The 115,343-nt window shown below is 62.9% G+C and carries 109 protein-coding genes and 2 tRNA genes (2 of these 111 cut by a window edge); 56 read left to right on the forward strand and 55 right to left on the reverse strand.

The genetic code is table 11. The features are described 5' to 3' along the window. On the reverse strand, window positions 1-1,793 hold the 5' portion of the coding sequence (gltB, locus tag X771_RS162600) for a glutamate synthase large subunit (protein WP_023686415.1). Its footprint begins 2,959 nt before the window's first position; only the first 1,793 of its 4,752 coding nucleotides appear in the window; its start codon is at window positions 1,791-1,793; its stop codon lies beyond the left edge, outside the window. Window positions 1,794-2,302: 509 nt separating this feature from the next. On the opposite strand from gltB, the gene X771_RS162595 reads away from it, so the two are divergent. Further along, a complete protein-coding gene (locus tag X771_RS162595) occupies window positions 2,303-3,352 on the forward strand; it encodes a low specificity L-threonine aldolase (RefSeq protein WP_023686416.1) in 1,050 nt (349 codons plus the stop codon). 18 nt (window positions 3,353-3,370) lie between these two features. After that, window positions 3,371-4,267: an MBL fold metallo-hydrolase gene (locus tag X771_RS162590; protein ID WP_023686417.1), complete on the forward strand. Its 897-nt coding sequence runs from the start codon at window positions 3,371-3,373 to the stop codon at window positions 4,265-4,267. On the opposite strand, the gene X771_RS162585 is transcribed toward X771_RS162590, so the two are convergent. Together X771_RS162585 and X771_RS162580 are read right to left on the reverse strand one after the other, a co-directional pair. Then, on the reverse strand, window positions 4,264-5,028 hold the full coding sequence (locus tag X771_RS162585; protein ID WP_023686418.1) for a sulfite exporter TauE/SafE family protein: 765 nt from the start codon (window positions 5,026-5,028) through the stop codon (window positions 4,264-4,266). The genes X771_RS162590 and X771_RS162585 overlap by 4 nt on opposite strands. A gap of 157 nt (window positions 5,029-5,185) precedes the next feature. Further along, a complete protein-coding gene (locus tag X771_RS162580) occupies window positions 5,186-5,653 on the reverse strand; it encodes an Hsp20 family protein (RefSeq protein ID WP_023671202.1) in 468 nt (155 codons plus the stop codon). Window positions 5,654-6,110: 457 nt separating this feature from the next. On the opposite strand from X771_RS162580, the gene X771_RS162570 reads away from it, so the two are divergent. The 4 genes from X771_RS162570 to X771_RS162560 all read left to right on the forward strand — a co-directional run bounded on the left by X771_RS162570 (window position 6,111) and on the right by X771_RS162560 (window position 8,601). After that, on the forward strand, window positions 6,111-7,070 hold the full coding sequence (locus X771_RS162570; RefSeq protein WP_023686420.1) for an alpha/beta hydrolase: 960 nt from the start codon (window positions 6,111-6,113) through the stop codon (window positions 7,068-7,070). 161 nt (window positions 7,071-7,231) lie between these two features. Beyond that, on the forward strand, window positions 7,232-7,402 hold the full coding sequence (locus X771_RS1000000168655; protein WP_023683236.1) for a hypothetical protein: 171 nt from the start codon (window positions 7,232-7,234) through the stop codon (window positions 7,400-7,402). 3 nt (window positions 7,403-7,405) lie between these two features. Further along, window positions 7,406-7,645, forward strand: a complete 240-nt coding sequence (locus X771_RS162565) for a DUF1127 domain-containing protein (RefSeq protein ID WP_023686421.1) — start codon at window positions 7,406-7,408, stop codon at window positions 7,643-7,645. 125 nt (window positions 7,646-7,770) lie between these two features. Then, window positions 7,771-8,601: an AraC family transcriptional regulator gene (locus X771_RS162560; RefSeq protein ID WP_023683234.1), complete on the forward strand. Its 831-nt coding sequence runs from the start codon at window positions 7,771-7,773 to the stop codon at window positions 8,599-8,601. A gap of 12 nt (window positions 8,602-8,613) precedes the next feature. On the opposite strand, the gene hisN is transcribed toward X771_RS162560, so the two are convergent. Continuing rightward, entirely contained in the window at window positions 8,614-9,387 is a 774-nt protein-coding gene (hisN, locus tag X771_RS162555; protein WP_023683233.1) for a histidinol-phosphatase, read from the reverse strand. 337 nt (window positions 9,388-9,724) lie between these two features. Further along, window positions 9,725-10,666, reverse strand: coding sequence for an N-formylglutamate amidohydrolase (locus tag X771_RS162550; RefSeq protein WP_023683232.1), 942 nt, complete (start codon window positions 10,664-10,666; stop codon window positions 9,725-9,727). A gap of 164 nt (window positions 10,667-10,830) precedes the next feature. Between X771_RS162550 and X771_RS162545 the strand changes: the two genes are divergently transcribed. Both X771_RS162545 and X771_RS162540 read left to right on the forward strand, forming a co-directional pair. Further along, entirely contained in the window at window positions 10,831-11,193 is a 363-nt protein-coding gene (locus X771_RS162545) for a response regulator (protein ID WP_023671195.1), read from the forward strand. A 114-nt stretch (window positions 11,194-11,307) separates the two neighbouring features. After that, window positions 11,308-11,382, forward strand: a tRNA-Val gene (locus X771_RS162540). Window positions 11,383-11,589: 207 nt separating this feature from the next. Here the strand turns inward: X771_RS162540 and X771_RS162535 are convergent. From X771_RS162535 to X771_RS162505, 7 genes are all read right to left on the reverse strand, one after another. Further along, window positions 11,590-11,877 carry a DUF982 domain-containing protein gene (locus tag X771_RS162535; protein WP_245260022.1) on the reverse strand — a complete coding sequence of 96 codons (288 nt, stop codon included), beginning with the start codon at window positions 11,875-11,877 and terminating at the stop codon, window positions 11,590-11,592. Window positions 11,878-11,989: 112 nt separating this feature from the next. Continuing rightward, a complete protein-coding gene (locus X771_RS162530) occupies window positions 11,990-12,412 on the reverse strand; it encodes a DUF982 domain-containing protein (protein ID WP_348625464.1) in 423 nt (140 codons plus the stop codon). Window positions 12,413-12,476: 64 nt separating this feature from the next. Then, window positions 12,477-12,962, reverse strand: coding sequence for an Hsp20 family protein (locus tag X771_RS162525; protein ID WP_031202389.1), 486 nt, complete (start codon window positions 12,960-12,962; stop codon window positions 12,477-12,479). 464 nt (window positions 12,963-13,426) lie between these two features. Next, on the reverse strand, window positions 13,427-13,633 hold the full coding sequence (locus X771_RS162520; RefSeq protein ID WP_023686425.1) for a hypothetical protein: 207 nt from the start codon (window positions 13,631-13,633) through the stop codon (window positions 13,427-13,429). 81 nt (window positions 13,634-13,714) lie between these two features. Continuing rightward, entirely contained in the window at window positions 13,715-14,683 is a 969-nt protein-coding gene (locus X771_RS162515; RefSeq protein WP_023686426.1) for a GDP-L-fucose synthase, read from the reverse strand. Between the two features lie 9 nt (window positions 14,684-14,692). Then, a complete protein-coding gene (gene gmd, locus X771_RS162510; RefSeq protein WP_023686427.1) occupies window positions 14,693-15,763 on the reverse strand; it encodes a GDP-mannose 4,6-dehydratase in 1,071 nt (356 codons plus the stop codon). 104 nt (window positions 15,764-15,867) lie between these two features. Next, window positions 15,868-17,022: a dihydrodipicolinate synthase family protein gene (locus tag X771_RS162505; protein ID WP_023686428.1), complete on the reverse strand. Its 1,155-nt coding sequence runs from the start codon at window positions 17,020-17,022 to the stop codon at window positions 15,868-15,870. 229 nt (window positions 17,023-17,251) lie between these two features. On the opposite strand from X771_RS162505, the gene X771_RS162500 reads away from it, so the two are divergent. The 14 genes from X771_RS162500 (at window position 17,252) to X771_RS1000000169050 (ending at window position 32,528) form a co-directional block, all read left to right on the forward strand. Further along, entirely contained in the window at window positions 17,252-18,310 is a 1,059-nt protein-coding gene (locus X771_RS162500) for a LacI family DNA-binding transcriptional regulator (RefSeq protein ID WP_023686429.1), read from the forward strand. After that, on the forward strand, window positions 18,307-19,317 hold the full coding sequence (locus X771_RS162495; RefSeq protein WP_023686430.1) for a Gfo/Idh/MocA family oxidoreductase: 1,011 nt from the start codon (window positions 18,307-18,309) through the stop codon (window positions 19,315-19,317). Before X771_RS162500 ends, X771_RS162495 begins: the two co-directional genes overlap by 4 nt. Beyond that, a complete protein-coding gene (locus X771_RS162490; protein WP_023686431.1) occupies window positions 19,314-20,915 on the forward strand; it encodes an acyl CoA:acetate/3-ketoacid CoA transferase in 1,602 nt (533 codons plus the stop codon). Before X771_RS162495 ends, X771_RS162490 begins: the two co-directional genes overlap by 4 nt. Further along, complete coding sequence (locus tag X771_RS162485) at window positions 20,908-21,684, forward strand: enoyl-CoA hydratase/isomerase family protein (RefSeq protein ID WP_023671185.1); 777 nt, start codon at window positions 20,908-20,910, stop codon at window positions 21,682-21,684. The genes X771_RS162490 and X771_RS162485 overlap by 8 nt, the downstream gene beginning before the upstream one ends. A 10-nt stretch (window positions 21,685-21,694) precedes the next feature. Then, window positions 21,695-23,206 (forward strand): aldehyde dehydrogenase family protein, encoded by a 1,512-nt coding sequence (locus X771_RS162480; protein WP_023686432.1) that lies wholly within the window; start codon window positions 21,695-21,697, stop codon window positions 23,204-23,206. 59 nt (window positions 23,207-23,265) lie between these two features. Then, a complete protein-coding gene (locus X771_RS162475) occupies window positions 23,266-24,519 on the forward strand; it encodes an ABC transporter substrate-binding protein (protein WP_027049809.1) in 1,254 nt (417 codons plus the stop codon). 251 nt (window positions 24,520-24,770) lie between these two features. Beyond that, window positions 24,771-25,721 (forward strand): sugar ABC transporter permease, encoded by a 951-nt coding sequence (locus tag X771_RS162470; RefSeq protein WP_023671182.1) that lies wholly within the window; start codon window positions 24,771-24,773, stop codon window positions 25,719-25,721. Further along, the gene (locus X771_RS162465) at window positions 25,718-26,677 is read left to right on the forward strand and encodes a carbohydrate ABC transporter permease (protein ID WP_023671181.1); all 960 of its coding nucleotides are present in this window, start codon (window positions 25,718-25,720) and stop codon (window positions 26,675-26,677) included. Before X771_RS162470 ends, X771_RS162465 begins: the two co-directional genes overlap by 4 nt. Window positions 26,678-26,697: 20 nt before the next feature. Continuing rightward, entirely contained in the window at window positions 26,698-27,813 is a 1,116-nt protein-coding gene (locus X771_RS162460; protein WP_023671180.1) for an ABC transporter ATP-binding protein, read from the forward strand. A 5-nt stretch (window positions 27,814-27,818) separates the two neighbouring features. After that, on the forward strand, window positions 27,819-29,321 hold the full coding sequence (locus tag X771_RS162455; protein ID WP_023686433.1) for a GMC family oxidoreductase: 1,503 nt from the start codon (window positions 27,819-27,821) through the stop codon (window positions 29,319-29,321). Further along, a complete protein-coding gene (locus X771_RS162450; protein WP_023671178.1) occupies window positions 29,318-30,079 on the forward strand; it encodes a 3-ketoacyl-ACP reductase in 762 nt (253 codons plus the stop codon). The genes X771_RS162455 and X771_RS162450 overlap by 4 nt, the downstream gene beginning before the upstream one ends. Window positions 30,080-30,091: 12 nt before the next feature. After that, entirely contained in the window at window positions 30,092-31,720 is a 1,629-nt protein-coding gene (locus X771_RS162445) for a choline dehydrogenase (RefSeq protein ID WP_023671177.1), read from the forward strand. A 20-nt stretch (window positions 31,721-31,740) separates the two neighbouring features. Then, window positions 31,741-32,058: a Dabb family protein gene (locus X771_RS162440; RefSeq protein WP_023683219.1), complete on the forward strand. Its 318-nt coding sequence runs from the start codon at window positions 31,741-31,743 to the stop codon at window positions 32,056-32,058. Between the two features lie 236 nt (window positions 32,059-32,294). Continuing rightward, a complete protein-coding gene (locus tag X771_RS1000000169050; RefSeq protein ID WP_023686435.1) occupies window positions 32,295-32,528 on the forward strand; it encodes an MFS transporter in 234 nt (77 codons plus the stop codon). Window positions 32,529-32,557: 29 nt separating this feature from the next. Here the strand turns inward: X771_RS1000000169050 and X771_RS162430 are convergent, their stop codons facing one another. From X771_RS162430 to X771_RS162360, 15 genes are all read right to left on the reverse strand, one after another. Further along, the gene (locus tag X771_RS162430; RefSeq protein WP_023686436.1) at window positions 32,558-33,403 is read right to left on the reverse strand and encodes an EamA family transporter; all 846 of its coding nucleotides are present in this window, start codon (window positions 33,401-33,403) and stop codon (window positions 32,558-32,560) included. 7 nt (window positions 33,404-33,410) lie between these two features. Then, window positions 33,411-34,319, reverse strand: a complete 909-nt coding sequence (locus tag X771_RS162425; RefSeq protein WP_023686437.1) for an endonuclease/exonuclease/phosphatase family protein — start codon at window positions 34,317-34,319, stop codon at window positions 33,411-33,413. 88 nt (window positions 34,320-34,407) lie between these two features. Beyond that, window positions 34,408-35,961 carry a sodium:proton antiporter gene (locus tag X771_RS162420; RefSeq protein WP_023686438.1) on the reverse strand — a complete coding sequence of 518 codons (1,554 nt, stop codon included), beginning with the start codon at window positions 35,959-35,961 and terminating at the stop codon, window positions 34,408-34,410. A gap of 149 nt (window positions 35,962-36,110) precedes the next feature. Then, window positions 36,111-37,175: an ABC transporter ATP-binding protein gene (locus X771_RS162415; RefSeq protein WP_023686439.1), complete on the reverse strand. Its 1,065-nt coding sequence runs from the start codon at window positions 37,173-37,175 to the stop codon at window positions 36,111-36,113. Between the two features lie 30 nt (window positions 37,176-37,205). Continuing rightward, window positions 37,206-37,997, reverse strand: coding sequence for an ABC transporter permease (locus tag X771_RS162410; RefSeq protein ID WP_023671171.1), 792 nt, complete (start codon window positions 37,995-37,997; stop codon window positions 37,206-37,208). Beyond that, the gene (locus tag X771_RS162405) at window positions 37,994-38,908 is read right to left on the reverse strand and encodes an ABC transporter permease subunit (RefSeq protein WP_023686440.1); all 915 of its coding nucleotides are present in this window, start codon (window positions 38,906-38,908) and stop codon (window positions 37,994-37,996) included. The genes X771_RS162410 and X771_RS162405 overlap by 4 nt, the downstream gene beginning before the upstream one ends. Window positions 38,909-38,974: 66 nt before the next feature. Continuing rightward, entirely contained in the window at window positions 38,975-40,081 is a 1,107-nt protein-coding gene (locus X771_RS162400) for an ABC transporter substrate-binding protein (RefSeq protein WP_023671169.1), read from the reverse strand. A 241-nt stretch (window positions 40,082-40,322) separates the two neighbouring features. Beyond that, entirely contained in the window at window positions 40,323-41,495 is a 1,173-nt protein-coding gene (locus tag X771_RS162395) for an iron-containing alcohol dehydrogenase (protein ID WP_023686441.1), read from the reverse strand. 18 nt (window positions 41,496-41,513) lie between these two features. Further along, on the reverse strand, window positions 41,514-42,899 hold the full coding sequence (locus X771_RS162390) for an aldehyde dehydrogenase family protein (protein ID WP_023686442.1): 1,386 nt from the start codon (window positions 42,897-42,899) through the stop codon (window positions 41,514-41,516). 13 nt (window positions 42,900-42,912) lie between these two features. Next, on the reverse strand, window positions 42,913-43,332 hold the full coding sequence (locus X771_RS162385; protein ID WP_023804693.1) for a type II toxin-antitoxin system VapC family toxin: 420 nt from the start codon (window positions 43,330-43,332) through the stop codon (window positions 42,913-42,915). Continuing rightward, complete coding sequence (locus X771_RS162380) at window positions 43,329-43,784, reverse strand: hypothetical protein (RefSeq protein ID WP_023686443.1); 456 nt, start codon at window positions 43,782-43,784, stop codon at window positions 43,329-43,331. The genes X771_RS162385 and X771_RS162380 overlap by 4 nt, the downstream gene beginning before the upstream one ends. An 89-nt stretch (window positions 43,785-43,873) precedes the next feature. Then, window positions 43,874-45,244: a glutamine synthetase family protein gene (locus X771_RS162375; RefSeq protein WP_023671164.1), complete on the reverse strand. Its 1,371-nt coding sequence runs from the start codon at window positions 45,242-45,244 to the stop codon at window positions 43,874-43,876. Window positions 45,245-45,322: 78 nt separating this feature from the next. Continuing rightward, window positions 45,323-46,879 (reverse strand): amino acid permease, encoded by a 1,557-nt coding sequence (locus X771_RS162370; protein ID WP_023671163.1) that lies wholly within the window; start codon window positions 46,877-46,879, stop codon window positions 45,323-45,325. Window positions 46,880-46,957: 78 nt separating this feature from the next. Beyond that, window positions 46,958-48,502, reverse strand: coding sequence for an amino acid permease (locus X771_RS162365; RefSeq protein WP_023686444.1), 1,545 nt, complete (start codon window positions 48,500-48,502; stop codon window positions 46,958-46,960). A gap of 16 nt (window positions 48,503-48,518) precedes the next feature. Continuing rightward, window positions 48,519-49,337: an N-formylglutamate amidohydrolase gene (locus tag X771_RS162360; protein ID WP_023686445.1), complete on the reverse strand. Its 819-nt coding sequence runs from the start codon at window positions 49,335-49,337 to the stop codon at window positions 48,519-48,521. 147 nt (window positions 49,338-49,484) lie between these two features. Here X771_RS162360 and X771_RS162355 point away from each other — a divergent pair, with 147 nt between their 5' ends. The 3 genes from X771_RS162355 to X771_RS162345 all read left to right on the forward strand — a co-directional run bounded on the left by X771_RS162355 (window position 49,485) and on the right by X771_RS162345 (window position 54,775). Further along, window positions 49,485-50,312, forward strand: a complete 828-nt coding sequence (locus X771_RS162355; RefSeq protein WP_023686446.1) for a MurR/RpiR family transcriptional regulator — start codon at window positions 49,485-49,487, stop codon at window positions 50,310-50,312. Window positions 50,313-50,483: 171 nt separating this feature from the next. Continuing rightward, window positions 50,484-51,647: an efflux RND transporter periplasmic adaptor subunit gene (locus X771_RS162350; protein ID WP_023686447.1), complete on the forward strand. Its 1,164-nt coding sequence runs from the start codon at window positions 50,484-50,486 to the stop codon at window positions 51,645-51,647. Further along, window positions 51,644-54,775: an efflux RND transporter permease subunit gene (locus X771_RS162345; protein WP_023686448.1), complete on the forward strand. Its 3,132-nt coding sequence runs from the start codon at window positions 51,644-51,646 to the stop codon at window positions 54,773-54,775. The genes X771_RS162350 and X771_RS162345 overlap by 4 nt, the downstream gene beginning before the upstream one ends. A gap of 181 nt (window positions 54,776-54,956) precedes the next feature. Here X771_RS162345 and X771_RS162340 read toward each other — a convergent pair whose 3' ends face one another. The 3 genes from X771_RS162340 to X771_RS162330 are packed head-to-tail and all read right to left on the reverse strand — an operon-like array spanning window position 54,957 to window position 57,449. After that, entirely contained in the window at window positions 54,957-55,994 is a 1,038-nt protein-coding gene (locus X771_RS162340) for a zinc-binding dehydrogenase (protein ID WP_023686449.1), read from the reverse strand. Window positions 55,995-56,005: 11 nt separating this feature from the next. Then, complete coding sequence (locus X771_RS1000000168660; protein WP_084558271.1) at window positions 56,006-56,308, reverse strand: zinc-binding dehydrogenase; 303 nt, start codon at window positions 56,306-56,308, stop codon at window positions 56,006-56,008. Next, window positions 56,211-57,449: an acyl-CoA dehydrogenase family protein gene (locus tag X771_RS162330; protein WP_023686451.1), complete on the reverse strand. Its 1,239-nt coding sequence runs from the start codon at window positions 57,447-57,449 to the stop codon at window positions 56,211-56,213. The genes X771_RS1000000168660 and X771_RS162330 overlap by 98 nt, the downstream gene beginning before the upstream one ends. A gap of 126 nt (window positions 57,450-57,575) precedes the next feature. On the opposite strand from X771_RS162330, the gene X771_RS162325 reads away from it, so the two are divergent. From X771_RS162325 to X771_RS162315, 3 genes are read left to right on the forward strand one after another with little or no spacing between them, the layout of a single operon-like run. Continuing rightward, window positions 57,576-58,391, forward strand: coding sequence for an SDR family oxidoreductase (locus tag X771_RS162325; protein ID WP_023686452.1), 816 nt, complete (start codon window positions 57,576-57,578; stop codon window positions 58,389-58,391). After that, on the forward strand, window positions 58,388-58,903 hold the full coding sequence (locus X771_RS162320; protein WP_280940371.1) for a MaoC family dehydratase: 516 nt from the start codon (window positions 58,388-58,390) through the stop codon (window positions 58,901-58,903). Before X771_RS162325 ends, X771_RS162320 begins: the two co-directional genes overlap by 4 nt. Next, window positions 58,900-59,934: a phosphotransferase family protein gene (locus X771_RS162315; RefSeq protein ID WP_023686454.1), complete on the forward strand. Its 1,035-nt coding sequence runs from the start codon at window positions 58,900-58,902 to the stop codon at window positions 59,932-59,934. The genes X771_RS162320 and X771_RS162315 overlap by 4 nt, the downstream gene beginning before the upstream one ends. Before the next feature lie 180 nt (window positions 59,935-60,114). Here the strand turns inward: X771_RS162315 and X771_RS162310 are convergent, their stop codons facing one another. Continuing rightward, entirely contained in the window at window positions 60,115-61,098 is a 984-nt protein-coding gene (locus X771_RS162310) for a hypothetical protein (protein ID WP_156935962.1), read from the reverse strand. A gap of 26 nt (window positions 61,099-61,124) precedes the next feature. Between X771_RS162310 and X771_RS162305 the strand changes: the two genes are divergently transcribed. Both X771_RS162305 and X771_RS162300 read left to right on the forward strand, forming a co-directional pair. After that, window positions 61,125-61,769 (forward strand): TetR/AcrR family transcriptional regulator, encoded by a 645-nt coding sequence (locus tag X771_RS162305; RefSeq protein ID WP_023671149.1) that lies wholly within the window; start codon window positions 61,125-61,127, stop codon window positions 61,767-61,769. A gap of 186 nt (window positions 61,770-61,955) precedes the next feature. Next, a complete protein-coding gene (locus tag X771_RS162300; RefSeq protein WP_023686456.1) occupies window positions 61,956-62,183 on the forward strand; it encodes a hypothetical protein in 228 nt (75 codons plus the stop codon). 144 nt (window positions 62,184-62,327) lie between these two features. Here X771_RS162300 and X771_RS162295 read toward each other — a convergent pair whose 3' ends face one another. From X771_RS162295 to X771_RS162270, 6 genes are read right to left on the reverse strand one after another with little or no spacing between them, the layout of a single operon-like run. Beyond that, on the reverse strand, window positions 62,328-62,555 hold the full coding sequence (locus X771_RS162295) for a hypothetical protein (protein WP_023671147.1): 228 nt from the start codon (window positions 62,553-62,555) through the stop codon (window positions 62,328-62,330). 52 nt (window positions 62,556-62,607) lie between these two features. Continuing rightward, the gene (locus X771_RS162290) at window positions 62,608-63,192 is read right to left on the reverse strand and encodes a sarcosine oxidase subunit gamma (RefSeq protein WP_023686457.1); all 585 of its coding nucleotides are present in this window, start codon (window positions 63,190-63,192) and stop codon (window positions 62,608-62,610) included. Continuing rightward, the gene (locus tag X771_RS162285) at window positions 63,185-66,178 is read right to left on the reverse strand and encodes a sarcosine oxidase subunit alpha (RefSeq protein WP_023686458.1); all 2,994 of its coding nucleotides are present in this window, start codon (window positions 66,176-66,178) and stop codon (window positions 63,185-63,187) included. Before X771_RS162285 ends, X771_RS162290 begins: the two co-directional genes overlap by 8 nt. Then, window positions 66,175-66,486, reverse strand: coding sequence for a sarcosine oxidase subunit delta (locus X771_RS162280; RefSeq protein WP_023683197.1), 312 nt, complete (start codon window positions 66,484-66,486; stop codon window positions 66,175-66,177). Before X771_RS162280 ends, X771_RS162285 begins: the two co-directional genes overlap by 4 nt. A 12-nt stretch (window positions 66,487-66,498) precedes the next feature. Next, entirely contained in the window at window positions 66,499-66,921 is a 423-nt protein-coding gene (locus tag X771_RS162275) for a hypothetical protein (protein ID WP_023686459.1), read from the reverse strand. Next, window positions 66,921-68,174, reverse strand: coding sequence for a sarcosine oxidase subunit beta (locus tag X771_RS162270; protein WP_023686460.1), 1,254 nt, complete (start codon window positions 68,172-68,174; stop codon window positions 66,921-66,923). Before X771_RS162270 ends, X771_RS162275 begins: the two co-directional genes overlap by 1 nt. A gap of 202 nt (window positions 68,175-68,376) precedes the next feature. Between X771_RS162270 and X771_RS162265 the strand changes: the two genes are divergently transcribed. The 8 genes from X771_RS162265 (at window position 68,377) to X771_RS162230 (ending at window position 74,574) form a co-directional block, all read left to right on the forward strand. Then, window positions 68,377-68,745 carry a YrdB family protein gene (locus X771_RS162265; RefSeq protein WP_023671141.1) on the forward strand — a complete coding sequence of 123 codons (369 nt, stop codon included), beginning with the start codon at window positions 68,377-68,379 and terminating at the stop codon, window positions 68,743-68,745. A gap of 133 nt (window positions 68,746-68,878) precedes the next feature. Further along, entirely contained in the window at window positions 68,879-69,637 is a 759-nt protein-coding gene (locus tag X771_RS162260; protein ID WP_023671140.1) for an SDR family oxidoreductase, read from the forward strand. A gap of 105 nt (window positions 69,638-69,742) precedes the next feature. Then, complete coding sequence (locus tag X771_RS162255; RefSeq protein WP_023686461.1) at window positions 69,743-70,129, forward strand: SET domain-containing protein-lysine N-methyltransferase; 387 nt, start codon at window positions 69,743-69,745, stop codon at window positions 70,127-70,129. 176 nt (window positions 70,130-70,305) lie between these two features. Next, window positions 70,306-70,584 (forward strand): 30S ribosomal protein S21, encoded by a 279-nt coding sequence (gene rpsU, locus X771_RS162250; RefSeq protein ID WP_023671138.1) that lies wholly within the window; start codon window positions 70,306-70,308, stop codon window positions 70,582-70,584. 203 nt (window positions 70,585-70,787) lie between these two features. Next, window positions 70,788-71,642: a tetratricopeptide repeat protein gene (locus X771_RS162245; protein WP_023686462.1), complete on the forward strand. Its 855-nt coding sequence runs from the start codon at window positions 70,788-70,790 to the stop codon at window positions 71,640-71,642. A gap of 259 nt (window positions 71,643-71,901) precedes the next feature. After that, window positions 71,902-72,375 carry a DUF992 domain-containing protein gene (locus X771_RS162240; protein WP_023671136.1) on the forward strand — a complete coding sequence of 158 codons (474 nt, stop codon included), beginning with the start codon at window positions 71,902-71,904 and terminating at the stop codon, window positions 72,373-72,375. Between the two features lie 89 nt (window positions 72,376-72,464). Then, window positions 72,465-72,944, forward strand: coding sequence for a DUF992 domain-containing protein (locus X771_RS162235; RefSeq protein ID WP_023671135.1), 480 nt, complete (start codon window positions 72,465-72,467; stop codon window positions 72,942-72,944). A gap of 193 nt (window positions 72,945-73,137) precedes the next feature. Then, window positions 73,138-74,574, forward strand: coding sequence for an MFS transporter (locus X771_RS162230; RefSeq protein WP_023686463.1), 1,437 nt, complete (start codon window positions 73,138-73,140; stop codon window positions 74,572-74,574). A 120-nt stretch (window positions 74,575-74,694) separates the two neighbouring features. Here the strand turns inward: X771_RS162230 and coaBC are convergent, their stop codons facing one another. From coaBC to ubiE, 3 genes are all read right to left on the reverse strand, one after another. Further along, window positions 74,695-76,161: a bifunctional phosphopantothenoylcysteine decarboxylase/phosphopantothenate--cysteine ligase CoaBC gene (gene coaBC, locus X771_RS162225; protein ID WP_023686464.1), complete on the reverse strand. Its 1,467-nt coding sequence runs from the start codon at window positions 76,159-76,161 to the stop codon at window positions 74,695-74,697. 67 nt (window positions 76,162-76,228) lie between these two features. Then, window positions 76,229-77,803 carry a 2-polyprenylphenol 6-hydroxylase gene (gene ubiB, locus X771_RS162220; RefSeq protein WP_023671132.1) on the reverse strand — a complete coding sequence of 525 codons (1,575 nt, stop codon included), beginning with the start codon at window positions 77,801-77,803 and terminating at the stop codon, window positions 76,229-76,231. 31 nt (window positions 77,804-77,834) lie between these two features. Next, window positions 77,835-78,611 (reverse strand): bifunctional demethylmenaquinone methyltransferase/2-methoxy-6-polyprenyl-1,4-benzoquinol methylase UbiE, encoded by a 777-nt coding sequence (ubiE, locus tag X771_RS162215; RefSeq protein ID WP_023683188.1) that lies wholly within the window; start codon window positions 78,609-78,611, stop codon window positions 77,835-77,837. A gap of 134 nt (window positions 78,612-78,745) precedes the next feature. On the opposite strand from ubiE, the gene X771_RS162210 reads away from it, so the two are divergent. The 3 genes from X771_RS162210 (at window position 78,746) to X771_RS162200 (ending at window position 81,162) form a co-directional block, all read left to right on the forward strand. Then, window positions 78,746-79,717, forward strand: a complete 972-nt coding sequence (locus tag X771_RS162210; protein WP_023686465.1) for an adenosine deaminase — start codon at window positions 78,746-78,748, stop codon at window positions 79,715-79,717. Window positions 79,718-79,845: 128 nt separating this feature from the next. Then, window positions 79,846-80,475 (forward strand): uracil phosphoribosyltransferase, encoded by a 630-nt coding sequence (gene upp / locus X771_RS162205; RefSeq protein ID WP_023671129.1) that lies wholly within the window; start codon window positions 79,846-79,848, stop codon window positions 80,473-80,475. 129 nt (window positions 80,476-80,604) lie between these two features. Beyond that, entirely contained in the window at window positions 80,605-81,162 is a 558-nt protein-coding gene (locus tag X771_RS162200) for a TIGR02281 family clan AA aspartic protease (protein ID WP_023686466.1), read from the forward strand. Between the two features lie 9 nt (window positions 81,163-81,171). On the opposite strand, the gene deoA is transcribed toward X771_RS162200, so the two are convergent. From deoA to X771_RS162170, 6 genes are all read right to left on the reverse strand, one after another. Further along, window positions 81,172-82,491, reverse strand: coding sequence for a thymidine phosphorylase (deoA, locus tag X771_RS162195; protein WP_023686467.1), 1,320 nt, complete (start codon window positions 82,489-82,491; stop codon window positions 81,172-81,174). After that, entirely contained in the window at window positions 82,491-83,309 is an 819-nt protein-coding gene (locus X771_RS162190; RefSeq protein WP_023686468.1) for a purine-nucleoside phosphorylase, read from the reverse strand. The genes deoA and X771_RS162190 overlap by 1 nt, the downstream gene beginning before the upstream one ends. 12 nt (window positions 83,310-83,321) lie before the next feature. After that, window positions 83,322-83,714: a cytidine deaminase gene (gene cdd, locus X771_RS162185; RefSeq protein ID WP_023683183.1), complete on the reverse strand. Its 393-nt coding sequence runs from the start codon at window positions 83,712-83,714 to the stop codon at window positions 83,322-83,324. 106 nt (window positions 83,715-83,820) lie between these two features. After that, window positions 83,821-84,792 carry an ABC transporter permease gene (locus X771_RS162180; protein ID WP_023686469.1) on the reverse strand — a complete coding sequence of 324 codons (972 nt, stop codon included), beginning with the start codon at window positions 84,790-84,792 and terminating at the stop codon, window positions 83,821-83,823. Between the two features lies 1 nt (window position 84,793). Then, on the reverse strand, window positions 84,794-85,933 hold the full coding sequence (locus X771_RS162175) for an ABC transporter permease (RefSeq protein WP_023686470.1): 1,140 nt from the start codon (window positions 85,931-85,933) through the stop codon (window positions 84,794-84,796). Further along, window positions 85,930-87,462, reverse strand: a complete 1,533-nt coding sequence (locus tag X771_RS162170; protein ID WP_023686471.1) for an ABC transporter ATP-binding protein — start codon at window positions 87,460-87,462, stop codon at window positions 85,930-85,932. Before X771_RS162170 ends, X771_RS162175 begins: the two co-directional genes overlap by 4 nt. A gap of 219 nt (window positions 87,463-87,681) precedes the next feature. On the opposite strand from X771_RS162170, the gene X771_RS162165 reads away from it, so the two are divergent. Together X771_RS162165 and X771_RS162160 are read left to right on the forward strand one after the other, a co-directional pair. Then, window positions 87,682-87,888: a SlyX family protein gene (locus X771_RS162165; RefSeq protein ID WP_196813821.1), complete on the forward strand. Its 207-nt coding sequence runs from the start codon at window positions 87,682-87,684 to the stop codon at window positions 87,886-87,888. A gap of 13 nt (window positions 87,889-87,901) precedes the next feature. Continuing rightward, entirely contained in the window at window positions 87,902-88,315 is a 414-nt protein-coding gene (locus X771_RS162160; protein ID WP_023686472.1) for a hypothetical protein, read from the forward strand. A gap of 398 nt (window positions 88,316-88,713) precedes the next feature. Here the strand turns inward: X771_RS162160 and X771_RS162155 are convergent, their stop codons facing one another. The 3 genes from X771_RS162155 to X771_RS162145 form a co-directional block, all read right to left on the reverse strand. Continuing rightward, window positions 88,714-89,703, reverse strand: a complete 990-nt coding sequence (locus tag X771_RS162155) for a BMP family ABC transporter substrate-binding protein (RefSeq protein ID WP_023671120.1) — start codon at window positions 89,701-89,703, stop codon at window positions 88,714-88,716. Window positions 89,704-89,955: 252 nt separating this feature from the next. Then, window positions 89,956-90,279, reverse strand: a complete 324-nt coding sequence (locus X771_RS162150) for a hypothetical protein (RefSeq protein ID WP_023671119.1) — start codon at window positions 90,277-90,279, stop codon at window positions 89,956-89,958. Window positions 90,280-90,395: 116 nt separating this feature from the next. Further along, window positions 90,396-91,142, reverse strand: a complete 747-nt coding sequence (locus X771_RS162145; protein ID WP_023825482.1) for a hypothetical protein — start codon at window positions 91,140-91,142, stop codon at window positions 90,396-90,398. A gap of 360 nt (window positions 91,143-91,502) precedes the next feature. On the opposite strand from X771_RS162145, the gene X771_RS162140 reads away from it, so the two are divergent. From X771_RS162140 to X771_RS162115, 6 genes are all read left to right on the forward strand, one after another. Next, window positions 91,503-91,592, forward strand: a tRNA-Ser gene (locus tag X771_RS162140). A gap of 281 nt (window positions 91,593-91,873) precedes the next feature. Further along, window positions 91,874-92,833 carry a LysR family transcriptional regulator gene (locus tag X771_RS162135; RefSeq protein WP_023686474.1) on the forward strand — a complete coding sequence of 320 codons (960 nt, stop codon included), beginning with the start codon at window positions 91,874-91,876 and terminating at the stop codon, window positions 92,831-92,833. Between the two features lie 152 nt (window positions 92,834-92,985). Continuing rightward, window positions 92,986-93,999, forward strand: coding sequence for an amino acid ABC transporter substrate-binding protein (locus X771_RS162130; protein WP_023686475.1), 1,014 nt, complete (start codon window positions 92,986-92,988; stop codon window positions 93,997-93,999). Window positions 94,000-94,169: 170 nt separating this feature from the next. Continuing rightward, entirely contained in the window at window positions 94,170-95,357 is a 1,188-nt protein-coding gene (locus X771_RS162125; protein ID WP_023686476.1) for an amino acid ABC transporter permease, read from the forward strand. Window positions 95,358-95,360: 3 nt separating this feature from the next. After that, the gene (locus X771_RS162120) at window positions 95,361-96,500 is read left to right on the forward strand and encodes an amino acid ABC transporter permease (RefSeq protein ID WP_023686477.1); all 1,140 of its coding nucleotides are present in this window, start codon (window positions 95,361-95,363) and stop codon (window positions 96,498-96,500) included. Between the two features lie 49 nt (window positions 96,501-96,549). Further along, a complete protein-coding gene (locus X771_RS162115; protein WP_050587391.1) occupies window positions 96,550-97,782 on the forward strand; it encodes a MalY/PatB family protein in 1,233 nt (410 codons plus the stop codon). Between the two features lie 170 nt (window positions 97,783-97,952). Here X771_RS162115 and X771_RS1000000165785 read toward each other — a convergent pair whose 3' ends face one another. The 3 genes from X771_RS1000000165785 to X771_RS162110 all read right to left on the reverse strand — a co-directional run bounded on the left by X771_RS1000000165785 (window position 97,953) and on the right by X771_RS162110 (window position 105,626). Then, complete coding sequence (locus X771_RS1000000165785; protein ID WP_198025804.1) at window positions 97,953-103,001, reverse strand: autotransporter outer membrane beta-barrel domain-containing protein; 5,049 nt, start codon at window positions 102,999-103,001, stop codon at window positions 97,953-97,955. A 318-nt stretch (window positions 103,002-103,319) separates the two neighbouring features. Then, on the reverse strand, window positions 103,320-103,613 hold the full coding sequence (locus X771_RS0133235; protein WP_023704064.1) for a hypothetical protein: 294 nt from the start codon (window positions 103,611-103,613) through the stop codon (window positions 103,320-103,322). Between the two features lie 192 nt (window positions 103,614-103,805). Further along, window positions 103,806-105,626 carry a PAS domain S-box protein gene (locus X771_RS162110; RefSeq protein ID WP_023686480.1) on the reverse strand — a complete coding sequence of 607 codons (1,821 nt, stop codon included), beginning with the start codon at window positions 105,624-105,626 and terminating at the stop codon, window positions 103,806-103,808. A gap of 128 nt (window positions 105,627-105,754) precedes the next feature. On the opposite strand from X771_RS162110, the gene X771_RS162105 reads away from it, so the two are divergent. After that, window positions 105,755-106,123, forward strand: a complete 369-nt coding sequence (locus X771_RS162105) for a response regulator (protein ID WP_023671108.1) — start codon at window positions 105,755-105,757, stop codon at window positions 106,121-106,123. A gap of 435 nt (window positions 106,124-106,558) precedes the next feature. Here the strand turns inward: X771_RS162105 and X771_RS1000000168665 are convergent, their stop codons facing one another. Further along, window positions 106,559-106,717: a hypothetical protein gene (locus tag X771_RS1000000168665; protein WP_023671107.1), complete on the reverse strand. Its 159-nt coding sequence runs from the start codon at window positions 106,715-106,717 to the stop codon at window positions 106,559-106,561. Between the two features lie 129 nt (window positions 106,718-106,846). Beyond that, window positions 106,847-108,847, reverse strand: coding sequence for an AI-2E family transporter (locus X771_RS162100; protein ID WP_023686481.1), 2,001 nt, complete (start codon window positions 108,845-108,847; stop codon window positions 106,847-106,849). Between the two features lie 185 nt (window positions 108,848-109,032). Here X771_RS162100 and X771_RS162095 point away from each other — a divergent pair, with 185 nt between their 5' ends. Then, window positions 109,033-109,266 carry a hypothetical protein gene (locus X771_RS162095; RefSeq protein ID WP_023686482.1) on the forward strand — a complete coding sequence of 78 codons (234 nt, stop codon included), beginning with the start codon at window positions 109,033-109,035 and terminating at the stop codon, window positions 109,264-109,266. Window positions 109,267-109,505: 239 nt separating this feature from the next. Further along, the gene (locus X771_RS162090) at window positions 109,506-110,546 is read left to right on the forward strand and encodes an aminopeptidase (RefSeq protein ID WP_033001303.1); all 1,041 of its coding nucleotides are present in this window, start codon (window positions 109,506-109,508) and stop codon (window positions 110,544-110,546) included. 29 nt (window positions 110,547-110,575) lie between these two features. On the opposite strand, the gene X771_RS162085 is transcribed toward X771_RS162090, so the two are convergent. Further along, on the reverse strand, window positions 110,576-111,715 hold the full coding sequence (locus tag X771_RS162085; RefSeq protein ID WP_198025805.1) for an ROK family transcriptional regulator: 1,140 nt from the start codon (window positions 111,713-111,715) through the stop codon (window positions 110,576-110,578). A 211-nt stretch (window positions 111,716-111,926) separates the two neighbouring features. On the opposite strand from X771_RS162085, the gene X771_RS162080 reads away from it, so the two are divergent. The 4 genes from X771_RS162080 to ugpC form a co-directional block, all read left to right on the forward strand. After that, a complete protein-coding gene (locus X771_RS162080; RefSeq protein ID WP_023671102.1) occupies window positions 111,927-113,192 on the forward strand; it encodes an ABC transporter substrate-binding protein in 1,266 nt (421 codons plus the stop codon). Window positions 113,193-113,273: 81 nt separating this feature from the next. Next, window positions 113,274-114,209 (forward strand): sugar ABC transporter permease, encoded by a 936-nt coding sequence (locus X771_RS162075; RefSeq protein WP_023671101.1) that lies wholly within the window; start codon window positions 113,274-113,276, stop codon window positions 114,207-114,209. Continuing rightward, window positions 114,202-115,107 carry a carbohydrate ABC transporter permease gene (locus X771_RS162070; protein WP_023671100.1) on the forward strand — a complete coding sequence of 302 codons (906 nt, stop codon included), beginning with the start codon at window positions 114,202-114,204 and terminating at the stop codon, window positions 115,105-115,107. Before X771_RS162075 ends, X771_RS162070 begins: the two co-directional genes overlap by 8 nt. A 25-nt stretch (window positions 115,108-115,132) precedes the next feature. Further along, a protein-coding gene (gene ugpC / locus X771_RS162065; protein ID WP_023686485.1) for a sn-glycerol-3-phosphate ABC transporter ATP-binding protein UgpC crosses the window boundary here: on the forward strand, window positions 115,133-115,343 show its 5' portion. Its footprint extends 896 nt past the window's final position; 211 of the gene's 1,107 nt are visible here — the first part of the coding sequence; it begins with the start codon at window positions 115,133-115,135; the stop codon falls past the right edge of the window.

The raw sequence follows: 115,343 nt of genomic DNA on the forward strand, positions 1-115,343 counted from the left end.
CGCGAATTGCCGACCAGGTCGAAGATGTTCGGCCGCGGCCCGATGAACGACACCAGGCTCATCACCAGCTCCTCGCGGATCGGGTCGATCGGCGGGTTGGTGACCTGGGCGAAATTCTGTTTGAAATAGGTGTAGAGCAGCTTCGACTTGTCCGACATCGCCGAGATCGGCGTGTCGGTGCCCATCGAACCCACGGCTTCCTGGCCGGTGGTCGCCATCGGCGACATCAACAGCTTGGTGTCTTCCTGCGTGTAGCCGAAAGCCTGCTGGCGATCGAGCAGGCTGACATCCTTGCGCAGCGCGCGCGGCTCCACCGGCTTCAGATCCTCGAGGATCAGCTGCGTGCTGTTGAGCCAGGTCTTGTAGGGATGCCTGGTGGCGATCTCCGACTTGATCTCCTCGTCGGAAATGATGCGGCCCTTGGCGAGGTCGATCAGAAGCATGCGGCCGGGCTGCAGCCGCCACTTCTTGACGATCCTCTCCTCCGGCACCGGCAGCACGCCGGCCTCTGACGCCATGATGACGCGGTCGTCGTCGGTGACGATGTAGCGCGCCGGCCGCAGCCCGTTGCGGTCGAGCGTGGCGCCGATCTGGCGGCCGTCGGTGAAGGCGACCGCGGCCGGCCCGTCCCACGGCTCCATAAGCGCTGCATGGTATTCGTAGAAAGCCTTGCGATCGGCATCCATCAGCTTGTTGCCGGCCCAGGCTTCCGGGATCAGCATCATCATGGCGTGGCTGAGGCTGTAGCCGCCCTGGAACAGGAATTCGAGCGCATTGTCGAAGCACGCCGTGTCGGACTGGCCGTCATAGGAGATCGGCCACAGCTTGGAGATGTTGTTGCCGAACAGTTCGGAATCGACCGAGGCCTGGCGCGCCGCCATCCAGTTGTTGTTGCCGCGCACCGTGTTGATCTCGCCATTATGCGCGACCATGCGGTAGGGGTGCGCGAGCTTCCATGACGGGAAGGTGTTGGTCGAGAAGCGCTGGTGGACGAGGATCAGCGCGGTCTCGAAACGCGGATCCGACAAATCCTTGTAATAGGCGCCGACCTGGTAGGCCAGGAACATGCCCTTGTAGACGATGGTACGCGCCGATAGCGACACACAGTAGGCGCCGATATCCTTGTTGTTGTTCTCGGCGTAGATGCGGCCGGAAATCACCTTGCGCAGCAGGTACAGCCTGGCCTCGTATTCCTCGTCATCTGGAATGTCCGATGTGCGGCCGATGAAGACCTGGCGATGGAACGGTTCGGAGGCCGCAATATCGGGCGCCTTCGACAGCGATGAATTGTCGACCGGCACGTCGCGAAAGCCGAGCAGCGGCAGCCCTTCTGACTGCGCCGATTCGGCGATGATCTCTTCGATATGGGCGCGCAGTGCCGCATCCTGCGGCATGAACCAGTGGCCGACGCCGTATTGGCCTGCCGCCGGCAGTTCGACGCCCTGGGCCGCCATCTCTTCGCGGAAGAAATGATCGGGAATCTGCACCAGCACGCCGGCGCCGTCGCCCATCAGCGGATCGGCGCCGACAGCGCCGCGATGCGTCAGGTTTTCGAGCACGAAGAGCCCGTCCTTGACGATCTGGTGCGACTTCACGTTCTTCATGTTGACGATGAAGCCGACGCCGCACGCGTCATGCTCGTTGCGCGAATCGTAGAGACCCTGCGCGGCCATACCGTTGCCGGTCAGGCCGTTGGTGGTTCGGCCTTCTTTGGTCAGAACGGTATTTTTAACGGCTGCCGCTTTCGTCTGCGCGGCCTGGCCGATAATCGCAGATGGCGTCAGTTCCGTCATCGTCCTGTCCTCCGATCCGGCCCCTTGCACGTCTAGCATTTGGGGCGCTGGTCTACCTTGGGAAGCGACTGGCTTCCGCTCTCATTCTTGCGGCACGTCTTTTCGAAATCCTTGGCGGACCGTGCGGTGCACCGCCGGTTCGTATCCGGTATCGTACAGGCCACAGCCGAGCCGTCTACCCGTCGCTCGCGGCAACGGCCGGAGTGGCCCAAATGATACGCCAATCCAGCCTGACTTGTGCGACAAAATAAGACAGCACTACTGTCCTAAATTTTTATGGCAGAAATCCTGGGCGCACACAAGACCGATTCACCAAATTCTTGGACGTTTGGCGACAGAAAATTACGTCGGGCGCTGTTGAAACGAAATTTCGGTCCCGGCACTCCTTCGTGATCGCCTTTGGCTTTACCGCTTTTTCAGCCCTTGGCCCTTGCGCGTCAAACCCCGAAACGGCCATGGTCGCGCTCTTGTCGCAACCAGACTTTCTCAACCAGGCAGGGACTTTCCTGATGTTCTTTGCATCCGACAACTGGGCGGGCGTCCATTCCAACATTGCCGCCGGGCTGTCAGCCAATGCTGGCGGCTTTTCGACCGCCTATGGCGATGGCGATCTCGACCGGGCCGTCTACCAGCGTTTCAGCGAGATCTTCGAACGCGAGGTCGCGGTGTTCTTCGTCGCTACCGGCACGGCGGCCAACTCGCTGTCCCTGGCCGCTTACAACAAGCCCGGCGGCATTTCCTTTGCGCACCGCGAATCGCACATCATCGAGGACGAATGCGGCGCGCCGGAATATTTCAGCGGCGGCTCGCGTCTCCATGCTGTCGACGGCGCCCTGGGCAAGATCGATCCGCACAATCTTGAACGCGCCGTCGCCCGTTTCGCACCCGAAATCGTCCATTGGGGACGCCCGACGGCCGTCTCGATCACCCAATCGACCGAAGTCGGCACAGTGTACGGGCTCGACGACATTTCCACCATTTCGGAGATCGCCAAACGCTTTTCCCTGCCGCTGCATATGGACGGCGCCCGTTTTGCCAACGCATTGGTCGCGCTTGAGACGACGCCGGCCGAAATGACCTGGAAGCGCGGCGTCGACATCGTCTCGTTCGGCGGCACCAAGAACGGCTGCTGGTGCGCCGAAGCGGTGGTGCTGTTCGATCTAGACCGCGCCAAGGAGTTGTCCTTCCTGCGCAAGCGCGCCGCACAGCTGTTCTCCAAGTCGCGCTTCATCGCAGCGCAGTTCGACGCCTACTTCACGGACGGCCTGTGGCTGGACACGGCCCGTCATGCCAATGCCATGGCCGCGCGCCTGGCGGCTGCGATCGAGGATTCGGCAACGGCGAAGCTCGCCTGGTTGCCGCAGGCCAACGAGGTGTTCGCGGTGATGAAAAAGGCGGAAGCCGAAAGGCTGCAATCCGTCGGCGCAGCCTTTTACGACTGGCACAGGCCGCACGGCTTCGACGGCCATGTCGGCGAGGACGAGTTGCTCTATCGCTTCGTCACCAGCTTTGCCACGACTTCAGATGAGGTCGATCGCTTCGGCCAGATGATCGCCTGAACCCGCGAGACCGCGCCAATGACAAAGCCACCTCTCGGCTCAACCATGCGGCTGGTTCGCCCGGCGCCAAACGTGCTCGGCTTCTACGATGGCCGCGTTGACGGCGTTCGCGCCTGGTCGGACGAGCCGAACTGGCTGGACGACGGCGCCTATGCCCTCGGCATCTGCACCTATGCGATCGTCGATGGTTCGCAGGCGCTTGTCTACGACACGCATATTTCGCTGCCTCACGCGCGCTTCATCAGGCAGACGCTCGAAGACATGGGCGCAACATCGATCCGGGTCGTGCTCAGCCACTGGCATGACGATCATATTGCCGGCAATGAGGTGTTTCAGGATTGCGAGATTATCGCCAACACGCTCACCGCCTCGGCGCTCGCGAACAACCGGGCTGAGATCGAAAGCGGTGTTCCACCGATCAAGCCTCTCGTGCTGCCGAACAGGACCTTCGCAGGCAGTCTTGACCTCGCCGTTGGATCGATCGCCGTCGAACTGCGTCAGGTCGAAATCCACAGCCATGACGGCACGGTGCTGTTCATGCCCGAAACCGGCCTGCTCCTGGCGGGCGACACGCTCGAGGATCCGATCACCTATGTCAGCGAGGCGGATCGGCTGGCGCAACATCTGGTCGATCTCGAACGCATGAGCGGGTGGCCGATAGACCGCATCTTGCCCAATCACGGCTCGCTCGAAGCGATTGAGCGAGGCGGCTACGACAAAGGCCTCATCGCCGCCACGCAAGCCTACGTTCAAAAACTGCTTCGCTGCCGGCGTGAGCCTGATCTTGCGAAGCAGGATCTGAAAACCTTCGGCGCCGACATATTCGCCACGGGCGCGGTCGAGTACTTCGCGCTGTACGAGCCCGTCCACCGGCAAAACATCGAGGCCGTTCTCGCAACCGGCACCGGCCGCTAAGCAAGGAAAGGCCGCGCCAAAAGCTCGAGGCCAAGCAAGATCAGGAAAACAAGAAACCAGCGCCGGAAGGTCGCCGGGCTGATCCGCTGCCGGAGCAACTGTCCGAGCCACATGCCGAGCAAGGCCGGCGCAACCGCCAGCGACGACATGGCGACATGCCCGACCTGGAACGCGCCGTGCGAGGCAAGGCCGGCAGCGAGCGCGATCGTCGACACGGTGAAGGACAGGCCGAGCGCCTGGATCAGATCGTCACGGCTCAAGCCCAGCGCCTGAATGTAAGGTACAGCGGGCACGACGAACACGCCGGTGCCGCCGGTGACGATGCCGGTAAGGAAACCGACGATGGGCGACGACCAGCGCTCGGCTGACGCGGGAACCGTCAACTGCCGCGCCAGCAGCGTATAGACGGCATAGACGATTAGCGCCGCCCCGAGGCCGGCCGTCGTCCATTTGACATTGTCGCTGGCCAGCAGCCATGAGCCGGCCAGCGTGCCGGCGACGATGCCGACCATCATCAGCCACAGCCGCCTGAGGATCCATCCGAAGCTCGGGCCGGCAAACAGCTGCCAGATATTGGTGACGAAGGACGGCACGATCAGCAGCGAAGCCGCGGCGACCGGCGGCATGATTGTGCCCAGCAGCCCCATCGCCAACGTCGGCAGTCCCATACCGGTAACGCCCTTGACGATGCCGGCCAGCAGGAAGGTCACCGCAATGGTTGCCGTTAGGGCCAGGGAAAAATCAGCCGAAAGATCAGACATCGCCCTTCATGGGAAGACGGCGCCCGCCGCAAAAGAGCCAGAACTCTTCGGTTGGGGTGACAGAGGCTGCGGCGAAAAAAAGCGGCGCCTCGCGGCGCCGCTTTCGTCTCGGGAGGAGACGCTTTCAACCTTGGGCGTTGTGACGCCGCCGTCTTGATCACGCGGCGTTCTTGGCCTCGATCTGCTTGGCGTTGGCCGAAGAGGCGGTAATCGCGATCTTGCGCGGCTTCAGCTCCTCGGGGATGTTGCGCTTAAGGTCGACGAAAAGCAGGCCGTTCTTCAGGGTGGCGCCGACGACCTCGACATGGTCGGCAAGCTGGAAGCGGCGCTCGAACGAACGCGAGGCAATGCCGCGGTAGAGCAGCTCGGAGCCTTCGCCATTGCCCTCTTCCTTGCGCTCACCCTTGACGGTCAGCACGTTGCGGTGGGCTTCGATCGAAATCTCTTCGTCCGAGAAGCCGGCAACCGCCATCGAGATGCGATAGGCGTCCTCGCCGGTGCGCTCGATGTTGTAGGGCGGATAGGTCTGCGCGCCATCGGGCTGGGCCAGCGAGTCGAGCATGGTGAACAGGCGGTCGAAGCCGACGGTCGAGCGATAGAGCGGGGAAAAATCAACGTGACGCATGAGGTGTTCTCCTGTTGAGCAACATGTTTGCGTGTGGCCGGTGCGAAACCCTGGAAAGGCGTTCGGGTGGACCAGCAGCCCCGACATCGGCGGCTGCATCCGACATTTGGGGAGCGCAAAAGCGCATTTCAAGGATTTTTGAAGAGCGCCAATCGAGGCGTCGATGAACGGCAGATGAACCGCTGCTTCGGCGCCCGTTCAGCCGGCCGGCGCTAGAGTGCCCCCAGGATAAAGAACCAGGCGGCGCCGGATGAAAGCGCCGCGACGAGGCCGACCGGGTGTAACGTCCCTTCCTCCCGGATCGACAGAGGCCGGAAGCACGCCGCCGCAGGCTGCTTCCGGCCTTGCTTGTCGTTCGTCCGCCCCCTTGGCGTCCTCCCTTTGCTTTTCATCCATTGGCGTCTATCACCATGCCGACGCCCTGCCGGGTGAGACACCACGAAGACGCAAGCGCCTAATGACGGATCTCTTCCATCCCACGCCAGGCAATCCGCCGCCGCAAAATGTCGCCGGCGGCTTTTTCACCACGCGCGACGGCAAGAAGATCCGCTACGGCCTGTTTGCCGCGATCACCCGGCCGCTGAAAGGCACCGTCGTGCTGCTGCCCGGCCGCAACGAGTGCATCGAGAAGTATTTCGAAACCATCCGCAACCTGACCGACCGCGGCCTCGGCGTCGCCACGCTCGACTGGCGCGGCCAGGGCGATTCCGACCGGCTGATCGCCGATCCGCAACGCGGCTATGTCCGCTCTTTCTACGATTACACCGGCGACCTCGAACAGTTCTTCGAGGATATCGTGCTGCCCGACTGCCGCGGCCCGTATTACATCCTCGCCCATTCGATGGGCGCCGTGATCGCGCTGCTCGCGGCGCCGTCGATGGTCAACCGGGTGCGTCGCATGGTGCTGATTGCGCCTTTCCTGACGGTGCCCGACTCGCCCGTGTCGGCAAAAACCGCGCGCCGCGTCTGCTCGATATTGTGCTTTCTCGGCCTCGGCCGGCTCTACGCCGCCTGGGGTCCGCGTCCCAGGGAAACCCTGCCCTTCGCCCTCAACAAGGTGACATCGGACCCCGGGCGCTATCAGCGCAACACGAAAATCTACGAGCACTATCCGCAACTGGCGCTCGGCGGGCCGACGATCCGCTGGCTGCAGGCGGCAATCAAGGCAGGCGAAGCCATCAGTGAGCCCGACTTCATGGCCAGGATCCAGGTGCCGCTGCTGATGATCGCCGCCGGCGCCGATCAGGTCGTCTCGACCAAGGCCGTGGAAGCCTATGCCAGGCGTCTGCGCCTCGGCTCGCTGCTGATGATCGATGGCTCGAAACACGAGATCCTGCAGGAGGCCGATGTCTATCGCGAGCAGTTGCTCGCCGCCTTCGACGCCTTCATACCCGGCAACGACGACCCAACAGCCTGATGCCGCCGGCGCTGCATGTTGCGGCGCCTTGAGCTTGCGCCTGCTGACAGCCTTCTGTCAGGAGCAGCGCCGGCAGCACCCAAAGAGCTAAAGATTCTGACAGCCGGTGCCGCCCCGGAATGCTCATCTCTCCGCATACTGAACGCCAAGGGGATGACGTCATGACCGAGAAAACCTGCGCTGCCTGCGATTGCCAGCTGGACGCCAACCCGATCCGCGTCAAGGTCGGCGGCAAGACCGTCGAGGTCTGCTGCGAGGAATGCGCGATTGCGCTGAACGAAGCCGGCGCCTCAGTGGCCGGCGCATCAGTGGCCGGCAACGGGGAAGCCTGAGCGATGCGCCCCGATCATGCAGCGGCGGCGCAATGCCTCGCACATCAGCCGACAACTCAAACCGCGACGTTCCGGCGGTCCTTGCGGACACAAGGCATCGCGGCGGCCAACTGGATCGGCCGTCAACTGGAAAGGCGCCGAAGCCGCCTTGCCTTGCTCGAAATGACCGACGAACAGCTCAAGGACATCGGCCTGTCGCGCAGCGACGCTCACTGCGAATACATGCGCCGTTTGTGGGACTGAGCCATGGCCGTACGAAGGGCCCGACAGGTGAAGTCTCCTGACAGGTTTGGACAAGCCAATCGCCTAATGTGCCGGAGCAGCTTTCGGCGCAAGGGTAGAATGCAACGGCCATGTCTCAGCTCACCATGTCGCAGTTCACGGTACAGACGCTTCTGGACACCGGCACCGTCAGGGTGAGGGATGTCCTCTGCAGCGGCGAATGCCGGCACAAGAGCGAAGAAGAGTGCACCGCTGCCACGCATCTTGTGTTTCCCTATCGCGGCGTCTTCGTGCGCCATGTCGGCCGCAACGATGCGGTCGCCGAAGCCAACCAGTTGTTGTTCTTCAACAACGCCGAAGGCTACCGGATCAGCCATCCCGTCGAGGGTGGCGATTCCTGCCTCGATCTCGTTGTCGAGGAGGCGCAACTGCAGGAGCTGACGCCGAAGGAGCAGTTGCGCTCGGGCAGCGCCGTGGCGTTTCGTCGTCAGCGCCGCCGCATCGACCCGCGGGCTCAGGCGCTGGTGGCGGTGCTGCGCTACAGCCTGAGCCGCAACATTGCCGAAACGCTGGAGGCCGAAACCCTGGCGCTGACGCTGGTGCGGCGCTCCCTCGGCGAGAGCACCTCGCATGCCGCCGGCGCCAGCGCTGGCCGGCAGAAGCTGGTCGATCGCGCCAAGCTCGTCCTGTCCTCGGATCTTTCGCGGCGCTGGACGCTGGCCGAGATCGCCGCTGAAGTCGGGGTATCACCGGTTTATCTCACGCAGGTTTTCCAGCAGGTCGAGGCGATGCCGCTCTATCGCTACCATCTGCGCCTGCGGCTGGCGCGCGCGCTCGACCTGCTTGGCCGCTACGACAATCTGACCACGCTCGGCCTGGACCTCGGCTTCTCCAGCCACAGCCATTTCAGCTCCGCGTTCAGGCAGGTCTACGGGCGAACGCCGGCGGAATTCCAGCGCTCGATCAAGCCGCGCTGATCGGGTCGACTATCAGCCCCGCAGGGCTGCCATTGCAGCCGCATGAAGCTCCGGCGTTGCGGCGGCCAGGATGTCGCCGCCCTTTTCCGCCGGACCGCCCTCGAATGTGGTGACGACGCCGCCGGCCTTTTCGATGATCGGGATCAGCGCCACGATGTCGTAGGGTTTCAATCCGGGATCGGCGACGATGTCGACGCTGCCCGAGGCAATCATGGCAAAGGCGTAGCAATCGGCGCCGTAGCGGGCGAGCTGGATCTGTTCCTCGAACGCGTCGTAGCGGGTGCGCGCCTCGCCCTTGAAAAGCGCCGGCGTGGTGGTGAACAAGGTCGCCTCGTCAAGCTTCGTCCTCTTGCGGGTCGACAGCTTCCGCGGCCCACCGGGGCCTTCGTAGTGGGAGCCGGAAGCGTTGGCGTAGAACAGCTCGCCGGTGAACGGCTGCGCCATCATGCCGGCGACGGCGTCACCGTCGACCGTCAACCCGACCAGCGTTCCCCACACCGGCAGGCCTGAGATGAAGGCGCGGGTACCATCGATCGGATCGATCACCCAGACATGCCTTGAGGAGATGTTTTCGCTGCCATGTTCTTCGCCAAGGATACCGTGATCGGGATACTCAGCCGAGATCAGCGCCCGAATGGCGCGCTCGGCCTCGCGGTCGGCCTCGGTGACCGGGTCGAAACTGCCTTTTTCCTTGTTGGCCACGGCGCCCTGTGCGCGGAAACGCGGCAAGGTTTCAGCCGCCGCCGCTTGCGCGATCCGGCGCATGAAATCGATGCTGATGTCCACGTGATTCTCCCGCATTACAGAGTGCCAACCCGGTCTGCCGGCACTTTCCCGCCAAAACAAGCCGGTTTATCGATTTATCAGAGACATCAGCGTTGCTGAAATGTCACACATCGGGACCATCGAAACGCATTTTCACATCAGAGTGAATTAAAAAAGCGTGGGATCGATTGACATTTGTGCATCGCACAATAAATTTGTTCTCGGACAGGTTTTCCTGTCCATGCCCTCCTTGGGCGTTTCCTCCCTAGACTTCGACCGTGTCGTGCAAACGATGCGGTCTTTTTTTACGCTGCGGGATGGCCAGCGCGGGATTGCATGAACAGCCGCCGCTCCGGCGTCATTCGGCGGCCAGCGGCAGGTCGACGAAGTGGTGGTCGGGCATCGCCATCAGGTCGGCCGAAAAGCGCGCCATATCGTCGGCCAGCGCATCGAAGCCGGCCGATTTCTGGAACGTCCGCTCATTCATGTAGAGGCCGCGATTGACCTCGATCTGCAGCGCATGCAGATGGCGCGCCGGCCGGCCGTAATGCTCGGTGATGAAGCCGCCTGCATAGGGTTTGTTGTGAGCGACGGTGTAGCCCATGCCGATGAGCAGGCCGATCGCCGTCTCGGTCAGGGCCGCCGTGGCCGAGATGCCGAAACGGTCGCCGACGATGAAATCCGGCCGCAGGCCGCTGTCGCCCACCCTGATGCTCGCCGGCATCGAATGGCAGTCGATCAGCACGGCATAGCCGAACCTGGCATGGGTTCTGGTCAAAAGCCGCTTCAGCGTCTCGTGATAGGGTTTGTAGACCACCTCTATGCGCTGGACGGCCTCCGCCAGCGGCAGACGGCCGGAATAGATGTCGAGCCCCTCGCCCACCAGCTTGGGCACGGTGCCGAGCCCGCCGGCGACGCGCGCCGAGCGGATGTTGCAGAAGGACGGCACCGGCTCGGCGAACATGCGCGGGTCGAGTTCCCAGGGTTCGCGGTTGACGTCGAGATAGGCGCGCGGAAAATTCGCCGCCAGCATCGGCGCGCCCAGCGCCACCGCGCTGCCGAACAGCTCGTCGACATAGCAATCCTCGGAGCGGCGGATGGCGTTCCGGTCGAGCCGCGCCATGGCCAGGAAGCGGTCTGGATAATAGCGGCCGCTATGCGGTGAGTTGAAGACGAAGGGAACGCGCTGCTCGGCGCCCGATCGGATTTCGAAGGGTGGAACGACCGAAAAATCTTCGGCTGCCGTCGTCAATTTGAACGAACCCGGAAACAGCAATGCATCATGATGGGAAACTGCCACCTCATCGGCCGCATGTCCAGCATTTCGGCATGTCAGGAACCCCGTCAAATCAGGATTAATGCCGCCAACGTTCACTTGATGTTTACCGTCAGCTCCTCATATACAGGATGGTTAACGGGCTTGCCGGACGGCAGGCTTGGCTGGGGTGATTCGGACGGGACAAGATGGCACGCATTCTGCTGGCGGAAGACGACGACGACATGCGCCGGTTCCTGGTCAAGGCACTGGAGCGGGCCGGCTACCACGTCAGCGATTTTGACAATGGCGCCAGCGCCTACGAGCGGCTGCGCGAAGAACCTTTCTCCCTGCTGCTGACCGATATCGTCATGCCGGAGATGGACGGCATCGAACTCGCCCGCCGCGCCACCGAGATCGATCCCGACCTGAAGGTGATGTTCATCACCGGTTTCGCGGCCGTCGCGCTCAACCCCGATTCCAAGGCGCCGAAAGACGCCAAGGTGCTGTCCAAGCCCTTCCACCTGCGCGATCTCGTCAACGAGGTCGAAAAAATGCTGCAGGCCGCCTGAAGCACGCACAGTGTGATCTCGCCGCTTCGTCGGCGGCGCGACAAAACGAGCCTTTCTTTCCCTTTCCGGCTATTGACGCGCTGGACCAAAAATGGTGTATGCGCGGCTTCGGATGGGCGTGTAGCTCAGCGGGAGAGCACTGCATTGACATTGCAGGGGTCACAGGTTCAATCCCTGTCACGCCCACCATCCTTTCAATAACTTAGCCAAGCCCGTTTTTGGCGCACCCCTTCGACGACTTAGCCGGTAAGGCGGCCACCGCTTGTGGCAGCCGCCTCGTGTTTGTGGACATTCTAATGCATGGCGCTCAAAAGTGGCCCCGGTTTTGAGACGACGACATGCATAAAAACAAAGACCTAAAGCGCGTCGTCTGAGTCCGTTCAAACGCGACGCGCTTTAGACGTGGTGCGGGCTTAGCGTCCTTGAAGGCGCAGGCTCGATGCCGTCCTCCATAAGAATATCCTTCTTGCGAGCGAACGCGACGAAGACGCCTCGTGCTGTCTCGGGTTCCACATCACCAATCAGAGCGGCTTTGCAAGCGCGAATAGCAGCTCTCTGCTCCGGGCTGTTGCCACACCATTCGGCTGCGAATTGATAGGCATCTGCGACCGTGTTGAGTTGGCGGGGAAAGCCCAATCCCACCCACACCCGGACTGGCTTTTCAAAAGGTTTCGATAGCATCATGACCTCCTTTCCTAATGCATGTCACCCAGAAGTATGCCGCCGTTCTGGGACAACGACATGCATCAAAACAAAGACTTAAAGCGTGTCGCATGAATCCGTTTCGCGACGCGCTTTAGGCAGTCACTCCTCCGCCTTCGCCACCTCTGCCCATCATCCACGGCATTGTCGTGGATACTTCCTCAAGGATTCTGGCTGCTTTCGCAAAACCGCTGAACGCGTCTCTGGCTGCGGAAAGCGGATAATCGCTATCGAAAGCTCGCTGGCAGGCCCGCAATGCGGTTTGGTGAATGGGGCCGCGCCTGTCCTCCGGCCATTCATAGAGGAACTCCAGAGCGTCCTCGAGACACGTGATTTCCTGAACAAGGTTGTCGCCGCTTTTCACGAAAACGGCGCTGTCAAACATCCGATCGTTCATATGATCCTCCAAATTGAACGAACCATTGAGTTTCATGGTTTGCGCGGTCCAGGCCAACTGCAGGCGCGCGACAGAGGCGCGCCAGTAGGTCCTGCAGTGATCATCTTCGTTTCTCCGCAATCACAGCCTCCCGGCCGGAACCGGGAGGCGGACCCGCAGTTCAAAGTGTGACAGATCGACAGGATTACGCGGCTTTACGCGCGCGGTCCGTGTCTTGCGTGATCTGAGTGGCGGCCGTTGGCGTGTCGCCCACGCCGATGCTGATGCGGCGCGGCTTCAGCTCTTCGGGAATCTCGCGGACAATGTCGATCGAGAGGAGGCCATTCTCCAGTTTGGCTGCCTTGATCTTCATGTGGTCGGCAAGCTTGAACGTCTGCCTGAAACTGCGGTAGGCAATGCCCTGGTGCAGCAGCTGGCGTCCGCTCTGATCATCAGCTTTCTGGCCTACCACGACCAGTTCGGGTCCATGCTGGGTCAGCTCAACCTCATCTTGGCTGAAGCCTGCGATGGCCATCGAGATACGGTAATCGTTCTCGTCGACCTTCTCGATGTTATAGGGCGGCCAGTCCGGACGCGTGCCGCTGTCGAGCATGTCGAAAAGCCGGTCGAAACCGACGGTGGTCCGATAGAGNTAGGGCGGCCAGTCCGGACGCGTGCCGCTGTCGAGCATGTCGAAAAGCCGGTCGAAACCGACGGTGGTCCGATAGAGGGTATCAAAGGTTCTCATAGCCACATCCTCCTTGAAGCAACATGGGTACAAGGACGCCGCCCCGTGCGGCGCCGCCATTTTTTGCCGAGCCTTATGGCCTTGGCGGAAATCGAATTAGGAGGCGCCCCAAATGAGTTCAAGAGCATCTCGAATTTTTTTTAGTAGCATCCTTCGCATCGACGGAAAGCGAAATCTGAGTTTCTCCGGGACCTTCCCTTCGAACAGTCGAACAGCCCCTTGAAGTACAGATCCGGCGGGAAGTTTTCGCGCGATCTGCGCGACCGCATCGTCTACTGCCCCGCCGTCCCGTTTCGTATTAAAATGCCGGCCAGCAAGGAACCGGGTAGCGGCCTTCCGATCCGTAAATCCACCCTGTCGGGGGACGAAACGTCCCGGCACGTGCCGGGACGTTTCTGGCTCGCGGATCACTGTGGCCGCGGATCGGGCCTGTCGGGCTTGTCATGAGGGGTGTTGTTGCCTTCACGGCACGGTGTGCCGATGCCGCAGCATTTGCCGTTGTAGGTGACACCGGGCTTGGTCTTCTCGCATTCCCTCGGCGGTGCCGTCTGACACCCTGCCAGCACCGAAACCGCGATGGCGGCGAGAAAGACGTTTCTTGAAGTGATAAACATTGACGTTCTCCTTGATGGACCGTGTTTGCTACACACCGCTTGGTCGCCAGCGGCAGCGAAATGGTTCAAGGAAAATTGGAATCAGGCCGCGCCGAGTCGGACACCACCCTTCCCAATATGGTTGAGAAACCACGCATATGTCTGTTCCAATCCGCCGCGAAGCGCGTAGCGCGGGCGCCATCCAGTCGCAAACAGCCGCGAAACATCCATCAACTTGCGCGGCGTGCCATCTGGCTTGGTCGTATCGAAGGCGATATCAGCCTCGACGCCGGCGACCGATGCGACGGTCTGGGCAAGCTCGGCAATGGTGACATCCTCGCCCGAACCGACATTGACGTGGCTGTCGCCGGCATAATTCTTCAACAGCCAGACCAAGGCATCGGCGGCGTCGTCGACATGCAGGAATTCACGCCGTGGCGTGCCCGAGCCCCAGACCTCGAGGCTGTTGCCGCCGCTCAGCGCCAGCGCATGCGCCTTTCGCATCAGGGCCGGCACGACATGGCTGGACTGGAGATCGAAATTGTCGCCAGGACCGTAAAGGTTGGCCGGCATCGCCGAGATGTAGTCGACGCCATGCTGGCGCCGATAGGCCTGGCACAGTTTGAGCCCGGCGATCTTGGCGATCGCATACCATTCATTGGTGGGTTCGAGCGGACCGGTCAGCAGGGCGTCTTCCCTGATCGGCTGCGGCGCGAGCTTTGGATAGATGCAGGACGAGCCGAGAAACAAAAGCTTGCCGACCTCGCTGCGAAAGGCGCCGTCAATGACATTGCCCTGCATAACCAGGTTTTGCTGCAGGAAATCGACAGGGAACCGGTCATTGGCCAGGATACCGCCGACTTTGGCGGCCGCCATCACCACCGCATCCGGCCTGTGCTCGGCCATCCAGCGCCGCACCCCTGCCTGGTCAAGCAGGTCGAGCCCGTCGCGCGATACGGTGAGTATCTCGCAGTCCTCGCTCGCCAGCCGGCGCACGACGGCCGAACCGACCATGCCGCGATGCCCGGCGACGAAGACACGCTTGCCTTTCAGATCAAATGTCGCGTCCATGAACCTGCCTCACGCAGAACGGCTGTTCTGCCGCGTGCCGCCGGCGGTGCGCGCCAGATCGGCCTGCACCATTTCCGCCACCAGATCCCTGAAGCCGGTCGTGTGCGACCACCCCAGCCTGGCTTTGGCCTTGGCGGGGTCGCCGAGCAGCAGGTCGACCTCGGTCGGCCGGAAATAGCGCGGATCGATGCGCACCAGGACAGTGCCCGAACCGGCATCGACACCGACTTCATCGACACCCTCGCCTTGCCAGCGGATGGTGCGTCCGGTCTCGGCAAAAGCCAGTTCGACGAATTCGCGCACCGAATGCGCCTCACCGGTCGCCAGCACGAAATCGTCGGCTTCACTGTGCTGCAGAATGCGCCACATGCCCTCCACATAGTCGCGCGCATGGCCCCAGTCACGCTTGGCGTCGAGATTGCCGAGATAGAGCGTGGCCTGAAGGCCGTGATGGATCGAGGCGACGGCCCGCGTGATCTTGCGGGTGACGAAGGTTTCGCCGCGTGTCGGGCTTTCGTGGTTGAACAGGATTCCGTTGGCGGCGAACATGCCGTAAGCCTCGCGGTAGTTGACCGTGATCCAGTAGGCGTAAAGCTTGGCCGCGGCATAGGGCGAGCGCGGATGGAAGGGCGTCGCCTCGCTTTGCGGGACCTCGCGCGCCTTGCCGTAAAGCTCCGACGTCGATGCCTGATAGAAGCGCACCGACTTCTCCAGGCGCAGGATGCGGATCGCCTCGAGCAGCCTGAGTGTTCCCAGCGCATCGGCATTGCCGGTGTATTCCGGCGTCTCGAAACTCACCTGGACATGACTCTGGGCGCCGAGATTGTAGATCTCGCCGGGCTGTGTCTCCTGCACCAGGCGAATAAGGTTGGTCGCGTCGGTCAGGTCGCCATAATGCAGGAAGAAACGCGCACCGCGCTCGTGCGGATCGACATAGATGTCGTCAACGCGCTCGGTGTTGAACGAGGACGAGCGGCGTTTGACGCCATGGACAATATAGCCCTTCTGCAGAAGCAATTCTGCGAGATAGGCCCCGTCCTGCCCGGTAACCCCGGTGATGAGCGCCACTTTTTCCGTCATTGCCGCTCCGTCCGCATCCAATCCCGGCAACCGAATACAGATTTGGCGCGAGAACGCAAATCCCCCATACGGGAGACAGGTTTCAGCCAGCGATTGTGTCGTTCTCAGGCACCTGCAACCGCGCAGAAATGCTTCATCCTGGCCAGCGCAAGCTCGGGATCGGCGAGCAACCCTGCCTGGTCGGCAAGGCGGAAGATGTCGGCATAGTGCAGGATGCCGCGCGCCGACTGCATGCCGCCGACCATGGCGAAATGGTCCTGATGGCCGTTGAGCCAGGCCATGAAGACGATGCCGGCCTTGTAATACTCCGTCGGCGCCTCGAAGATCTTGCGCGACAACGGCACTGTCGGCGCCATCAGCGCGTCATAGCCGGCGCGGTCGCCCTCAGCCAGTTTCGCCAGCGCCGCACTGGCGACCGGCGCGATGGCATCGAATATGCCGAGCAAAGCGTGCGAGTGCCGCTTCCCGTCGCCGGCAATCAGTTCGGGATAGTTGAAATCGTCGCCAGTGAACATGACGACGCCTTCCGGCAGCCGGTTGCGCAAGGCAACTTCCTTGCCGGCATCGAGCAGCGATATCTTTATCCCCTCGACCTTATTAGCATGGCGCTCGATGATGGCGACGACGGTGTCGAGCGCAGCCTCGAAATTCCCACTGCCCCAATATCCCTGCAACGCCGGATCGAACATGTCGCCCAGCCAGTGCAGGATGACCTTGCCGGATGCCTGGCTGAGGATGCGATCGTAGACCCTGATATAGTCGTCCGGATCTTTTGCGACCGTCGCCAGCGACCGGCTGGCCATCATGATCGCCTTGCCGCCCTCGCCTTCGATGAAGGTGAACTGCTCCTCATAGGCGGCGATCACATCGTCGAGCGTTCTGGCAGCGGCCGGCGCCAGATGATCGGTGCCCGCGCCCGAGGCGAGGTCTGCGCCTTCGACGCTGCGCGCCTCGGCGATCGAGCGGCGGATCAATTCCTGCGCATTCGCCCAGTCGAAACCCATGCCGCGCTGGGAGGTGTCCATCGCCTCGGCGATGCGGAAGCCAAGCCGCCACAAATGATGCCGAAACGCCATCGTCTTGTCCCAATCGACCGCAGGCTTCGACCAGGGGTCGGTCATCGCGAAAGGATCGGCGACGACATGGGCCGCGGCATAGGCGATACGCGGGAAAACCGCACCGATTACGGGCTCGACCGGACTGCCCGCCAGCTTGTAGCTGACGCGGCCGCCATTCTGCGTAGGCAGGGTGATATCCATGGCAACCTCCGTTTTCGGCATCCTGTAAATGGAACGTTCCAATAAATCAAGAACCTTTATGATTGCGGCGATTGAACCGGTCCAAATGCCGAAGAAGGCTAAGAGTCCTTGCTAGGAACCACATTCATCACCTTTTCGATCTCCGCAAGAATCCCGATTGACTCTCGGTTGGCAGAGTGATTAGAACGTTCCAATAGATTTGCCCATTTAAGCGGAGGAAACCACCGACATGGCCAGCCGGGCCAAGGCAACGATCCTGGACATCGCCCGCGAGGCTGGTGTGTCCAAATCGACGGTGTCGCTTGTGCTGCAAGGCTCAGGGCTGATCCGGCCTGAAACCGCGGTCAAGGTTCGCAAGGCGATCGAGGATGTCGGCTATGTCTACAACCGCGGCGCCGCCAATCTGCGCAAAGCCCATTCCAACGTCATCGGCATGGTCATCAACGATCTCACCAACCCCTTTTTCGCCGAGCTGGCGGTCGGCATGGAGCGCGTCTTCCAGTCGGCCGGCATCGTGCCCTTCATCGCCAACACGGCGGAGAACCCGGTGCGCCAGGAAGAAGTGCTGAAATCGCTGATGGAACAGGGCGTCGCAGGCCTGATCGTGTCACCGGCACGCGGCACCACGCCGGGCGCCTTCCGTCGCCTCGAGATGGCGGGCGTGCCGGTCGTCTTCGCCATGCGCCGCCTGCCGGACAGCCGCATCCCGGTGATCGCTCCTGACAACCATCGCGGCGCGTATCTCGCCGCCGCCCATCTGATCGGCAAGGGCCATCGCCGGCTGGCCTTCTTCGGCGGCACCTCCGACCTGGTCGTCTATCAGGAGCGCCTGGGCGGTTTTCGTGAAGCTTGCCAAACATTGGGCATTGCCAGGCGCGACGTGCTTGTCGTCGAAGGCGAGACCAGCCGCAGGGGCGGCATCGCGTGCCTGGAAACCGCCCTTGCCATGGCCGAGCCGCCGACGGCGGCACTGTGCTTCAACGATGCCGTCGCCTTCGGCGTCATGCTGGCGCTGCGCAAGCGCGGGCTGGAGCCCGGCGCGGACTTTGCTGTCGTCGGCTTCGACGACGTGGTCGAAGCCGAGCATTATATGCCGGCGCTGACCAGCGTCTCGGTGGACACACCCGGCCTCGGTGAACGCGCCGCTCACGTCATGCTGAAGATGATCCAGTCGCGCATCACGCATGCCGAGGACCATATCGGCGCCGTCAATCTGGTCGTCAGGGACAGCTGCGGTCCCGATCGCGGCGCCCAGGACACATCAGCAGGAATGGGAGACGCGGCATGAGCGTCAAATGGGGACTGATCGGCGCCAGCACGATCGCCAAACAGTTCATGATCAACGCCATCCGCGCGCAAGAGGGTGGCGAGATCGCGGCGGTGATGAGCTCCAGTCCGCAGCGCGCCAAGACTTATGCCGCGGAACAGAATATTCCGCTTGCCGTCTCGAGGCTGGACGACCTGCTCGGCGCCGAAATCGACGCCGTCTACATCTCGACCACCAATGAACTGCATCTCGAACAGGCATTGGCTGCGATCAAGGCGGGAAAGCATGTTCTGTGCGAAAAGCCGCTGGCGCTGAACAGCGCCGACGCGCGCACAATGGTCGCCGCCGCCAAGGAAGCCGGTGTCGTGCTTGGCACCAATCATCATCTGCGCAATGCCGGCGCCCACCGCGCCATGCGCGACGCCATATCAGCCGGCCATATCGGCAAGCCGATTGCCGCGCGCGTCTTCCATTCCGTCTATTTGCCGGAAAACCTGCAGGGCTGGCGCATTACCAAGCCTGAGGCCGGCGGCGGCGTGGTGCTCGACATCACCGTGCATGATGCCGACACGCTGCGCTTCGTGCTCGGCGACGACCCGGTCGAGATTTCGGCCTTCACCCAGTTGGCCGGCATGGCCAGCAGCGGGCTGGAAGACGGCGCCATGTGCATCTGGCGCTTCGGGTCGGGCATCATCGCCCAGTCGCATGAAGGCTTCACAACCAAGTTCGCCGATACCGGCTTTGAGGTGCATGGTTCCGAAGGTTCGCTGATCGCAAAAAATGTGATGACGCAGAAGCCAGTCGGCTCGGTGCTGCTACGCACCGCCAAAGGCGAGGAGGAACTGAGCTTCGACCGAGAAGACCTCTACGCCAGGTCGCTGCGCCAGTTCCATGCCGCCATGCGTGGAGAAGGCCAGCCCTCCGCCACCGGCGAGGACGGCGTCTGGTCGCTGGCCTCAGCCGAAGCAGCGTTGCAGTCGGCAAAGTCCGGCAAGGCCGTCACTATCGATCCGAAAGGTGTTGTGTGAGCAAGCTCGTCTCCGCCGCTGAAGCAGCAAGCCTCATCAAGGACGGCATGACCGTCTCCGTCTCGTCGTCGAGCGGCCTTGGCTGCCCTGACGCCGTCCTGGCTGCCATCGGCGAGCGCTTCGACGCCGAAGGCCATCCGAAAGACATCACCACGCTGCATCCGATCGCCGCCGGCGACATGTATGGCATCAAGGGCATCGACCATCTGGCCAAGCCCGGCTTGTTGAAGCGCACGCTCTGCGGCTCCTATCCCTCAGGCCCCTCCTCGTCCGAGCCGCCGCAGATATGGAAGATGATCGGCGACAATTCGGTCGCCGCCTACAACGTGCCCTCCGGCATCCTTTTCGACATGCACCGCGAGGCCGCCGCCAAGCGGCCGGGCGTGCTGACCAAGGTCGGCCTCGACACTTTTGCCGACCCGCGCCACCAGGGCTGCGCCATGAATGAGGCTGCAAGCGAGCCGATCGTCTCGGTGCAGCAGTTCGACGGCGAGGAATGGCTCTATTTCCGCTCGATCGTGCCCAACGTTTCGATCATCCGCGCCACCACCGCCGACGAGCGCGGCAACCTCACTTACGAGCATGAAGGCGCCTATTTGGGCGGCCTCGAACAGGCGCTCGCCGCGCGCAACAATGGCGGCATCGTCATTGCGCAGGTCAAGCGCGTCGTCGAGAACGGCACGCTGAAGCCGCATGACGTGCGCGTGCCCGGCGTGCTGGTAGACCACATCGTGGTGGCGCCGGACCAGTTGCAGACGACGCTGACGCCTTACGACCCGGCGATTTCGGGCGAGATCTTCCGCCCGCTGTCAAGCTTTCGCAACGCCGAAATGAACATCCAGAAAGTAATCGCGCGCCGCGTCGCCATGGAGTTGCGCGATGGCATGGCCGTCAATATCGGCTTCGGCATCTCGGCCAATGTGCCGCGTATCCTTCTCGAGGAAGGCCAGCACGGCAAGGTCACCTGGGTGATCGAGCAGGGCGCGGTCGGCGGCGTGCCGCTGCTCGACTTCAAGTTCGGCTGCGCTTCCAACGCCGAGGCGATCATGCCCTCGCCGCACCAGTTCATCTATTTCCAGGCCGGCGGCTTCGATGCCTCGCTGCTCTCCTTCTTGCAGATCGACCGCCATGGCTCCGTCAACGTGTCGAAACTCTCGGCCCGGCCACATGTCACCGCCGGGGCCGGCGGCTTTGTCGACATCACGGCACGGGCGAAAAAGATCGTCTTCTCCGGCTTCTTCAATGCCGGCGCAAAACTGTCGCTCGCCGATGGCGGCATCCGCATCGATGCAGAAGGCAAGGTCAAGAAGGTGGTCAACGAGGTCGAACACATCTCCTTCTCCGGCAAGCGCGCCGTCGCGCAAGGGCAGGACATCACCTACGTCACCGAGCGCTGCGTGATGAAGCTGACGCCGGAGGGTCTGATGGTGACGGAACTGGCGCCCGGCATCGACCTCGAACGCGATGTGCTGGCGCAGTCAGAGATTCCGCTCGGCATCGCCAACGATCTCAAGGTCACGCCGGCGGCTCTCTATCAGGACCGGCCGATCGGCCTGTCGCTGAATGGTGGCGCTTCGCTCGGAGGCGCGCATGGCTGAGCGCCTCGTCACCTTCGAGCAGGACGGCGCCATCGGCATCGTCACGCTGCGCCGGCCGGAGAAGTTCAACGCGCTGGACATTCCGATGCTGCGCGCGCTCGAGACAGCGCTCGACGAAGCCGAAATGGCTGAAGGCGTGCGCGTCGTGCTGATCCGCGGCGAAGGCAAAGGCTTTTGCGCCGGCGGCGACGTCGAGGCCTGGGCACAAATGAGCGCTGCCGACTTTCAGGTGCAATGGGTGCGCTACGGCCACCGTGTCTTCGACCGACTGGCGCGGCTGCGGCAGCCGACCATCGCGGTGCTTTCCGGCCATGCGCTGGGTGGCGGGCTGGAGCTGGCGGTCGCCTGCGACTTCCGTGTCGCCGAAACGCAGGTGAAGCTCGGCTTTCCCGAGACATCGATCGGCGTCGTCCCCGGTTGGTCCGGCACGCAGCGCGCCGTGCGCCGCTTTGGGGCCCAGATCGTGCGCCGCATGGCACTCGGCGGCGAGCTCTTTGCCGCCTCCGACGCGCTTGCCCTCGGCGTCGTTGACCGCGTGGTCGAGACCGGCCAGGCGCTGGCAGAGGCCAGGACTTGGGCCGAAAAAATCGCCGGGCGCGGGCCGCTCGCAACCGAAGCCGCCAAGCTGATGATCGCAGTCGCCGAAGGCGAGGAAAGTGCGGCCGCCACCGAGGCGCTCGCCAGCGGCTTCGTTGCGCTGACCGGCGACCTCAAAGCCGGCGTGAGCGCCTTCAAGGCCAAGCAGAAGCCGGCCTTTTCAAGATCCTAGAGAAAGCATGATGAACGCACCGCTCAACATTTCCATGCCGGCCGAGGCGTCCAAGGCGCCGAAGGCTTACAAGCTCCTGATCGACGGCAAGCATGTCGATGCCCGTGACGGCCGCACGATTGCGCGCAACAGCCCCGGCCATGGCTTCACCGTTTCGCGCTATGCGCAGGCCGGCGAGGCCGAGGTGGAGGCGGCCATGCAGGCCGCGCACAAGGCATTCGAGACCGGCCCGTGGCCGCGCACGAAGGCGGCCGAGCGCGCCGCGATCTTGCTCAAGACGGCTGACCTGATCGAGGCCCAGCTCGAAGACATCGCCCGCCTCGATGCGCTGGAATCCGGCAAGCCGATCGCCCAGGCGCGCGGCGAGATCGGCGGCGCCGTCGACATCTGGCGCTATGCCGCCTCGCTCGCCCGCACGCTGCACGGCGAGAGTTACGCCAATCTCGGCGACGCCATGCTGGGCGTGGTGCTGCGCGAGCCGATCGGCGTCGTCTCGATCATCACCCCGTGGAATTTCCCGTTCCTGATCGTCAGCCAGAAACTGCCCTTCGCGCTCGCCGCCGGCTGCACCGCGGTGGTCAAGCCGAGCGAAATGACCTCGGCCTCGACCTTCGTGCTCGGCGACATCCTGATGCAGGCCGGCCTGCCCGCGGGCGTCGTCAACATCCTGGCCGGCCTCGGCGCCGATGTCGGGGGGCCGATGGTCAGCCATCCGCTGGTCGAGATGGTGTCGTTCACCGGCTCTACCCGCGTCGGCAAGATGACCATGGCTTCCGCCGCGCAGTCGCTGAAGAAAGTCTCGATGGAGCTCGGCGGCAAGAACGGCCAGATCGTCTTCCCCGATGCCGATCTCGAGGCGGCCGCTGACGCAGCAGTGTTCGGCGGCTTCTTCAACGCCGGCGAATGCTGCAATGCCGGCAGCCGGCTGATCGTGCATGAAGCCATCGCCGACGATTTCCTCTCCACTGTCAAGGCCCTGACCGCCAAGGTAACGGTCGGCGACCCACTCGACGACCGAACCAAGGTTGGCGCGATGATTTCCGCCGACCATCTGACCAAGGTGGCGGATTACGTCGTGGCGGCAGCAAAAGACGGCAGCAATGTCTATACCGGTGGCGGCCAATTGGCGTCCAATGCCGGCCAGTACCTCGATCCGACCATCATCCGCGGCGTTACCGAAGACATGGCTATTGCGCGCGAGGAAGTGTTTGGCCCGGTGCTCTCCGTGCTGACTTTTGGATCGATTGAAAAGGCGTTGCACATCGCCAACAACACGCCCTATGGTCTGTCTGCAGGGGTGTGGAGCGCCAGCATCGACACTTGTATGTCGGTGGCGCGTGGTGTGCGTTCGGGGACCGTTTGGGTGAACACATTCATGGAAGGCTTTCCCGAGTTGCCATTCGGGGGCTACAAGCAGTCCGGCATCGGACGCGAACTCGGCAAACGCGCTGTCGAGGATTATACCGAGGAAAAGACAATCCAGTTTCATCGCGGCCAGCGCACCGGTTGGTGGGTCGGCTGAGTTTGGAAGAACCCGGTGGGGCTTCCACCGGTCGTGTAATGCAACAAGGGAGGTAGAACATGTTGCGCAAACTGCTTATCGGAACGGCTCTGGCGACGGCCTTTGCTTTCTCGGCCCATGCCGAGGACGTCAAGGAAGTGCAGATGCTGCATTGGTGGACGTCGGGCGGCGAAGCGGCTGCTCTCAACGTCCTCAAGGGCGACCTTGCCAAGGAAGGCTATGCCTGGAAGGACGTGCCGGTGGCCGGTGGTGGCGGCGACGCCGCCATGACTGCGCTGAAGGCGATGGTCGCGGCCGGCAATTACCCGACCGCGTCGCAGATGCTCGGCTACACCGTGCTCGACTATGCGGCGGCCGGCGTGATGGGCGACCTGACCGAGACGGCGAAGAAGGAAGGCTGGGACAAGTCGGTTCCGGCAGCCCTGCAGAAGTTCTCCGTCTATGACGGCAAGTGGGTCGCTGCTCCGGTCAACGTCCACTCCGTCAACTGGCTGTGGATCAACAAGGCGGTGATGGACAAGATCGGCGGCACCGAGCCAAAGACCTTCGACGACTTCGTCGCCCTGCTCGACAAAGCCAAGGCGGCTGGCGTTATTCCGCTCGCCCTTGGCGGCCAGAACTGGCAGGAAGCCACCATGTTCGACTCGGTTGTGCTGTCGACCGGCGGACCTGAGTTCTACAAGAAGGCCTTCAACGACCTCGACGACGAGTCCCTCAAGTCGGACACGATGAAGAAGTCGTTCGACAACCTCGCCAAGCTCGTCACCTATGTCGACCCGAACTTCTCGGGCCGCGACTGGAACCTTGCCACCGCCATGGTCATCAAGGGCGATGCCCTGGTGCAGGTGATGGGTGACTGGGCCAAGGGCGAGTTCAACGCCGCCAAGAAAACGCCGGGCACCGACTTCCTGTGCTATCGCTTCCCGGGCACGGAAGGCTCGGTGGTCTACAACTCCGACATGTTCGGCATGTTCAACGTTCCGGACGACCGCAAGGCCGCCCAGGTCGCGTTGGCCACCGCCACCCTGTCGAAGAGCTTCCAGTCGGCCTTCAACGTCGTCAAGGGTTCGGTTCCCGCCCGTACCGACGTTCCCGACACCGACTTCGACGCGTGCGGCAAGAAGGGCATCGCCGACCTGAAGGCTGCCAACGAAGGCGGCACGCTGTTCGGCTCGCTTGCCCAGGGCTATGGCGCGCCTCCGGCGGTCGCCAATGCCTACAAGGACGTCGTTTCGAAGTTCGTCCACGGTCAGATCAAGACCTCGGACGAAGCCGTGACCGAACTGGTCAAGGCAATCGACGACGCCAAGTAAGCCCTGGCCAGCAAGACACCTTCCCCGCTTCGGCGGGGAAGGTTCGCCTCAGGATTGGCCGGCTGGCGCAATTCCAGGAAAAGTGTGAGCGGTTTTCCGGCCGGAATTGCGTAAAAGAAAGAGTAGAGAGGTTCGCCGTTTCCGTGAAACGGTGAAACCCTCTTGAACACCATGCCGACCAGAGACCCGTATGCACGGGGCCGCCTTGCCGCCTGACGGCAGGCACGGACGACCCGAACGGGAGGAGCCCTATGAGCAGTGTAGCGACAACCCAGATCAAGCTGACGCCCGAGCGGTCTCGCCCCTCCGTGCGCGCGCGACTGCAGGACGCGCTGCCGAAGATCGTGCTGGCGCCGAGCTTCGCCATCACCATCGTCTTCGTCTATGGCTTCATCCTGTGGACGGTCTATCTGTCCTTCACCAATTCCAAGACTTTTCCGTCCTATGTCATCACCGGACCGCGCGCCTACCTACGGCTATGGGGCTGGACGTTCGACTCCGACCCGCCATCGAGCTGGTACACGTCGATCGTCAATATGGGCATTTTCGGCTTTCTCTACATCGCCATCTGCCTGGCGCTCGGCCTGTTCCTGGCCATCCTGCTCGACCAGAAGATTCGCGGCGAAGGCGTGTTGCGGCCGATCTATCTCTACCCGATGGCGCTGTCCTTCATCGTCACCGGCGTCGCCTGGAAATGGTTCCTCGACCCCGGCCTCGGTCTTGAGCAGACCTTGCATCAGTGGGGCTGGACGAGCTTCCATTTCGACTGGATCAAGAACAAGGATTTCGTCATCTACACGGTGGTCATTGCCGGCGTCTGGCAGGCCTCCGGCTTCATCATGGCGATGTTCCTGGCCGGCCTGCGCGGCATCGACGGCGAGATCATGAAGGCGGCGCAGATCGACGGCGCCACCACCTTCCAGCTCTATCGCCGCATCGTCATTCCGCTGCTGCGGCCAATTTTCCTGTCGGCCTTCATCGTGCTCGCGCACCTTGCCATCAAGTCCTACGATCTGGTGGTGGCGCTGACCAGCGGCGGCCCCGGTGGCTCGGCCTGGCTGCCGTCCAACTTCATGTATGAGTACACGTTCAAGCGCAACGAAATGGCTGTCGGCTCGGCCAGTGCCGTGATCATGCTGATGACCATCGTTGCCATCATCGTGCCTTATCTCTATTCGGAACTCAGGGAGAAGCCGCGATGAGCGCTGTCGCCACCCCTGCCCGCCCCGCTGCTTCCCAAAAGGCCTCCGGCGGCATGAGCACCAAGACCCTCAACCGCATCGTCATCTACGGGCTTCTAGCGCTGTTTGCGCTGTTTTATCTGATGCCGCTGTTCGTCATGCTGGTGACCTCGTTCAAGACCATGGACGAGATCCAGAACGGCAACATGCTGGCGTTGCCCACGGCGCCGACCTTCGACCCGTGGCTGAAGGCCTGGGGCGAGACCTGCGTCGGCCTCACCTGCGCCGGCATCAAGGGGTATTTCTGGAACTCGATCAAGATGGTGGTTCCAGCCGTACTGATCTCGACCATGCTCGGCGCGCTCAACGGCTACGTCTTGACCAAATGGCGCTTTCGCGGCGCCACGCTGGTGTTCGGGCTGATGCTGTTTGCCTGCTTCATTCCGTTCCAGTCGGTGCTGCTGCCGATGGCGACCATCCTCGGCAGCCTGGGACGTTTCGGCGTGAAGCTGCAGAATGCGACGGGTACGAGTTTCGGTCTCGGCAATCCGACGGTCAACCTGGTCTTCGTCCATGTCGTCTACGGCATCGGCTTCACCACGCTGTTTTTCCGCAACTATTACGAGGCGTTCCCGAACGAACTGATCAAGGCGGCGCAGGTCGACGGCGCCTCCTTCTTCCAGATCTTCCGCCGCATCATGCTGCCGAACTCGATGCCGATCTTCGTCGTCACCGTCATCTACCAGTTCACCAACATCTGGAACGACTTCCTGTTCGCTTCGGCTTACGCCGGCACAGGCGACTCCATGCCGATGACGGTGGCGCTCAACAACGTCGTCAACACCTCGACCGGCGTCGTCGAATACAACGTCAACATGGCGGCCGCGATGATCGCGGCTCTGCCCACTCTGATCGTCTATGTCGTCGCCGGCCGCTATTTCGTGCGCGGGCTGATGGCTGGCGCGGTCAAGGGCTGATCAATTCGGAAGGAACGACCATGGCTTTTCTGGAAATTGATGGGCTGAAGAAGCGCTTCGGGAATGTCGAGATCCTGAAGGGCATCGATGTCGAGCTCGAAAAGGGCGGCTTCCTGGTGCTGGTCGGCCCGTCCGGCTGCGGCAAGTCCACCTTGCTCAACACGATTGCCGGCCTGGAGCAGATCACCGAGGGCGAAATCCGCGTCGACGGCCGCGCCATCAACGATCTGCACCCATCCAAGCGCGACATCGCCATGGTGTTCCAGAGCTATGCGCTCTATCCGAACATGACGGTGGCCGGAAACATCTCCTTCGGCATGGAGATGCGCGGCGTGCCGGCCGACGAACGCCAAAAGGCGATCGACAAGGTGGCCAAGGTCCTGCAGATCGGCCACCTCCTGCAGCGCAAGCCGAGCCAGCTTTCCGGCGGCCAGCGCCAGCGCGTCGCCATGGGCCGGGCGCTGGTGCGCGACCCCAAGCTGTTCCTGTTCGACGAGCCTTTGTCCAACCTCGACGCCAAATTGCGCGTCGACATGCGCATCGAGATCAAGCGCCTGCATGCCACCACCGGCACAACCATCGTCTACGTCACCCACGACCAGATCGAGGCGATGACGCTGGCTACCAAGATCGCCGTCATGCGCGACGGCGAGGTGCAGCAGTTCGGCACCCCGGCCGAGATCTACAACAACCCGACCAATTTGTTCGTCGCCGACTTCATGGGTTCGCCAGCGATGAACCTGATCCCGGCGACCATTGCCACGTCGGGCAATGCGCTGTCCGTCGTGTTGGAGCGCGAGGCGCGCGAGCCGATCACGCTGCCGATGGCCAACGCGCCGGCGGGTCTTTCGGCATTCCAGGGCAAGCCGATCATCTTCGGCGTGCGCCCGGAAGCGCTGACCGATCCGGAAGGTGCGGAACGCAACGCCTCCAACATTGCCACTGCCGACCTGCACATCGAAGTGGTCGAGCCGGCAGGGTCCGACACGTTCGCGGTGACCAACCTCGGCGGCAAGGGCGTGGTGGCGCGGTTGCGGGCCGACGCCAACATCCAGCCGGGCACCAGCACGCCGCTCGCCTTCAACCTGACCAAGGCCGTGTTCTTCGATCCGGCGACCGAACACCGCATCCGCTGATCGAGATGGTCAGCCCCGATATCGTCATCATCGGCTCCGGTATCGGCGGCGCTACGATCGCCTCCGGTCTGGCGGGCAGCGGTGCCTCGATCCTGATGCTGGAGCGCGGTGAGCCCTTGACGGCAACGCCGCATGCCCGCGACACGCGCTCCATTTTCGTCGACGGCCACTACCGTCCGAAGGAGATGTGGCGCGAGGCCGGCGGTGCGGCCTTCAACCCCGGCAATTACTACTATGTCGGCGGCAATTCGAAATTCTATGGCGCGGTGCTGATCCGCTACCGCAAAGAGGATTTCGCCGCCATGGAGCACTTCGGTGGCGTCTCGCCGGCATGGCCGTTTTCCTACGATGAATTCGAGCCTTGGTATTCGAAAGCCGAGCAGCTGTTTCGCGTCCGCGGTTCACTCGGCGAGGACCCGACCGAACCGTTCCACTCCATCCCCTATGCCTTCAAGCCGGTGCCCGACGAGGCGCCGATTGCGCGCGCCCGCGCCGAGCTGAAGGGACTGGGCCTGCACCCCGCCTCGCTGCCGCTCGGCGTCGACATCGACACCTGGCTGAAAGGGGGCAAGACCGGCTGGGACGCATTCCCCAACACCGCCCAGGGCAAGGTTGATGCGCAGACCGGACCGCTGACGGCTGCACTTAAGGACAGCAATATCCGACTCGAAACCGGCTGCCATGTCGAATATCTCGAAGCGTCGTCCGACGGCAAAAGCATCGCTGCCGTTCACTACCGTCAGAATGGCGAGATGAAGAAAGTCGCGCCGAAGCTGGTCATTCTGTCGGCCGGCGCGGTCAATTCCGCCGTCATCCTGCTGCGCTCGCCTTCACCAGATGGCAAAGGCCTCGCCAACCGCTCCGACCAGGTCGGCCGCAATTTCATGAACCATAATTCGAGCGCCATGCTGGCGATCGATCCGCGCCGCAGGAACGACAGCGTCTACCAGAAGACGCTGATGCTGAATGACTACTATCTCTCCGACGGCAAAGGCGGCAAGCCGCTCGGCAACGTCCAGCTGCTCGGCAAGATCGACGGCAACATGTTGAAGGCCAACGTCAAACGCGTGCCGAAATTCGCGCTCGATTACATGGCCGGTCACGCCGTCGACTGGTATCTGATGTGCGAGGATCTACCCGATCCGGAAAGCCGCATCATGGTCGACGGCAAGGACATCGTCATGCAATGGCGGCGCTCCAACATGCAGTCGCTGGACGGGCTGACCAGGGTGATGCGTGAGAACTTCCGCGCCTGCGGTTATCCCATCGTGCTGTCGCGTCCCTTCGACAAGCGCACGCCCTCGCACCAGTGCGGCACGGTGAAAATGGGCGACCATCCGGCGACGTCGCCGCTCGACCCTTTCTGCCGCGCCTTCGACCACCCGAACCTGTTCGTTGTCGACGCCAGTTTTTTGCCGAACTCGGCCGCCGTGAATCCGGCGCTGTCGATTGCGGCACAGGCGCTGCGCGTGGCCGAGCATATTCGCCGAACGGACCTCGCGGCATGACCCGCCCCGCAGCAATTGTCACCGGCGGTGCGCGCGGCATTGGGCTCGCCTGCGCCGAGGCGCTGGCCGGGGACGGCTTCGACATTTTGATCGCCGACCTTGCCGAACAAGCGCCGGACGAACTGGCCGCCAACATCACCGCACGGGGTGCGGAGTTCGCCTATGTCCGTTGTGATATCGCCAACCTCGAGGATCACACGGCCCTCGTCGACGCCGCCATACGTGCCTTCAGCCGCATCGACTGCCTCGTCAACAATGCCGGCATCGGCGCCGTGGTGCGCGGCGATCTGCTGGAGCTGAAGCCCGAGAATTTCGACCGTGCGCTGGACGTCAATTTGCGCGGCACAGTCTTCCTTAGCCAGGCCGTCGCCAAGGCGATGCTGGCGGCTCCCAGCAATCATCCGCGCTCGATCATCACCATCACCTCGGTCAGCGCCGATATGGCCTCGCCGGAACGCGCCGACTACTGCATCTCGAAAGCCGGCCTTTCGATGTGGGTGAAGAACCTGGCGCTACGGCTTGCGCCGGAAAACATCGGCGTGTTCGAACTGCGGCCGGGCATCATTCGCACCGACATGACCGCGAGCGTATCAGCCAAATACGACGCGCTTATCGACAGCGGCCTGGTGCCGGCAAAACGCTGGGGCGAAGCATCGGACATCGGCGCCGTGGTGGCGACGCTTGCCGCCGGCAAGCTCGGCTTTTCCACAGGCTCGATTATCAATGTCGACGGCGCGCTCTCCGTGCCTCGACTGTAGGTGGATAGGGTTATGACCGACTACATCATCGTAGGTGCCGGCCCGGCCGGCTGCGTTCTGGCCAACCGGCTGAGCGAGGATCCAGCGAACTCCGTGCTGCTGCTCGAGGCCGGCGGCAAGGACTGGCACCCCTACATCCACATGCCGGCGGGCTTTGCCAAGATGACCAAGGGCATCGCTTCCTGGGGCTGGTCGACCGTGCCGCAGAGGCACATGCAGGACCGCGTCTTCTGGTATACGCAGGCGAAGGTGGTCGGCGGCGGCTCGTCCATCAATGCCCAGATATACACGCGCGGCAACGCTCGCGACTACGACGCATGGGAGAAGGAAGAGGGCCTCGCGGGCTGGGGCTATCGCGACGTGCTGCCTTATTTCAAGCGCGCCGAGAACAACCAGCGCTTCGCCAACGATTTTCACGGCGACCAGGGGCCGCTCGGCGTGTCGAACCCTATTTCGCCGCTGCCGATTTGCGAAGCCTATTTCCGCGCCGGCCAAGAGATGGGCATCCCCTTCAACCCGGATTTCAACGGCGCTAGCCAGGAAGGCGTCGGCTACTACCAGCTGACCCAGAAGGACGCCCGGCGCTCATCCGCTTCGGTCGCCTATTTGAAGCCCATCCGCGCCCGCAAGAACCTGACGGTCCGAACCGATGTGCTGGTCACCCGCATCGTCGTCGAGAAAGGCCGCGCCACCGGCGTCGAGATCGTCGACAAACCCGGCGGCGAGAAGACCATCATGCGCGCCGAGCGCGAAGTGATCGTCTCGTCCGGCGCCATCGGTTCGCCGAAGCTGTTGATGCAGTCGGGCATCGGCCCGGCTGATCACCTGAAATCGGTCGGCGTGACGCCGGTGCATGATCTGCCCGGTGTCGGCTCCAACATGCAGGACCATCTCGATTTGTTCGTCATCGCCGAATGCACCGGCGACCACACCTATGACAACTACGCCAAGCTGCACCGCACCGCGTGGGCCGGCTTGCAGTATCTGCTGCTGAAGAAAGGGCCGGTCGCCTCCAGCCTGTTCGAGACCGGCGGCTTCTGGTACGCCGATCCGACCGCCGCCTCGCCCGACATCCAGTTCCATCTGGGACTCGGCTCCGGCATCGAGGCCGGCGTCGAGAGGTTGAAGAACCCCGGCGTGACCTTGAACTCGGCCTTCCTGCGCCCGCGCTCGCGCGGCACGGTGCGGCTGAGCAGCGCCGACCCGGCCGACCACCCGCTGATCGATCCCAACTATTGGTCGGACCCTTATGACCGCGCCATGTCGATCAAGGGCCTCAGGCTTGCGCGCGAGATCATGCGGCAGAAGGCGCTTGCACCTTACGTGTTGCGCGAGGTGCTGCCCGGACCATCGCTCGCCAGCGACGACGAGCTGATCGACTATGCCTGCCGCACCGCCAAGACCGACCATCACCCCGTGGGCACCTGCCGCATGGGCCATGACGATATGGCGGTGGTCACACCGGACCTGCGCCTGCGCGGCATCGAGGGCCTGCGCGTCTGCGATGCCTCGGTGATGCCGCGCGTGCCTTCCTCCAACACCAATGCGCCGACCATCATGGTCGGCGAAAAAGGCGCCGACATCATCCTCGGCCGCGAGCCGCTTCCGCCGGCGGTGTTCTCCGGCAATCGGGCCGCATAGCCACTTAGGAGAACGAACCAATGATCAGACACTGCGTCTTCGTACGCTTCCGCAGCGATGTGCCCGCCACCGAGCGCACGGCAATCCACGCCGATCTCGAAGCACTGCGCTCTGTTGTCGACGGCATGGACACGGTCCATTTCAGCACCAATGTCAGCCCGGAGCCGTTCGCGCGCGGCTTCAGCCATGCCTTCACCATCGACTTCCGCGATGCCGCCGCCCGCGACGCCTATCTCGTGCATGAAGCGCATCAGCGCGCCGGCGCCCGATTGGTCGCAGCGCTCGAAGGCGGCACCGACGGGCTGATGGTGTTCGATCTCGACATTACGAAAAAGTGACCGCTTTTCTTTCGAAAGCCGGCTGACGCCTGTTCTCTTTTGCGCCCCAAGGAACATATCGTTCCCCGGGGGCGTTTAGGAGGAACGTCGTGGCTCTCACCGCGCAGCAGAAGAAAACCGTCCTTGCCTCCTTCCTCCGCTGGACGCTCGACGCTTTTGATTTCTTCCTTCTGACGTTCCTGCTCACCGATATCGCAACCTGATTCAACACTGACGTTCCGGCAGTCTCCAAAGCGTTGTTCCTGACGCTGGCGACACGCTTCATCGGCGCCTTCTTCTTCGGCAGGCTGGCCGACAAATATGGGCGCAAGCCCATTCTGATGCTCAACATCGTCAGCTATTCGGTGATCGGCGCGCTGGCTGCCTTCTCGCCCAATCTCGTGGCTACGCGCTGGCGCTGTTTGCCGGCGTGGTCGCCGTCTGCATCATCCTCGTCATCCGCTTCAGTCCGGAACGGCGCGGACAGGTGATGACGGTGCTCGGCTGAAGTATCAGAATCTCAGCCCAGCCTGAGGGCCACGACACCGGCGACGATGCCGAGCGCGGCGGCGCCGCGCCAGCCTGTCATCTTCTCGCCGAGCGCGAAAACCGAGATCATCATGGCAAACAGGATCGACGTCTCGCGCAACGACGCCACCGAGGCGATCGGCGCCTTGGTCATCGCCCACATGACGATCCAGTAGGCCGCGCCGCTGAGCACGCCGGTGAACAGGCCTGCCTTCCAGTCACGCGCCAGCACGGGCAGCGCCTTGGGCCCGCGAAAGATGAGGCACAGCACCAGCGCCCACGTGGCATCGCAGATGAACAGCCATGCGGCATAGCTCGTTGCCGTTGCGGCCAGCCGCGCGCCGCTGCCGTCGGAGAGCGTATAGCTGGATATGAAGATCGAAGTGCCGAGCGCAAAGCCGACCGCCCGCACATTGATCCGCTCCAGATGCGCGCCGCCGCGAAACGACATCACCAGCGTGCCGGCCGACAGCAGCAGGATGCCGAGGATGGCGAACGGCGCCGGCATCTCCTGCACCACGACAACGCCGCCGAGGGCGGTCAAAAGCGGCGCCGTGCCGCGCGCCAGCGGATAGGTCTGGGCGAAATCGCCGGCCTTGTAGGCGCCGATCAGGAAGGTCCGGTAGCCCATGTGAAAGAGCACCGAGGCGATGATAAAGGGCCATACCGCGGCCTTTGGAAACTCGACGAAGGGCAGCACGAACAGTGCGGCAAAACCCATGCCCAGCGTCATCAGCGTGATCGACAGGAAGCGATCGAGATGCACCTTGACCAGCGCGTTCCAGATCGCGTGCATGGCGGCGGCGGCAAGCACCGCGAAAAAGACGAAAAGCGTCATCGAGGGCTCACCGATCTCCCGAGCTCAAAGGCGTTTCGAGATCGATATCGATCCGGACCGGAAAATGGTCTGAAGCGATCTCGCCTATATCGGCACTGACCGAGCGCACACGGTCCGCGAACATACCGCCGACGAAGCAATGGTCGAGCCGGCGTTTTGCCACTTTCCCGTCGATCGTTTTCACATGGGTGTGGAAATCGGCAGCCGGCTCGCTAGCGACGGCAGCGGCATCAACAAATCCGTCGAGATAAGCTGCCCCGCGATGATAGGGCGTGCTGCCGACGATGCGGCTGTATTCGGCGCTGCCCGGCTCCATGTTGAAATCGCCCATCCAGATCGCAGCTGTCGGGTTCTCCGGCTCGGCCTCGCCGCTGGTCCAGTTGCGCGAAGGCTCATCGTCCGCGCCGCTCCACGGGCCGCCCTCGGACGGCGCGCGGCGATGCTCGGCCAAGAGATAGTCGATCTGCTCCAGCCGCTCCTCCGCCGCGACATGGGCGAGGTGCAGCGACAGGACCCTTACCGGTCCGGCGGGTGTGCGGATCATGCATTCGAGCGCCGCATTGCGGGTGTTGAGCGGCTTGAGCGTGCGGCGCATGGGCAGCGCGTGCAGCCGCGACCAGGCGATCGGCAGCTTCGACAGCAGCATGGTGCCGAACTGGCGGCGGCGGTTGACGACCCGGCCGTCGCGCTGCTCACTGGCGTCCATGTCGAAGGCCGGGCCATAGACCCAGTAATAGCTAGGCAGCAGCTTGGACAGGACCTCCGGCTGGTCGTCCTCATTGGTGCGCTGCCAATGCCGCTCGACCTCCTGCAGCGCGATGATATCGGCGCCGTCGACCAGCTTGGTGCAGCGCGAAAGATCGTAACGGCCATCGCCGCCGAACCCGTACTGGATGTTGTAGCTGACCAGCTTCATTGCTTATCCGGCTCAATTTCGCTTTGGCAGTAGCGGTTCGGCAGACGGGTTGCAATGTACCGGCACGACGGCGGAACTGGGCCAGCGTCTATGATGTGGTCAGCGGCTGGAACCGGCCCGCCGGCGATGCCGCCAGTTCGGCCCAGTCGATCTCTTCCTCCAGCCGGTGGTAGGCTTCGTCGCCGATCGTGCCGTTGCTGCGCAACTCCTCGAGCGTGTCGCGCTGGCGGTTGATGGCATAGAGGCGCAGCCGGTCGTATTCGGTCGCGGCCTGAGCGTCCTCCGGGTTTTCCGCAATCAGGCGCTGCGCCTCATACTGCTCGCGCACGACAGCCGCCGCCGCAGATGTCTTGCGGCTCAGCACGTCCAGTGCTGCCTGCATGATGGCGACGCGCGCCTGCGCCACCTCCTTGTCGACGGTTCTATCGGGGTCGAAGTTGATCCAGCGCAGCAGCGGCTTCAGCGTCATGCCTTGCAGCACCAGCGTGCCCAGCACCACCGCGAAGGCGGCAAGCACGATCGGGTCGCGGCCGGGAAAATCGGCCGGCAGCGCAATGGCCACCACCAGCGTCACCAACCCACGCATGCCGCACCAGCCGACAATGACGGCGCCGCCGAATGTCGGCAATTCCCGCCTTGCCTCTTGGCTGCCGAAGCGGGCAAGCCACCGGATGATCGCGACGTAACTCGCCACCCAGACAAGGCGCGCGACGATAACGACGACCAGCACCGTTGCGGCGAAAAGGAATGCTTCGCCTTGCCCGTCGCCGGCCAGCCTGCCGACGATCGTGCGTGCCTGCAGGCCCATCAGCACGAAAGCCAGCACGTTGAGCACGAACACGGCCGACTCCCAGACCGAATAGGTGCTGACTCGGCGTCTCGCCGACGACTGGCGCGGCGCCCTGCGCGCAATGGTCATGGCATAGACGACGATGGTGATGATGGCGGAAAGGCCGAGCCTGTCGGCGATGATCCACACGGCGAAGGTTCCGGCAAACTGCACCACCGTGCTGCTGGCCGCATCCTCGATGCGGCCGAGCGCCAGCAGCGAGACGCGGCCAAACAGATAGCCCGCGATCACACTGCCGATCGTTGCCAGCAGGATCACCGGAACGGCGTTGCTGAGCATGATGGTGCCAAGCGCGGCCGAAACCGCCAACCGGTAGATTAGCAGCGCCGTGGCATCGTTGAGCAGGCTCTCGCCCTGCAGGATGGCGGTGATGCGGTGCGGCACCTTGAACTGGCTGAGCACGGCGGATGCGGCCACCGCATCCGGCGGCGCGACGATGGCGCTAAGCGCGATTGCCGCCGCGATCGGCAGGCCGGTCATCTTCCAGCCGACGAAGGCAACCACCACGGTGGTGAAGACGACGGCGCCCAGCGCCAGCAGCGCGAGCGACAGCCGGTAGCGCTTGAGGTCGCGCAGCGACGTGTCATAGGCGGCGTCGAGAAGCACCGGCGCGATGAACAGGGCAAGCGCCAGTTCCGGATCGATCTCGATTGTCGGCGCACCGGGTACGAAGGCAATCGCGACCCCGGCCAGAGCCAGCAGGGACGGATAGGGAATTTCCAGCCGCCGCGACAGCGCCGTCAGCGCGACGGCAGCCAGAAGCAGGATTAGGGTAAGTTCGAATAGCGCCATGACCTATCGTAGCGGCGAAGTGGCATCGTGGGCAGGGGCTGGATGACAAGATGCTGTTGATTGTCCAGCGCTCGGGGTCCGGCAATGATACGGCCGTTCATCGCGCCAGCTTGAATCGACCGCCTCGGTCGCCCCAGGATGCTGCTTTGCTAGTGCAGCACCAGCATATCGCTTGATGAGAACGATATGTCGGCCTTCTCGCCGACAGCCGGCGGTGGCGTTGCCGGGCTGTTGAAGGTGTCGAGCGACACCGTGTTGCCGCCGATGCCGACGCGAACGCGAATGACCGAGCCGAGGAAGTGCACTTCAGAGATTTCGCCCGACAGGCTTGAATCGCGACCGGGCTGGCGTCCGAGCGAGATCGCCTCAGGACGCAGCGCCAGCGACAGCGTGTCGCCGGACTTCGAGCCGTTGAGCTTGCCCTTGAGCGAGACTTCCTGGGTGTTGACCTGCACCGTGCCGGCCGCGGCGTCAGTGACCTTGCCTTCGAGCACGTTCAGCGTGCCGACGAAATTGGCGACGAACTTGGTCGCCGGCCGGTTGTAGATCTCGAACGGCGTGCCGACCTGCTCGGCCTTGCCGCCATACATCACCGCGATGCGGTCGGAGATCGACAGCGCCTCTTCCTGGTCATGGGTGACGAAGATGGTGGTGATGCCGAGCTTCTTCTGGATCGAGCGGATTTCCTCGCGCAACGACACACGTACCTTGGCGTCGAGCGCCGACAGCGGCTCGTCGAGCAAAAGCAGCTTCGGCTTCGGCGCGATGGCACGCGCCAGCGCGATACGCTGCTGCTGGCCGCCGGAGAGCTGGTAGGGATAGCGGTCGGCCATCTGCGGCAGCTTGATGATGTCGAGCATCTCGGCCACGCGTCTGTCGATGTCCGCCTTGGGCATGCCGGCGACCTTCAGGCCAAAGCCGATGTTTTGCGCCACCGTCAGGTTGGGGAACAGCGCATAGGCTTGGAACACCATGCCGACATTGCGCTGGTTGGGCTTTAGCCTCGTGATGTCCTTGCCTGCGACGACGATCTTGCCCGCCGACGGCTCTTCGAAACCGGCGACCATGCGCAGCACGGTGGTCTTGCCGCAACCCGATGGCCCAAGGAAGGAAACGAACTCGCCCGGCTCGACATCAAGATTGAAATCTTCGACCACGGTGGTGGCGCCGAAGGATTTTCGCACATGCTGGATGGAGAGGAATGGTTCGGCCATGGCTTTTTCTTTCGATCAGTACTTTGTCGATCAGTTCGGGCGGTTCGCCGATCTCGGCGCGAAACGGGACAGGATCTGGATCAGCGACATACAGCCCCAGGTGATGGCGAAGGCGATGATGGCAAGCGCCGCCGGCTCATAGGCGCGGTTGGCGCCAACGTTTTGCAGATAGGGGCCGAAGGCGGGCCGGTTGAGCAAGCTGGCCATGGTGAATTCGCCAATGACGATGGCGAAGGTAAGGAAGGCGCCCGACAGCACGGCGATCAGCACATTGGGCAGGATCACACGACCAATGATCGTGCCCCAACCGGCGCCAAGGATCTGCGCCGCTTCGGTCAGCGTCCTGACGTCGATGGTGCGCAGTCCGGTATCGACCGCGCGATACATGTAGGGCAGCGCCAGCATTGCATAGCCGATGACCAGCAAGGCATTTGTGCCCATGTCGGTCGCCAGGAACGGCAGCGGCGAATTCGAACCGTACATCCTGATATAGCCGAAGACGATGACGATGGCGGGAATGACCAGCGGCAGCAGCGTGATGAACTCTACGATCGGGCGCAGTTGCGGCAGGCGCAGTCGAATCCAGTAGGCGGCGGGCACCACGATCAACACGCCCAGAATGATGGTGAAGATGGCGGCAAGCACTGAGTAGCCAAAGGTCGCCTGAAAACGAGGGTCGCCAAGCACGATCTGATAGGCGTCGAAGGAATAAGCGCCGCGCCGCATGCGCAAGGAAAATTCCACCGTCGCGATCAGCGGAATGAAGAAATAGGCCGCGCCCAGCCCGAAGACGACCCAGGCCCAGAATTTTCCGGACTTCATTTCAGCCACCTCTCCGAGCGCGTCCGGAACCAGATGTAGAAGACATTGGCCAGCCCGGTGATGACGATCATGCCGAAGGCGATCGCATAGCCGAGATGGGCATTGTGCAGCACGTCACCGCGTATCTGCGCATAGAGCAGGATCGGCACGATGTTGAGTGAAGAGCCGGTCAGCGCATAGGCGGTGGCGATGGCGCCGAAGGCATTGGCGAAGAGCAGGATGACCGTGCCGAGGAAACTCGGCCAGATCACCGGGATGACCACCATGCGCCAGTATTGCGTCTGGGTGGCGCCAAGCGTCGCCGCAGCCTCGCCCCACTCCTTCTTCAAGCCGTCGATCGCCGGCGTGATGATGACCACCATTAGGGGAATCTGGAAATAGACATAGGTCAGCGTCAGGCCCCAGAACGACAGGATGTTGAAGCCGTGCGCGTAGATATTAAGACCGAAAAAAGTGTTCAGCATCACCGTGGCAAGGCCCAGCCGGCCGAGCGTGGCGATGAAGGCGAAGGCCAGCGGTACGCCGGCGAAATTGGAAGCCACGCCGGAGAATGTCAACGTCGCCGAACGTATCCACTCCGGCAGGCCGCCGCGCACGATGGCGATGGCGATGCCGAGACCTGCGAAGGCGCCGATCAGCGACGAGGAAAGGCTGACCTTGAGCGAGATCCAGTAGGCGGCGACAATCGATGGCTGCGCCAGTGCTGCTATGTTTTCGAACGTGAATTCGCCGGCATCGTTCTGGAATGCACCCAGCATCAGATAGAGCGTGGGTAGGATCAGGAACATGATGGCGAAGATGAAGAATGGCGCAACGCCGAGCCATTGCGTCGGCAGTCGCATTGCACGCGCCCCGCTGGGGGGCGCGGTCTTCCCGGCAACTGCGTGATCGGAAAGCGAGATATCTGTCATGCGCCGGCTACCGTCTCCGAGGAACACCGGGCGGCCGCGAGGCCGCCCGGTTGGTTTCAAGCCTTTTTACTTGACGTTGGCGCCGACGACGGCATCCCAGTTCTTGGTGACGGCTTCCTTTGCCTTGCCCTGCTCGTCCAGCGTCGGGAACACCGCGGCAGCGTAAGCCTCGGCCGGCGGCAGCTTGGCCATCACGTCCGCCGGGAGCTTGCCGTTCTTGGCAAGATCGTTGAAGCGGATCGGGTGGCAATAGCCCTTCAGCCAGCCGATCTGGCCTTCGTCGGAGTAGAGATACTCCAGCCAGAGCTTGGCAGCGTTCGGATGCGGTGCGAAAGCACTGATCGCCTGCACATAGACGCCGGCAACGACACCGGTCTTGGGCACGACGACGTCGACGGGCGGATTGCCCTTCAGCGTGTCGCGACCGGCAAGTGCATTGTAATCCCAGGTCACCAGGATCGGCGTCTGGCCTTGTGCCAGGGTCGCCGGTTTGCCGATGACCGGCACGAAATTGCCGGCGGCGTTAAGCTTCTTGAAGAAGTCGAGACCAGCAGTGCCAGCAGCTTCGCCGGCAGCCGCACCACCGGAAATGCCGGCCGCGTAGACGGCCTGGATGGCCTGGTTCGAGGCGCGCGGGTCGCCGGCAAGCGCCACGGTGTTGGCGAATTCCGGCTTCAGCAGGTCAGCCCAGTCAGCAGGCGCTTCCTTGACGAGGTCCTTGTTCACCAGGAAGGATAGCACGCCATAGTAGTCGCCGGTCCAGTAACCATCGGCATCCTTGGCGCTGTCGGGGATCGAGTCCCAGGTCGACACTTTGTAGGGCTGGATCAGGCCGTCAGCCTTGGCGGTCGGGCCGAAGGACAGGCCAACGTCGATGACGTCGGGCGCCTGCGGGCCCTTGTTGTCCTTGTTGGCCTTGATCGCCTCGACCTCGTCGCCGGAGCCGGCATCGGGGTTGAGTTCGTTGATGGTGATCTCAGGATACTTCGCCTTGAACCCGTCGATGACGGCGCCGTAGCCGCACCAGTCATGGGGCAGCGCGATGGTGGTGAGCTGGCCTTCCTTCTTCGCTGCGGCAACCAGTTCATCCATGGACTGGGCCGACGAGATAGCAGAGGTCGCCATGAGGGCGACGGCCGAAAGGGAAAGCACTTTCCCTGTAAACTTGAACATGTGTTCTCTCCGTTGAACTGGCGTCCTGGACGCCTGCGATGCGGTATCGATTTCGTGTGACAGCCAGATGAAAGCTTTTTGAAACAGGCGCCCGGCGGCACGAAAAGTTAACTCTTTTTAACGGGCTGTAGCAATTAGCCTGCACTTAATTTCCCGGCTAATGGTTTATAGCCTTGTCTCTTGCCCCTTTGCCCTTTCCTTTCCCCTCGTTTCCAGATCAATTCCGGCACAAGAAACCGCCTCAGACCGTACCGGCGATAGAGTCTTCGAGCAGCGTCAGCGCTGCTTTCTTGGTCAGCTTGACCGGGTTGCCGCCGGCTGTCGGATCGACCACCGCCATGTCGGCGATCAGCCCCTTGCGCTTCTTGTCCATGTCGAGCCCCTTGATCAGATCGGGCAGCGCATGCGGCACCTTCAATTCCTTGCGCAGCTTGATGATCGCTTTGGCAAAGCCGTCGAAGCCACCCTTGATGCCGCAATAGGCAGCGAGCCGGGCAATCCGCTCCTCGATGGAGTCGCGATTGAAGGCCAAGACATAGGGCATGAACACCGCATTCGTCATGCCGTGATGGGTGTCGTAGAGCGCGCCGATCGGATGCGACAGCGAGTGGATGGCGCCAAGACCCTTCTGGAAGGCGGCAGCACCCATGGCGGCCGCACTCATCATGTGGGCGCGCGCGACAAGGTCCTTGCCGTTGGCGTAGGCCTTGGGCAGGTTCTCGAACACCAGGCGCACACCTTCCACCGCAATGCCGTCGGCCATCGGGTGATAGCCCGGCGCGCAATAGGCTTCGAGGCAGTGCGCCAGCGCATCCATGCCGGTGCCGGCGGTGATGAAGCCGGGCATGCCGACCGACAGTTCCGGATCGGCAATGACGATTGCCGGCAAAAGCTTCGGATGGAAGATCACCTTCTTAGTGTGCGTCGCCTCATTGGTGATGACGCCGGCACGCCCGACTTCCGAGCCTGTGCCGGCAGTGGTCGGCACGGCTATGATCGGCGCGATGGCATCCGAATTGGCGCGCGTCCACCAGTCGCCGACATCCTCAAAGTCCCAGATCGGCCGCGTCTGGCCAGCCTGGAACGCGATCAGCTTGCCGAGATCGAGCGCTGAACCGCCGCCGAAGGCGATGACGCCGTCATGCTTGCCCTTCTTGAACACGGCGATCCCGGCGGTGAGGTTGGAATCGACCGGGTTCGGCTTCACCTCGGAGAACACGCCATAGGATACCTTGGCGTCGTCGAGGATTTTCAGCGTCGAAGCGACGACCGGCAGTTTCGCCAACCCCGGATCGGTGACGAAAAGCGGCCGCTTAATGCCGGTGGCCGCGAGCACCTCAGGCAGTTCCTTGATGCGCCCGGCACCGAAGCGGACGGTGGTCGGGTAGTTCCATTTGGAGATCAGCTTGGACATGTCTTGTCTTTCAAAAAATCAGATGGCTTCGCGCAGATGGAAGGATTTCGGCCGGGTCAGATTGTCGTAGCCGAGCGCCGAAAGGGCGACGCCTTTGCCGGTGTCCTTGACGCCGGTCCAGACCAGCGCCGGATCGAGGTAGTCGCAGCGGTTCATGAACACGGTGCCGGTCTCGACGCGGTCGCCGATCGCCACCGCATGCTCGATATCGCCGGTCCAGATCGAAGCGGTCAGCCCGTAGGGGCTGTCGTTCATCAGCGCGATCGCCTCCTCGTCGTTACGCACCTTCATGATGCCGACGATCGGGCCAAAACTTTCCTCGCGCATGACGCTCATCTGGTGGTCGACGCCGGTCAGCACTTCCGGCGCCAGATAGGGCGAGCCGGCCTTGTCGTTAGCCACCTTCATACTGATGTGTGCGATTGCACCCTTGCGCAGCGCCTCGGCCTTCTGCTCGCGGATCAGGTCGGCAAAGCGCGCCTGCGCCATCGGCCCCATTGTCGTCGCCTGTTCCAGCGGATTGCCGACGACATAATTCTTCGTCTCGGCGATGAAACCTTCGACGAACTGGTCGTAGACCTTCTCATGCACATAGACGCGCTCGATGCCGCAGCAGCACTGGCCGGAATTGTAGAAGGCGCCGTCGACCAGATTGGCCACCGCATGGTCGAGCTTGGCGTCGGGCAGCACATAGGCCGGATCCTTGCCGCCGAGTTCGAGCCCGAGCGTCATGAAGGTGCCGGCCGCCGCCTTCTCGATGGCGCGGCCGCCGCCGACCGAACCGGTGAAATTGACATGGTCGATCTTGCCCGAGCCGAGCAGCTTTTCGGTCTGGGAATGGTTCAGCACGACATTCTGGAACACGCCCTTGGGCAGCCCAACCTTGTCGAACGCCTGCTGGAACCGTTCGCCGACCAGCAGCGTCTGCGCCGCATGTTTGAGGATAACGGTATTGCCGGCCATCAGTGCCGGCACGATGGTGTTGACGGCGGTCAGATAGGGATAGTTCCACGGCGCGATCACCATGACGACGCCGAGCGGATCCTTCTTCACATAGCGTCGGAAGCCGTCCTTCGGGTTGGATGCCGGCACGGATTTCAGCGCGGCTTCAGCGATCTCGACCATGTAATCGGTGCGTTCCCTGACGCCGCCGAACTCGCCGCCATAGCGCACCGGTCGCCCCATCTGCCAGGCGATCTCCGGCACGATCTCGTCGGTCATCGCGACCAGCGCTTCGAGCATCGCCAACATAAATTTGCCGCGCTCGACGATCGGCGTCAGCGCCCACTTCTCCTGCGCCGCCTTGGCGCGCTCGACCGCGGCATTGATCGCCTGGTCGGTCGCGATTGGCCGCTCGGCGTAAATGGAACCATCGATGGGCGACTTGAGTTTTACGGTTTCCAAAGGATACTCCAAGTTAGCAGGCTAGGGTGCGCAGATGGCCATTGCGGCCATAGCGAAGGATGGGCTCGTCACGCGTCACCAGAACCATGTCCAACGCTCTCGCACTTGCCATCAGTATCCGATCCATGGGATCACCATGAGGCGGACCGGGCAGGTTGGATGACGCAATCAGAATGGCTGGTGAGATAGCGCTGAGCTTTGCCGACATTCGCTCGATGAATCTCTCCACGAAGTCGAGTGGCGCCAATGGCAGATTGAGCCGGCCCTTGGCTACGCCAATTCCGATCTCCCATGCCGACATCGGCGAAAGATACAGACGGCCGTCATAGGCCGCTTCCGAAATCTCCCGGCTTGCGTGCGGATCGATCAGACTATCGTTGGCGACAAAGATCATCGCACATGTATCCAGAAGCAGGTTCGGCCCTTCGCTCATTTACGCACCGCAAGTTTGCCGTCACGCGCGTCAGCCTCACCGCCCAGATAGCCCCGGTCCCATGGCTCGTCATCGAAAGGTTTGGTGATATCAAATCCGGCTTCGATTGTTATCAGGCCCTTCATGAAACCAAAACCGGGGTGGCGATCCGCGCGCGCCTCCTTTGGCGCGGCAGGCACGCTACCACTGGGCGGCGTCGAAATGGGCACTTTGCGAACGCGGCGAAATACCAGTTTCCCACTCCCTATATTGACGGATTCGGTCTCGAACCCAGCCTCAAGCCACTCCCTTGTCATGGGATTGTTGCTCGGATTGTTGCTCCACCATGCAGGGTATTGCTTCGATGCGGGCAGCGGCAGATTGAGCACTCTCTCGATTTCGGCGAATGACATCGGAACGCGATCGACATTTTGGGCAATGAGAAAGTCCTTGAGCGGCGCATATTTGGACATTGCAAACTCCTCAATGTAGCGCACTGCAGTTTACAGGTACCATATGGTACTAACTTCACTACAGTGTCAACATTAAAGCTGTATAAAGTTTAATACCGCTCGAACCCCCTGTGCAGTTCCCAATCCGTAATGCGGCGGTCGTATTCGAATTGCTCCCACTTTGCGGTGTGGACATAATGTTCGAGCACATCGTCGCCGAGCGCCTGCTTCAGCATCTTCGACTTGGCCAGCGTCTCGGTGGCGTCGCGCAGCGTCTTCGGGATCTCCGGCAGGCGCGAGGCCTGGTAGGCATCGCCGACGAACGGCTTCTGCAGTTCGAGCTTCTCGTCGATGCCGGCAAGGCCGGCGGCGATCAGCGCCGCGAAAGCGAGATAGGGGTTCAGGTCGGCGCCGCCGATGCGGCATTCCATGCGGATGCCCTTGGTGCCCTCACCGCACAGGCGGAAGCCGGCGGTGCGGTTGTCCTCGCTCCACATGATCTTGGTCGGTGCGAAGGTGCCGGCCTGGAAGCGCTTGTAGGAGTTGATGTAGGGCGCCAGGAACCAGGTAAACTCCCTGGCATATTTCAGTTGCCCAGCCGCCCATTGCTGGCCAAGCGTGGACAAAGTCCAGTCCGCCTTCTTGTCGAAGAACAATGGCGTCTTGCCATCGGCGCTCCACAGCGAATTGTGGATGTGGCTGGAATTACCGGCGAGCCCGTAATTGTATTTCGACATGAAGGAAATCGACTTGCCTTCGGACTCGGCAATCTCCTTGGCGCCGTTCTTCAGGATGACGTGGCGGTCCGCCATGTCGAGCGCCTCGGCATAGCGGACATTGATCTCTTCCTGGCCCGGGCCCCATTCGCCCTTGGAGTTTTCGATCGGAATGCCCGCCGCTTCCATCTCGTTGCGAAGCCGGCGCATGACGCCTTCTTCCTTGGTGGTGATGCCGATCTGGTAGTCGCCGATATAGGGCGACGCGGTGTCGAGCCCCTGCCAGTGCTTCTTGCGGGCGGAATCGTAGGTCTCGTTGAACAGGTAGAATTCGAGCTCGGAGGCGAAGTAGCCGATATAGCCGCGTTCGGTGAGCCGCTTGACCTGCTTTTTCAGCATCGCGCGCGGCGAATGCGGAAGGTCGTCATGGGTGTGGTGGTCGAGCACGTCGCAGATCACCAGCGCGGTCTTTTCCAGCCACGGAATCCGCCGCAGCGTGGCAAGGTCCGGCTTCATGACGAAGTCGCCATAGCCCTTCGACCAGCTTGCCGCCTTGTAGCCCGGCACCGGCTCCATATCGATGTCGGCGGCGAGCAGATAGTTGCAGCCATGCGTCTCGTCATGAGCAGAATCCACAAAGTACTGCGCCAGGAAACGCTTTCCCGCGAGCCGCCCCTGCATGTCGACGATGCAGGCCAGCACCGTGTCGATCTCGCCATTGGAGACCGCTTTCTTCAACTGATCGAACGAGAAATTTCCGGCCATTCCTTTGGCACTCCAGTGCTTGGTCGTTGAGGACGAACCATAGCCGGCTGCCCGCCGGCCATGGCCATGATGGTGACGTCAGTGGCCGGTTTCGCCGACCGCCTGTTCGGCGGCCTTGATCGCTGCCTGGCGCGCCGCGATGATGTCGCCCAGCGGCGGGCCCTGGAAGCGATTGCGCTCGAAGGCGAACCAGACAATCGCCGTCAGGATGAAGAAGCCGACGGTGATGTACAGCGCCCAGTCGTTCGGCGGCTGGATGCCGATGATGAAGATCAGGATCATCGACACGATCGAGAGAACGCCGAACAGCATGAAGATGCCACGGCCCAGGTTCCACGGTCCCATCTTGTCCCACTTCGGGGTACCCCAGGCCAGCATGCCGAGCACGATCGGCACGGTGAAGGACAGGAACAGGAAGATGACGGTGCACGACACGACGATGGTGTAGGCCGAAGTGCCGGCGACCGAAACCAGCGTCGAACCCCAAACGAACAGCACCGACAGGACCGACGCCGTCCAGATCGCCGCCACCGGCGTGCGATAGGTCGGGCTGACCTTGGCCAGTGCAGACGAGCCCGGCAGGCCGCCGTCACGCGAGAAGGCAAAGATCATGCGCGAAGCCGAGGTGACGGTTGCGAGGCCGCACAACAGCTGGGCGATGAACACGACGAGGTAGACGAACTCCTTGAGGCCGGGACTGACGCGCTGGTCGAAGGCCCAGAAGAACACGTTCCAACCCTGCTTGGCGGCGTCGTCCATGTTGGGGATCATCAGTACGAAGGCGGCCAGGAACAAATAGCCGAAGACCGCCGACCAGATAACCGACATCACCATCGCACGCGGCACCGATGAGGCCGCCTTGATGGTTTCCTCGGAAGTGTGTGCCGAAGCATCGTAGCCGGTGATGGTGTAGATCGGCAGCAGAAGGCCGAGAGCGAACACCCAGGCGTTCGAGACGGACGGCCAGACGCTGGCGCCGGCCTCACCCGAGTAGTTGTGGAAGGTGAAGAGCCGGCTGAAATCCCAGGTCTCGGCGGAGAACAGGCAGACGACAGCAATCAGGATCGAGCCGAAGAAGATCAGGTAGCCCGAAAAGTCGGTCAACTTCGCAGTCAGCTTGATGCCGAGATGGTTGATCAGGGCCTGGGCGCCGGTGATGATGACCAGGAAGATCATCTGATTGGTCAGCGTACCCTCGATGCCGAGCGTCGGCCCGAAGGCGCCGATGAAGAACGTCCAGGTGCCGACATTGATGGCGCCGAGCACGGTGATCAGGCCGAGCAGGTTGAGCCAGGCCGTCACCCAGCCGGTGCCGCGATTGCCGAGGATCGAACCCCAGTGATAGAGGCCGCCGGCCGTCGGATAGGCCGAGCTGATCTGCGACATGGCGACCGCGAAGGTGAGCGAGACGAAGCAGCCGACCAGCCAGCCGATGCCGATGCCGATGCCACCGGCGCCCGACGTTGCCTGCGCCAGCGAATTGATGCCGCCCGACAGGATGCAGATGATGGAGAAGGAAACGGCGAAGTTGGAGAAGCGGCTTAGCCGCCGCTCAAGTTCCTGGGCGTAGCCCATGGAATGGAGGTGCTTTACGTCTTCCGCCTTGTCTGTGTCTGAATAACCCGGTGCTGCCATTGTAGTCCCCTTTGCATTCTTAACTGGCCGGCCCTGCCCCGGTCGGCTTGCGCCGGCCGGAGCATCTAGTCTTTGCTGTTAGCCTGCCGTCTGGCCGACGGCTGCTTCCGCGGCCGCGATCTCGGAAGCGCGGCGAGCAATGTCGGCGCCGATCGGCGGGCCCTTGAAGCGGCGCGATTCGATGCCGAACCACAGCACCACGAGCAGAACGATCAGGCCGATGGCATAGTTGATCAGGATGTCGAAGGGCGGCTGGATGCCGGCATACATCAGCACCAGAACGCCAAGCACCGTGATGACGGCGAACGGCTTGGACCAGATGCCGAGGCGGAACGGGCCGAATTCGGTCCAGCTCTTGCCCTCGGCAAGCAGGCCGGCGGCCACGGGCATGGCGTAGGACACGTAGAGGAACAATGCACAGCCGGCCGCCAGTGCGGCAAAAGCCGGCGAGTACAATGTCGCTGCGACCGCGAGCACCGCTCCGAGCCAGATTGCCGCCACCGGCGTGCGCCATGTCGGGCTGACGGTTTTCCACACCGACGAACCGGGCAGGCCGCCGTCACGCGCGAAGGCAAAGATCATGCGCGAGGTCGACGTCAGTCCGGCGAGAGCGCAGATGAAGTTCGCCAGCACGATTGCGATGGCAATGATGCTCTTCAGCAGGAATGGTGCCGGCAGGTTGTTGAAGAGATTGAACCAGGCATTGGCGCCATCCTTGGCCGTCGCTGCCAGATCGGGGCTGGCCAGTACGAACGAAACGGCCATGACGAAGCCGAACACCAGCGACCACAGGACCGAATGGATCATGCCGCGCGGCACCGCCACGCGGGCATTGTGGGTCTCTTCGGACGTGTGGGCCGAAGCGTCGAAGCCGGTGATGGTGTAGAGTGGGTAGAGCAGGCCGATCAGGAAGGCGACGAGTGCCGTCCGTGCGGTCGGAACGTAGCCTGCGCCTGGATCACCGGTGTTGTTGACGAAGGTGGTGAGCCGCGAGAAATCCCAGCTTGCGCCCCAGATCAGGAACATCGCGGTCAACACGACGGCGACGACCAGAATGAGGTAGCCCGAGAAATCCGTCAGCATGGTGGTGAGCCTGATACCGAAATGGTTGATCAGCGCCTGCGCGACCGTGATGATCACAACGCCGATCACCTGCTCCTGATAGCCCCACGCGGATACGTCGTGACCGAACACGCCGGACCAGACAAGGTCCTTGAACAGCGCATAAACGCCGACATTGACCGAGGCGACGACGAAGACCAGGCCGAGCAGGTTGATCCAGGCCGTGGCCCAGCCCCAGCCGCGCCCGCCGAGAATTGACGACCAGTGGTAGAGACCGCCGGCCGTTGGGTAGGCCGAGCCGATCTGGCCAAGGGACGCGGCAACGACAAGTGCAAAGACGCCGCCGATGACCCAGCCGACAGTCGCCTCGAAGCCGCTGCCGGTCGCCATGGCCAGCGGGAAGGACGTGATGCCGCCTGCAAGAATGCAAATGATCGAGAAGGAAATTGCGAAGTTCGAGAAGCCGCTCATGCGGCGAGCCAACTCCTGGGCATAGCCCATGCTATGGAGGGTTTTTACATCCTCCGATCTTTCAGCGTCTGATTTGTCCGGTCCTGCCATTTTCGTCCCCTGTTTTCTAGCTGGCCGATTGAACTGACTTTCCCACTGCGTGTCGCCGGGAACCCTTGGCCTCCTCGGGTTCCAGGTCAGAAAAAATGCCTGTGAGCAGATCCGCCCATTTCCGCTGCCCGGTCTCGCCGGAGATCTCGTCGTTGCGGATTTCGATCATTGCGCAGGCAAGGCCGCGCGAGCGTGCATGGCGCTCCAAAGTGAAATAGACGCGGTCGGCCGGCGAATAGGGCTCGTTGATGCCGACACTGACGCCGGAGAGCCGCTGCAGCGCCGCTATCAGCGGCGACGCCAGCCGGCGGTCGTCATCGTGGATGATGCCGATATGCCAGGGCCGGTTCTTGCCCTTGTAGACCGGGGTGAAGGAATGCACCGACACCAGCCGGGTCTCCTGCCCACGCGCCTGCCGGTCGTCGATGATCGATGCGATCGTGTCGTGGAACGGCCGCCACGACAAAGCGATGCGCTCGGCGCGCTCACTGTCCGACAGGCCGGCATTGCCCGGAATGGCCGTCGTCTCGCTGACCGGCGGCACCAGGTCCGGTGCGTCGAGCGGACGGTTGCAGTCGATGATCAGGCGCGAGATGCGGGTTTCGATGAGCGTCGCATCGAGGGCGGTCGCGATGCGGCGGGCCACCGGCAGCGCGCCGGGGTCCCAGGCGATGTGGCGGGAGAGATCTTCGGCCGGCAGGCCAAGCGTGCCGAATTCGGATGGCAGGAAGTTGGAAGCGTGGTCGCAGGTCAGCACGAAAGGGCTGGACCCGCCGGGGTTCGTCACCCCTACGGTATCAGACGATGCAAGGCTGGCGGGCCGTGCTCTCTCCATAGTCTGCCGTCCCCTGGGGAGCGCTGTATCTTATGTTACGTATTTTGCGTCATTGCGTCCCTGTGGATGATTTCATACAGTTTGTCCGGCTTTGTCAAACGCGATTTCGGGGAAGCGGTCTGGACGGGCTCAGGGGTGGGGAAAACGATGATTTCCAGCATTGCCGAACTGATTTCGGACCGCATCGGCACGATGCCGGCCGGCGAGCGCCGCGCCGCGCAAACGCTGATTGCCAACTATCCGCTGATCGGGCTGAAGACGGTCGCCGAGTTCTCGACCGCCGCCGGCGTATCGTCGCCGACCATCCTGCGCTTTGTCTCCAGGCTGGGGTTCCAGAACTATCCCGAATTCCAGTCGGCGCTGCAGGACGAACTGGCGGCGCAATTGCAGTCGCCGGCATCGCGCACGCTCAATCCGGCCTCACCGGGCAGCAGTGCCGTGTCGCCAATGCTGGAGGCGACGCTGGACAATATGCGCGAGACCTTCAGGCATCTGTCCGACAGGCAGCTTGCCGACATCGCCGAAAGGCTCGCCGAACGGCGCGGCAAGACATTCCTGATCGGCGGCCGCTTCACCGATCCGTTGGCGCGCTACATGGCCGCCCACCTCGCCATCATCCAGCCCGACGTTTATCACCTCGCCGGTCAGGAGAGCATCTGGCGCGACCGGCTGATCGACATGGGCAAGCGCGACGTGCTGGTGATCTTCGACATCAGGCGCTACCAGGACAGTCTGGTACGCTTTGCCGAGACCGCGCATCAGCGCGGCGTACAGATCGTGCTGTTCACCGACCAGTGGCTATCGCCGATCGCCCGCTTCGCCCGCCATGTCATTGCAGGACGCACCGCCGTGCCTTCGGCGTGGGACTCTTCCGCCGCTCTGTTCGTTGTCGCCGAGACGCTGATCGGCGCTGTCACCAGGCAGCTCGAGGCCGACAGCGCCAAGCGCATCCGCGACCTGGAAAGCCTGCGCTGACACGCTCAATCCCGGCCGCAGGTGCGCAAAATTACGCAGATTTAATGTGCATGGAAGCGGCAGAATTGCCATAAAGCCATGATATTGCGGCGGCTTCGCACATACCGGGTGCGTCGCTGCGCGTTTTTTTGCTTGGTGAAACCGGTAGACGTTTTGCCAACCGGAGTGTCGATGGTCGCCTGGAAACAGATCGTTTTTGCGCTTGTGATCCTGGTCGCGGCTGTCCTCGCCTGGGCGCGATTCTTCCCGGGCGCGCCGGAGGTTCTGGCACGCTGGGGTATCGACTGGACCTATGCTTCGGCGCCCGCCACAACCGGTGCGGTCGACACGACAAAACAGGCAGGCGGTCGCAACGCTGCCGGCCGCCCGGCAAATGTCGTCGCCTTGCCTGCGGCCACCGCCACCATCAACGATCGCCTGCAGGCGATCGGCACCGGCCGCGCCAACGCCTCGGTGACGGTCAACCCGTACAGCTCCGGCCGGCTGGTTGAATTCCTCGTTCAGTCCGGCACCCGCGTCGACAAGGGGCAGATCATCGCTGTTCTCGATTCCGAGACCGAGGTGATCTCGCAGGATCGTGCCAAGCTCGCCTTGCAGGATGCCCAGGACAAGCTCGAGCGGGTGAAATCATTGAGGGCCTCCAACGCCGCGACCCCGGTCGCCGTCGCCGATGCCCAAGTGGTGCTGGCCGGCGCCAAACTGGCGCTGCAGGATGCCGAACTCGCCTTGCAGCGTCGTTCGATCGTCGCCCCTATCGCCGGCACGGTCGGCATCCTGCCGATATCGGCCGGCAATTACGTCACCAGCCAGTCGGCGATCGCCACGCTTGACGACCGCTCCTCCATCCTGGTCGATTTCCTGGTGCCCGAGCGCTTTGCCGCCGCCGTCAAGGTCGGCGCGCAACTGTCGGCGACGCCGATCGCCAATCCGAGCAAGGCCTATACCGGCACCGTGTCGGCCATCGACAACCACATCGACGAAAAGAGCCGCACTCTGCTGGTCAAGGCTGCAATCGCCAATCCGGCGGATTCGCTGCGCGCCGGCATGTCGTTCGGCATCACCATGCGCTTCCCCGGCGACACCTACCCGGCCGTCAGCCCCCTGGCGATCCTGTGGGGTTCCGACGGCGCCTATGTCTGGCAGGTCGAGGACGGCAAGGCCAGGCGCGTTCCCGTGCGCATCATCCAGCGCAACACCGAGACGGTGCTGATCGACGCTGAGATCGAGGATGGCGACATGGTGGTGACCGAAGGCACCCAGAGCGTCAGCGAAGGCGGCGCGGTCCGCATCGCCGGCCAGGATCAGCGCGCCGCGGACGCGGCCGAAGGCTCATGACCGCGCCTGTCAGCACCGCCAGCGAAACCGGCTTCACCGCTCTCTTCATCCGCAGGCCGGTCATGGCCTTCGTGCTGAACACGCTGATCGCAGTGGCCGGCCTTGCCGCTTTCTACGGCGTCGAAATCCGCGAACTGCCCGATGTCGACCGCGCCGTGGTCACCGTGTCGACGGCTTTCGAGGGTGCCGCCGCCGAAACCGTCGACCGTGAACTGACCGACACCATCGAGGGTGCGGTCGCGCGCGTATCCGGCGTCAAGTCGATCTCGTCGACCTCGTCCTTCGGCCAGAGCCGCGTCACCATCGAGTTCAACGACGGCGTCGATTTGAACGTCGCCGCTTCCGACGTGCGCGACGCGGTCGGCCGTGTCGCCAACATGATACCGGAGACCTCCGATCCGCCGCGCATCGTCAAGGCCGATGCCAATTCCGATGCCGTGATGCGACTGGCCGTCACCTCCGACACCATGTCGGTGCAGGACATGACGGTGATCGTCCAGGACCAGATCGAGGACGAACTGGCCGCGGTGCCCGGCGTCGCCGACGTTCAGGTCTATGGCGACCGCGACAAGATCTTCCGCATCGATGTCGACCAGAACAAGCTCGCCAGCCTCGGCTTCACTGCCGCCGATCTGAGGGCAGCGCTTGCCTCGGTGGCTTTCGATTCACCGGCCGGTTCGATCACCACCACCAACCAGGATCTCATCGTCCGCACCACGGCCGATGTGACGACGCCGGAAGAATTCGAAAACATCATCATCGGCGGCACGACGCGCATCCGCGACGTCGCCACCGTCACGCTCGGCCCCGACATCGGCCAGACCTCGTTGCGCTCCGACGGCAAGACCGGCATTGGCCTTGGCATCATCCGCCAGGCGGAATCGAACACGCTGGATATTTCCACCGGAGTGAAGGCAGCCGTCGCCAAGCTGCAGGAAAACCTGCCCAAGGGCATGTCGATCAAGATCACCAGCGACGACGCCGTCTTCGTCAACGGCGCCGTGCACGAGGTCGAGATCGCGCTCGGCCTGTCGATCTCCATGGTGCTGATCGTCATCTACATCTTCCTGCTCGACTGGCGCGCGACGCTGATCCCTGGTCTGTCGATGCCGGTCGCCATGATTGGCACCATCGCCGCCATCTATCTCGCCGGCTTCTCGATCAACATCCTGACGCTTCTGGCGCTGGTGCTGGCAACCGGCCTTGTCGTCGACGACGCCATAGTCGTTCTGGAAAACATCGTGCGACGGCGCAACGAAGGCATGGGGCCTCGTGCCGCCGCCGTGCTCGGCGCCCAGGAAGTGTTCTTCGCCGTCATCGCCACGACGCTGACGCTCGTTGCCGTTTTCGTGCCGATCTCCTTCCTGCCGGGACAGACCGGCGGCCTGTTTCGCGAATTCGGCTTCGTCCTCGCCATGTCGGTGCTGCTCTCCTGCGTGGTCGCGCTGACGCTGTGCCCGATGCTGGCCTCGCGCATGTTGACCGGCGCATCGCTCCACCATGAAGGCGGTCACGACATTGGCGCGCGCATCGGCGGTGCGCTGAACGCGGCCTACAAACGCGCCCTGCATGCCTGCCTTGGCGCGCCGTGGATCGTGCTGCTGGTCGCGGTGCTGTTTGCAGGCATCGCCTTCATGCTGTTCGGCACCATCCGCCAGGAGCTGACGCCGAGCGAGGACCGCGCCGTCGTGCTTCTGCGCATCAACGCGCCGCAAGGCGTCAGCCTCGACTACACCACCCAGCAAATGCAGAAGATCGAGCGGCTGATCCAGCCGCTGCGCGATTCCGGCGAGATCGTCTCGACCTTCGAAAATGCCGGCCAGAACGGCGCCTATAATTCAGGCTTCATGGTTATGACGCTGGCGCCGTGGGACGAGCGCACGCGCAGCCAGCAGGAGATCATGGCGCAGATAAGCCAGCTGACCCGGCAGGTGCCATCCGTGCGCATCTTCCCGGTGCAGGCCAATAGCCTCGGCATTCGCGGCGCCGGCAACGGCCTGCAATTCGCGCTGGTCGGCAACGACCGCAAGGCGCTCGGCGACGCGGCGGTGAAGATCATCGCCCGGATGCAGGCCGATCCGCGCTTCCAGACGCCGCGGCTTTCCATCGACCCGACGCAGCCGCAGTTGGCGGTGGCCATCGACCGCGAGCGCGCCTCCGATCTCGGCATCGACATATCGGGGCTCGCCAACACCTTGCAGGCGATGCTCGACGGCAACGATGTCGTCGATGTCTACATCGCCGACCGCAGCTATGGCGTGAAGCTGGTCTCGACCACCAACCCGATCAATGATCCGACCGATCTGGAAAACATCTTCCTGAAGACCGCCGACGGCCGCTTCGTGCCGATGTCGACCATCGCCACGCTGACCGAGCGCGCCGTGCCGCCGTCGCTGACCCGCGAACAGCAGCAGCCTTCGGTGGCGATCACCTCGAACCTGAACGGCAATTTCGCACTGGGTGACGCGCTCGGCGTTGCCGAGCAGATCGCCGCCCCGCTGCTGCCGCCGGGCAGCCACGTCCTGCCGCTGGCCGAAGCCGCGACGCTCGGCGAGACCAACAGTGCCATGATCACCATTTTCGGCTTCGCGCTGGTCATCATCCTCCTGGTGCTTGCCGCCCAGTTCGAAAGCTTCGTCAGCGCCGTCATCATCATGGCGACGGTCCCGCTCGGCCTTGCCTGCGCAATCTTTGCGCTGCTTTTGTCAGGCACCAGCCTCAATGCCTACAGCCAGATCGGCCTCGTGCTTCTGGTCGGCGTCATGGCCAAGAACGGCATCCTCATCGTCGAATTCGCCAACCAGCTGCGCGACCGCGGCCTCGGCGTGCGCGAGGCGATCGAGCAGGCCTCGATCATCCGCCTGCGGCCGGTGATGATGACGATGATCTGCACCATCCTCGGCGGGGTCCCGCTGGTGCTGGCCGCCGGCGCCGGTGCCGAAGCGCGCATCGCGCTCGGCTGGGTCATCGTCGGCGGGCTGGGTCTCGCCACCGTCTCGACGCTGTTCCTGACCCCGGTCGCCTACCTCCTGCTCGGCCGCTTCGTGACGCCGAAGGCGCATGAGGAAGCGAGGCTGAAGCGGGAGCTTGAGGAAGCGGCGTACGCCAATGTCGAGCCGGCGGAGTAGCTCCGCTTACCCTCCCCCTTGTGGGGAGGGTCGGACCGCGGGTCCGGGGTGGGGGTGCAGCGCCAACTAACGTCGGTCCAGCGCTCCCGCGAATAACAGAGGTGGAGCCAAGACCCCCACCCCGACGAACGAGCAAAATTGCTCTTTCGTCGACCCTCCCCACAAGGGGGAGGGTAGAAAGTCACGGCCTAATAAACACCTTCCCGTTCGGCTTGGCCAGCTCCGCCGGGGCCTTCGCCATCGCCTCATCCAGCGGTAGCACCGCCGTCACGTCGGTTGACCAGCGCCCATCCGAAAAGCGCTTCTGTGCTTCCATGATCGCCGGGCCGCGCTTGTCGCGGAACTGGCGCATCCATTCGACCAGCCAGAAGCCTTCAATGTGCTTTTGTTGGAAGATCATCTGGCCGGGCTCACGGATGACAGTGGTGTCCGGATCGAGCCGTCCATAGATGATCCAGCGCGAGCGCTTCGGCATGGCGTCGAAGATCGCCGAGGCCACCGGCCCGGTCACGGCATCGAGGAAGATGCGCGGCTGCTCGGCCTTGACCACATCGCGTAGTGCTGCCTTGAAATCCGGCGCCTTCTCGTTGAGCACATGGGCAGCCCCGATCTCCTTCAACAGCGGAATCTGCTCGTCGCGGCGCACGGTGACGATCGGCCGGAACCCAGCCTCCTTGGCGAGACCCGCGATCAGCTTGCAAAGCTGGCTGGCGCCGGCGGTCATGATGAAGGCTTTTTCGCCCGTCTGCTTGACGATGTCGAACATGGCGAGCGCCGTGAGCGGGTTGACGATCATCGCCGCGCCATCCTCGTCGCGGACCGTGTCGAGCAGCGGAATGCAGCCGGCAGCTTCGGCAACTGCATAGTCCGCCCACGCGCCCCAATTGGTGACGCCGGTGGTGAAGGCGATGCGCTTGCCGATCAGGCTTTTCGCATAGGGCTCGTCGCCGCTGGCAACGACCGTGCCGACACCCTCGAAGCCGGCCGGCTGGCCCTTGGCGCGCGGCTGACCGTACTGGCCCTTGATGAACATGACGTCGGACGGGTTGATCGAGGCGAGGCTGACCTTGATCAGCACCTGGCTCGGTCCGGGCGTCGGCACGCCGATGCTGCCCAGCGTGAGATACGGCTCCATCGCCTCCAGCACGCTGCCGGAGGGCGTCCTGGTGTAGCCGTCGCCGATCAGCAGCAGTGCTCTCATGTCTGAAGGTATCGCCATGGCGGGGCTCCTTAACGTTTGAGGATGAGCTTGCCGGATGCGCCACGGCCAAGCACGCGCGTCAGCACGGCGGCGGCATCGGCCAGCGGATAAGTGCCTTCGATGACCGGCCAAACCTTGCCGGCGAGATGCCAGCCGACCAGTTCCTTCAGATTGTCGGCATGGACGAGCTGGCCGAGCGGCGCGAAATCGCGGGCGATAATGGCCTTCATCCGCTCAGACCTTTTCCTGCGTGTATTTCCTGAGCTCCGTACGCGCCACCTGCCGGCGGTGCACGGCGTCCGGCCCGTCGGCGAGGCGCAGGGTTCGCAGATGCGTCCATGAGCGTGCCAGCGGCGTGTCCTGGCTGATGCCTTGCGCCCCGAACATCTGCACGGCCTCGTCGGTGACCTTGAGCGCGACGCGCGGTGCGATGACCTTGATCTGGCTGATCCAGGGCGCGGCTGCGCGCGCATCGCCCTGGTCGATCATCCACGCCGCCTTGAGGCAGAGCAGCCGCGCCATCTCGATCTCCATGCGGCATTCGGCGATGATGTCGAAATTGGCGCCGAGCTTGGCCAAGGGCTGGCCGAAGGCCTCGCGGCGCACCGAGCGCTGGCACAGCAGCTCCAGCGCCATTTCGGCCTGGCCGATGGCGCGCATGCAATGGTGGATGCGGCCGGGGCCAAGCCGCCCCTGGGCGATCTCGAACCCCCTGCCCTCGCCGAGGATCAGGTTTCCGGCCGGCACCCTGACATTGTCGAAGCGAAGATGCATGTGGCCATGCGGCGCGTCGTCGTCGCCATAGACCTGCATCGGCCGCAGCTTGGTCACGCCCTTGGTGCCGGACGGCACCAGGATCATCGAATGGCGGCGGTGCTGCGTCTCGGCTTCGCCGGTGCGAACCATGACAATGTAGATGGCGCAGCGCGGGTCCCCGGCCCCCGACGCCCACCATTTCTCGCCGTTGAGTACATAGTCGCCGCCTTGCTTTTCGCAGCGCATGGCGATGTTGGTGGCGTCGGAGGAGGCGACATCCGGCTCCGTCATCAGATAGGCCGAGCGGATTTTCCCCTCGAGCAGCGGCGCCAGCCATGCCTGCTTGTGGTCCTCCGAGCCATAGCGCTCCAGCACCTCCATATTGCCGGTGTCGGGCGCTGAGCAATTGAAGGTCTCCGCGCCGAGATGCGCCTTGCCCATCTCCTCGGCCAGATAGGCATATTCGACGGTTGACAGCCCATAGCCGCGCTCGGAGCCGGTCAGCCAGAAATTCCACAGGCCGCGATCCTTGGCCGTTTTCTTCAACCCTTCGAGGATTTCGGTCTGCCGCGCGGTATAGACCCAGCGGTCGCCGCCCTTGCCGACCTCGCTCAAAAACTCATGATCGAGCGGCATGATCTCGTCGCGCACCATAGCGGCGACGCGGGCGTGGATCGGCTTCAGCCGCTCGGTCATGCCGAGATTGATGTCCGCCATCGGTCTCCAACCCTTTCACGCATCCAGGCACTTTACCCGTGGCAAGGATGACCGTACTTCGGTTAGCCTTGTCAACGCGAGCCCTTTCGCCCCGGACCGTGAGCAGAAAGGCGCGGAGGAATTGCGATGAGCTATCTGGAAGAACTGTTCTCAGTCGCGGGCAAGACCGCGCTGGTAACGGGAGCCGCGACCGGCATCGGCCGCATGGTTGCGACCGCTTTGGTCCAGGCCGGCGCTACCGTGATGATCGCCTCGCGCAAGGGCGAGGATTGCATCAAGGTCGCCGCTGAGTTGAACGGGCTCGGCGGCTCCGGCAGTGCCGAAGGTTTCGCCGGTGACGTCTCGAGCGAAGCCGGCATTGCCGCGCTGGTCAGCGAGGTCAAGGCGCGCACCGAGAAGCTGCATATTCTGGTCAACAATGCCGGCATATCCTGGGGTGCCTCGCTGGAAGATTTTCCCTATAGCGGCTGGGCCAAGGTGTTCGCCGTCAACGTCACCGCCGTCTTCCACCTGACCCGCGAATTGCTGCCGCTGCTGGAAGCCGCCGCCAGCGATGCCGATCCGGCCCGCGTCATCAATCTGGGCTCGGTGATGGGCACGCAGCCGCTGGCCGACGACGCCTATTCCTATACCGCGTCCAAGGGCGCCGTTCACCACCTGACGCGCACGCTGGCGATCGAGCTCGCGGCGCGGCGCATCACCGTCAACGCCTTCGCCCCCGGCCCCTTCCAGAGCCGGATGACCGCCTTTGCCACCGGCACCGAAGAAAAGGCCAGACATGTCGGCAGCCATGTGCCGATCGGCCGTATCGGCGTGGCGGATGACATCGGCGGCGCAACGCTCTATTTGTGCAGCCGTGCCGGTTCCTATGTCACCGGCGCCATCCTGCCGATCGACGGCGGGCAGTCGGTGCAGCATGGGCTGACATTGTTCAAGGAATGAGCCGCGGTCGGCGGCAAGGGGAGGACACCGCAGTGGAACCGATCAGTCTCGATGTGCTTCTGGCCAGCGTCGGCAAGGAAGTCGGCGTCTCGCCATGGCGCGAGGTCACACAGACCATGATCGACCAGTTCGCCGACGCCACCGACGACCACCAGTTCATCCATTGCGACCCCGAGCGGGCCAAAAACGAGACGCCGTTCGGCGGCACCATCGCGCATGGCTTCCTGTCGTTGTCGCTGCTCTCGGCGATGACCTTCGAGACCATGCCGCCGCTGGAAAAGGGCAAGATGGGCGTCAACCACGGTTTCGATTCGCTGCGCTTCCTGGCGCCGGTGAAGACCGGTTCGCGCATCCGCACCCGCTTCGTGCTGGCCGACGTCAAGGTCAGGCCGTCGGGCTGGGTGCAGACGGCGCATGACGTGACCATCGAGATCGAAGGCTCGAAGAAGCCGGCGCTGACGGCGCGCTGGCTGACGCTGACGCTGATCGAGCGTGAGCCGGAGACCGCATGAGTGGCGACGCCAACGCGCTGGACCAGACGCCACTAGCGCTCTATCTCGAGGGGCACATCCCGGGTTTTGCCGGGCTTTCGGCAATCGAAAAATTCAAATCCGGCCAGTCGAACCCTACCTATCTGCTGACTGCGGCCAGCGGCCGCTATGTCCTGCGCGCCAAGCCGCCGGGCCAGTTACTGAAATCGGCGCATCAGGTCGACCGCGAATTCACGGTCATGAAGGCGCTGGCCGGCACCGCCGTGCCGGTGCCGGCGATGCTGCATCTGTCGGCGGAGGCGACGCCGATCGGCCGCATGTTCTACGTCATGGATTTTCTCGACGGCCGCATCTTTTGGGATCCGGCAGTGCCGGAGGCCGCTGGCAACGATGAGCGCGCCGCCCTCTACGATGCCATGAACGCCACCCTGGCGGCCCTGCACGATGTCGATGTCGAGGCGGTCGGGCTCGGCGATTTCGGCAAACCCGGCAATTACTTCGAACGCCAGCTGGCACGCTGGACCAGCCAGTACCGCGCCTCGGAGACCGGCACGGTCGCCGACATGGACCGGCTGATCGCCTGGCTGGAGACGCATATGCCGGCCGATGACGGCCGAAAATCTCTCGTGCATGGCGACTACCGGCTGGACAACATGATCTTCGCGCACAATGAGCCGAAAGTGCTGGCCGTGCTCGACTGGGAACTGTCGACGCTTGGCCACCCCTTTGCCGACATCGCCTACCAGTGCATGCAATGGCGCTTGCCGCACGCCTCGGGCTTTCGCGGTCTTGGCGGCGTCGACCGCGCCGCCCTCGGCCTGCCCTTGGAGGAAGCCTATGTCGCGGCGTATTGCCGTCGGCGCGGGCTGGCCGGCATCGACAATTGGAGCTTCTTCCTCGCCTTCTCCTTCTTCCGCTTGGCGGCCATCTGTCAGGGCGTCTACAAGCGGGCGCTCGACGGCAACGCCTCCAATCCCGAAAAGGCCAGGACCTATGGCGAAGCGGTGAAGCTGCTGTCGCACCTTGCCGCCAAGCTGATCGACCGAACCTGAGTAGACAATGAGATATTGTGGTCGGCGCGATTTGATGACAGATCGGATCAGTTCCGTTCCCCGACCGGGGAGCAAGCCCATACGGAGGTGGTGGCAACCGGCCTGGAAACAGTACGCAAACCGATCACCGTCTGTAGAAAGAGCATGATGCCGAAAGTGTGAAGCGGTTTTCGGACGACATCATGCTCTATCAATTTGATTAGACCCGGATTCAGATTTCAGGTCAATTCGACCTGAAATCTGGCGCGCATCGCTGGAAATGAACTTCATGTGCCGGCTGACTTGCAGGGCGATGTAGACGACCAGCGAGCATCCGATCGGAAACACGATCTCAATGAGGCCGGTGGCGACAGCCTGCGGCAATGCCAGCGCAATGTCCTTGGCTGCGGCAGTCTCGATCGTCAGCGCCGTGATCCCGCCGCCGAACACCGCGCCGGCCAAGGCACCCGCCAGCATGAAATGCAGCGAGCGAGGTTCTTCCTTGGATGCCAGCGAAGCCAGCATCCAGCCCAGCAAACCATACTCGATCGCCCGCAACATACCGAGCGTAGTGAGCGACAGGATCACGGGCTTTGCCGATACATCAAGCGCGCTCACCATCACCTTTTGCGTACCTTTGGCGATGCCCATGGCCAGCGGCCCCGAGATCATGGCGATCAGGCCGCCAAGCGAGGCTCGCACCTTGGTGATCGCCGTGCCGAGGCTGACGCCGGCGCAGACGAAGAATGACCAGGTCACGCCTTGCGCCAAGTCGATCAGAACCTGGGTTGGCGCCGGGTGCGAACCTGCCGCAAATCCGGCAGTCAGAATAAGCGCTTCCATGGCGAAGCCGATTGCGATCGCCAGCCATGCGACTATCACGACTCGCCTGAGCGCCAGCCTGGCGCCATGAGAAAGTGGATGTGCGCCCGGCAGCCCGGACGAAAGCTCTATCGCAGCCATAGAGGCCCCCCAAAACCGAAATTTCTTGCAGAGCCGCCAGATAGGCTTTGTTTGTAACGGTCCGATGTTGCCTGCGAGCGCCCATGTTACACATGCTGTGACATAGATGCTGGCGAAATAGACCAGAACGGACACGACTATTCGAGAGAAAGCTTGAGGTCGCTTTTTGATGTCCCTGGCAGCGCCCTTGCCCGTTTCCGTACAGCGTATATATTTAGCCATGCACAACCAACCAAAGGCACCGGGTCTTGCCACTGAGCGTCCAGAAACGCCGCGAAAAACAAAAAGCCGAACTGCGTTCCGAATTGCTCGACGCAGCCCACAAGCTCGTCAAGGAAGAAGGCTATGAAGGGCTGACCATCCGCAAGTTGGCCAAGCGGGTCGGCTATGCTCCGATGTCGGTCTATTCCTACTTCGCCGACAAGCAGGACATCCTGTTTGCGCTGGCCGAGGATGCCTTCGAAACACTTGCCCGCCGCATCGAGGAGCATCCTTCCGACGATCCGATCGAGGCCTTGCGTGCGGTGATGACCGAATATGCCGCCTTCGGGCTCGGCAACCCCAACGAATACCGCACCGTGTTCATGACCGAAAAGACCAAGCTGCCGGAAGGCAGAAGCTATGAGGACATGGAAGAGGCCAACCCGGCGATGAAAGCGCTGATATCCAGGGTCGAGGCCTGCGTTGCTGCAGGCAAGCTGCAGGGCGATCCGCGCGCCATCGCCACCATGCTTTGGGCAGTCGGCCACGGCACCATCTCGCTTTTGATCACGTTCCCGTTCTACCCCTTCGGCGATCCACAGGCTTTCGTGACGCGGATGTGCGATTTCACACTCGCCACGCTCAGCACCCAGAATGTGCCGCCGCTGACCGAGACCCCGGTCGACTGCTGAGCATCCCCGCCCCTCCAATTCAACGTCCGGCCTGACAGCTTCGGCTGTGTCAGTGCGACGCAATTTTCGGCATTCAAAAAAATTTGTCGTACGCGTACGTTTTCCGACTTGAAAACCCATCTCGGTGGACGTATGTGTACGTTGTATCGTACATGTACGAAAAGAATTTAACCGATGGAGACTGACATGAACAAAACCCTTCTCGCCCTCGCCACCGTGCTGGCTCTCTCCGGCTCGGCTTTCGCCGCCAACAACACACACTCGACCAAGCAGGCCGCCACCTGCGTCGACACCACGACCAATGCCAAGCTCGATTGCGCCGTGACCGGCTCGGTCGAAAAGTCCGACGTCAAGGCCAAGAGCCCGCGTCTCGGCATCGAGATCAACCCATGGATCGTGCCGAGCACGTTCTAAGTTGATCGGGCTCGACCACCGAACAGCACAACGACTAATTTAAGGGCGGCAGGATAATCCCGGCCGCCCGTTTTTTCCTCAGCGCCCCCATTTTCTCAGCGCAAGCCGGCTTTTCCTGAGTTCAAACCTGGCGTAGCCGAACGGTTATTTCTTGCGCGGTTTGCGACCCGGCACCGTCTTGGCCTTGCCGGGTCTTGCCGGCGCGCCTGGGATGGCGGTCGAGGTGATCGACACCGGATCGCTGGCCGGAAACGTGTCCTCGAGGCCTTCCTCGAGTTCCTCTTCGGCAGTCACCTCGTGATGCTGCTCATGTTCGAGTGAGCGCACGGCGGACGTCTTGCCAGCTGACTTCGGCGGCGCTTTCGACGGCATCGTATGTTCTCCCTGATGAGGGAAGCAGAACGGCTTGACCCGTCAAACGTTCCTACGCCGCCGCGTCGCTGGCTGCTTCCGACAGGAAAGTAAAGACATAGTCCGAGAAGGAACGCCAGCACTCGACCCGGAAAGCGTCGGCTGCCGTGCGCAACAGCAGGATTTCGCACTTGCCGAGAATGGTGCGCGACGCCGCGCCCACCGGAAAAGCCTCGAGCGACAAATCCTGCGGGCAGCCTGCATTGATCGCGGCGGCAGCCGCCGGGCCGGTGACGGCGAAGGCGACGTTGCGGTGCGAGATGCCGACCGCCGAATGCAATGCGGTCACCTTGGCGCAGTCGGCAAGCGGATCCTTGCCGGCTTCGTCGATCACAAACCATTCGTCCGGTCCGAGCCACAGCGCCGTGCGGCCACCCTTGGCCGCCGAGGTCTTCGGCTGCTTCGGCAAGGTCAGGCCGAGCGCCTTCGACAGCGCCGCGACGGAAGCCTCCGGCGCACGCAGCGACATGCGCTCCGCCGGCGGCAGCACCTCGACCTTGACATCCGTTGCGGAAACGACGCGTCCAGCCAGGGCCGGGCGGCGCTCGACCGACGGCGCTGCAGCTGGGGCCGTCTTCTTTGCAGCAGCCTTAGCCATTGAGGCGCCCTCCCGTCTCGTCGAAGAACACCATGCCGGTAACCTCCACTTCGATCACCCCGTTCGGCATCGGCACATAGAGCGTGTCGCCCATCCGGTCGCGCCCGCCGGCAACCAGCGCCAGCGCGATCGAGCGACCGCAATTTTCCGACCAGTAGCTGGATGTGACGTGACCGATCATCTTCATCGGGATCGCCTGCTTCGGGTCGGCGACGATCTGCGCGCCTTCCTCAAGCACCACTTTCGGGTCCTTGGTCTTCAAGCCGACCAGTTGCTTGCGGCCCTTGGCGACAAGGTCGGGCCGCGTCAGGCCGCGGATGCCGACGAAGTCGGTCTTCTTCTTGCCGACCGCCCAGTCGAGCCCGGCATCGTTCGGCGTCACCGTGCCGTCCGTGTCCTGGCCGACGATGATGTAGCCCTTTTCGGCGCGCAGCACGTGCATCGCCTCGGTGCCGTAAGCAGTCGCGCCATGCTTTTGGCCTTCGGCCCACAGCGCCTCCCAGACAGCCTGGCCGTGATCGGCCGGCACGTTGACTTCAAAACCGCGCTCGCCGGTGAACGACATGCGAAACAGCCTGGTCGGAACGCCGCAGATCTTGCCTTCGCGCACCGACATATGCGGCAGCGCCTCGTCCGACATGTCGATGCCTTCGACCAGCGGTGCAATGATGTCTCGCGACTTCGGCCCCTGCACGGCGATGACCGCCCATTGCTCGGTTATCGAGGTCAGCCAGACATTGAGATGCGGGAACTCGGTCTGGAGATAGTCCTCCATATGGTTCATGACGCGCGGCGCGCCACCCGTCGTGGTCGTCACATGAAAACGGTCCGGCGCCAGCCTGCCGACGACGCCGTCATCATAGATGAAACCATCCTCGCGCAGCATGATGCCATAGCGGCAGCGGCCGGGCTCAAGCTTCTCCCACGGATTGGTGTAGAGCAGTTCCATGAACCTGGCCGCATCCGGTCCGACCACTTCGATCTTGCCCAGCGTCGAGGCATCGAACAGGCCGGCATTGGTGCGCACAGCGACGCATTCGCGGTCGACCGCCTTGTGCATGTCCTCGCCGGGTTTGGGGAAATACCAGGCGCGCTTCCACTGGCCGACATCTTCGAACACCGCGCCTTGCGCTTCGGCCCAGGGATGGATCGCGGTCTTGCGTGTCGGGTCGAACAGCGGACCGCGCGAATGGCTGACGATCGCGCCGAAAGTGACAGGCGTATAGGGCGCGCGGAACGTGGTCAGCCCGACCTCGGGGATCGGCTTGCCAAGCGTCTCGGCGGCAATCGCCAGGCCGTGCATGTTGGAGGTCTTGCCCTGGTCGGTCGCCATGCCGTTGGTGGTGAAGCGCTTGACGTGCTCGATCGAGCGCATGCCTTCATGTACCGCCTGGCGGATGTCCTTGGCGGTGACGTCGTTCTGGAAATCGACGAAGGCCTTGACCGTCTTGTCCGGCCCGGCGCCGGGCGCCGCGCCCAGCATGCCGCGCGACCAGCTTTCCGACGCGTCGACCTTCGGCTTAACGCCCTTGGCCACTTTGCCGCCCGCATCCTTCGCCGCCTTGGCGCCGGCCGCATAGGCTTCGTCGATCGACGCCGAGAGCCCATCCGTGCCGTTGCAGGCGCCGACCGAAACGCAGTCCTGCGCATAGATGCCCGGCACGAAGCGCTTGGTCTCGTCATTGAACGCGACCTTTCCGCGCGACTGCGAGAACAGATGCACCGACGGCGTCCAGCCGGCCGACATCAGGATGGCATCGACCGGAATGGTGCGCTCGCCGCCCCCATTCTTCGGCTGAACCGTCATCGAGGTCACGCGCAACTTGCCGCCGGCGCGGATCACCGCGCGGCCGAAATTGACCTCGATGCCGAGCGCTCTCGCCTCGTCGATCACAGGTCCGGTCGGATGGTCGCGCAGGTCGACGATCGCCGCCACGTTGACGCCGGCCTTCTTCAGGTCGATCGCGGCGGAGTAGGCCGAGTCATTGGCGGTGTAGACGCCGACATTTTTGCCGACCGCGACACCGTACTGGTTGAGATAAGTCCGCGCCGCCGAGGCCAGCATGATGCCGGGCCGGTCATTGTCGGCAAACACGATATGGCGTTCGATGGCGCCGGTCGCCAGCACCACGCGCTTGGCGCGTACCTGCCATAGGCGCTCGCGCGGCAAATCGCGGCCGGGGTTTTGCAGATGGTCGCTGACCCGCTCGACCAGGCCGACGAAGTTCTGCGCGTAGTAGCCGAACGCCGTCGTGCGCGACAAAACGCGGACATTGTCCAGGGCGGTGAGCTTGGCCACCGCGCCTTGCGCCCAGGCATAACCGTCCTGGCCGTCGATCTTCGCCCCGCTCTCGAAGCGCAGGCTGCCGCCGAAGCCGGCCTGTTCATCGGCGAGGATGACACGCGCGCCGGTTTCGGCAGCGGCGAGCGCTGCCGCAATGCCGGCCGCACCGCCGCCCAGCACCAGTACGTCGCAATGCGCATAGCGCGACGAATAATGGTCGGGATCTGGCTTGTCAGGCGAAACGCCGAGGCCGGCCGCGGCGCGGATCTTCGGCTCGTAGAGGCTCTTCCAGGCTGCCTTCGGCCACATGAAGGTCTTGTAGTAGAAGCCGGCCGAAAACAGCGGCGATGCCAGATCGCTGACCGCGCCGACATCGAAGGCGAGCGAGGGCCAGCGGTTCTGAGATTGGGCGACAAGCCCGTCATAAAGTTCCTGCACGGTGGCGCGGATGTTCGGCGCCTTGCGCGCGGCGTCGCGCTTGACCTCGACCAGCGCGTTTGGCTCTTCCGCTCCGGCCGACAGGAAGCCGCGCGGACGGTGATACTTGAACGAACGTCCCACCAGATGCACGCCATTGGCAAGCAGCGCCGAGGCCAGCGTGTCGCCTTCGATGCCGGTGTAAGACTGGCCGTCGAAAGAGAACCGCGCGGTCTTGGCCTGGCTGAGACGGCCGGCGCTCGGAATGCGGAACGCGCCGCTCATTTGGAAGCCATTTCGTTGGAGTTTTTGGGCAGCTTGGACGGTTTCGGCTCGCCGGCTTTGTAAGTCATGACGAACTTGTCGGTGACGGTGTCGCGCACCGCGTTGAAGAAACGCGCGCAGCCATGGATGTGGCGCCAGCGCTCATAGATGATGCCCTTGGGGTTCGAGCGGATGAAGAAGAACTTTTCGAAGTCGTCGTCGCTCTCGCCCGCCATGTTGGCCGAACGCGCAATATGCGCCTCGCCGGCGTTACGGAACTCGAGCTCCGGGCGCTCTTCCTCGCAATAGGGGCAGCGGATGAGAAGCATTATCGTTCGTTCCTACAATTCGCCGTGGCCGACATGCGCGCCGGCCGGTTGGTTGCAAAGCCTCTGGCCCATCGCCGCAAAAGGCGCGACGAGCCGAATGCGCTCCTCTACACTTGCGGCGGGGCGAAACAGCTCGCGATACGCCATGTTGCCGATCGTGAGCTGAAACGGATCGGTCGTTACGATGACGCTGCGCGCATCGAATGTGTCGTCCTCGCCGAGATCGGAGGGCCTGTTCTCCATGAAGATGACCACCTTCTGGCCACCGCTCCACACGCATGCCAGAATGCCGGCGTCGATCGAAAACGGCCAATTGGCTTCGTTGCCGGCGCGGCTGATCGGCTGCGTCCGCACCTCGTCCGGTGACGGAAAATGGAACAGGTCCTGCTCCCCCGCCAGCACCAGCGGCACCGCTACAGCCAGTTCCACCATCATCAGTGCGCCACCGCCGCCGCTGCTGCCTCGTCGATGAGGCGCCCGGTGCGGAAGCGCTCGATGGTGAAGGGCGCGTTGATCGGATGCGGATCGTCCTTGGCAATCGTGTGGGCAAAGACATGGCCTGAGCCGGGCGTTGCCTTGAAGCCGCCCGTGCCCCAGCCGCAATTGACATAGAGGCCTGATACCGGCGTCTTGGCCAGGATCGGCGAACGGTCGGGCGTCACGTCGACGATGCCGCCCCACGAGCGCAGCATCTTCATGCGGGTGAAGATCGGGAACATCTCGCAGATGGCGTCCAGCGTATGCTGCAAAATGTGCAGGCCGCCGGTCTGCGAATAGGAGACATACTGGTCGGTGCCGGCGCCGATCACCAGCTCGCCCTTGTCGGACTGCGAGATGTAGGCGTGCACCGTGTTCGACATCACCACGCAAGGCACCACCGGCTTGACCGGCTCCGACACCAGCGCCTGCAGCGGATAGCTTTCCAGCGGCATGCGCACGCCGGCCATGTTCATGATCACCGAGGAGTGGCCTGCAGCCACCACGCCGACCTTCTTGGCGCCGATGAAGCCGCGCGTCGTGTCGACGCCCATGACCGCGCCATTGGCCGCCCGCTTGACGCCGGTGACCTCGCAATTCTGGATGATGTGCACGCCGCGCGCCGAAGCGCCGCGCGCATAGCCCCAGGCCACCGCATCGTGACGCGCCGTGCCGCCTCGCCGCTGCAAGGCGGCGCCGACGACGGGATAGCGCGCCTGCCTGGAAATGTTGAGCGGCGGGCAGAATTCCTTCGCCTGCTCAGGCGTCAGCCATTCATTGTCGATGCCGTTGAGACGGTTGGCATGGACATGGCGCTTCAGCACCTGGATGTCGTGCACATTGTGCGCCAGCATCATGACGCCGCGCGCCGAATACATGACGTTGTAGTTGAGTTCCTGGGAGAGCCCATCCCACAGCTTCAGCGCATGGTCGTAAATGCCGGCGCTCTCGTCGTAAAGGTAGTTGGAGCGGATGATGGTGGTGTTGCGCCCGGTGTTGCCGCCGCCTAGCCAGCCCTTTTCCAGCACCGCGACATTGGTGATGCCGTGCACGGTGGCGAGATAGTAGGCGGTGGCCAGGCCATGACCGCCGGCGCCGACGATGATGACGTCATATTCCTTCTTCGGCTCCGGCGAGGACCATTGTTCCTCCCAGCCCTTGTGGCCGCGCATGGCCTCGCGGGCGATGGCGAATACCGAATATTTTTTCAACGTTCCAGCCTCGCAAATGGCGATGGGGTATTTTACGCAGCCCCGGCGCGCGAGGTGTATCACTAGCGAAACGGCGCTTCCACCCTTGCGCTGTTTGCGACGGCGCTTGCCGTTTTGCGCCGCGGTGGAAAAGACCTGCCCGGGCTGGCAGGCATGGCTGCGTTCGGACACACTGGCGATCGCGAGACTCTGGAGGACGGATATGGGCAACGCCTGGTGGAATCTAACCTTGCGTTTCCTGCTGGAACTTGCCGCCTTGCTTGGCCTCGGCTTTGCCGGCTGGAGCCTCTCCGGCGGATGGTGGCGCTGGCTCTTCGCCTTGGCCTTGCCGTTCATTGCAGCTGCGCTGTGGGGAACCTTCGCGGTGCGCGGCGATCCGAGCCGGTCCGGACGCGCGCCGGTTCCTGTACCAGGCGCAGTCAGGCTGGTGCTTGAACTGGCCATCCTGTTTGGCGGTGCAGCCGGATTCTATGCCGCCGGTCACACAACCACGGGCGTTGTCATCACGCTGCTCATCGCCATCAGCTACGCATTTTCGCTCGATCGCCTCGGCTGGCTGCTGAAGCAATAGTCCGGCGCGCGGCGCTTGTGCCGCTGCGAAGCCATTCAGCAAGTCGAGCACGTATCGGGTGGCTAGCACCGTCCCGAACTGCGATCAACATCCCGGGTGCCGGCACAGCCGGCGCGATGAAAGGATGCAAAAAATGTTCGCACTCACCAATAAAATAGCGATCGTCACCGGCGCCAGTTCCGGCATCGGCCGCGCCACCGCAAAACTCTTCGCCGAAGAAGGCGCCAGGGTCGTCATCGCCGCCCGCCGCCAGGCCGAACTCGATGCGCTGGTCGTCGAAATCGAGGACGCCGACGGCACGGCAGTCGCGCTTGCCGGCGATGTCCGCGACGAAGCCTATGCAAAAGCCCTCGTCGATCTCGCCGTCGAAAAATTCGGCGGGCTCGATATCGCCTTCAACAATGTCGGCTCCGTCGGAACGATGGGTCCGATTTCGGAACTGTCGCTGGACGGATGGCGCGAGACGCTCGACGCCAATCTGACCAGCGCCTTTCTCGGCGCGAAATACCAGGTGCCGGCGATGGTCGAACGCGGCGGCGGATCGCTGATCTTCACCTCGACCTTCGTCGGTCACACAGTCGGCATGCCGGGCATGACCAGCTATGCCGCCAGCAAGGCCGGACTGATCGGCCTGACGCAGGTGCTGGCCGCCGAATACGGCCCCAGGGGCGTGCGGGTCAACGCGCTGATGCCGGGTGGCACCGACACCCCGTCGGCAACATTCAAGACGCCGGAATCACGCGCTTTCGTGGAAAACCTGCATGCCTTGAAACGTGTCGCTGTGCCTGAAGAGATCGCCCGCGCTGCGCTCTTCCTGGCATCGGATGCGTCGAGCTTCACCACAGGATCGGCGCTGTTTGCCGATGGCGGCGTCTCGATCACCCGGACGTGAAGCATTTCGCGGGTCATCGCCCGCGCCGATCAGCCATAGAACCCGAAACCGGACTTGCTTTTTCCTCGCGATTTGGCGATTCGGTTTCGGGTGAGGAGGACGGACATGCTGCTGATCAGGACCTATGTCGCCCAGAGCGCAATCGAAGGCGTCGGCGTGTTCGCCGCCGAGCCGATCAGGAAGGGCGCCTCGATCTGGCGGCTCGATCCGGATTTCGACCGGCTGATCCCGACGGACAAATACGAGGCGGCGCCGCCGCACCTCAAGGAATTGCTCGACCGCTATGCCTATCCGAGCCCCGACCGTCCCGGCTTCATGGTCTATGAAGTCGATAATGGCCGCTTCATGAACCACGCCGAGCGGCCGAACACGGATTTTTCGCAATATGGCGGCGCCACCGCCACTCGAGATATATCAGCCGGCGAGGAAATTACCTGCGATTACGGCGAATTCTTCGAGGATTTCGCACGGCTCCATCTGGCCAGCGCCTAGTTGGCGCCCTATCTCGGGGCTGCCGTGGCAAATTGGCGGTTGTCCTTCATTTCCAGTGTGGACAGCGCGGCCTGATTCTGCTATCAGCCGCCACAATTCGTGGTGTAAAGCGCCGCGGAGGCATGTGGCTATGGTCACTTGCCTGTTGATATCAAACCCGAAAGACAGGATTGCCCGTGCAGGTACTCGTCCGCGACAATAACGTTGATCAGGCGCTTCGCGCTCTCAAAAAGAAGATGCAGCGCGAAGGCATTTTCCGCGAAATGAAGATGCGCGGCCATTACGAGAAGCCTTCCGAGAAGCGCGCCCGTGAAAAGGCCGAAGCCGTTCGCCGCGCCCGCAAGCTGGCCCGCAAGCGCGCCCAGCGCGAAGGCCTGCTGCCGATGACGCCGCGCCCGGTTGCTGCCGGCGCCGCCGGTGGTCCTGGTGGTGCTCCGCGTCCGCCGCGGTTCTGACGCCAATTTTTCGTCCTTTTCGAAGGATACTCTGAGGTGGCGCGATGCGGAATCGCCGCCACCTTTTTGTTTGGAGCGCCGCCATTCTGTTGGAGGCCGTTCCCTTGAACGCGCAAACGGCGTTCTAGATTTTGTTACGACAATCTGTGACCCGGCCCGGAGGGGGACCTGGACGGCGCGGCTGAAGTGAGGACAGGGCAGACATGAACGCAATCGGCGTAGAGCGCAAAACCACAATGCGCGGTTTGGCCCTGGCGGCAGCCCTGATGTCCGGCCTGGTGCTTGCCGGTTGCCAGAGCGTTCCGACCGGCGAATTCAACAACATCGACAAGGCGCAAGGCTCAAGCGAGAACATCTCCTCGCTGTCGGCGGTGATCCAGCGCAATCCGCAGGATCCGGAAGGCTACAATGTGCGCGGCTCGGCCTATGGCCGTGGCGGCCAGTACCAGGCGGCGCTGAAGGATTTCGACACCGCCATCCAGCTCAACCCGAATTTCTACCAGGCCTATTCGAACCGGGCACTGATCCAGCGCTTCCTCGGCAACCAGGCGGCCGCCCTTGCCGACTACAACCGCTCGATCCAGATCAATGCAAATTATGACGCCGCCTATATCGGCCGCGGCAACCTCTATCGCAAGGCCGGCCAGACCCAGCAGGCCTTCAACGATTTCCAGAAGGCGATCCAGCTCGACACCACGGATGCCCGCGCCTATCACAATCGCGGCCTGATCTATCAAAGCCAGGGCCAGCACAAGTTTGCCATCGAGGATTTCTCGACCGCCATCTCCCTGGCGCCGGACGCGGCCGAACCCTATAACGGCCGCGGCCTCTCCTATCTCGCCATGAATGACGAGGACAACGCCTTCTCCGACTTCAACATGGCCATCAAGCTCGACGGCAAGAACGCCGAAGCCTGGTCCAACCAGGCGCTGATCTACGAGCGCCGCGGCGACAAGGTCAAGGCCTCGAAGGCCTACCGCGAAGCCGTCCATCTCGACCCGACCTACCAGCCGGCCAAGGACGGCCTGTCGCGCACATCGGGCGCCACCGCCGGCTGAGATGCAGCCGGCGCGCCGCCATCGGCGGCCTTTTATAACAACGTTCCATTCCTGATGCAGTGCGCCGCGTGAGCGGTTTCTCCCAAGGGAAAGCGCAGAGCGCTTCCCCTTGAGATTGCGTATCCAGAAAACCCCACTATCACCCAATCTTAACCACCAGGGGCAAAGCGTTAACCCCTGCCTTGATCGCGCCAAGTTTTCAGCGGAACGCTCCGGGCCATTCAACCGTTGTTGAAGGCATTTTCGAAAGGACTGACCCATGATCAAGAAAATCATCTGTGCCGCGGCACTTGCCACGACGCTGCTTGCCGTTCCCGCCAGCGCCGGCAAGCTTCAGCTCGGCACGCTCGATTGCACCATCGACGGCGGCGTCGGTTACGTCATCACGTCGAACAAGGGCGTCGACTGCACGTTCCGCCCTTATCACCATGGGCCGTCCGAGAAATACACGGGGATGATCTCCAAGCTCGGCGTCGATCTCGGCCAGACGCATCAGGGCCAGCTGGTGTGGGCGGTTCTGGCCGCCACCCGCGGCCATGACGAGGGCGACCTTGCCGGCCATTATTACGGCGTCAACGCCGAGGCGAGCGTGGTGACCGGCGGCGGCGCCAATCTGCTGGTCGGCGGGCTGGACGGCGCCTTTGTGCTGGAGCCGCTCAGCGTCCAGGCGCAGACCGGCGTCAATGTAGCGGTCGCCGTGACCTCCCTGGAGCTGATCCACTCGTTCAAATAAGCATGGGCAAATAAGGATCGACTGATCCCTCTACGCGCGGCGCGGAACAGGTTACTGTTTCGCGCCGCATGCTTTTTGGGGGATCCGCCGTGCTGAAACCAGCCATCGCCGCCGCTATCACCATCATCTGTACCGCCCAGGCCCAAGCGCAAGGCCAGGGTATCGAACTCGGTGTGCTCGATTGCGCCATCGGCGGCGGCACCGGCTTCATCTTCGGCTCCAGCAAGGATCTGAGCTGCACCTTCACGCCGGCCGACAAGAGCTTTTCGCCGGAAGCCTATTTCGGCGCCGTCAACAAATACGGGCTCGACATCGGCACCACCAAGCAGACCGTCATGCAATGGCTGGTGCTGACGCCGCTGAGGAACATCTATGCGCCCGGCGCGTTGGCCGGCGACTATATCGGCGCCAGCGCCGAAGTGACCGCGGCGGTCGGCGCCGGCGCCAATCTCCTGGTCGGCGGCTCCTCGCAGGCCTTCACCCTGCAGCCGCTCAGCCTGCAGACGCAGACCGGTATCAACATTGCGATCGGCGTCAGCCAGTTTCAGCTGCGCAGCATTGAGAACTGACCGGCGCATCAAGCGGAGAGGCTTCCGGCCAATCTCGACCGTTTGCACTTCGATAAAAAGCCACTTGAGCTCAACTGCGCTTGAGGTTTTACAACTCGCCTGACTGAAACAGCGCGCATGGCCCCGCCGGAAAGCCTGACTGGCTTCTGGCGCCATGCGCCGGCATCGAGATATGCAAAGGCAGGGTAAAAGAATGACTGGAATCACCAGCAACAAGGTCGACTGGCGGGCATTGTGGGCAAGCGGCGACCTCGCGCGCTTCTGCTTCATCAGCCTCGGCATCCTGCTGCACGCCACCAACGAGACGATGGTGGCGACGGTCATGCCGGCCATGGTCGGGGACCTCGCCGGTGTGCAGTTCGTCGGCTGGTCGCTGGCCGTCTACGAGCTCGGCGCCATTGTCGCCGGCGCAGCGGCCGGGCGGCTGGTCAGCTATGTCGCTCTACGCTCCAACGTCACGGTCGCCGCCCTGCTCTATGCCGTGGGCGCACTGATCTGCGCCACCGCGCCGTCCATGCCGGTGTTTCTTGGCGGCCGTCTGGTCGAGGGTCTCGGCGGCGGTGCGCTGGTGTCGCTGGCCTTCGTCTCGGTCGAGCGGCTGTTTAACCGCAGCATCTGGCCACAGCTGTTCGGCATAATGTCGGCGATCTGGGGCGTCGCCGCATTCAGCGGCCCGATGCTCGGCGCGATCATGGTCGAGCTCCTGTCCTGGCGCTGGGCCTTCGGCGTCTTCGTGCTGGGTGGCATTGCCATGGCATCGGCAAGCTTCATCGTCCTGAACACGCCGGAAGCGGCGAAGCCGCAGGCCGCCGCCGGCACATCGCCGCCCTTCCCCTATGCAGCACTTGGCTGCCTCGCCATCGCCGTCGTGCTGATCGCCACCGCAGGCGTCGACGTCGCCTTGCTGCGCTCGTCGCTGCTGCTGGCCCTCGGCCTCGCCGGCCTGGCGCTGTTCGTTTTCGTCGACGCCATGAAGCCGCAATCGCGACTGTTCCCGTCGGGCCTGTTCTCATGGCGCTCGCCGGTCGGCAGCGGCATGACCATGGTTGCCGCCTTCTCGGTGGCGACAGTCTCTTTTTCCATCTACGGGCCGCTTCTGCTTACCACGCTGCACGGCATCCCGATCCTGACCACAGGCTACATCATCGCCGCCGAATCGATCGCCTGGTCGATCCTGTCGATCGCCGTCGCCAATGCGCCGCTGCAGCGCGAACGGCAGATCCTCGTCATCGGCGCGCTGATGATTGCAGCCGGCCTCGCGGGTTTCGCCTATGCCATCCCCGCCGGCTCGATCCCGCTGATCCTGCTCTGCGCTTTGTTGCAAGGCGGTGGCTTCGGCGTGTCATGGCCCTTCCTGACCCGCATCATCGTCGCCTCGGCCCGCGACGGCGAGCAGACGATCGCCTCGGCCGCCGTGCCGACCATGCAGCGCATCGGCTACGCCGTGGGCGCCGCCATGGCCGGCATCATCGCCAATGCCAGCGGCTTTTCGGACGGACTGAACCGCGAGGCAGCAGCGCACGTCGCCGGCTGGCTGTACCTGGCCTTCGTGCCACTCGGCATTGTCGGTTGCCTGGCGGCGTTGAAGATGGCTTTGGCGGCACGCCGGCCGCAACTGGCGCCAGGCTGAGGGCACGGCCGATCGAGAATTTGGCGACAGCATTCCGCCGGCGCTGTCGGCGTCAAATGCCCTCGGCCACAAGGCTGCTTGCAAGACCATGGCCTGCCCGATTGCGGAACCGGCGGCCGCTCAGGCTTGCAAACGCTCGGCGATGAGCGCGGCGAGCCGCGCCGCCACCTCGCCCTTGCCCATCTCAGGCCATTCCTCGACACCGTCCTTCGAGACGATGCGCACCTTATTGCGGTCGCCGCCCATGACGCCGGTGGGGCCGACGCCGCTTTCATGCGAGACATCGTTGGCGACAATGAAATCGGCGCCCTTCTTCTTCAGCTTGGCCTCGGCATTCGCAATCAGGTCCTGCGTCTCGGCGGCGAAGCCGACAACCAGCCCCGGCCGTTGCCCGTGATGACCGACACTGGCGAGAATGTCGGGGTTTTCGACCATTTGCAGCGCCGGTGGGCCCTGGCCCGCCACCTTCTTGATCTTCTCGCCGGCCGTGCCAGCGGTGCGCCAGTCGGCGACGGCAGCTACGAAGACCGCGGCGTCCGCCGGCAACAACTGTTCGACGGCCGCCTTCATCTCGGCCGCGGTCTCGACATGTGTCGTCACAACGCCGGCCGGATCGGCAATGCTGACCGGACCGGAGACCAGGCGTACATCCGCGCCCAGTCTTGCCAGCGCTGCCGCAATCGCATGGCCCTGCTTGCCCGAAGAGCGGTTGGCGATGTAGCGCACCGGGTCGATCGGCTCATGCGTCGGCCCCGAGGTGACGATGATCCTGCGGCCGGCCAGCGGCTTCGGCCTGCTGTCGAGCAGTGCCTCGATCACTGCCACGATCTCCAGCGGCTCGGCCATGCGGCCCTCGCCCGCCTCGTTGCTTTCCGCCATCTCGCCCTTGGCCGGGCCGACGAAGGCGATGCCATCCTTGGCGAGCGTCGCCCGGTTGCGGCTCGTCGCGGCATGCGACCACATTTTCGGGTTCATCGCCGGCGCCATCAGCACCTTCTTGTCGGTGGCGAGCAGCACCGTCGAGGCCAGATCGTTGGCATGGCCGTTGGCGAGCTTGGCCATCAGATCGGCAGTGGCCGGCGCCACTACCAGAAGGTCGGCCTCGCGCGACAGGCGGATATGGCCGACATCGTGCTCGTCATTGCGGTCGAACAATTCGCTGAAGACATGGTCGGCCGAAAGCGCGCCGACCGAAAGCGTGGTGACGAACTCCTGCGCCGCCGATGTCATCACGACGCGCACCGCCGCACCGCGCTCGCGCAGCCGGCGGATCAGGTCCAGCGCCTTGTAGGCGGCGATGCCGCCGCCGATGATCAGCAGGATGCGCTTGCGGTCGAGGGTTTTGTGCGTTTTTGTGGATTGACCTCGCTCGGGCAGATCGATGTCAAAACCTCCATGAGGCTCAACCAAGCGGCGGATTGTTGCATAGAGGGTTTCGCTCTCGGGCATGCCGGCTTCCGCCGACAGCACGCTTTTGGCAAGCGCATCACGCGCCTCTTCCTCCATCGACACCCCGCGCGCCGCAGCGCGCTCACGCAATTTCTGCTTCACGTCGTCAGCTAGATTGCGGACAGTAATGGTGCCCATGACTTGCTCCGCGACATCAATAGCGCGACTGCAACGCTAGCACCACCGTTGCTAGCGTTGCAAGCGATCAGAGCAGCTTCCACGCGATGTAAACCAGCGTCAGCGCGATCACCCACAGCGCCAGCCGGCCCGAGCGGGTGTAACGGGCTTCGGCCTTGCCGATGGCGCGCGATGTCGCCTCGTCGAAGCGGAGGCCGTGCTCCGCCATAAAATCGATCTCGCGCGACAGCCGCTCGGTGCGGGCGGCAAGATCGGGCGCCTGGCGGGCCAGCGCCAGCAGCGCCTTGGCGCCGTCGCGCGCGTCCATCAGCAGGCCGCTCGGCCCGAGATTGCCGGCGATCCACTGGCCGACCACCGGCTCGGCCGTCTTCCACATGTTGAAGGCCGGGTCGAGCGTGCGTGCGACGCCTTCGACCACCACCATGGTCTTCTGCAACAGGATCAGTTCCGACCGCGTGGCCATATCGAACAGTTCGGTGACCTCGAACAGCAGCGTCAGAAGCTTCGCCATCGAGATGGTTTCAGCCGGCTGGCCATGGATCGGCTCGCCGATGGCCCGGATCGCCTGCGCAAAAGCCGCGACATTGTGCTGGCGCGGCACGTAGCCGGCCTCGAAATGCACCTCGGCGACGCGCAGATAGTCGCGCGTGATGAAGCCGTAGAGGATTTCGGCGAGGAACCGGCGCTCCTTCTTGCCCAGCCGTCCGGCAATGCCGAGATCGACGGCGACGATATTGCCATTGGCCTCGACGAACAGATTGCCTGGATGCATGTCGGCATGGAAGAAGCCGTCCCGCAGCGTGTGACGCAGGAACGACTGGATCAGGTTGGTGGCGATCGCCTTCAGATCGTGCCCCGCCGCAGCGAGGCCGGCGATGTCGTTCATCTTGACGCCGTCGACCCATTCCATGGTCAGCACATCGCGCCCGGTGCGCTCCCAGTCGACCGACGGCACGCGGAAGCCCGGATCGTCCTTGGTGTTTTCGCCCAGTTCCGAAAGTGCGGCCGCCTCGAGGCGAAGATCCATCTCGATCTTGGTGGTCTGCGCCAGCGTCTCGGTCACCTCGACCGGCCGCAGCCGGCGCGACGACGGGATGTATTTCTCCTGCAGCCGGGCGGCGAGGAAATAGCTTTCGAGATCCTGGAAGAAGCGGCGGCGCACGCCAGGCCGGATCACCTTCACCGCCACCTTGGTATCGACACCGTCATGCATGGCCTGCGCGGGATGGACCTGGGCGATGGAGGCCGCCGCGACCGGCCCGCCGAACTGCGTATAGAGTTCGCCGATCTTGCGCCCGAGCGAGCCCTCGATCGCCGCCACCGCTTCCGCCTGCGAAAAAGTGTGCATCTTGTCCTGCAGCATGGCGAGGTCGAGCGCCATGTCGTTGCCGACGACATCAGGCCGCGTCGCCAGGAACTGGCCGAGCTTGACGTAGGAGGGTCCGAGCCGGACCACCGCCTTGGCCAGCCGGTCGCTGCGCTCATAAGCGAGTGCGCGGCGGCGGGTGAAGAGCCGGGCCATGCGCCAGCCGAATTTCGGCAGGCCGCCGAGTTCGTCGCCCGGCAATGCTGCGATCACGCCTTCGCGAACCAGCACCCAGCCGGCCCGTGCGAGCCGAAAGGCGGCGCCGACGCTGCTCATCGCCTACCCTGCTGCTGCAAACTGTGGTGCCTCAAAGCTTCCAGCCCGAATGCAGGGCGGCAATGCCGCCGGAATAGTTGCGGAACGACACGCGCTCGAAGCCCGCGCGGGTGATCATGGCAACAAAGTTCTGCTGATTGGGAAATTTGCGGATCGATTCGACCAGGTAGGAATAGGGTTCGCCCTCGCCCGTCACCATCTTGCCGATCTGCGGAATGACGTTGAACGACCAGGCTTCGTAGACCTTGTCCAGCAGCGGCATCTCGACCTCGGAAAACTCCAGGCACAGGAACCGTCCGCCGGGCTTCAGCACGCGAAAGGCTTCCGTCAGCGCGACATCGATGCGCGGCACGTTGCGGATGCCGAATGCGATGGTGTAGGCGTCAAAGGTGCTATCGGTGAAAGGCAGTTCCTCGGCATTGGCCTCGACGAAATCGGTGTTGCCGGACAGGCCCTTTTTCTCCGCGCGGTCACGGCCGACGCTGAGCATCGAGCCGTTGATGTCGAGCACCGTGGCATGCGTGTTGCCATGGCTGGCGTCGACAATGCGGAAGGCGATGTCGCCGGTGCCGCCCGCCACGTCAAGCACTTTCCAGCCCGGACGTTTCGGCGGATTGAGCCATGTCACCATGGCATCCTTCCACAGCCGGTGCAGCCCGGCCGACATCAGGTCGTTCATCAGGTCGTAGCGGTTCGCCACCTTGTGGAAAACCTCATTGACCAGAGGCTGCTTGTCGCCTGGCCCTACCTTCTTGAAACCATAGGAGGTTTCCATGCCGCCCGCGGCCGTGGTTCTCTCAACTGACATTATTTTGATCCGTCATAAAACCGGCGGGACCATAGCCGATCGATGGTGCGGGCGCTATTGTTTAAGGCGCGGTGTTCGGCCGCGCTTCCAGGTGGTGGGCTTTACGGCCTGGACTGATGAGACGGGATAACTGCATGCCTTTGAAAGCAGAACTGCACTGCCACATCGAGGGGGCAGCGGCGCCCGAACTCGTCATCCGTCAGGCGCAGAAATACGGCAAGGACACCTCGCTTTATATCCAGAACGGCTCCTTCGTCTGGCATGATTTCACCTCGTTCCTGGCGGCTTATGATTTTTCCGCCGACCTGTTCCGCACCGAGGAGGATTATGCCCGCCTCGCCGACCATTATCTGACCAGCCTTGCCCGGGACGGCGCCATCTATTCCGAGGTCTTCACCTCGCCCGACCATGCCGTCAGGGCCGGCCTGTCGCCCAAGGCCTACACCGATGCGCTCGGCGAAGGCATGCTGCGCGCCAAAGCCAAGACCGGCATAGAGGGCCGCATGATCGTCACCGGCGTACGCCATGTCGGCGTCGAATCGATCGAGCAGGCGGCGCGTTTTGCCGCGCGCTGCGGAAATCCGCTGGTCACCGGCTTCGGCGTCGCCGGCGATGAACGCATGGGCGAGATGGAGGATTATGTCAGGGCCTTCGAGATCGCCCGTGAAGCGGGTCTTGGCATCACCATCCATGCCGGCGAGTTGACCGGCTGGGAGACGGTGCAGGCCGCACTCGACCATATCCGCCCGTCGCGCATCGGCCATGGCGTGCGCGCCATCGAAAACCCCGATCTGGTGCGGCGCATCGCCGATGAGGGCATCGTGCTGGAATGCTGCCCCGGCTCCAACATCGCGCTCAAGGTCTACGACAGTTTCGCCGATCACCCTTTCCCTGCGCTGCAGGCAGCCGGCTGCAAGGTGACGCTGAATTCTGACGACCCGCCCTATTTCTGGACTTCGCTGAAGCGCGAATACGACATCGCCGCCGAGCATTTCGCCATGAACGAAAAGGCGCTGGCCGCCGTCACCAGGACGGCGATCGAAGCGGCTTTCGTCGACAGGAAGACGAAAAGCGCGCTGCTTGCCCGGCTCGATGCGAAGAGGTGACTGGTGATTGGTGATTGGTGATTGGTTTGCCGGCGGTTCGGCCTGTCAACGGCAATGATCGATCCATCGGGACTCGCAAACCTGCTCACTATTCACTATTCACTATTCACCATTCACTGGAGCAACCCATGCAGGGCGTCACCGTCGTCGACCACCCGCTTGTCCAGCACAAGCTGACCATCATGCGCAAGAAGGAGACGTCGACCGCCGGCTTCCGGCGGCTGCTGCGCGAGATCTCGCTGCTGCTCGGCTACGAGGTCACCCGCAACCTCGAACTGACGACGACGACCATCGAAACCCCGATGGAAACCATGGAAGCGCCGACGCTGGAAGGCAAGAAGCTGGTCTTCGCCTCGGTGCTGCGCGCCGGCAATGGCCTGCTCGAAGGCCTGCTCGACTTGGTCCCGGCGGCCCGCGTCGCGCATGTCGGCCTCTACCGCGATCACGAAACGCTGGAGGCGGTGGAATATTTCTTCAAGGCGCCGAGCGATCTCGCCGACCGGCTGGTGATCGTCGTCGATCCGATGCTGGCGACCGCGAACTCGGCCATCGCGGCCATCGACAAGCTGAAGGAGCGCGGCGCCACCAACATCCGCTTCCTTTGCCTGCTGGCGGCGCCAGAAGGCATCGAGCGCTTCACCAAGGCGCATCCGGATGTCCCGGTCTTTACCGCTTCCATCGACCGCCAGCTCAACGAGAAGGGCTACATCATGCCCGGCCTCGGCGATGCCGGCGACCGCATGTACGGAACCAAATGACGGCGGCTGGCAAGGCCAGCTGACATCCAGTCGTTTACCGCCCGTTTACGCAAAGCCGCGGTTTCGGGTTGGCGTTAAATCGGCACACACCATACGTGGGCAAGAATGGGCCTTCACGAAGGTCCATTCATGCTGCGCAAGCTTCTCATTCTGGGCGTGTTCGCCGGAACGTCGGCATCGATCCCGATCGTCTATCAGTCGAACCCGCAGATTCTCGACAACCTGTTGAAGTCGACCGTCGCCGGCAAGCCGCAACCGCAGCCCGAGCTGAGCCTCGCCTCGGTTCCCGACAAGCCGGCCGCACCGCTGCCCACCGGTCGCAAGGTCCTGGTGGCGGCCGACGAGCGCGGCCATTTCACCTCCGCCTTCAAGCTCAACGGCCGCCAGGTCGACGGCATGATCGACACCGGCGCCACTTTGGTCGCCATCAACACCTCGACGGCGCGCCGCATCGGCATCTCGCTCAACCCGTCGGACTTCAACCAGCAGGTCAACACCGCCAATGGCGCGATCAGGGCCGCTGTGGTCAACATCGACCGCCTGCAGATCGGCAAGATCAGCGTCGACAACATCCAGGCCGTGGTCCTCGACGACAAGGCGCTGCGCACCAACCTGATCGGCATGAGCTTTTTGCAGCGGCTGGCAAAATACCAGGTCGAAAACGGCACACTGTTGCTGGTGCAGTAGCGCCTTCCGCTACCCGCGCGGCAGCACGCGCCGGATGACAGTCTTGTCGGCGGCTGGTTTCGACGCCCCGATCGTATAGGCCGAAAGCACGGCGGCTGCGGCCGCTTCGGCCTCCGCTTGCGTGCGGGCGTGGACGAGCGCCAGCGGCTCGCCGGTCCGCACCTCGGCGCCGAGCGGCAGCAGCCTGGTGATGCCGACCGCATGGTCGATCCTGTCGTCCGGCCGCGTACGCCCGCCACCGAGCCCGACCACGGCAAGGCCGATATCGCGGGTGGCAATGCCGGTGGCAAAGCCGTTGCCTGCCGCCTTGACCGCAAACTCCACCGCCGCTTTCGGCAGGTATTTTTCCGGCTTCTCGACGAAATCGGCGGGACCGCCAAGGGCTGCGACCATACGCGCGAAGGCGGCTGCCGCGCGGCCGCCGGCCAGCGTCTCGGCCGCGCGCCTGAGACCGTCCTGATTGGACGACGCCAGCCCTGCCGATTGCAGCATCTCGGCGGCCAGCGCCAGCGTCACATCCTCCAGTCGCTTGTCGCGGAACCTTCCGGTGAGGAAATCGACGGCGTTGCGCACCTCGACCGCGTTGCCGGCCGCCGACGCCAGCGGCTCGTTCATACCGGTGACCAGCGCCGAGGCCTTCAGGCCGGCGCCGTTGGCGATCTCGACCAGGCTGTTGGCCAGTGCTGTCGCGTCGCGCGACTTCTCCATGAAGGCGCCATTGCCGACCTTGACGTCGAGCACCAGCGACCGCAGGCCGGCCGCGAGTTTCTTCGACAGGATAGAGGCAGTGATCAGCGGCACCGATTCCACCGTTCCGGTCACATCGCGGATCGCATAGAGGCGACGGTCGGCGGGCGCGAGATCGGCGGTCTGGCCGATGATGGCACAGCCGGTCTCGAGCACGGTCTTGCGGAAGCGCGCGATATCCGGCTGGCTGATATAGCCTGGGATGGCATCCATTTTGTCCAGCGTGCCGCCGGTATGCCCAAGGCCCCTGCCGGAGATCATCGGCACATAGGCGCCGCAAGCGGCGACGATCGGCGCCAGCATCAGCGAGACATTGTCGCCGACGCCGCCGGTCGAATGTTTGTCGGTGACCGGACCCGGCAGGTCCGACCAGTCGAGCACATCGCCGGAATCGCGCATGGCGAGCGTCAGCGCCACCGCCTCGTCGCGGTTCATGCCGTTGAAGAACACGGCCATGGCGAAGGCGCCGACCTGGCCGTCCGAGACGCTGCCCGAAGTCACGCCCGCGACGAAGGCCGAAATCTCCTGCGGGGACAGTTTCTGGCCGTCGCGCTTGCGGCGGATGATTTCCTGCGGAAGCATCAGGCAGCGCCCTTCGGCTCCGGCAACCCATCCTGGAACACATGCGCAAGGATCGTCGCCAGCCGTGCGCCGCCGATCGGCGCCATGTCCTTGGTCTCCTGGTGCGACAGTTCCGCCCCGGTCATCCCGGCGGCGAGATTGGTGATCACCGAACAGGCGGCTACGCGAAGCCCAAGGAAGCGGGCGAGAATGACCTCCGGCACGGTCGACATCCCTACCGCATTGGCGCCCATGACGCGCGCCATGCGGATTTCAGCAGGGGTTTCGAAACACGGACCGGAAAACCACATATAGACGCCCTTGTGCAGCGCCGTCCCTGTCGCCTTCGCCGCCCGTTCGATCGCCGCGCGCAAGCCGGCATCATAGGCTTCGGTCAGGCCGACGAAGCGGCGGTCGCTCGGTTCGCCGATCAGCGGGTTGGAGCCGGAGAAATTGATGTGATCGGTGATCAGCATCACCGATCCTGGCAGCATGTCGGGATCGACCGAGCCGGCGGCATTGGTAAGGATCAGCTTGGTGATGCCGATGCCGGCAAGCACCTCCAGCGCCGGCCGCATTGCAGCAGCAACGCCGTGCTCGTAGTAATGGGCGCGGCCGGACAGCATCAGCACCGGCGTGCCGGCGAAAAGCCCCGCGACCACCTCGCCGGCATGGCCAGTCACCCCGCTGCGGGGGAAACCCGGCAGGTCGGCATAAGAGATGCGCACGGCATTCTCGACCTGGTCGACAAGCCCGCCAAGGCCCGACCCCAGCACCATCGCCGTTGTTGGCGCCAACCCGTCCAGTCTTTCAACGAGGTGGTCCAGAGCTTCCTTCATATCAGCCAACTCTCACTTCAAAATGTCGCCACGAAACCCGTAGGGCAGCATGTCGCCCATGGTCACGGTCTCGACCACGCCGGTGTTGTCGCAAAGATAGAGCTTTGTGTCCGGCCGGCAGAATTCCGCCAGCCTTTGCCGGCAGCCGCCGCAGGGCGAGCATTTGGCCATGCGTGAGGCAATGACGGCGATTTCCACAATCTTGCCGCCACCGCCCATGATGTAATGGCCGAGCGCCGTGGTCTCGGCGCACCAGCCTTCCGGATAGGACGCGACCTCGATGTTGGCGCCGGTGAAGACACGGCCGTCTTCGGTGCGCAACGCCGCACCCACCGGAAACTTCGAATAGGGCGCGTAGGCCTTGGCCATGGCCTCCTGCGCGGCTTCGAACAGATCATGCGACATCTAGACGTTCTCTCCGACGATCGTGTTCAAAACCCGGCCATTTGCGTTTCCTGGCGCCTTTCGAGCACCAGCCGCATGTTCGACACAGTGCTCCTGGGCGCCCGGATCAACGTTCCTTGACATAGGGCACGCCGCCGGCGCGCGGCGGGATCGCCTTGCCGATGAAGCCGGCAAGCAGGATCACGGTCAGCACATAGGGCAGCGCCTGCATGAACTGCACCGGCACCTTGCCGATCAACGGTAGCGGCGAACCCTGCAGGCGGATCGCCGCCGCGTCGAGGAAGCCGAACAGAAGGCAGGCGAACATAGCGTTGACCGGTCGCCATTTGGCAAAGATCAGCGCCGCCAGTGCGATGTAGCCCTTGCCCGCGGTCATGTCCTTCACGAAGCCGCCATTCTGCACCATCGAGAGGTAGGCGCCGGCAATGCCGGTCAGCACACCGGTGCAGATCAGCGCCCGGTAGCGCAGCCAGGCGACCGAGATGCCGGCGGTGTCGACGGCGGCCGGGTTCTCGCCGACGGCGCGCAGGCGCAGGCCGAAGCGGGTTCGAAACAACACCCACCAGGTGAACGGCACCATGGCGAAAGCGAGATAGACCAGAATCGAATGGCCAGAGAGCAGCTCGGAATAGATCGGCCCAATGATGGGCACATCGTGGATCGTGGCAGCACCAGGCAGAGTGATGGCCTCGAAACGCTCGCCCGGCTGCAGCGCCGGCGTTCGCCCGCCCTGCTGGAACCAGGCCTGGCCCAGAATGATGGTCGAGCCGGCGGCGACGAAGTTGATGGCCACACCGGAGACGATCTGGTTGCCGCGATGGGTGATCGAGGCGAAGCCGTGCACCAGGGCAAAGGCGACCGACATCACGATCGCCATGCCGAGACCGAGGAAGGCCGAATGGAAGACCGAAGCGGCGGCCGCACCTGCAAAGGCGCCGACCAGCATCTTGCCTTCCAGCCCGATGTCGAAAACGCCGGCGCGTTCCGAATAGAGGCCGGCGAGGCAAGCGAGTAGCAGCGGCACCGACAGGCGTATGGTCGAGTCCAGGATCTGCACGATGGCGATGAAGACGTCCATCTCAGGCGCCCTTCCCTTTGACCGCTTCGATGCCGACCGACCTTGGACTGAACGAGGCGAACAGCGCCTGGACGTAGGGCCGGAACATGTGCTCCAGCGCACCGGCAAACAGGATGACCAAGCCCTGGATGATGACGATCATGTCGCGGGAAATCGCCGGCATTTCGAAGGCAAGTTCGGCGCCGCCCTGGTAGAGCATGCCGAACAGGATCGCCGCCAGCACGATGCCGACCGGATGCAGTCGGCCCATCAGCGCCACGGCGATGCCGACGAAGCCGGCGCCGGAGACGAAATCGATCGCCACATTGTGCTGGTCGCCCATCACCGGGTTCAGCGTCATCATGCCGGCCAGCGCGCCCGAAATCATCATTGCGATGATGATGATGCGGGTCTCCGAAATGCCGGCATAGCGCGCCGCTTTCGGGCTGTGGCCATAGGTGCGCATCTCGTAGCCGAGCTTGGTGCGCCAGATCAGCAGCCAGACCAGGAATGCCATGAGCAGCGCCAGCAGGAAGCAGATGTTGAACGGCGCCGAGCGGATCTTGGCGCCGAACAGTTCGATGATCCAGTTGAGTTTGGGCAGTTCGGCGCCGGCGAGGAAGTTGCGCGTCTGCGGCGCCTGCGACGCCGCCGGCTTCAACGGCCCGACCAGGAGGTAGACCATGATCGAGGCCGCGATGAAGTTGAACATGATGGTGGTGATGACGATGTGCGACCCGCGCTTGGCCTGCAGATAGGCCGGGATCAGCGCCCACAGCGCACCGACGGCGGCTCCGGCGACGATCGCCAGCGGAAAGGTCAGCCACCACGGCAGCACAGTGTCGAAGGCGAGGCAGACCACGCCCACGCCAAGGCCGGCAATATAGGCCTGGCCCTCGGTCCCGATGTTGAACAGGCCGCAATGCGCGGCCACCGCCACCGACAGGCCGGTGAAGATGAAGGTGGTGGCATAGAACAGCGTGAAGGCAATGCCGGTTCCCTTGCCGAAAGCGCCCTCGACCAGGATGACGGCGGCACGAAACGGGTTTTCGCCGACCAGCATGACGACGAAACCGGCAACGATGAAAGCCACTGACAGGTTGATCAGCGGGATCAGCCCATAATCGGCCCAGGCCGGCAGCTTGGCGTAAGGCGTGCTCACTCTGCCGCCTCCTGGCGATCGACGCCTGCCATCAGCAGACCAAGCTCGCCTTCGGTCGCCTCCGGGCCGCGTTCGCCGACGATGCGCCCGGCAAACATCACCAGGATGCGGTCGGACAGCGAACGGATCTCGTCGAGCTCGACCGACACCACCAGCACCGCCTTGCCCTGGTCGCGCATGGCAATCAGCCGCTTGTGGATGAATTCTATGGCGCCGACATCGACGCCGCGTGTCGGCTGGCCGACGATCAGAACACCGGGGTCCTGCTCCATTTCTCGCGCCAGCACGATCTTCTGCTGGTTGCCGCCGGAGAAATTCGCCGTTTTCAGACGCGGATTGCCGGGCCGGATGTCATATTTCTCGATCTTGTCCTTGGCATCGGCCATGATGGCGTCGATGTTGAGGAACGGCCCTTTCAGGTAGCGCGGGTCGTCATGGTAGCCGAGGATCGAATTCTCGTTCTCCTCGAAGGCCAGCACCAGGCCGACATGATGGCGGTCCTCCGGCACATGGGCGAGCCCACGGTCGCGCAACTCGCCGGGATCGGCGGCCCCGGTCAGGTCGATCGGCTTGCCATCGAGCATCACCGAGCCGGAAACCGCGCGCCTGATGCCGGAAATCGCCTCGAGCAGTTCGGACTGGCCGTTGCCGGCGACACCGGCAATGCCGACGATCTCGCCGGCGTGGATATCGAAGGAGATGTCGTCGACCATGGTGACGCCGCGCTGGTCTTTCACCGTCAGGTTCTTGACCGCGAGCTTGACCGCGCCGGCCTCCGTCTCGCCCTTTTCGACCCGCAGCAGCACGCGCCGTCCGACCATCAGTTCGGCCAGTTCGCCGACTGTCGTCTTGCTGGTCTCGCGCGTCGCCACCATCGTGCCCTGGCGCATGACCGAGACATTGTCGGTGATGGCCATGATCTCGCGCAGCTTGTGGGTGATCAGCACCACCGTTTTCCCCTGGTCCTTCAATTGCCTGAGGATGCGGAACAGATGGTCGGCCTCGGCCGGCGTCAACACGCCCGTCGGCTCGTCGAGAATCAGGATTTCGGCGCCGCGATAAAGCGCCTTCAGGATTTCGACACGCTGCTGCAGGCCGACCGGCAATTCCTCGATGATGGCGTCGGGATCGACTTCCAGCCCGTATTCGCGCTCGAGCCGCTCCAGTTCGGAGCGCGCCTTGGCGATGCTCTTTTTCAACAGCGCATCGCTTTCGGCGCCGAGGATGATGTTTTCCAGCACGGTGAAATTGTCGACCAGCATGAAGTGCTGGTGCACCATGCCGATGCCGAGCGCGATGGCGTCGTTGGAAGTCTTGATAGACGCCGGCTTGCCGCCGACGCGGATCTCGCCGCTGTCGGCCTGGTAGAAGCCGTAGAGGATCGACATCAGCGTCGACTTGCCGGCGCCGTTCTCGCCGACGATGCCGTGGATGGTGCCGCGTGCGATCTCCAGATTGATGTCGCGATTGGCGCGAACGGCGCCAAAACTCTTGTTGATGCCGATCAGTTCGATTGCGGCTTGCGCCATGCAGCCTGTCCCACTCTTATTTTTTTATCGCTTGGTCAAAACGCCTAGCATGATGCCCCACCCGTGCCAATTGGCGGCGCAGTGGCCACTCTCGACAAATCCCGGTGCGATTGTCAATTTCGAACGTGGCCGGAGACCTTCACATTCACTAATATGCAAGGCTCAACAGTCGCATAATTCTGCGACTGCGTGCGTCAGGACCGAAGGATTTTTTTAATGATCATGCCTGTCGACCGGCTGACGACGCTGGAAATCCGCGCCGCCGAGCAGGAAAAGACCATCGAGGAACTGTCGGGCCAGATCGCCGAACAGTGGACGGCGATCGAACGCATGCAGCGCAAGCTCGATGCCCTGACCGGGCGCTTCATGGCGCTGGAGGAACAGTCGGCACCCGACGTGCCGATAACCAAACCGCCGCACTGGTAGCAAGGAGCAGCCGATGGCCAGTGAAAGCGATCGCGTTGCGCGGGCCGGCGACTATGTGCTTGGCCTGATGAACGATCGCGACCGCGAGCGCGCCGAGCGCGACCTTGAGATCGACCCTGCCTTCCGCGACACGGTGATGCGGCTGGCCGAGCGTATGCATGTCTTCGATCGCACGGGGCGGCCATCGGGCGGCAGCGATCGCTGGCAGCTGATCTCGCAACGCATCGCCGAACTGCCGCAGATGCGTGTAGTCGGCCAGGACGAGGTAAAGCCGGTGATCAGCAGACTGGAGCGGAAGCCCTATGGCGTCGGCGTGCATTCGCTCGGCGGCCGGCGTGGCGCCGTCATCGCCATCGCGCTGATCGTGGTGTTTGCGGTGGGTTATCTCGTCGGTCTGTTGTCGACAGGAAGTGCGCTTCTGCCCTGACCTACGGCCAACCGCATACGGCGCTCCCCTCTCCGTCTCAGCTTCGCCGAGCCCGCAACGCCGGAACTGCCGATCTCCCCCCTTGCGGGGGAGATGGCCGGCAGGCCAGAGGGGGGTGTGAAGGATCGCCAACCTTAATGGCTTCCGTTGGGAATGAACGGTGAATTGGCTGTTAGGCCGAGGGACAGCACCCCCCTCTGCCTTGCCAGGCATCTCCCCCGCAAGGGGGGAGATCGGACGTCGCCGAGATCTTCGCCAATCTTCAACGTCCTTCCAACCCTCCAAAAACAAAACCGCCGGGCTTTCACCCGGCGGTTCGAAACCTAAAGCAATTTCAGGAAAAGTGTGAAGCGGTTTTCCGTCCGGAATTGCGTCAAAACAAAGAAATAACTTGCCGATCAATACGGGCAGGCGTTGTCGGCGGTGTAGTCGTGCACCTGGATCGTGCCGGCGATGATGTCGGCTTTCGCCTTTTCGACCGCCGCCTTCATCTCGTCGGTGACCAGCGCCTTGTTGTTGTCGTCCATGGCGTAGTCGACTCCGCCTTCCTTGAGGCCGAGATTTTGCAGGCCGCCTTTGAAGGTGCCGTTCTTGCCGTCCATGAAGGCGGTGTAGACGGCCACGTCGACACGCTTCAGCATCGAGGTCAGCACCTTGCCGGGCTGCAGGCCGTTCTGGTTGGAATCGACGCCGATGCCGAGCTTGCCGGCATCCGCCGCCGCCTGCAGCACGCCGACGCCGGTGCCGCCGGCCGCGGCATAGACCACGTCGGAGCCCTGGTCGATCTGTGTCTTGGCGATCTCGCCGCCCTTGGCCGGATCGTTCCACGCCGCGGGCGTGTCGCCGGTCATGTTCTGGATGACGTCGGTCGCACCGGCCGCCTTGGCGCCGCCGACATAGCCGCATTCGAACTTGCGGATCAGCGGAATGTCCATGCCGCCGATGAAGGAGACCTTCTTGGACTTCGAGGCCATCGCCGCCATGATGCCGACGAGATAGGAGCCTTCGTTTTCCTTGAACACAAGCGAACGGACATTGGGCATATCGACGGCATCGTCGATGATGGCGAAGTTGAGATCGGGATATTCCTTCGCGACCACCTTCAGCGCATCCTCCCAGGCAAAGCCGGCCATGACGATCGGGTTGCGGCCGTCCTCGGCGAAGCGGCGCAGCGCCTGCTCGCGTTGCGAGGCGTTCGACACTTCGAACTCGACATAGGCGGTGCCGGTCTCGGTCTTGAACTTTTCGGCGCCGTGATAGGCAGCCTCGTTGAAGGATTTGTCGAACTTGCCGCCGAGATCGTAGAGGATGGCCGGCTGGACATCCGCGGCGAAAGCCGGAAGAACCATTGCGGTTGCGGCCAGGAGGCCGAGAACGATACGTTTCATGTGATCCACACCCTGTCGGTTATTTTTTTCCGTTACGCGCCGCCCGCCTGCCCGGTTCTCCGGCAGGCATGCGGCATCAGCCAGGAGTGTACTCCCCTCCCGCTCAAGGCAATCTGGCACGGCCCGAAACAAAATTCACGCGGAATTTTGACCTTTTGGAAAAGCATGCCCCCCGTTGGAAAAACATGCCCAATGCGGTGACAGCTGTGGACGATTGCCGCGTTGTCGTCGCAAGTCCGCTGGGACAACCCATCAGCCCGGCGCGAATTCTCCGCCGCGCCGCCGGCGCCGGTAGCCGATCGCATAGAGGATGAAGGCAAGCACCGCGAACACGGCAAACCCCGGCTGGGCAAGCACCCAGGCGATGCCGCCATCCCATATCGTCGGATTGACCTTGGCGCGCACGAAGGTCTCGAAGGCCGCGCGGGTGTCGGGCGAAACCGCCAGCCAGCTCGAATTCAGCGGCGTCATGACCAATGTGGAAGCCGCCACCGAGCGCGTCGCGTCGAGCACGGCCATGATGACGGCGACCGAGAGTGCGATCATGGCCGCGAGGCGAAACAAAAAACGCAACATCGAAATCTTCCCCGGTCCTCAAGTTCCTCCCGAGGACCTTCCGGTCAAAGGCGAGGAATAGAATGCGCACGCCCCGCGTGCAATCGCCATACGCGAATTTGAAGCCTATCGCCCGCCTATATGGCCACCTTTCGGCTCCGCCGATGGACGAGCCAGACGCCGAGGACGCCGCCGCCAATGGCCCCGACCACCAGCCCGGCAAGGCCGATGAACACCGCGAAGTAGCCGCAGCCGCCTTCGAAACAGCTGATGTCGGTGGCTTCGGCGATCCCCGCGCCAAGCGCGAAGCCGGCGACAGTGCCGACGACGGCGCCGAGGATGATGCCGGCCAGCGCGGCGACGATCGAACCAAAGGCTGACGGTGCCTGCGCTTCCGGCCTTGCATAAAAGGCCTTGGCCTCGTCGCGGCGGCGCAGCAGGTAAATGCAAAACAGGCCGATGACGATTTCGGTGGCGGCGATCGCAAGCTCCCTGGCGGAGACGGTGAAATCGGGCACGGTCAGCGCATAGACCTGCTCGGCCAGCCGCCAGGCGATGGTGGTGATCTGCCAGATGGTGAAATGACGCGGAAAGCGCGCGGAACGGCTGAAGGCGAGGCCGAGCAGATAAAGCCCCCACACGATGGTGACGATGTCGAAGGCCAGTCCGCCAAGCACGAAATAGAAGATCCTGTCCGGCACGCCGGAACTCTCGAACAGCCACCGCGCCGAGACCAGCCAGTAGACCGACCATGCCATGACGAAGAGGAGCCAGACCACGGGCACGAAGGACAGCCCGCTGTCCGGAGGCCCTGCGGGCGTCAGCCCGCCTGGCATGCCTCCGGCCGGCGTTCCGCTGGCCGGCTGTTCATTGCTCGATGTCACGTCTGGACGTTGCCCCCGCAAAGCCTCCGCCGCACTCGACAGGTGGCGAGGGGCGAAGTCAAGCGCGGCCGGCCCTGCCGCCTTGCCCGTGCACACCATTCAGAACCGAAGCGCCTTAGAAGCGGAGCCGTTCAACGCCCCGCGAAACGATGCATGGCCGGCAAAGCGAATAGACTGCCGTTATGGCTTGGCATTCGGCGCCGGATCGACTAGATGAGCCCCGCGCCTGTTTGATTGACGGGCGCCGGGAAGGGCATCCGCTGGTTGGCGGTGTCCATCAAGCGGGTCTTCCCGCAAATCCCAAAGGGATGCATCTCCCCAACCCGCGTGGCAAAACCGGCCGGGCGCGAATGCAAGGACGGAGAGGTGGCCGAGTGGTTGAAGGCGCACGCCTGGAAAGTGTGTTTACGGGAGACCGTAACGCGGGTTCGAATCCCGCTCTCTCCGCCATTATCAAGCCATTGAAACCGCTGCGATTTTCCATCCCAGCGGGTGCGGCTGACTTTACTTCACATGCTCGCCCTGGGTTCATGGCGGATTGCCGGCTTGCTCGCCAAGCCAGGCGCAGAAATGCCGCGGAGCGATCCGGCGGTCGCCGTCACCTGTTCAACCGCCAGAGTTTCAAAGGCGTAGCCGGACCTCTGTCTTCACTCTTCGTGCCCCATCTGTCACCGTCGCAACCAACGTTAGTGCCGCCTGGTGCGGTCTCAGGTCGCAGATGAGGTAATTCCATGAATTATAACGATATCGACCTCAATCTATTGCGGGTCTTTGACGTGATGATGCGGGAAAGGAGCGTGACGCGGGCGGCTACCGAATTGGGCAGAACACAATCAGCTGTAAGCCACTCCCTGTCGAAGCTTCGGTATCTATTGCAGGATGAATTGTTCACCAGAGATGGCGGCGAGATGCGGCCAACTCCCCGGGCAGTTGAGCTGCTGTCGAATATTTCCGCCGCACTCGCAACGATCCGCGCATCGATCGACCGGCATCAGATCTTCAATCCAGCAACGACGCGGCGCAACTTTCGCGTTGGACTTACAGATTATCATGCCATGGTTTTCATCCCGGGCCTCATTCGAGAATTTTCCAGGCAAGCTCCTGGCGCGACGCTGAACGTCATTCCCGCAAACGGACCCGAAATCGGTTCATCGGTCTATCTGAGACAAGTTGACTGCGCGCTGACGGGAGCAGCGATACGCGACGACCCAGGTCTCTTGAAGGTGGAGCTTGGCCAGGACCGATTGTTTTGCGCAGTGTGGAGCGGAAGCAAGATCGCCAGAAGCGCAATGACGCTGGAAACCTATCTGGCCAGTTCCCACCTCCAGATTTCCGCAGATGGCCTGGCGGAAGGCCTCGCGGATGCCGCCCTCAAACAGATGGGTCTTCGCCGCAATGTCGTTGCGACCATCTCGAACTATCCGGTGCTGCCCTGGGCGCTTCGCGGCACTGAACTGATTACCCATTGCGGTGATGCCATCCTGCAAATGCTGGATGAGAGGAGTGAGGTGACGTTGGTCCCGCCACCCCTTCCGATAGCGAATGTGAATGCCTGGCTTATTGTTCACCGCCAGATGGCGAATGACCCGGGAACCAGGTGGCTCCGGGAAATTATCGTGGGAATCTACAACGAATCGCGGAGCAAGAGACACCAAGGCACCGTCGGAGCACCGGGGTCGGCCGTAAAATAGGTCGCGCGCGCTGCTTCACCACTCAACCGCTTTTCAGCTGGGAGTGCTTCGCAACTATGAGCAGCGCTCATTTTCACCATGAGAACAATCGATTTGACGAATACTTGGGCTGGAGAGCACATTCCCTTCAACAATAACAGGGGAATGCCGAAATGAGATCAACGTTCAAGGGCCTACTTGCCCTCGCCATCGCGTGCACCGCCTCCTCGGCGTGGTCCGCAACCCTCGATAATGTCAAGAAAAATGGCGTGCTGACCTGTGGCACGAATTCGGCCACGGCTGGCTTCAGCCTTCCCGACAATGAAGGCAAATGGACCGGATTTGTCGTCGATTATTGTCGCGCCGTGGCCGCTGCCGTGCTCGGGGACGCGCAAAAGGTCAAGTTCATCCCATTGACGCCAAAGGATCGCTTCACCGCCTTGCAGTCGGGAGAGATCGACATTCTCGCCCACAACGCAACCTGGACATCGTCCCGCGATACGTCGCTAGGCATACTGTTTGCCGGCACGTATTTCTATGACGGCCAGGGGTTCATGGTGCGCAAGGCGGACAATATCACGTCAGCCAAGGGACTTGACGGCGCATCGATATGCGTCACCCAGGGCACCACGACCGAGTTGAACCTTGCCGATTATTTTCGCTCGCAGTCGATCAAGTACACGACGGTTGGTTTCGCAGACGAGGAAGCTGTAGTGAAGGCTTATGAGGAGGGACGTTGCGACGTCTTGTCCGCAGACACCTCCACCTTGAACGCGTCGCGGCTTCGCATGGCCAAGCCGGACGACAGCATTGTTCTTCCCGAGCTGATCTCCAAGGAGCCGCTTGGCCCGGCCGTGCGGCAGGGTGACGACCAGTGGCTCAATGTGGCGAAGTGGACGCTCTACGTCATGGTGGCCGCGGAGGAATACGGGGTCACCTCCAAGAACGTCGATGCCATGAAATCGTCGGACAACCCCAGCATCCGCCGCTTGCTTGGCGTGGACGGCAGCATAGGCAAGGACATCGGGCTCGGCGATAACTGGCCGGTCGAGGTGATCAAGCAGGTCGGCAATTACGGCGAAGTGTTTGATCGCAATGTCGGCAAGGATTCGCCGCTGAAAATGGAGCGCGGCATGAACGCGCTCTGGAACCAAGGCGGCGTTCAATACGCTCCGCCGATCCGCTAACGCATGTCGCTCAAAAATGGCCCCGGTTTTGAGACACGACATGCATAACGAAGACCCTAAAGCGCGTCGCCTGAGTCCGTTCAATGGCGACGCGCTTTAGGCAAAGGCATGGTTGCAAGGCGCTGGCGTGTTACCGTCAGCGCCTTGCACGGACCCGATAGGAACAGCCCATGTCCCATTTGTCGCTTCCCGCGCCGTCGCGCAGGAGGTTGTCGCTGCACGATACGAAGGTGCGGGGCATCTTCTACCAGCTCTTGCTCGCCGGCTGCCTGCTGGCCTTGGCCCTGGGCATCGGCATGCAGACTGCATCGAATATGCGGGTCCGGGGGATTCCGCTCTCATTCGACTTTTGGAATGAGTCTGCCGGCTTCGACATCAATCAAACCCTGATACCGTACGATGCATTGTCCAGCTACGGTCAGGCGTTCTGGGTGGGAGTGGTCAACACCCTCTACGTCAGTGTCCTCGCAATCCTGTTTGCGACCTTGCTTGGCTTCGTCATCGGCGTTGCCCGCCTGTCGCCGAACTGGATCGTTTCGAAGGTGGCGACCGCCTATGTCGAGCTTGTGCGAAATGTTCCGTTATTGCTGCAGCTGCTGTTCTGGTACAACGCCGTCCTCAAGCCGTTGCCCTCGCCGAAGGCGTCCATCGCCATTCCCGGCGGCATCTACCTCAACAATCGCGGCCTCATCGTTCCGGAGATTCATTTGCATCCGGGAGCGGGTCTGGTGGGCCTGGCATTCGTTGCGGCCATTTCCTGCTGCGTTGCATTCTGGTTTCGCGCCAGGAGCGTCCAGAGACGGACGGGCAAGCAGCTGCCGGTGCTTCTGGTCAGTCTGGCGATCTTGACAGGATTTCCGTTGGTCCTTTTCCTGGCGGCTGGCGAGCCGGTCTCGTTCGTCGCTCCGCAGCTGCGGGGTTTCAATTTTCAAGGCGGGCATCAGCTCTATCCGGAGTTTGCCGCTCTCCTGATCGGTCTGTCGGTCTACACCGGTTCATACATCGCCGAGATCGTGCGAGGTGGAATCCAGGCAGTGCCAAAGGGCCAGACCGAGGCTGCGCATGCGTTGGGGCTGGCGCCGGGCAAGACGCTTCGTCTGGTCGTCGTTCCCCAGGCGCTGCGCATCATCATTCCCCCTTTGACAAGCCAGTATCTCAACCTCATCAAGAACTCGTCGCTTGCCGTGTTCATCGGCTATCCCGACCTCGTTCAGATCTTTGCCGGCACGGTGCTCAATCAGACCGGAGCCGCCGTCCAGGTCATGGCGATTACTCTGTCGGTCTATCTCGTCATCTCCCTTGCCACGTCGTTGGTCATGAACGCGTGCAACCAACATTTTGCAATTGTTGAAAGGTGACGGATGAGCGATCAGTCCATGCGTTCGCCAATTGTGATCAGCGCGCTCATACCAGCCATGGCGCCTCCCGCGGACGTTCGACCGGGTCCAGTGAGCTGGATGAAAAAGAACCTGTTTTCGACGCCGTCTTCAGGCGCGCTGACAATATGCTTTGTCCTCCTCGCCACGTGGCTGCTGCATCACTTCCTGAGCTTTGCGATCTTCAACGCGGTCTGGAGCGGCGGCCATGAAGCTTGCCGTGCGAACAGCCAGGGGGCTTGCTGGCCTTTCATCGCCGAGAAGTTCGACTACCTGCGATACGGCGCGTATCCGGTTTCCGAGCGGTGGCGGGTGGACCTTGCGCAGGCGATCGGCGCCATCCTCATCGGTTGGCTCCTGTGGACGAAGGCTCCGCGGCGCAAAGTGGCGGCGTTGCTGTTCTTCCTCGTCTACCCCGTGGCCGCGTTCGTTCTCGTGCGCGGCGTTGCCTGGCTTCATTTGCCTGTCATCGATACGACGCTCTGGGGCGGTCTCTTGATCACGTTGCTGATGTCGATCGTGGGTATCGTCTTCTCGCTTCCGATCGGGGTTATCCTGGCGCTTGGACGCAGGTCGGAACTCCCTTTCGTCAAGACGGTTTGCGTCACGTTCATCGAAGTCGTCCGCGGCGTGCCGTTTATCACAGTGTTGTTCATGGCGAACTTCATGATGCCGCTCTTCGTCCCGGATTATCTGACGCCTGATCGACTGTTGCGCCCGCTCATCGCGATAGCGTTGTTCTCGTCCGCCTATATGGCCGAGGTCGTGAGAGCCGGCCTTCAGGCGATCCCGAAGGGCCAACACGAAGCGGCCAAGGCGCTCGGGATCGGCTACTTCGACATGATGCGCCTGATCGTCCTCCCTCAGGCGTTGACGATCGTCATACCGAGCATCGTCTCGACCTTCATCGGTCTGTTCAAAGACACGACTCTGGTCGCCATCGTCGGCATCGCGGATTTCCTGAAGGCCGTCGAAACGGCGCGCGTCGATCCGAACTGGGCAGGCCCGACGATCTCATCAACCGGCTACCTCTTTGCGGGGTTGGTCTACTGGAGCTTTTGCTTCGGCATGTCGCGTTACTCGCAATCTATGGAGCGCCAATTGGCGCGTGGCCACAAATCCTAGGAGGCGATGATGATGCCACAAGCAATGCCCGCGGCAAGGTGACTATCAAATGGCTTGTGCAGACACGCCCGCATCGGCGCATGGGCAGCGACATATCGCGGGAATAGATTTCGACCAGATCCACGACCGTCGGCAGTTCGGATCCGTCAAATGGGCCAACCAGTGGGACGAGTTCTCTCCCCAGGTCGAGGGCCAGGACCTGCTGTCGCTGTGGACGGCGGATATGGACTTCCGCGCTCCGGAAACCGTTATCGCGCGACTGCGCGAGGCTGCGGAGCATGGCATTTACGGCTACACACGCCGCGATCCGCGCCACTATGAGATCGTGCAATCGTGGTTCGCGCACCGGCACAACTGGTCGCCGAAACTGGAGACCTTGCTTCCCGCGCCGGCGATCATGCCGTCCGTGGCTGCGATACTGCGAACCTTCACCAAGCCCGGTGACGGCGTCATTGTGCAGTCGCCCGTGTACTCGCCCTATTTCGAAGTTGTTCAGGGAAACGGGCGGGTTCTGCTTACGAACCGGCTGAGGCTGCAGAACAACAGATATGAACTCGATCTGGATGATTTCGAGAAACTGGCGGCCGGCGGTGCCAAGGCATTCCTGCTGTGCAATCCTCACAACCCTGCCGGAATGGCCTGGACACGCGAAGAATTGGCGGCGCTCAACGACGTCTGCGAGCGCCATGGGATCCTGGTGATATCGGACGACATTCACTGCGACATAAGGTTGTCGGATCGTCCTCACATCGTCTTCTCCTCCATCTCGGAAGATGCTGCGGAGAAATCGTTCATCTGCACCGCTCCAACGAAGACTTTCAATCTTGCCGGGGTTCCTTCGGCAACCATTTCGGTAGCCAGCAAAAAGCGCCGCGAGGCGCTTCTTGCCGCAATGCAGGCGTCATTCATGGTGAATGCGAACTTTTTCGGCCGCCTGGCCCTGGAGGTTGCTTACAGCAGCGGCGCGCCATGGCTCGACCAACTCACGCGCTACATCGCCGGCAACATCGATCTGGTTTGCGAGTTCGCCAGTGAACACCTTCCAGGCATCACGCCCATGCGGCCCGACGCATCGTTTCTGGTGTGGTTGGATGCGTGCGCGCTCGATCGCCGAGTGGGTGGAATTCAGAAGTTCTTTGTCGATCGGGCCGGGGTTAATCTCTACGATGGCCGCGTCTATGGGCCTGGCGGCGAAGGCTTCATCCGCCTGAATGTCGGCTGCCCGCGTCCCCTGTTGCGGCAAGGGCTGGAGCGCATGTCCAGCGCGCTGGCATCCCTGTGATCGAGCGCCAGGGTGCTTCGGATGCGAGCCTGGTACTTGATGCCGGCAGCCGGTAAGGAAACGTCCAGGGCCGACGAGCCGGATGACCGCAAGTCCGGATTCCATAGACCTCGGCAGCCGTGCCGGACCCGACCCTCAAGCCAAGGTCGACATGTCCATCTCGATCGCCGCTACCATTTCACAGCGAACCCGAGCTTGGCGCCCAGGGCGTGGCTATCGCCAAAATCCTTGAGGCTTGTCCGCGCTGTCCCTTCTCCGAAGACGGCGTAGCGGCCGTCCGCCCAGCTCAGCGAGCCACCAAGGCCGACACCGCCCCACAGCGCCTGATTTTCGCTGACCAGTTTCGTGCCAGACACATCGACATCATTTCCGTCGAGGAAGTCATAGTAGAGGTTGCCGAGCCCATAGATGTGCGTACGGCTTACCTGCCCGGCATCGTCCACCCACTGGTCTTCATAGTCGGCGGAGAGGCCGAGCCGGCCGACGAGACTGTTGCTGCTGCCGGGCGACACGACGGCGCCAAACGGGTCGGTGAACGCGTCGAAGTCGACCGAGGAATAGGCAAGCTGGGCCTGCGGCGTCAGCGACCAGTTGCCGTTGAGGGCGATCTTCTGTCCGGTCTCGATGCTCAGCCCGTAGCCGAAACCGTTGTTGCCGTCCGCAAGCGTGGTGCCCAGCGTGGCCGACCGGATGTCACTGTCATACCATGTCGCCTCGGCCTGCGCGTCGACGTAGAAGCCACCGCTGCCGAACCAGGTGAGCGTGCTGCCGACGCCGTAGCCGGTGGCAGCGATCGACCCTGCCCCGAAGATCGAGGAGACGTCCGACGACGCGGTTCCGTAGTGGGCCGTAATCCCTCCGATCAGGGTACCGGCGTCGCTTTCGTGCAGCAGGCCATCGACGCCGGCCTGCAGCTTCCAGGTGGTCACGTCATAGTTCGTGCCGGAGGTCGACGTCTCCGGCTTGATCTCGGCATGGGCAGCTTCGATGCGCGCCCATATCGCCTTGCCGTCGACCGAGCCCTGGCCTGGCAGGTCCGCACCTTGCGGTGTAGCACCCTCGCCCCACGACCGATTGCCGATGCGTTGCTGCATGGTGCCCAGTTCATTGAAGGCCTGCAGCACCCCTTCATAGGCCTCGTACAGCGGCACGCCGGGCGAATAGAGTGGCTGCGGATCGAGATCGCCGTTGACCAGGGCCGAGCGCAGATACCAATCGCCATCGGCCGGTGTGCTGACGCCGTTCTTGTAGAGCCTGTATGCGTAGGCGCCCGCGACGACCGCTGCATCGCCTTCGAAGGTATAATTGCCGTCGAGCGAGAAGCTGCCGTTTGAGACGCCGCCGACGTCGACGATCTTGATGCCTCCGACCGTTTGGGCGCCCGACCCGCCGAAATTGACGACCTGAAGGGTACCCGTCCCTGACGTGTTGCCGGCGATCACCAGCATGTCTGTCGGCGAACCGTCACCACCGAGCGCAGCGTTGAGAACGACGGCGCCGCTATTGCCGACATAGTCGCCGCTTACGGTAAGTGTGTCGCCTGGGACGCCACCCGCGATGCGCACCGTTCCGGCGTTGCTCAGCCCCGCAATCGTCTGGGACGTGCCGGCAAGATCGAGCGTGGCGCCCGAGGCGACGGAAAACTGCGAGGAGGAACTGAACGCGTTCGCAGCGCCCGCGGCAAGCGTGCCGCCGCTGACCGTAGTGGCGCCGGTAAAGCCTGAGTTGTCCAACGCAAGCAGCAGCGTGCCTTGGCCGTCCTTGATGAACGTACCGGCGCCCGAGAGCACGCCGGCATAGCTGGCGGAGGCGACTTGGTCGAATGTGAAGGAGGCGCCGGCGCCGATCGCGACATCGCCACCGAAGCGCTCGGCTGCCGAGGCGAGGCCGCCTTGATTGACGGTCCAGTCCAGCAGCGACGTGCCTGACAGCGTCAGCACGCCGGCGCCATCCTTCATCATTGCGCCGGTGCCGGAGATATCGCCGGCGAAGCTGGCGTCCGCCGCCTGGTCGAACACGACAGTGCCGGAATTGCCGATGTCGCCACGAATCGAGGTTGCATCGCCGACCAGCGTGCCAGCGCTGACCAACGTGTTGCCGCCATAGCTGTTCGTTCCCGTAAGCGTCAGCGTGCCGGCGCCGGTCTTGGCAAGGCTGCCAGCGCCAGAGATCGCACCGGACAAGGTCAGGTCGGCCACAGTGTCGAAGGTGCCGCCGGCCGACGAAAGCGTGACGTCGCGCGCCGAGCTGAACGCCGCTGTGTTGCGCAGCGTCCCGCCGGAGAGCGTCAGGCCGCCAGCGGCAACGCCGAGATTGTTGTCGGCTGAAACAGATAGCACGCCGCCCAGGACGGTGGTGCCGCCCGTGTAGGTGTTGGCGCCGGACAGCACCAGCGTGCCCGCATCGGTCTTGGTCAGGCTGCTGGTCCCGGTTAGCACGGAGGCGATGGTGGCGGTGTAACCTGCTCCGGCCACCGTGCCGTCGCCGACCCGAATGATGCTCTCGCCGCCAGCGCCATCAAGCGTGATGGCGTCGCCTTCGATGCGGTAGCCATCGGCGGCGAATTGCATGCCCGTAATCGCAAGCGCGCCGGCGCTGCCGTCGGCGATGACGGTGCCGCCGAGCGTCTGGAAGATGGCGAAGCCGGGCTGCGGCTTCATCGCGCCAGTTACCAGGCCGGTGCTCGTCGTCCAGTTCAGGCTTGTCGCCGTCCACGTGCCGTTGCCGCCGTCGACCAGATCGTTGTTGGCATTCCCGGCCGCGTCACCGTCCCAGAACAACAGGTCGTTACCGACACTGCTGATAAGATTGACCTGGTTGGCGACAGAAGTCTGCACCGTCAAATCGGCCGCCGTGACGCCGGCCGGCAGATTGCCGAGTTCGAGACCATTGTCGGTGAGGGCGCCGCCATAATTGATGAGCCGGTAGACGCCAGGGCCAAAGCCGCCTACATCGGTGATGTTGAGGCTGCCGTCCAGCGTCAGCGCTCCGGTCACCTCGATCAGGTCGTTGACACCGCCGCCGACAATTCCTGCCTGGCCGAGCTCGTAGTCGAGCATAGAACCGGAGCTCAGGCTGAGCGATCCGACCGTAAGCGTACCCGGACTGGAGCCGGGGGCCAGCACGCCGCCATCGGCGACGATCACCGCGCCGCCTATCGAGCCGGAGCCGCCCAGCGTGCCGCCGCTGTTGACCGTCGTTTCGGTATTCCCAAGCGAACCTTCGACGACGAGCTTGCCCCCGTCGACCGTGGTGCGGCCGGAATAGGTGCTGTCGCCGTTGAGCACCAGGGTGCCGGCGCCCTCCTTGTAGACGCCGCCCACGCCGCTCAGCTCGCCATTCGCGGTCAGCGTCGTACCCGCCGCCGCGCGGAAGTAGCCATAGGCGGAAGTGAGCTTGACATCGCGGCTCATGGCGAAGCTTGCTGTCGTGCCGAGTTCGCCGCCGTCGAGTGTCAGCAGGCCCGTAGCGGCACCCAGATTCTGGTCCGACGCGACCGAAATGCTTTTGCCGGTCCCGACCTTGGTGCCGCCGCTGTGGGTGTTGGCACCGGTCAGCGTCAGCGTGCCGAAGCCTTCGATGTCGACGCTGCCCGAGCCGGAGATATTTCCGCCGAAGGTGTGGGGGCCGAGGTCGAGAAACGAGACAGCGCCGTTGTCCAGAATGTCGCCACGGATCGCCACGGTGTTGCCGGCAAGCGTTCCTGCATTGACGATGTTGCCACCCGTATAGCTGTTGGACAAATTGCTGACGTTGAGCGTGCCGGCGCCGCTCTTGACCAGTGTGCCGGTGCCGGTCACCTGGCCTGACACGTCCAACTGCGTGCCTGCCACCGTGTCGAACCCGCCGGTCGAATTGATCAGGACATTGCGATTGGTGGCGAAGCTGGTGGTCGTGCGCAACGTGCCGCCGTCGAAGGTCAAGCCGCCCGAGAGGGCGCCCAGATTGTTGTCACTCGAAATTTGCAGGGTCCCGCCGGACAAGGTCCAAGGCGTGACGGCAGTTGTCGTCCCCGTTAGGGTCCAGGTGCTGTTTCCGTTTTTCTCGTAGAACCCAAACCCGTCATATTTGGCGCCAGCGCCGATCTGCGACACACCGAAACTGGCGCTGATATCGCCACCCAGCTTGAATGTATCCGCGGCGCTGAAAGCGACCACATTGCCTATGATGGTGGAGCCGGCCTGAATCTCCAGCGAATTGACGCCGCCGGTGAACTGGATGGCTTTGCCGGCTGCCGGCGTTCCGCCACCGGTGCCGACGGCACCGCCGCTGATCGTACCCGCATTGATGACCGCGATGTTGGCGCCCTTGATCCCTGCGGCGCCATCGCCGCCTGCCAAGGAGCCCTGACCGCCACTGCCGCCAACGATCGTCGCACCTAGCTTGTTGATGACGGTTCCACCTGAAAGCAGCAGAACAGCGGCGCCACCGTCCCCACCGCCGCCGAGAACTGTTCTTCCACCGGCACCCCCGAGCAGATTCCCGCTGTTCTGGATTGTCCCGCCGCCCATCAGGACGATGGCAGCTGCGCCGCCGCCACCACCTGCTTGGACCCCAATTGTGGAAAGACTCGTGCCGCCGGTAACGCTGCCGCCCGCCTCTACAAACACGTTTGCGGACGAGAATATGCCGACGCCGCCACCACCGCTGCCGCTGTTGCCATTGGTCCCACCTCGGCCGCCAGTGCCACCACTCACCGATCCTGTGCCAGTGACTGTAACGTCGGCCGTGGCACTGACGCCCACACCGCCACCGCCACCGCCGCCGCTCCTGACGACGCCATTCGTGCCAGGGGAGCCCAAAGCGCCGGCCCCGCCGCTGATGCTGGTTGCAATGGTCCCGTCTGTCGAGATGACCAGACCCGTAGCACCAGTGGCACCGGCAACGCCATTTGGGTTGTTGGCTGTCCCACTTACCGCTCCCGATCCTCCTGGCGCCCCGTCACCCGTCGTGAGGTCAATGCCGCCACCACCGCCACCAGCGGTCGCGCCATTGGCGGCATTCTGACCCGTGGCACTCGCGAGCGCGCCGTCAACGCCACCTTGTCCAGCGCCTGCGCTGCTACCATTGCCGCCATCGGCCCGAGCCGGCGCGGCGCTCAGCGCAAGGGCAACAGTTAGGATCGTCAAGGCGGAAGTGCCGGAGCGAAGCGACACGACTTGCGGCAAGCGCGCGAGATGCAAAACCCAAAACCCATCACGCGCAATCCGCTCCGCCATGCCTAAGCTCCCTGATTCCTGAGTGCGCGAAGGCAGCATGAAAGCTATTCGCCCGCAAGAAGTTTATAGTCGTGAGAGCTACCAAGAAGCTAACGGTGATCAGTAAAATGAAGTCTGCGACTTTTGAGCGACAGAAAATAGTCAATATTAGATATAGCTTATTAAACAGAGACCTTACGGAATCGCGAGAACAATCTCGCTGCATGAATTTATGCGGAAACGTTCGGACCTCCTGGGCCCAGCCGATCCCATCGGGCGGAGGTGAGTTTCGCCTCTACGGGGCGATGAGGCGCTAGGCTGCCCCTTGGGCGACCCTCACTATCCTGCAAGAAGTGATTCTGTAATCGACTCCCACTCTGCGTCTAGCTTGCCAGTTGCCACAGGCTGCCCGGCGCGGCGGTACCAGTAGGCTGCATTAGAAAGGTCGCCTTCTTTGCGGTGCAGATAGGCATGAACCCATACAGAGGCCGGATCAGATTCGTTGGCCTGCACACACTCATGCGCCCGCTCCCAATCGCCCTGTCTATCCCACCATAGAGCGTGGAGCGCCATCCCAAGATTCGCCGGGGGCTCTACACCCTGAAGGGTCGCACGGAACTCGTCGATGTCCATAGTTACCTCGCCTCTGGCTACGCCGGTCCTGTCCCGTTCCGTGCAACGAAATGCGCCCTCTGCCGGTGATTTGCTCTGCCGACTTTAGCAATGGCTCTGGCGATCTTTAGCGGAAACGGGGTTTTCGCTCGGCAAAGGCCGCATCAAGGGCTTCCAATTGACGAATGCTCGTTGCAGGGCTGCTTCCTGCTTCTAAGCTTCATGGTCGGCAGAAGCTGCCACGGAAACCAAAGGCGCTTCCAGGCTCCATGTTATGCCATGCGGACCGTGTTCGAGAATTCCCTGCCCACTGACCGCTGCGGGCGCAACCCGCTTCAGCACAACGGTTCCAAAGCCACCTTGTCCGACAGTCTGGACCTGCGGACCATCGGATTCGGCCCAGGTGAGGTGAAAGAGCCTCGAAGCACCGGAACCGGTGATGCCCCATGTGACCGAAATCCGGCCCTTGTCCCCTGAGAGCACGCCGTATTTGGCCGAGTTGGTCGCCAGTTCGTGGAAGGCAATCCCGAGATACTGAACTGCGTTGGGACTGAGCACCAATGATGGGCCCGACATTTCGATCACATCCCCCCGCGGGAAAGGCTCGACCTGGGCCGCCAAGAGGTCGCTGATCGTGGCACCCTTCCAATCCGCCGAAACAAGCAGGTCGTGAGATCGCGACAACGCCATGATGCGCTCGCGCACCTGGGTTTCAAAGTGTTTTGGCGTCTCCGATCGCTTGTTGGTCTCCCGGATCATCGACAGGATGACCGAATACTGGTTTTTCACCCGGTGGTTGACCTCGCGCATCAGCATGCGGATGCGGTATTCATTCTCCTTCGCCGACGTGATGTCTCGCGCTATCTTCGATGCGCCGGTGATCTGCCCGGTTGCGTTACGCACGGGCGATATCGTCAGCGAAACCGGAACCAGGCTGCCATCCTTGCGCAGGCGGGTCGTTTCGAATGGTTCGACGCGCTCGCCGCGGCGAATGCGTTGGAGGATGCGGGGTTCCTCGTCCTGATGGTCTTCGGGGATCAGCATGGTCACCGACCGGCCAATCGCTTCGTCGGCGGTATAGCCGAAAAGCCGTTCGGCGCCGTGGTTCCAGCTTTTTATGATGGTGTTGAGATCCTTGCTGACGATAGCGTCAAATGAGGATTCCACGATCGCTGACAGGTGCTGCCTGGTTTCTTCGGCACGCTGGCGGTCCGTCAGGTCCAGCAGCATGTTGACGGCGCCAATCAGAGCGCCGTGCTCGTCCCGCAGCGGTGTCGGGTAGGGCAGGAACGGAAAAAACGATCCATCGGGACGCTGCGCAACAGCTTGCTGATTGCGGACCGGCCTGTTCTCCTTGAGCGCGATGGCCATCGGGCATTCATCGTGCGGCAATTCCTTGCCGTCGGCACTGAACAGCTTGAACGTCACACACCATTTATCCTTGCCGACCTCAGGCTCCCTGCCTGCCAGATCGGCCGCGGCGCGGTTGTAGTAGGTGATCGTCCCATCCTGATCGGTCGTGTAGATGGCGACGGGTAGGCCGTCGAGTATCTGGTGATAGGTACTGTCATGCTGCCTGAGCTCCGAGCGGGTGTGCACCAAGTCGGTTACATCGACCGTGAAGCACCGGGTGTTGATCAGCTTGCCGTCCCGGAAATGTCCGCTTGAGGTGACTTCGACGTGCTTGATCGATCCATCGCTGGCCCTCAATCGCGCCGGATATCTTACGATCTTCTCGCCATTGGCAAGGCGACCCAAAATGTCCTCTATGACGTCCCGGTCGGGATAGAACTCGGCGATGTGGCAACCGAGGTAGTCCTCTGCGGGATAGCCGAGAAGGTCGAGCTCAGCCTGGTTGGCATGCACGATTACGCCGTCTGCGTTCACCAGATGGAGGGCAACGGCGCCGTTTTCGAAGAAATCCTTGTAATCGAAATCCAGACCGTCATTGCTGGACACCCCCGGGTTTTCGAAGGCGACAACATTCGCCTGTGTTGCTTCATGCATCCCAAACACCTTGTCCAGTCCAACCAAATATAATGCGGCTTGGATCAGTTGGTTCCCATTGCTCGCGGTCTCGACCCGCTGCGTACGGGAACCGGACCCTAAAAGGGTCGTAGCCTCGACTCGTCTTCCATCTACAAACGTGCGATCATCCGCGCATGGGCAAACCCTTGGTCCTTGTCGTCGACGACGAAGCCTTGATAGCACTGGATATGGAGTCCACTCTTTCGGAGGCGGGCTTTGCCGTGGCATTGGCGGCGACATGTTCCCAGGCGAAACGTTTTCTTGCGGACCATACCCCCGCCGCAGCGATCCTGGACGTAAGGCTGTCGGACGGCGAGGCTGTTGACGCGGCAAAAACCTTGGCAGGGCGGGCGGTTCCTTTCATCGTCTATTCCGGCCTGGGGCTCGAGGAAACCCCCGAAGCGTTCTCGTCCGGCGTAAGAGTGATGAAACCCGCCGGACCTGCAGAGGTGGTCCGGGCTCTCAAAGCGATGACCGCCGGGCAGCAGAAGGCGACGGGATAGCCGTGCTCTGAGCACCTTCGGTCTAAACTAGCCAGGCGCTGCCGGAGCAGCTGCCGTGCCTCACGGAGCAGCGAATTGCGGCCGGTGCCGATCAGGCGAACAAGGTCGCGCGCTTGATCCTCGGTGATGCCGGTCTCTTTGGCAGTTGACAGCACCAGTGCTTCATTCCCTTCCACTTTCTTAGGGTTGTGCTCGTCCTTGCCCGTGCTGATCATGCCTTCTCCATCGGCTCAACGCCAGGATCTGAGACTCATTCTTCGACGCACGGTCAACCTCGCTGTGCCGCGTTTGAGCGACAGAGATAGCGGCTCAATTATTGCGTTGCCAGAAACGATCCTGGCAACAGCCAATTGGCCGGGTCCGTTCGTACGATAAAGCGCCCCGCGCAGGGACGGCGCCAGCATGGGCCAGATCGACCAGACAGATTGACCGGTCCTATGCCTCTCCGAAATCGGTTTCGTTTCTTGACGTCGGTTGCCGCTCGTAGTCAACGGGCGGCGGCAGGAGCATGATTTCGGTCTCCTTGCGGCCGAACTCTCGGCCGATCTGGAACGCCGCGTAGATCGCGCCGAGGCGGATAAGGAATCTAAGCATGGGGGTTCTCCTTCGATGTTAGGAACCGCAAGGCCGCGAGATTGTTCCATGGTTTGCGAGTGGGGACGATCTTGCCGTCGCACCAGGCATTCCAGCGCCGGCGCGGCAATCTGAGACATGGCGGTGCGGCTAGGCTGTTGCGGCCGTTGCCTGGGCCGGGATCCGTTTTCGAGGGGCCGGACGGCGTCGATCGCGGCGTTTCGAAACGACTTTGAGGGGAACGGCCGGCGCTGGAGAAAGTGCGCCAAGCACAGCGTTGACCATGCCGTGCGCTACGAAATCGGCGCTGATGTCGGCGGCCAAAGCTTGCCTTTCTTGCCCGACATCGCCCTGCTCCGCGTCTGACCAGAACACAATCCCAATTCTCAAACCTGCCTTGGCGCGCTTCAGTCTCCGGACCAGAAAGCGGGCATGCTTGAGCGAATCCCGGTTCAGGAAACCGACCACGACGGTGTCGATCGCCTCTAGTTCGAGACGACGAATACCTGCCGGCTCCATATCGACAAAACTGGCCTTCGCCACCGTAGCACCTTGCACCTCCAGCACCTGAGCGAGCATGGCGGCAGCGGCATCGTCGAGTTCGCCGCGACCGCCGGCACAAAGCACCGACATGTCCTTGCCGTCGGGCAGCTCGATCTCTTCCTCTTCGACGCCATCTGTTTCCCTGCTCGCGCTCCCTTCCGCGGTGGTTGCCGGCGCATCTTCCTCGCTTGCCTCTTCCTGTGCATCGTCGGCAAGATTTGCCACAAGAATTTGGGCGCTCGCCGCCACCTGCCTTCGCTGTTGATCGCCCATCACGCCACGCATGCGGTCCTGCTCGCCCAACAGGAGAGCAGGAATGGCGACAGTGTCGTAGAAATCGATCAGGTACTTCTCCTCGAGGATCTCCTCGGCATGGTCAGTGGCCTCGTCGGGATCGCCGGCCAGGAGCCGTTGATAGAGCCGGGCGTGAGATTCAAGGACGGGCTCGTTGCCAAACAGGACGTCGAGAAATTCGAACTGCGGAACATGTCGCCCGAGGACGACGAGGCAAACTGTCAGCGGCGTCGAAAGGACCAGGCCGAGCGGCCCCCACAACCATGTCCAGAAAATTGCCGCAACGATGATTGCCAAAGGAGAAAGTCCCGTGCGCGAGCCATAGAGCCACGGTTCGATGACGTTGCCGGTTACCAATTCCATGACGACAAACAGTGCGGCGGTCCACAGCACCAGCGACCAGCCGGGCGCAACCGCCAAGGCCAGAAACAAGGGCAGCAGCATGCCGATAACAGGGCCGATATAGGGAACGAAGCGCAGCGCCAGTGCCAGCAACCCCCACAGCAGCGCGTTGGGAATGCCGAGCACCCAAAGGCCAATTGCGATTGGTATCGCGTAGACGATATTGACCACCAATTGCATGATCAGATAGCGGCCAACCCGTTTGCCGGCATCCTGCAATGCCTGCGTTGTGCGATGGAGGTCGCCATAGCCGACGAGGCGGATAAACCGGTCGCGCAGATCCTCGCGCTCAAGCAACATGAAGATGACGACGATGATGATCAGGCCAGCTGATGCCAGCGGGCTGATCAACGGTCCGATGATGTTCTGCAATACCTCCAGAGGTCTCTCGCGGGCGACGATCTCGACGGGAACAGGCTCGCGCCGGGGCTTGTCGGCCGCAGGCGGCGCCACATCCTGCTTGTCGATCTCCTGACCGACACGCTCGATCACCCCGCTCAGCCTGGCAATTATGCCGCCACCAACGCCCGTCTCCTTGAGGGAACGTACCTTGGTCAGAATGTTTGTCTGGTAGACGGAAATGTTCTGAGCAAGCTCGCTTACCTGGGTCGCAACAATGAAGCTGAACAGGCCCAGGGCCGCGAATGCGCCAATCACGCTCAGAAGCACTGCAGGCAGCCGAGGCAAGCCGACACGCTTCAGTGCGGAGACCATCGGCACCAGCGCAAAGGTCAAAAGCAGCGCGATGGCAATGGGAAGGAACACCTCACGACCGAAATACAGCGCAGCTACTGTCGTGACGATGGTTGCCACGGTAGGCAGAGCTGTGCGCGGATGGGCATTGCCTGCCGCAAGAATCCGTCCTAGCCCCCGCTCGGACGATGAGATGTCGTTTCGACGATTGGCAGCCACGTGATTCCCCCCGTTTCCTAGCGATAGTTAGACCCATTCGCCTGCCGGGCAATGTTTAGCAGGGCCGAATACATACGTTTTGCGGTTTTGCGCCCTGGGCGCTGTGCTCCGACGGTTCAGTCGATATCGTCGGAGCCGCAAATCTGTGGTAAAGCCGCCGCCCAACCAACCAAAGGACGACATCTGTGAGCGAACCGACTGTGGCCGAAGCGACCGAAAGTATCTATGCCTCGCTGCGGGCGGACAATGCCGACATCGACGCCCATATCGCGACGCTCAAGGCTGCGCTGACACGAGAGGGCGCAAAACAGGCGGTGTTCGATCCGGCCAAATTGGCCCAGAACAACCGCTCGGGCCGTAAGTTGATGCAGGCTTATTTTCGCCAGCGCGGCGTGAGCGTGAAGTTTTCGGACCAGTAGCGCGCGGCAGCTTCGGAGAAACCGCGTCTCGACGGACGGTCCGTATCTCGCCCGCTCCGCCCTGCGGTGGGCTTTCGTCAATCCTAGGCGAATGGCCGCCTTGCCCTGCCCAGGTCGGTGTCACCCCCTGCCCCTGCAGCTCTTGACGGAAACCGGTGCCTCCTGTTTGAGGGTGACCAGGACGTTTGCTGTATAGGGAGATGGGCAAGGGTGGGCAAACAGTGAAGCGCGTTCTTCGGATGCTTGCCGCGGCGATCATCGCGTCCGGGGCGACCGGCTGCACGAGCATTTCCTACTACGCACAGTCGTTGCAGGGTCACGCGCAGATCATGGCCGCCCGCAAAAATATTGGAAAACTCATCCGTGATCCTTCGACGCCTGAGGCATTGCGCGCGAAATTGGCGTCGGCCAGCGCGATAAGACGGTTTGCGACGGATGAACTGGCATTGCCCGAGAACAGCAGCTACCGCAGCTATGTCGACATCCATCGCGACGCCGTGACCTGGGCCGTTTTTGCCGCGCCGCAATTCTCGCTGGCGCCACGAACATGGTGCTTTCCGGTTTTCGGCTGCGTTCCATACCGGGGTTATTTCTCCCGGAAATCCGCGGCTGAAAGCGCTGTCGAGCTTCAAAGACAAGGCCTCGACGTCTATGTCTCGGGCGTCACCGCCTATTCCACGCTTGGCTGGTCGAGTGACCCGCTGCTGAGCACCATGCTGCGTCAGGACGACACCTATCTCGCAAGCCTTGTTTTTCATGAACTGGCGCATCAGCGGCTTTATGTGGATGGCGATTCCGCATTCAACGAGGCATTCGCCGTTGCCGTCGAAACCAGCGGCGTCAGGAAATGGCTGCGCGCCGCCGGCGACTGGGCCGGATTGCGCCGATACGAAGCCGACCGCAAACGCAGCGCCGATTTTCTCGGACTGGTGGCGAGGACGCGCGACGAGTTAAGGCAGGTCTATGGTAGTCCCCGTACCCCGGAGCAGATGGCGACTGCCAAGGCAGCCGCGATCGAGAGGATGCGGGCGCGCTATCGGCGGATGCGCGACAGGCACTGGGCGGGATACCGGGGATACGACGCCTGGTTCGCTGCCCCGATCAACAACGCCAAGCTCGCCGCAACTTCTGTCTACGGTGAACAGGTTCCGGCCTTTCTTCGCTTGTTCGACCTGTGTTCGGGCGACTATCCAAGGTTTTACGCTTCTGTCCGGCGGATCGCGGATTTGCCCAAATCGTCCCGCGCCGAAGCGCTCAAGGCTGCTGACACGTGCAATTGACTTGAACAAGCACAGGCAGGTCCTGACGATCACCCCAGCGACAGTTCCTTCGTCTGGTGTCTCAAAACGAGGCCGACCGCGCCCAGCAAGGCATCGTTCTCGGTGTGCCTGCCAACGATGATGCGCGTGCGCAGCGCGGGAGCGACATCCCGGGACTTGATCAGCGTGTGGCGTTCATAGGACGCGATCAGCGGCGTCAACAGAATGTCCCCTGCCAAAGCCATGTGGCCGCCGATGATGATAAGCGGCGGATTGAGCACCGAGCCGATCAGGCCGAGCCCCCGGCCGGCGATCTCGGCGGTATCCTCGATCATCCGCAACGCCCTGACGTCGCCCTGCTCGGCCATGGCGATGACATCGTCCATGGTGACTTGCCGCCCAACGACACGCGAAATCTGTTCCAGCGGCCGGGCAAAACTCGCGTAGAGCTCCAGGCATCCGCGATTGCCGCAGCGGCAAAGGTCGCCGCCGGGATCGATGCTGATGTGCCCGAATTCGCCGGCGCCGCCGGCGACGCCCGTCACCAGCCGGCCATGCTGGACAATGGCGCCGCCGACACCCAGATCGATCTTGAACAGCACGAAATTGTCCTGGCCGACGGCCGCACCCCACATCAGCTCGGCAATGGCCGCGCAGTTGCTCTCGTTGTCGGCGAAGATCGGCTGTTCCAGGACGGGTCCGAACACATCTCGTATGTTGACGCCGGCCCATGTTGGAACCATGCTTGCGCGCAGCACCACTCCATCGCGGCTGACAGGGCCGGAGACGGAGACACCAACCCCCAGGAGCCCCGCCATCGGCAGACCATTTTCCCTGTAGGATTGGGCAATCGCCGATTTGACCGCCTGGGCCGCCTGTTGCGGCTGGTAGTCCAGCCCCATTGGAATATTTTGTTCGGCAATGACGGAATGCGAGACATCGGCGACGATGAGCCGTATCTGCTGAAGAGCCAGGTGAATGCCGACGCAGGTGCCCGCTGTCGGATTGAGCGTCACCGCCGCGGCTGGCCTGCCGATGCCTCTGATGCCGTCGCGGCTGGTCGGGGCTTCGATCACCATTCCAGACTTTTTCAAGCCGTTAAGCGCGGTTGACACCGTCGAGCGCGCCAGACCGGTGGCGCGTGCGATCTGCAAGGCTGAGAGCGCACCGCGCTCACTCAGGCAGCGCACGATCATGCTCTCCGGCGACGCGGAGGGTCTGTCGATCAGCCAGGTTCTAAGCGAAGGTTTTGTCATGGCTCAACATAAACATCGTTGACTGATAGCTCCAATATGTCATCTTGGAAAGAACTCGAGATTGACGCATCTCGCCGGCGGCGGCTTCAAACCGCGGCCATAAGCGGTCGAGACGAACCGTGCAACACGATATGGGAGTGAAACGATGAAGTCCGTCATGACCGCGCTTGCGGCCGCTGCTGCGTGCACATTTTTCGCCGGGGCAGCCTTCGCCGAACCCAAGACGAACCTTTTGCACCAGTGGGCGACCGGATCGGACGCCCAGGCGATCGCCAAGCTCGGCGAGATGTTCACTGCCAAGGGCGGCAAATGGGAACAGACCTCGATCGCCGGCCACACCGCCAATACGCTGGCCAAGCTGCGCGCCGACGTGATCGCCGGCAATGCCCCGCCTGCCGTGCAGCTCAAGGGCCCTGAGATCGCCGAATGGAACGAGACCGGCATGACCGCCGATCTCGACGAGTTGGCGGCCTCGGAAGGGTGGGAGAAAGTGGTGGCGCCGGAATTGCTTCCGGTGATGAAGCCGACCGGCAAATGGGTCGCCGCGCCCATGAACATTCACCGCATCAACTGGCTGTGGGCCTCGCCCAAGGTCATGCAGGCCGCCGGCGTGGCGGAAATGCCGAAGACCTGGGCCGAATTCAACGCCTCTTGCGACAAGATCATCGCCACAGGCAAGATCTGCATCTCGCATTCGACCGCCGACTGGACGGATTCGACGGTGTTCGAGGTCGTGCTCTACGGCCAGGACATCGATCTCTACCGCAAGGCCTTTGTCGAAGGCGATGTCGAGTCCATGCGCAGCCCGGGAATGGTCAAGGCCTTCACGCAGATGCGCCTGATGACGAGCAAGTACATGGATCCGGGCATGGTCGGCCGCGACTGGGATTCGATGTCGGCGCTGGTCGGCAAGGGCGACGCGGCGTTCCACATCATGGGCGACTGGACGATCGGCCTTTTGACCGCCGCCGGCTTCAAGGAAGGCACCGACTATGTCTGCGCCCAGGCGCCGACCGATTGGGGCAAGCCCGGCTTCATCCTCAACTCGGACTCGGTCGTGTTCTTCAAGCAGAAGGACCAGGATTACATCGACGGCCAGAAGATGCTGGCCAGCCTGATCCTGTCGCCCGACTTCCAGACGGTCTTCAACCAGGCCAAGGGCTCGATCCCCGCACGCCTGGATATCGATCTGTCGAAGGGCTTCAATCCGTGCCAGCAGCTCTCGCAGAAGGATCTGCAGGCTTCGATCAAGGACGGCACGCTGGTCCGCTCGATGGCGCACAACATGACCATCCCGCAGAAGATGCGCGGCGCGATCATGGACTCCATTACCGAGTTCGTGGCGACGCCGGACATGTCGCCCGAGGATGGCGCCAATGCGATGGCCGACGCGGCGGAAGCACAGAAATAGACGGGAATGGCCGGGCGCGATGCCTATCCGCCCGGCCGTCCTCCCTTTCAGTCCCGTGCTCTGCCAATTTCCGTGCTCTGAATGTCAAATCACGACCTGATCCTGTCGGTCCCGACGCCCGCCCGCCCCTGGCGCGAGCGGCTGGGCTCCGCGATGCCCTTGCTGGTGCTCGGCCCCTCTCTCGTGGCGAGCTTCGTCTACGTCTTCGTGTTCACCGGCTGGACGCTCTATATCTCGCTGTCCAACTCCTCGCTGCTGCCGACCTACGGCTTCGTCGGCCTCGAGAACTACGCGTCGCTGTGGGCGAACCGGCGCTGGAACATCGCCTACAACAACCTGTTTTTCTTCAGCGCTTTCTACATCGTCGGCTCGATGGCGGTGGGACTGCTGCTGGCGATCCTGATCGACCAGCGCGTGCGCGGCGAAGCGGCCTGGCGCACGATCTTCCTCTATCCGCTGGCCGTCTCCTTCATCGTCACCGGCACGGTCTGGAGCTGGCTCTACAATCCGACCGACGGCATCCAGGCCATGGTGCGCGGTTTCGGCTGGGCGAGCTTCAGTTTCGCACTCGCCAGCGACCGGCACTATGCGATCTACGCGGTGATCATCACCGGTGTCTGGCAGGCCTCGGGCTTTGCCATGGCGCTGTTCCTGGCCGGCCTGCGCTCGGTGGATCAGGACCTCGTCAAGGCCGCGCAGATCGACGGCGCATCGACGTTCCGCATCTATCGCAAGGTGCTTCTGCCAACCATTGCGCCGATCTTCCTGGCGGTCGCCGTCATCCAGATCCAGTTCGCCATCAAGACCTTCGACCTCGTGGCGGCCCTGACCAAAGGCGGCCCGGGGATCTCGACCACCTTCCCCGCCATCTACGTCTATGACCTGATGTTCCAACGCGGCCAGATCGGCGAAGGTGCGGCCGCCGCCATCATGATGCTTGCCGCTGTTGCCGTGGTGCTGGTGCCCTATTCATTCTGGGTGGTCTGGCGCCGGCGCAAGGAAGCCGGCCATGGCTGACGTCTCCCTGGACCAGTCGCTCGACCGTCGCGCTGCCGCAGTCGCGTCGCGCCGGCATTTTCTCACCCGCTTCGCCATCTATGGGCTGCTGGTCGTCTTCGCGGCGATCTACCTGGTCCCGTTGCTGGTGGTGGTGCTGAATTCATTCCGCGACCAGCAGGAGATCGCGCGCAACGGGTTGATCTCGCTGCCGCGCAGCTTCCGCCTCGATGCCTGGGGCCAGGCCTGGAGCACCTATTGCATCGGCGGCACCTGCGAGGGCATGCAGCGCAACTTCTACAACTCCCTGAAGATGACGATCCCGGCCACGATCATCTCGACGGCGGTCGGCGCGATGAACGGTTACATCCTGTCGAAATGGCGCTTCAGAGGTTCGGAAGCTTTGTTCACCTGCATGCTGCTCGGCGTCTTCATTCCGGGCCAGATTTCGTTGATGCCGTGGGCGTTCATCCTCGGCAATCTCGGCCTCAGCAATTCGGTCTACGGGCTCGTCCTCATCCACGTCATCCAGGGCATTTCGTTCACCACTTTGTTCTGTCGCAACTACTACGTCAGCATCCCCGACGACCTGATCAAGGCGGCGCGCATCGACGGCGCCGGCTTCTGGCGCATCTTCCGCAAGATCATTCTGCCTCTCTCCTCACCGATCCTGATCGTCACGGTGATCTGGCAGTTCACCGGCATCTGGAACGAATATCTGTTCGGCGTAGTCTTCACCTCCGGGCAGCAACAGCCGATCACGGCAGCGCTCGTCGCGCTGACGGCAAGCGGCACCAATGTGCGCGCCTACGATGTCATGAGCGCCGCCGTGCTGATCGGCGCGCTGCCGCCGCTGCTGATCTATCTCTTCGGCGGCAAGTATTTTGTGCGCGGCCTGACGCAAGGCGCCATCAAATGAGGCGCCATCAAGTGAAGGGCATTGCATGTCGACATTGATCATCCGATCGCTGCGCAAGAACTTCGGCGCGGTCGAGGTGCTGAAGGGCATCGATCTCGAAGCGCGGAACGGCGAGTTCATCGCGCTGGTCGGACCGTCCGGCTGCGGCAAGTCCACTCTGCTGGCGATGATCGCCGGGCTCGAATCCGTTACCTCCGGCGAGATCCGCATCGACGGGCGGCTGGTCAATTCGGTGG

This window comes from Mesorhizobium sp. LSJC269B00 (assembly GCF_000502815.1).
Classification (GTDB): domain Bacteria; phylum Pseudomonadota; class Alphaproteobacteria; order Rhizobiales; family Rhizobiaceae; genus Mesorhizobium.

Coding starts and splice junctions, on each gene's coding strand:
- X771_RS162125 (WP_023686476.1), top strand. CDS start 94,170: ATGTCCCATTTGTCGCTTCCCGCGCCGTCGCGCAGGAGGTTGTCGCTG.
- X771_RS162105 (WP_023671108.1), top strand. CDS start 105,755: ATGGGCAAACCCTTGGTCCTTGTCGTCGACGACGAAGCCTTGATAGCA.
- X771_RS162285 (WP_023686458.1), bottom strand. CDS start 66,178: ATGAGCGGCGCGTTCCGCATTCCGAGCGCCGGCCGTCTCAGCCAGGCC.
- X771_RS162560 (WP_023683234.1), top strand. CDS start 7,771: ATGTCGCAGTTCACGGTACAGACGCTTCTGGACACCGGCACCGTCAGG.
- X771_RS162480 (WP_023686432.1), top strand. CDS start 21,695: ATGAACGCACCGCTCAACATTTCCATGCCGGCCGAGGCGTCCAAGGCG.
- X771_RS162155 (WP_023671120.1), bottom strand. CDS start 89,703: ATGAAACGTATCGTTCTCGGCCTCCTGGCCGCAACCGCAATGGTTCTT.
- X771_RS162545 (WP_023671195.1), top strand. CDS start 10,831: ATGGCACGCATTCTGCTGGCGGAAGACGACGACGACATGCGCCGGTTC.
- X771_RS162290 (WP_023686457.1), bottom strand. CDS start 63,192: ATGGCTAAGGCTGCTGCAAAGAAGACGGCCCCAGCTGCAGCGCCGTCG.
- deoA (WP_023686467.1), bottom strand. CDS start 82,491: ATGCTTCCGCAGGAAATCATCCGCCGCAAGCGCGACGGCCAGAAACTG.
- X771_RS162570 (WP_023686420.1), top strand. CDS start 6,111: ATGACGGATCTCTTCCATCCCACGCCAGGCAATCCGCCGCCGCAAAAT.
- X771_RS162190 (WP_023686468.1), bottom strand. CDS start 83,309: ATGAAGGAAGCTCTGGACCACCTCGTTGAAAGACTGGACGGGTTGGCG.
- X771_RS162115 (WP_050587391.1), top strand. CDS start 96,550: ATGGCTTGTGCAGACACGCCCGCATCGGCGCATGGGCAGCGACATATC.
- X771_RS162350 (WP_023686447.1), top strand. CDS start 50,484: ATGGTCGCCTGGAAACAGATCGTTTTTGCGCTTGTGATCCTGGTCGCG.
- X771_RS162240 (WP_023671136.1), top strand. CDS start 71,902: ATGATCAAGAAAATCATCTGTGCCGCGGCACTTGCCACGACGCTGCTT.
- X771_RS162200 (WP_023686466.1), top strand. CDS start 80,605: ATGCTGCGCAAGCTTCTCATTCTGGGCGTGTTCGCCGGAACGTCGGCA.
- X771_RS162475 (WP_027049809.1), top strand. CDS start 23,266: ATGTTGCGCAAACTGCTTATCGGAACGGCTCTGGCGACGGCCTTTGCT.
- X771_RS162360 (WP_023686445.1), bottom strand. CDS start 49,337: ATGGAGAGAGCACGGCCCGCCAGCCTTGCATCGTCTGATACCGTAGGG.
- X771_RS162245 (WP_023686462.1), top strand. CDS start 70,788: ATGAACGCAATCGGCGTAGAGCGCAAAACCACAATGCGCGGTTTGGCC.
- X771_RS162425 (WP_023686437.1), bottom strand. CDS start 34,319: ATGAAGCTGGTCAGCTACAACATCCAGTACGGGTTCGGCGGCGATGGC.
- X771_RS162460 (WP_023671180.1), top strand. CDS start 26,698: ATGGCTTTTCTGGAAATTGATGGGCTGAAGAAGCGCTTCGGGAATGTC.
- X771_RS162365 (WP_023686444.1), bottom strand. CDS start 48,502: ATGGCAGGACCGGACAAATCAGACGCTGAAAGATCGGAGGATGTAAAA.
- X771_RS162585 (WP_023686418.1), bottom strand. CDS start 5,028: ATGTCTGATCTTTCGGCTGATTTTTCCCTGGCCCTAACGGCAACCATT.
- X771_RS162080 (WP_023671102.1), top strand. CDS start 111,927: ATGAAGTCCGTCATGACCGCGCTTGCGGCCGCTGCTGCGTGCACATTT.
- X771_RS162355 (WP_023686446.1), top strand. CDS start 49,485: ATGATTTCCAGCATTGCCGAACTGATTTCGGACCGCATCGGCACGATG.
- X771_RS162275 (WP_023686459.1), bottom strand. CDS start 66,921: ATGATGGTGGAACTGGCTGTAGCGGTGCCGCTGGTGCTGGCGGGGGAG.
- cdd (WP_023683183.1), bottom strand. CDS start 83,714: ATGTCGCATGATCTGTTCGAAGCCGCGCAGGAGGCCATGGCCAAGGCC.
- gmd (WP_023686427.1), bottom strand. CDS start 15,763: ATGACGGAAAAAGTGGCGCTCATCACCGGGGTTACCGGGCAGGACGGG.
- X771_RS162265 (WP_023671141.1), top strand. CDS start 68,377: ATGGGCAACGCCTGGTGGAATCTAACCTTGCGTTTCCTGCTGGAACTT.
- X771_RS162075 (WP_023671101.1), top strand. CDS start 113,274: ATGTCAAATCACGACCTGATCCTGTCGGTCCCGACGCCCGCCCGCCCC.
- X771_RS162380 (WP_023686443.1), bottom strand. CDS start 43,784: ATGTCCAAATATGCGCCGCTCAAGGACTTTCTCATTGCCCAAAATGTC.
- X771_RS162385 (WP_023804693.1), bottom strand. CDS start 43,332: ATGAGCGAAGGGCCGAACCTGCTTCTGGATACATGTGCGATGATCTTT.
- X771_RS1000000165785 (WP_198025804.1), bottom strand. CDS start 103,001: ATGGCGGAGCGGATTGCGCGTGATGGGTTTTGGGTTTTGCATCTCGCG.
- ubiE (WP_023683188.1), bottom strand. CDS start 78,611: ATGTCAGTTGAGAGAACCACGGCCGCGGGCGGCATGGAAACCTCCTAT.
- X771_RS162440 (WP_023683219.1), top strand. CDS start 31,741: ATGATCAGACACTGCGTCTTCGTACGCTTCCGCAGCGATGTGCCCGCC.
- coaBC (WP_023686464.1), bottom strand. CDS start 76,161: ATGGGCACCATTACTGTCCGCAATCTAGCTGACGACGTGAAGCAGAAA.
- X771_RS162485 (WP_023671185.1), top strand. CDS start 20,908: ATGGCTGAGCGCCTCGTCACCTTCGAGCAGGACGGCGCCATCGGCATC.
- X771_RS162230 (WP_023686463.1), top strand. CDS start 73,138: ATGACTGGAATCACCAGCAACAAGGTCGACTGGCGGGCATTGTGGGCA.
- X771_RS162395 (WP_023686441.1), bottom strand. CDS start 41,495: ATGTCCAAGCTGATCTCCAAATGGAACTACCCGACCACCGTCCGCTTC.
- X771_RS162465 (WP_023671181.1), top strand. CDS start 25,718: ATGAGCGCTGTCGCCACCCCTGCCCGCCCCGCTGCTTCCCAAAAGGCC.
- X771_RS162520 (WP_023686425.1), bottom strand. CDS start 13,633: ATGTTTATCACTTCAAGAAACGTCTTTCTCGCCGCCATCGCGGTTTCG.
- X771_RS162255 (WP_023686461.1), top strand. CDS start 69,743: ATGCTGCTGATCAGGACCTATGTCGCCCAGAGCGCAATCGAAGGCGTC.
- X771_RS162430 (WP_023686436.1), bottom strand. CDS start 33,403: ATGACGCTTTTCGTCTTTTTCGCGGTGCTTGCCGCCGCCGCCATGCAC.
- X771_RS162315 (WP_023686454.1), top strand. CDS start 58,900: ATGAGTGGCGACGCCAACGCGCTGGACCAGACGCCACTAGCGCTCTAT.
- X771_RS1000000168655 (WP_023683236.1), top strand. CDS start 7,232: ATGACCGAGAAAACCTGCGCTGCCTGCGATTGCCAGCTGGACGCCAAC.
- X771_RS162375 (WP_023671164.1), bottom strand. CDS start 45,244: ATGGCCGGAAATTTCTCGTTCGATCAGTTGAAGAAAGCGGTCTCCAAT.
- X771_RS162590 (WP_023686417.1), top strand. CDS start 3,371: ATGACAAAGCCACCTCTCGGCTCAACCATGCGGCTGGTTCGCCCGGCG.
- X771_RS162180 (WP_023686469.1), bottom strand. CDS start 84,792: ATGGACGTCTTCATCGCCATCGTGCAGATCCTGGACTCGACCATACGC.
- X771_RS162420 (WP_023686438.1), bottom strand. CDS start 35,961: ATGGCGCTATTCGAACTTACCCTAATCCTGCTTCTGGCTGCCGTCGCG.
- X771_RS162135 (WP_023686474.1), top strand. CDS start 91,874: ATGAATTATAACGATATCGACCTCAATCTATTGCGGGTCTTTGACGTG.
- X771_RS162450 (WP_023671178.1), top strand. CDS start 29,318: ATGACCCGCCCCGCAGCAATTGTCACCGGCGGTGCGCGCGGCATTGGG.
- X771_RS162405 (WP_023686440.1), bottom strand. CDS start 38,908: ATGACAGATATCTCGCTTTCCGATCACGCAGTTGCCGGGAAGACCGCG.
- X771_RS162410 (WP_023671171.1), bottom strand. CDS start 37,997: ATGAAGTCCGGAAAATTCTGGGCCTGGGTCGTCTTCGGGCTGGGCGCG.
- X771_RS1000000168665 (WP_023671107.1), bottom strand. CDS start 106,717: ATGCTTAGATTCCTTATCCGCCTCGGCGCGATCTACGCGGCGTTCCAG.
- X771_RS162150 (WP_023671119.1), bottom strand. CDS start 90,279: ATGTTGCGTTTTTTGTTTCGCCTCGCGGCCATGATCGCACTCTCGGTC.
- X771_RS162400 (WP_023671169.1), bottom strand. CDS start 40,081: ATGTTCAAGTTTACAGGGAAAGTGCTTTCCCTTTCGGCCGTCGCCCTC.
- X771_RS162415 (WP_023686439.1), bottom strand. CDS start 37,175: ATGGCCGAACCATTCCTCTCCATCCAGCATGTGCGAAAATCCTTCGGC.
- X771_RS162310 (WP_156935962.1), bottom strand. CDS start 61,098: ATGGCTAAATATATACGCTGTACGGAAACGGGCAAGGGCGCTGCCAGG.
- X771_RS162170 (WP_023686471.1), bottom strand. CDS start 87,462: ATGGCGCAAGCCGCAATCGAACTGATCGGCATCAACAAGAGTTTTGGC.
- X771_RS162370 (WP_023671163.1), bottom strand. CDS start 46,879: ATGGCAGCACCGGGTTATTCAGACACAGACAAGGCGGAAGACGTAAAG.
- X771_RS162595 (WP_023686416.1), top strand. CDS start 2,303: ATGTTCTTTGCATCCGACAACTGGGCGGGCGTCCATTCCAACATTGCC.
- X771_RS0133235 (WP_023704064.1), bottom strand. CDS start 103,613: ATGGACATCGACGAGTTCCGTGCGACCCTTCAGGGTGTAGAGCCCCCG.
- X771_RS162210 (WP_023686465.1), top strand. CDS start 78,746: ATGCCTTTGAAAGCAGAACTGCACTGCCACATCGAGGGGGCAGCGGCG.
- X771_RS162445 (WP_023671177.1), top strand. CDS start 30,092: ATGACCGACTACATCATCGTAGGTGCCGGCCCGGCCGGCTGCGTTCTG.
- ubiB (WP_023671132.1), bottom strand. CDS start 77,803: ATGAGCAGCGTCGGCGCCGCCTTTCGGCTCGCACGGGCCGGCTGGGTG.
- X771_RS162515 (WP_023686426.1), bottom strand. CDS start 14,683: ATGGACGCGACATTTGATCTGAAAGGCAAGCGTGTCTTCGTCGCCGGG.
- X771_RS162580 (WP_023671202.1), bottom strand. CDS start 5,653: ATGCGTCACGTTGATTTTTCCCCGCTCTATCGCTCGACCGTCGGCTTC.
- X771_RS162280 (WP_023683197.1), bottom strand. CDS start 66,486: ATGCTTCTCATCCGCTGCCCCTATTGCGAGGAAGAGCGCCCGGAGCTC.
- X771_RS162260 (WP_023671140.1), top strand. CDS start 68,879: ATGTTCGCACTCACCAATAAAATAGCGATCGTCACCGGCGCCAGTTCC.
- X771_RS162330 (WP_023686451.1), bottom strand. CDS start 57,449: ATGGCGGACATCAATCTCGGCATGACCGAGCGGCTGAAGCCGATCCAC.
- X771_RS162565 (WP_023686421.1), top strand. CDS start 7,406: ATGCGCCCCGATCATGCAGCGGCGGCGCAATGCCTCGCACATCAGCCG.
- X771_RS162455 (WP_023686433.1), top strand. CDS start 27,819: ATGGTCAGCCCCGATATCGTCATCATCGGCTCCGGTATCGGCGGCGCT.
- X771_RS162130 (WP_023686475.1), top strand. CDS start 92,986: ATGAGATCAACGTTCAAGGGCCTACTTGCCCTCGCCATCGCGTGCACC.
- X771_RS162325 (WP_023686452.1), top strand. CDS start 57,576: ATGAGCTATCTGGAAGAACTGTTCTCAGTCGCGGGCAAGACCGCGCTG.
- X771_RS162495 (WP_023686430.1), top strand. CDS start 18,307: ATGAGCGTCAAATGGGGACTGATCGGCGCCAGCACGATCGCCAAACAG.
- X771_RS162340 (WP_023686449.1), bottom strand. CDS start 55,994: ATGGCGATACCTTCAGACATGAGAGCACTGCTGCTGATCGGCGACGGC.
- X771_RS162070 (WP_023671100.1), top strand. CDS start 114,202: ATGGCTGACGTCTCCCTGGACCAGTCGCTCGACCGTCGCGCTGCCGCA.
- X771_RS162295 (WP_023671147.1), bottom strand. CDS start 62,555: ATGCCGTCGAAAGCGCCGCCGAAGTCAGCTGGCAAGACGTCCGCCGTG.
- X771_RS162345 (WP_023686448.1), top strand. CDS start 51,644: ATGACCGCGCCTGTCAGCACCGCCAGCGAAACCGGCTTCACCGCTCTC.
- X771_RS162320 (WP_280940371.1), top strand. CDS start 58,388: ATGAGCCGCGGTCGGCGGCAAGGGGAGGACACCGCAGTGGAACCGATC.
- X771_RS162505 (WP_023686428.1), bottom strand. CDS start 17,022: ATGGATATCACCCTGCCTACGCAGAATGGCGGCCGCGTCAGCTACAAG.
- upp (WP_023671129.1), top strand. CDS start 79,846: ATGCAGGGCGTCACCGTCGTCGACCACCCGCTTGTCCAGCACAAGCTG.
- X771_RS162535 (WP_245260022.1), bottom strand. CDS start 11,877: ATGATGCTATCGAAACCTTTTGAAAAGCCAGTCCGGGTGTGGGTGGGA.
- X771_RS162470 (WP_023671182.1), top strand. CDS start 24,771: ATGAGCAGTGTAGCGACAACCCAGATCAAGCTGACGCCCGAGCGGTCT.
- X771_RS162300 (WP_023686456.1), top strand. CDS start 61,956: ATGAACAAAACCCTTCTCGCCCTCGCCACCGTGCTGGCTCTCTCCGGC.
- X771_RS162160 (WP_023686472.1), top strand. CDS start 87,902: ATGGCCAGTGAAAGCGATCGCGTTGCGCGGGCCGGCGACTATGTGCTT.
- X771_RS162120 (WP_023686477.1), top strand. CDS start 95,361: ATGAGCGATCAGTCCATGCGTTCGCCAATTGTGATCAGCGCGCTCATA.
- X771_RS162090 (WP_033001303.1), top strand. CDS start 109,506: ATGCTTGCCGCGGCGATCATCGCGTCCGGGGCGACCGGCTGCACGAGC.
- X771_RS162500 (WP_023686429.1), top strand. CDS start 17,252: ATGGCCAGCCGGGCCAAGGCAACGATCCTGGACATCGCCCGCGAGGCT.